The sequence below is a fragment of the Terrabacter aeriphilus genome, assembly GCF_039542985.1.
GTDB classification, from domain to species: domain Bacteria; phylum Actinomycetota; class Actinomycetes; order Actinomycetales; family Dermatophilaceae; genus Terrabacter; species Terrabacter aeriphilus.
On sequence record NZ_BAABIW010000011.1, the window covers coordinates 114,070 to 228,247 of the forward strand.

At 73.1% G+C, this 114,178-nt stretch carries 108 protein-coding genes and 2 tRNA genes (2 of these 110 running past the window's edge); 81 read left to right on the top strand and 29 right to left on the bottom strand.

From position 1 onward, the window contains the following. From ABD979_RS08415 to ABD979_RS08430, 4 genes are all read left to right on the top strand, one after another. Positions 1-581, top strand: partial view of an HAD family hydrolase gene (locus ABD979_RS08415; protein ID WP_345507018.1) — the 3' portion only. The gene continues 169 nt to the left of window position 1, outside the view; 581 of the gene's 750 nt are visible here — the last part of the coding sequence; its start codon lies off the left edge, out of view; the stop codon is at positions 579-581. Between the two features lie 58 nt (positions 582-639). Beyond that, positions 640-714, top strand: a tRNA-Gln gene (locus ABD979_RS08420). An 88-nt stretch (positions 715-802) separates the two neighbouring features. Continuing rightward, a tRNA-Glu gene (locus ABD979_RS08425) sits at positions 803-875 on the top strand. Between the two features lie 134 nt (positions 876-1,009). After that, complete coding sequence (locus tag ABD979_RS08430) at positions 1,010-2,737, top strand: alpha/beta hydrolase (RefSeq protein ID WP_345507019.1); 1,728 nt, start codon at positions 1,010-1,012, stop codon at positions 2,735-2,737. A 69-nt stretch (positions 2,738-2,806) separates the two neighbouring features. Here ABD979_RS08430 and ABD979_RS08435 read toward each other — a convergent pair whose 3' ends face one another. Both ABD979_RS08435 and ABD979_RS08440 read right to left on the bottom strand, forming a co-directional pair. After that, positions 2,807-4,999, bottom strand: a complete 2,193-nt coding sequence (locus tag ABD979_RS08435; RefSeq protein ID WP_345507020.1) for a bifunctional lysylphosphatidylglycerol flippase/synthetase MprF — start codon at positions 4,997-4,999, stop codon at positions 2,807-2,809. A 50-nt stretch (positions 5,000-5,049) separates the two neighbouring features. After that, entirely contained in the window at positions 5,050-5,718 is a 669-nt protein-coding gene (locus ABD979_RS08440) for a MerR family transcriptional regulator (protein ID WP_345507021.1), read from the bottom strand. 71 nt (positions 5,719-5,789) lie between these two features. On the opposite strand from ABD979_RS08440, the gene ABD979_RS08445 reads away from it, so the two are divergent. Then, complete coding sequence (locus ABD979_RS08445; protein ID WP_345507022.1) at positions 5,790-6,302, top strand: DUF4188 domain-containing protein; 513 nt, start codon at positions 5,790-5,792, stop codon at positions 6,300-6,302. A gap of 7 nt (positions 6,303-6,309) precedes the next feature. Here ABD979_RS08445 and fgd read toward each other — a convergent pair whose 3' ends face one another. From fgd to ABD979_RS08460, 3 genes are all read right to left on the bottom strand, one after another. Then, positions 6,310-7,317, bottom strand: coding sequence for a glucose-6-phosphate dehydrogenase (coenzyme-F420) (fgd, locus tag ABD979_RS08450; protein ID WP_345507023.1), 1,008 nt, complete (start codon positions 7,315-7,317; stop codon positions 6,310-6,312). Positions 7,318-7,385: 68 nt separating this feature from the next. After that, on the bottom strand, positions 7,386-8,423 hold the full coding sequence (locus ABD979_RS08455; RefSeq protein ID WP_345507024.1) for a L,D-transpeptidase family protein: 1,038 nt from the start codon (positions 8,421-8,423) through the stop codon (positions 7,386-7,388). A gap of 218 nt (positions 8,424-8,641) precedes the next feature. Next, on the bottom strand, positions 8,642-9,394 hold the full coding sequence (locus tag ABD979_RS08460; protein ID WP_045191628.1) for an IclR family transcriptional regulator: 753 nt from the start codon (positions 9,392-9,394) through the stop codon (positions 8,642-8,644). 153 nt (positions 9,395-9,547) lie between these two features. Between ABD979_RS08460 and leuC the strand changes: the two genes are divergently transcribed. The 3 genes from leuC to ABD979_RS08475 all read left to right on the top strand — a co-directional run bounded on the left by leuC (position 9,548) and on the right by ABD979_RS08475 (position 12,722). Next, positions 9,548-11,005, top strand: a complete 1,458-nt coding sequence (leuC, locus tag ABD979_RS08465) for a 3-isopropylmalate dehydratase large subunit (protein ID WP_345507025.1) — start codon at positions 9,548-9,550, stop codon at positions 11,003-11,005. Positions 11,006-11,008: 3 nt separating this feature from the next. Next, the gene (leuD, locus tag ABD979_RS08470) at positions 11,009-11,602 is read left to right on the top strand and encodes a 3-isopropylmalate dehydratase small subunit (protein WP_345507026.1); all 594 of its coding nucleotides are present in this window, start codon (positions 11,009-11,011) and stop codon (positions 11,600-11,602) included. A gap of 286 nt (positions 11,603-11,888) precedes the next feature. Beyond that, positions 11,889-12,722, top strand: coding sequence for an HU family DNA-binding protein (locus ABD979_RS08475; RefSeq protein ID WP_345507027.1), 834 nt, complete (start codon positions 11,889-11,891; stop codon positions 12,720-12,722). 89 nt (positions 12,723-12,811) lie between these two features. Here the strand turns inward: ABD979_RS08475 and cofC are convergent, their stop codons facing one another. Next, on the bottom strand, positions 12,812-13,699 hold the full coding sequence (gene cofC, locus ABD979_RS08480; protein WP_345507028.1) for a 2-phospho-L-lactate guanylyltransferase: 888 nt from the start codon (positions 13,697-13,699) through the stop codon (positions 12,812-12,814). Positions 13,700-13,811: 112 nt separating this feature from the next. Here cofC and ABD979_RS08485 point away from each other — a divergent pair, with 112 nt between their 5' ends. Beyond that, on the top strand, positions 13,812-14,612 hold the full coding sequence (locus tag ABD979_RS08485; RefSeq protein WP_345507029.1) for a lysophospholipid acyltransferase family protein: 801 nt from the start codon (positions 13,812-13,814) through the stop codon (positions 14,610-14,612). Beyond that, positions 14,609-15,607, top strand: a complete 999-nt coding sequence (locus ABD979_RS08490; RefSeq protein ID WP_345507030.1) for an NAD(P)H-dependent glycerol-3-phosphate dehydrogenase — start codon at positions 14,609-14,611, stop codon at positions 15,605-15,607. Before ABD979_RS08485 ends, ABD979_RS08490 begins: the two co-directional genes overlap by 4 nt. Before the next feature lie 137 nt (positions 15,608-15,744). On the opposite strand, the gene ABD979_RS08495 is transcribed toward ABD979_RS08490, so the two are convergent. Next, entirely contained in the window at positions 15,745-16,830 is a 1,086-nt protein-coding gene (locus tag ABD979_RS08495; RefSeq protein ID WP_345507031.1) for a trans-sulfuration enzyme family protein, read from the bottom strand. A 50-nt stretch (positions 16,831-16,880) separates the two neighbouring features. Here ABD979_RS08495 and ABD979_RS08500 point away from each other — a divergent pair, with 50 nt between their 5' ends. Continuing rightward, the gene (locus tag ABD979_RS08500) at positions 16,881-18,020 is read left to right on the top strand and encodes a D-alanine--D-alanine ligase family protein (protein WP_345507032.1); all 1,140 of its coding nucleotides are present in this window, start codon (positions 16,881-16,883) and stop codon (positions 18,018-18,020) included. 37 nt (positions 18,021-18,057) lie between these two features. Here the strand turns inward: ABD979_RS08500 and ABD979_RS08505 are convergent, their stop codons facing one another. Both ABD979_RS08505 and ABD979_RS08510 read right to left on the bottom strand, forming a co-directional pair. Next, positions 18,058-18,465 (bottom strand): hypothetical protein, encoded by a 408-nt coding sequence (locus ABD979_RS08505; protein ID WP_345507033.1) that lies wholly within the window; start codon positions 18,463-18,465, stop codon positions 18,058-18,060. Between the two features lie 73 nt (positions 18,466-18,538). Further along, positions 18,539-18,772 (bottom strand): Lrp/AsnC family transcriptional regulator, encoded by a 234-nt coding sequence (locus ABD979_RS08510; RefSeq protein WP_345507034.1) that lies wholly within the window; start codon positions 18,770-18,772, stop codon positions 18,539-18,541. A gap of 228 nt (positions 18,773-19,000) precedes the next feature. Between ABD979_RS08510 and thiL the strand changes: the two genes are divergently transcribed. Then, a complete protein-coding gene (gene thiL, locus ABD979_RS08515; RefSeq protein ID WP_425583946.1) occupies positions 19,001-19,966 on the top strand; it encodes a thiamine-phosphate kinase in 966 nt (321 codons plus the stop codon). A 152-nt stretch (positions 19,967-20,118) separates the two neighbouring features. Here thiL and rpmB read toward each other — a convergent pair whose 3' ends face one another. Beyond that, complete coding sequence (gene rpmB, locus ABD979_RS08520) at positions 20,119-20,307, bottom strand: 50S ribosomal protein L28 (protein ID WP_345507036.1); 189 nt, start codon at positions 20,305-20,307, stop codon at positions 20,119-20,121. Positions 20,308-20,804: 497 nt separating this feature from the next. Continuing rightward, entirely contained in the window at positions 20,805-21,587 is a 783-nt protein-coding gene (locus ABD979_RS08525) for a fructosamine kinase family protein (RefSeq protein WP_345507037.1), read from the bottom strand. 151 nt (positions 21,588-21,738) lie between these two features. On the opposite strand from ABD979_RS08525, the gene ABD979_RS08530 reads away from it, so the two are divergent. The 8 genes from ABD979_RS08530 to mutM all read left to right on the top strand — a co-directional run bounded on the left by ABD979_RS08530 (position 21,739) and on the right by mutM (position 29,603). Beyond that, the gene (locus ABD979_RS08530) at positions 21,739-23,556 is read left to right on the top strand and encodes a DAK2 domain-containing protein (protein WP_345507038.1); all 1,818 of its coding nucleotides are present in this window, start codon (positions 21,739-21,741) and stop codon (positions 23,554-23,556) included. Positions 23,557-23,558: 2 nt separating this feature from the next. Beyond that, a complete protein-coding gene (locus ABD979_RS08535; RefSeq protein ID WP_345507039.1) occupies positions 23,559-25,853 on the top strand; it encodes an ATP-dependent DNA helicase RecG in 2,295 nt (764 codons plus the stop codon). 1 nt (position 25,854) lies between these two features. Continuing rightward, positions 25,855-26,436, top strand: a complete 582-nt coding sequence (gene rsmD / locus ABD979_RS08540) for a 16S rRNA (guanine(966)-N(2))-methyltransferase RsmD (protein ID WP_345507040.1) — start codon at positions 25,855-25,857, stop codon at positions 26,434-26,436. A 156-nt stretch (positions 26,437-26,592) separates the two neighbouring features. Then, positions 26,593-27,069, top strand: coding sequence for a pantetheine-phosphate adenylyltransferase (coaD, locus tag ABD979_RS08545; protein ID WP_345507139.1), 477 nt, complete (start codon positions 26,593-26,595; stop codon positions 27,067-27,069). Positions 27,070-27,158: 89 nt separating this feature from the next. Then, positions 27,159-27,734 carry a YceD family protein gene (locus ABD979_RS08550; RefSeq protein ID WP_345507140.1) on the top strand — a complete coding sequence of 192 codons (576 nt, stop codon included), beginning with the start codon at positions 27,159-27,161 and terminating at the stop codon, positions 27,732-27,734. A gap of 1 nt (position 27,735) precedes the next feature. Continuing rightward, positions 27,736-27,930, top strand: coding sequence for a 50S ribosomal protein L32 (gene rpmF / locus ABD979_RS08555; protein ID WP_345507041.1), 195 nt, complete (start codon positions 27,736-27,738; stop codon positions 27,928-27,930). 7 nt (positions 27,931-27,937) lie between these two features. Beyond that, positions 27,938-28,735 (top strand): ribonuclease III, encoded by a 798-nt coding sequence (rnc, locus tag ABD979_RS08560; RefSeq protein ID WP_345507042.1) that lies wholly within the window; start codon positions 27,938-27,940, stop codon positions 28,733-28,735. Between the two features lie 7 nt (positions 28,736-28,742). Then, positions 28,743-29,603 (top strand): bifunctional DNA-formamidopyrimidine glycosylase/DNA-(apurinic or apyrimidinic site) lyase, encoded by an 861-nt coding sequence (gene mutM / locus ABD979_RS08565; RefSeq protein ID WP_345507043.1) that lies wholly within the window; start codon positions 28,743-28,745, stop codon positions 29,601-29,603. 168 nt (positions 29,604-29,771) lie between these two features. On the opposite strand, the gene ABD979_RS08570 is transcribed toward mutM, so the two are convergent. Genes ABD979_RS08570 through ABD979_RS08580 form a run of 3 tightly spaced genes read right to left on the bottom strand, consistent with a single transcriptional unit; the run spans position 29,772 to position 33,219 of the window. Next, entirely contained in the window at positions 29,772-30,104 is a 333-nt protein-coding gene (locus ABD979_RS08570) for a hypothetical protein (protein ID WP_345507044.1), read from the bottom strand. Between the two features lie 13 nt (positions 30,105-30,117). After that, entirely contained in the window at positions 30,118-31,875 is a 1,758-nt protein-coding gene (locus ABD979_RS08575) for a sodium:solute symporter family protein (protein WP_345507045.1), read from the bottom strand. A gap of 60 nt (positions 31,876-31,935) precedes the next feature. Next, complete coding sequence (locus ABD979_RS08580) at positions 31,936-33,219, bottom strand: NAD(P)/FAD-dependent oxidoreductase (protein ID WP_345507046.1); 1,284 nt, start codon at positions 33,217-33,219, stop codon at positions 31,936-31,938. A 24-nt stretch (positions 33,220-33,243) separates the two neighbouring features. Between ABD979_RS08580 and ABD979_RS08585 the strand changes: the two genes are divergently transcribed. From ABD979_RS08585 to ABD979_RS08595, 3 genes are read left to right on the top strand one after another with little or no spacing between them, the layout of a single operon-like run. Continuing rightward, complete coding sequence (locus ABD979_RS08585; RefSeq protein WP_345507047.1) at positions 33,244-34,539, top strand: hydroxyacid-oxoacid transhydrogenase; 1,296 nt, start codon at positions 33,244-33,246, stop codon at positions 34,537-34,539. A 41-nt stretch (positions 34,540-34,580) separates the two neighbouring features. After that, positions 34,581-36,506: a M3 family metallopeptidase gene (locus ABD979_RS08590; RefSeq protein WP_345507048.1), complete on the top strand. Its 1,926-nt coding sequence runs from the start codon at positions 34,581-34,583 to the stop codon at positions 36,504-36,506. Next, positions 36,503-37,381 carry an MOSC domain-containing protein gene (locus ABD979_RS08595; protein ID WP_345507049.1) on the top strand — a complete coding sequence of 293 codons (879 nt, stop codon included), beginning with the start codon at positions 36,503-36,505 and terminating at the stop codon, positions 37,379-37,381. Before ABD979_RS08590 ends, ABD979_RS08595 begins: the two co-directional genes overlap by 4 nt. A gap of 153 nt (positions 37,382-37,534) precedes the next feature. On the opposite strand, the gene ABD979_RS08600 is transcribed toward ABD979_RS08595, so the two are convergent. After that, a complete protein-coding gene (locus ABD979_RS08600) occupies positions 37,535-39,514 on the bottom strand; it encodes an acyltransferase family protein (protein ID WP_345507050.1) in 1,980 nt (659 codons plus the stop codon). 118 nt (positions 39,515-39,632) lie between these two features. On the opposite strand from ABD979_RS08600, the gene ABD979_RS08605 reads away from it, so the two are divergent. Next, positions 39,633-39,926, top strand: a complete 294-nt coding sequence (locus ABD979_RS08605; RefSeq protein WP_345507051.1) for an acylphosphatase — start codon at positions 39,633-39,635, stop codon at positions 39,924-39,926. A gap of 18 nt (positions 39,927-39,944) precedes the next feature. After that, positions 39,945-40,250 (top strand): chorismate mutase, encoded by a 306-nt coding sequence (locus ABD979_RS08610; RefSeq protein ID WP_345507052.1) that lies wholly within the window; start codon positions 39,945-39,947, stop codon positions 40,248-40,250. 42 nt (positions 40,251-40,292) lie between these two features. Here the strand turns inward: ABD979_RS08610 and ABD979_RS08615 are convergent, their stop codons facing one another. After that, a complete protein-coding gene (locus tag ABD979_RS08615) occupies positions 40,293-40,955 on the bottom strand; it encodes an MSMEG_1061 family FMN-dependent PPOX-type flavoprotein (protein WP_345507053.1) in 663 nt (220 codons plus the stop codon). 153 nt (positions 40,956-41,108) lie between these two features. On the opposite strand from ABD979_RS08615, the gene smc reads away from it, so the two are divergent. The 6 genes from smc to ABD979_RS08645 all read left to right on the top strand — a co-directional run bounded on the left by smc (position 41,109) and on the right by ABD979_RS08645 (position 50,658). Continuing rightward, a complete protein-coding gene (gene smc / locus ABD979_RS08620; RefSeq protein ID WP_345507054.1) occupies positions 41,109-44,687 on the top strand; it encodes a chromosome segregation protein SMC in 3,579 nt (1,192 codons plus the stop codon). Between the two features lie 108 nt (positions 44,688-44,795). Then, positions 44,796-44,978: a hypothetical protein gene (locus ABD979_RS08625; RefSeq protein WP_345507055.1), complete on the top strand. Its 183-nt coding sequence runs from the start codon at positions 44,796-44,798 to the stop codon at positions 44,976-44,978. Between the two features lie 64 nt (positions 44,979-45,042). Then, the gene (gene ftsY, locus ABD979_RS08630) at positions 45,043-46,272 is read left to right on the top strand and encodes a signal recognition particle-docking protein FtsY (RefSeq protein ID WP_345507056.1); all 1,230 of its coding nucleotides are present in this window, start codon (positions 45,043-45,045) and stop codon (positions 46,270-46,272) included. A gap of 204 nt (positions 46,273-46,476) precedes the next feature. Then, positions 46,477-47,889: an ammonium transporter gene (locus tag ABD979_RS08635; protein ID WP_345507057.1), complete on the top strand. Its 1,413-nt coding sequence runs from the start codon at positions 46,477-46,479 to the stop codon at positions 47,887-47,889. After that, a complete protein-coding gene (locus tag ABD979_RS08640; RefSeq protein ID WP_345507058.1) occupies positions 47,886-48,224 on the top strand; it encodes a P-II family nitrogen regulator in 339 nt (112 codons plus the stop codon). Before ABD979_RS08635 ends, ABD979_RS08640 begins: the two co-directional genes overlap by 4 nt. Positions 48,225-48,294: 70 nt before the next feature. After that, on the top strand, positions 48,295-50,658 hold the full coding sequence (locus ABD979_RS08645; protein ID WP_345507059.1) for a [protein-PII] uridylyltransferase: 2,364 nt from the start codon (positions 48,295-48,297) through the stop codon (positions 50,656-50,658). Positions 50,659-50,751: 93 nt separating this feature from the next. Here the strand turns inward: ABD979_RS08645 and ABD979_RS08650 are convergent, their stop codons facing one another. Then, the gene (locus ABD979_RS08650; RefSeq protein WP_345507060.1) at positions 50,752-51,183 is read right to left on the bottom strand and encodes an NUDIX hydrolase; all 432 of its coding nucleotides are present in this window, start codon (positions 51,181-51,183) and stop codon (positions 50,752-50,754) included. An 89-nt stretch (positions 51,184-51,272) separates the two neighbouring features. Here ABD979_RS08650 and ffh point away from each other — a divergent pair, with 89 nt between their 5' ends. The 11 genes from ffh (at position 51,273) to trmD (ending at position 60,827) form a co-directional block, all read left to right on the top strand. Continuing rightward, positions 51,273-52,898: a signal recognition particle protein gene (gene ffh, locus ABD979_RS08655; protein ID WP_345507061.1), complete on the top strand. Its 1,626-nt coding sequence runs from the start codon at positions 51,273-51,275 to the stop codon at positions 52,896-52,898. Between the two features lie 141 nt (positions 52,899-53,039). Then, on the top strand, positions 53,040-53,396 hold the full coding sequence (locus tag ABD979_RS08660) for a hypothetical protein (protein WP_345507062.1): 357 nt from the start codon (positions 53,040-53,042) through the stop codon (positions 53,394-53,396). A 5-nt stretch (positions 53,397-53,401) separates the two neighbouring features. Next, complete coding sequence (locus ABD979_RS08665) at positions 53,402-54,613, top strand: glutathionylspermidine synthase family protein (RefSeq protein ID WP_345507063.1); 1,212 nt, start codon at positions 53,402-53,404, stop codon at positions 54,611-54,613. A gap of 64 nt (positions 54,614-54,677) precedes the next feature. Beyond that, positions 54,678-54,956, top strand: a complete 279-nt coding sequence (locus ABD979_RS08670) for a DUF350 domain-containing protein (RefSeq protein WP_345507064.1) — start codon at positions 54,678-54,680, stop codon at positions 54,954-54,956. Positions 54,957-55,118: 162 nt separating this feature from the next. Then, the gene (locus tag ABD979_RS08680) at positions 55,119-56,003 is read left to right on the top strand and encodes an alpha/beta fold hydrolase (protein WP_345507065.1); all 885 of its coding nucleotides are present in this window, start codon (positions 55,119-55,121) and stop codon (positions 56,001-56,003) included. A gap of 9 nt (positions 56,004-56,012) precedes the next feature. Next, a complete protein-coding gene (locus tag ABD979_RS08685) occupies positions 56,013-57,101 on the top strand; it encodes an amidohydrolase family protein (protein ID WP_345507066.1) in 1,089 nt (362 codons plus the stop codon). Next, on the top strand, positions 57,091-58,068 hold the full coding sequence (locus tag ABD979_RS08690; protein ID WP_345507067.1) for a GNAT family N-acetyltransferase: 978 nt from the start codon (positions 57,091-57,093) through the stop codon (positions 58,066-58,068). The genes ABD979_RS08685 and ABD979_RS08690 overlap by 11 nt, the downstream gene beginning before the upstream one ends. 161 nt (positions 58,069-58,229) lie before the next feature. After that, positions 58,230-58,694 (top strand): 30S ribosomal protein S16, encoded by a 465-nt coding sequence (rpsP, locus tag ABD979_RS08695; protein ID WP_345507068.1) that lies wholly within the window; start codon positions 58,230-58,232, stop codon positions 58,692-58,694. 2 nt (positions 58,695-58,696) lie between these two features. Then, entirely contained in the window at positions 58,697-58,939 is a 243-nt protein-coding gene (locus tag ABD979_RS08700) for an RNA-binding protein (RefSeq protein WP_345507069.1), read from the top strand. Between the two features lie 116 nt (positions 58,940-59,055). Continuing rightward, complete coding sequence (gene rimM / locus ABD979_RS08705; RefSeq protein ID WP_345507070.1) at positions 59,056-59,607, top strand: ribosome maturation factor RimM; 552 nt, start codon at positions 59,056-59,058, stop codon at positions 59,605-59,607. Continuing rightward, complete coding sequence (trmD, locus tag ABD979_RS08710; RefSeq protein ID WP_345507071.1) at positions 59,604-60,827, top strand: tRNA (guanosine(37)-N1)-methyltransferase TrmD; 1,224 nt, start codon at positions 59,604-59,606, stop codon at positions 60,825-60,827. The genes rimM and trmD overlap by 4 nt, the downstream gene beginning before the upstream one ends. 81 nt (positions 60,828-60,908) lie before the next feature. Here trmD and ABD979_RS08715 read toward each other — a convergent pair whose 3' ends face one another. Next, positions 60,909-61,667 carry an ABC transporter permease gene (locus tag ABD979_RS08715; RefSeq protein WP_345507072.1) on the bottom strand — a complete coding sequence of 253 codons (759 nt, stop codon included), beginning with the start codon at positions 61,665-61,667 and terminating at the stop codon, positions 60,909-60,911. A 220-nt stretch (positions 61,668-61,887) separates the two neighbouring features. On the opposite strand from ABD979_RS08715, the gene rplS reads away from it, so the two are divergent. From rplS to ABD979_RS08760, 9 genes are all read left to right on the top strand, one after another. Further along, a complete protein-coding gene (gene rplS, locus ABD979_RS08720; RefSeq protein ID WP_345507073.1) occupies positions 61,888-62,265 on the top strand; it encodes a 50S ribosomal protein L19 in 378 nt (125 codons plus the stop codon). 43 nt (positions 62,266-62,308) lie between these two features. After that, a complete protein-coding gene (gene lepB / locus ABD979_RS08725; protein WP_345507074.1) occupies positions 62,309-63,046 on the top strand; it encodes a signal peptidase I in 738 nt (245 codons plus the stop codon). A gap of 38 nt (positions 63,047-63,084) precedes the next feature. Then, positions 63,085-64,053: a signal peptidase I gene (gene lepB / locus ABD979_RS08730; protein ID WP_345507075.1), complete on the top strand. Its 969-nt coding sequence runs from the start codon at positions 63,085-63,087 to the stop codon at positions 64,051-64,053. Positions 64,054-64,070: 17 nt separating this feature from the next. Then, positions 64,071-64,841 carry a ribonuclease HII gene (locus ABD979_RS08735; RefSeq protein ID WP_345507076.1) on the top strand — a complete coding sequence of 257 codons (771 nt, stop codon included), beginning with the start codon at positions 64,071-64,073 and terminating at the stop codon, positions 64,839-64,841. After that, complete coding sequence (locus ABD979_RS08740; protein WP_345507077.1) at positions 64,838-65,158, top strand: DUF2469 domain-containing protein; 321 nt, start codon at positions 64,838-64,840, stop codon at positions 65,156-65,158. The genes ABD979_RS08735 and ABD979_RS08740 overlap by 4 nt, the downstream gene beginning before the upstream one ends. Positions 65,159-65,286: 128 nt before the next feature. Beyond that, a complete protein-coding gene (locus tag ABD979_RS08745) occupies positions 65,287-65,652 on the top strand; it encodes a YraN family protein (protein ID WP_345507078.1) in 366 nt (121 codons plus the stop codon). Next, positions 65,652-67,214, top strand: coding sequence for a YifB family Mg chelatase-like AAA ATPase (locus ABD979_RS08750; RefSeq protein ID WP_345507079.1), 1,563 nt, complete (start codon positions 65,652-65,654; stop codon positions 67,212-67,214). Before ABD979_RS08745 ends, ABD979_RS08750 begins: the two co-directional genes overlap by 1 nt. Positions 67,215-67,241: 27 nt before the next feature. After that, complete coding sequence (gene dprA, locus ABD979_RS08755; RefSeq protein ID WP_345507080.1) at positions 67,242-68,348, top strand: DNA-processing protein DprA; 1,107 nt, start codon at positions 67,242-67,244, stop codon at positions 68,346-68,348. A gap of 413 nt (positions 68,349-68,761) precedes the next feature. Continuing rightward, a complete protein-coding gene (locus tag ABD979_RS08760; protein ID WP_425583947.1) occupies positions 68,762-69,667 on the top strand; it encodes a tyrosine recombinase XerC in 906 nt (301 codons plus the stop codon). A 44-nt stretch (positions 69,668-69,711) separates the two neighbouring features. Here ABD979_RS08760 and ABD979_RS08765 read toward each other — a convergent pair whose 3' ends face one another. The 3 genes from ABD979_RS08765 to ABD979_RS08775 form a co-directional block, all read right to left on the bottom strand. Continuing rightward, positions 69,712-70,287 (bottom strand): peptidoglycan DD-metalloendopeptidase family protein, encoded by a 576-nt coding sequence (locus ABD979_RS08765; RefSeq protein ID WP_345507081.1) that lies wholly within the window; start codon positions 70,285-70,287, stop codon positions 69,712-69,714. A gap of 95 nt (positions 70,288-70,382) precedes the next feature. Further along, on the bottom strand, positions 70,383-71,519 hold the full coding sequence (locus ABD979_RS08770) for a pyridoxal phosphate-dependent aminotransferase (RefSeq protein WP_425583948.1): 1,137 nt from the start codon (positions 71,517-71,519) through the stop codon (positions 70,383-70,385). A 61-nt stretch (positions 71,520-71,580) separates the two neighbouring features. Continuing rightward, positions 71,581-71,826 (bottom strand): hypothetical protein, encoded by a 246-nt coding sequence (locus tag ABD979_RS08775; protein ID WP_345507082.1) that lies wholly within the window; start codon positions 71,824-71,826, stop codon positions 71,581-71,583. 224 nt (positions 71,827-72,050) lie between these two features. Here ABD979_RS08775 and ABD979_RS08780 point away from each other — a divergent pair, with 224 nt between their 5' ends. Next, positions 72,051-72,296 (top strand): hypothetical protein, encoded by a 246-nt coding sequence (locus tag ABD979_RS08780; protein WP_345507083.1) that lies wholly within the window; start codon positions 72,051-72,053, stop codon positions 72,294-72,296. Between the two features lie 45 nt (positions 72,297-72,341). On the opposite strand, the gene ABD979_RS08785 is transcribed toward ABD979_RS08780, so the two are convergent. Continuing rightward, positions 72,342-74,141: an alpha-glucosidase gene (locus ABD979_RS08785; protein ID WP_345507084.1), complete on the bottom strand. Its 1,800-nt coding sequence runs from the start codon at positions 74,139-74,141 to the stop codon at positions 72,342-72,344. 19 nt (positions 74,142-74,160) lie between these two features. Next, a complete protein-coding gene (locus tag ABD979_RS08790; protein WP_345507085.1) occupies positions 74,161-76,053 on the bottom strand; it encodes a DUF6541 family protein in 1,893 nt (630 codons plus the stop codon). A gap of 283 nt (positions 76,054-76,336) precedes the next feature. Between ABD979_RS08790 and rpsB the strand changes: the two genes are divergently transcribed. The 16 genes from rpsB to ABD979_RS08870 all read left to right on the top strand — a co-directional run bounded on the left by rpsB (position 76,337) and on the right by ABD979_RS08870 (position 93,296). Then, on the top strand, positions 76,337-77,278 hold the full coding sequence (gene rpsB, locus ABD979_RS08795; protein WP_345507086.1) for a 30S ribosomal protein S2: 942 nt from the start codon (positions 76,337-76,339) through the stop codon (positions 77,276-77,278). A gap of 60 nt (positions 77,279-77,338) precedes the next feature. Then, a complete protein-coding gene (tsf, locus tag ABD979_RS08800) occupies positions 77,339-78,169 on the top strand; it encodes a translation elongation factor Ts (protein ID WP_345507087.1) in 831 nt (276 codons plus the stop codon). Positions 78,170-78,294: 125 nt separating this feature from the next. Then, the gene (locus ABD979_RS08805; protein ID WP_345507088.1) at positions 78,295-78,891 is read left to right on the top strand and encodes an antibiotic biosynthesis monooxygenase; all 597 of its coding nucleotides are present in this window, start codon (positions 78,295-78,297) and stop codon (positions 78,889-78,891) included. Positions 78,892-79,005: 114 nt separating this feature from the next. Continuing rightward, positions 79,006-80,253: a type III sulfide quinone reductase, selenoprotein subtype gene (gene sqr / locus ABD979_RS08810; protein WP_345507089.1), complete on the top strand. Its 1,248-nt coding sequence runs from the start codon at positions 79,006-79,008 to the stop codon at positions 80,251-80,253. A 29-nt stretch (positions 80,254-80,282) separates the two neighbouring features. After that, positions 80,283-80,597: a TusE/DsrC/DsvC family sulfur relay protein gene (locus tag ABD979_RS08815; RefSeq protein WP_345507090.1), complete on the top strand. Its 315-nt coding sequence runs from the start codon at positions 80,283-80,285 to the stop codon at positions 80,595-80,597. Continuing rightward, a complete protein-coding gene (locus ABD979_RS08820; protein WP_345507091.1) occupies positions 80,597-81,115 on the top strand; it encodes a DsrE/DsrF/DrsH-like family protein in 519 nt (172 codons plus the stop codon). Before ABD979_RS08815 ends, ABD979_RS08820 begins: the two co-directional genes overlap by 1 nt. A 107-nt stretch (positions 81,116-81,222) precedes the next feature. Next, positions 81,223-81,987, top strand: coding sequence for a response regulator (locus tag ABD979_RS08825; protein WP_345507092.1), 765 nt, complete (start codon positions 81,223-81,225; stop codon positions 81,985-81,987). Next, the gene (locus ABD979_RS08830) at positions 81,984-84,629 is read left to right on the top strand and encodes a DUF4153 domain-containing protein (protein WP_345507093.1); all 2,646 of its coding nucleotides are present in this window, start codon (positions 81,984-81,986) and stop codon (positions 84,627-84,629) included. Before ABD979_RS08825 ends, ABD979_RS08830 begins: the two co-directional genes overlap by 4 nt. 32 nt (positions 84,630-84,661) lie before the next feature. Beyond that, positions 84,662-85,825: an aminotransferase class V-fold PLP-dependent enzyme gene (locus ABD979_RS08835; RefSeq protein WP_345507094.1), complete on the top strand. Its 1,164-nt coding sequence runs from the start codon at positions 84,662-84,664 to the stop codon at positions 85,823-85,825. A gap of 79 nt (positions 85,826-85,904) precedes the next feature. Further along, positions 85,905-86,633, top strand: coding sequence for a UMP kinase (gene pyrH, locus ABD979_RS08840; RefSeq protein WP_345507095.1), 729 nt, complete (start codon positions 85,905-85,907; stop codon positions 86,631-86,633). Between the two features lie 110 nt (positions 86,634-86,743). Further along, positions 86,744-87,301 (top strand): ribosome recycling factor, encoded by a 558-nt coding sequence (gene frr / locus ABD979_RS08845; RefSeq protein WP_345507096.1) that lies wholly within the window; start codon positions 86,744-86,746, stop codon positions 87,299-87,301. A 48-nt stretch (positions 87,302-87,349) separates the two neighbouring features. Beyond that, on the top strand, positions 87,350-88,285 hold the full coding sequence (locus ABD979_RS08850; protein WP_345507097.1) for a phosphatidate cytidylyltransferase: 936 nt from the start codon (positions 87,350-87,352) through the stop codon (positions 88,283-88,285). 30 nt (positions 88,286-88,315) lie between these two features. Continuing rightward, a complete protein-coding gene (locus ABD979_RS08855; protein WP_345507098.1) occupies positions 88,316-89,122 on the top strand; it encodes an SDR family NAD(P)-dependent oxidoreductase in 807 nt (268 codons plus the stop codon). 15 nt (positions 89,123-89,137) lie between these two features. Then, a complete protein-coding gene (gene rlmN / locus ABD979_RS08860; RefSeq protein WP_345507099.1) occupies positions 89,138-90,409 on the top strand; it encodes a dual-specificity RNA methyltransferase RlmN in 1,272 nt (423 codons plus the stop codon). Between the two features lie 100 nt (positions 90,410-90,509). Then, a complete protein-coding gene (locus ABD979_RS08865) occupies positions 90,510-91,658 on the top strand; it encodes a N(5)-(carboxyethyl)ornithine synthase (RefSeq protein ID WP_345507100.1) in 1,149 nt (382 codons plus the stop codon). A gap of 510 nt (positions 91,659-92,168) precedes the next feature. Beyond that, the gene (locus tag ABD979_RS08870; protein WP_345507101.1) at positions 92,169-93,296 is read left to right on the top strand and encodes a LuxR C-terminal-related transcriptional regulator; all 1,128 of its coding nucleotides are present in this window, start codon (positions 92,169-92,171) and stop codon (positions 93,294-93,296) included. 4 nt (positions 93,297-93,300) lie between these two features. Here ABD979_RS08870 and ABD979_RS08875 read toward each other — a convergent pair whose 3' ends face one another. Beyond that, complete coding sequence (locus ABD979_RS08875) at positions 93,301-94,320, bottom strand: GlxA family transcriptional regulator (RefSeq protein WP_345507102.1); 1,020 nt, start codon at positions 94,318-94,320, stop codon at positions 93,301-93,303. Positions 94,321-94,391: 71 nt separating this feature from the next. On the opposite strand from ABD979_RS08875, the gene ABD979_RS08880 reads away from it, so the two are divergent. Together ABD979_RS08880 and ABD979_RS08885 are read left to right on the top strand one after the other, a co-directional pair. Continuing rightward, positions 94,392-95,834 (top strand): MFS transporter, encoded by a 1,443-nt coding sequence (locus ABD979_RS08880; protein WP_345507103.1) that lies wholly within the window; start codon positions 94,392-94,394, stop codon positions 95,832-95,834. Positions 95,835-95,838: 4 nt separating this feature from the next. Then, the gene (locus tag ABD979_RS08885) at positions 95,839-97,851 is read left to right on the top strand and encodes a propionyl-CoA synthetase (RefSeq protein WP_345507104.1); all 2,013 of its coding nucleotides are present in this window, start codon (positions 95,839-95,841) and stop codon (positions 97,849-97,851) included. Between the two features lie 169 nt (positions 97,852-98,020). Here ABD979_RS08885 and ABD979_RS08890 read toward each other — a convergent pair whose 3' ends face one another. Next, on the bottom strand, positions 98,021-99,178 hold the full coding sequence (locus ABD979_RS08890) for an LOG family protein (protein ID WP_345507105.1): 1,158 nt from the start codon (positions 99,176-99,178) through the stop codon (positions 98,021-98,023). A gap of 117 nt (positions 99,179-99,295) precedes the next feature. Between ABD979_RS08890 and ABD979_RS08895 the strand changes: the two genes are divergently transcribed. After that, on the top strand, positions 99,296-100,234 hold the full coding sequence (locus ABD979_RS08895) for an AEC family transporter (RefSeq protein ID WP_345507106.1): 939 nt from the start codon (positions 99,296-99,298) through the stop codon (positions 100,232-100,234). 104 nt (positions 100,235-100,338) lie between these two features. Here ABD979_RS08895 and ABD979_RS08900 read toward each other — a convergent pair whose 3' ends face one another. From ABD979_RS08900 to ABD979_RS08915, 4 genes are all read right to left on the bottom strand, one after another. Continuing rightward, positions 100,339-100,710, bottom strand: coding sequence for a VOC family protein (locus ABD979_RS08900; protein ID WP_345507107.1), 372 nt, complete (start codon positions 100,708-100,710; stop codon positions 100,339-100,341). A gap of 190 nt (positions 100,711-100,900) precedes the next feature. Continuing rightward, on the bottom strand, positions 100,901-101,650 hold the full coding sequence (locus ABD979_RS08905; protein WP_345507108.1) for a hypothetical protein: 750 nt from the start codon (positions 101,648-101,650) through the stop codon (positions 100,901-100,903). Positions 101,651-101,870: 220 nt separating this feature from the next. Next, positions 101,871-103,310, bottom strand: a complete 1,440-nt coding sequence (locus ABD979_RS08910; protein WP_345507109.1) for an aspartate aminotransferase family protein — start codon at positions 103,308-103,310, stop codon at positions 101,871-101,873. Then, on the bottom strand, positions 103,307-103,810 hold the full coding sequence (locus tag ABD979_RS08915) for an Lrp/AsnC family transcriptional regulator (RefSeq protein ID WP_345507110.1): 504 nt from the start codon (positions 103,808-103,810) through the stop codon (positions 103,307-103,309). The genes ABD979_RS08910 and ABD979_RS08915 overlap by 4 nt, the downstream gene beginning before the upstream one ends. A gap of 113 nt (positions 103,811-103,923) precedes the next feature. Between ABD979_RS08915 and ABD979_RS08920 the strand changes: the two genes are divergently transcribed. The 10 genes from ABD979_RS08920 to ABD979_RS08965 form a co-directional block, all read left to right on the top strand. Further along, positions 103,924-105,372, top strand: a complete 1,449-nt coding sequence (locus tag ABD979_RS08920) for a gamma-aminobutyraldehyde dehydrogenase (RefSeq protein ID WP_345507111.1) — start codon at positions 103,924-103,926, stop codon at positions 105,370-105,372. Positions 105,373-105,602: 230 nt separating this feature from the next. Further along, a complete protein-coding gene (locus ABD979_RS08925; protein WP_345507112.1) occupies positions 105,603-106,787 on the top strand; it encodes an ABC transporter substrate-binding protein in 1,185 nt (394 codons plus the stop codon). Beyond that, positions 106,787-108,004 (top strand): ABC transporter ATP-binding protein, encoded by a 1,218-nt coding sequence (locus ABD979_RS08930; RefSeq protein WP_345507113.1) that lies wholly within the window; start codon positions 106,787-106,789, stop codon positions 108,002-108,004. The genes ABD979_RS08925 and ABD979_RS08930 overlap by 1 nt, the downstream gene beginning before the upstream one ends. Beyond that, on the top strand, positions 108,001-108,924 hold the full coding sequence (locus tag ABD979_RS08935) for an ABC transporter permease (protein WP_345507114.1): 924 nt from the start codon (positions 108,001-108,003) through the stop codon (positions 108,922-108,924). The genes ABD979_RS08930 and ABD979_RS08935 overlap by 4 nt, the downstream gene beginning before the upstream one ends. Before the next feature lie 35 nt (positions 108,925-108,959). After that, complete coding sequence (locus ABD979_RS08940; protein ID WP_345507144.1) at positions 108,960-109,733, top strand: ABC transporter permease; 774 nt, start codon at positions 108,960-108,962, stop codon at positions 109,731-109,733. Then, complete coding sequence (locus ABD979_RS08945; RefSeq protein ID WP_345507115.1) at positions 109,730-111,016, top strand: saccharopine dehydrogenase family protein; 1,287 nt, start codon at positions 109,730-109,732, stop codon at positions 111,014-111,016. The genes ABD979_RS08940 and ABD979_RS08945 overlap by 4 nt, the downstream gene beginning before the upstream one ends. Positions 111,017-111,056: 40 nt before the next feature. Beyond that, on the top strand, positions 111,057-111,878 hold the full coding sequence (locus ABD979_RS08950; RefSeq protein WP_345507116.1) for a hypothetical protein: 822 nt from the start codon (positions 111,057-111,059) through the stop codon (positions 111,876-111,878). Next, a complete protein-coding gene (locus ABD979_RS08955) occupies positions 111,875-112,075 on the top strand; it encodes a hypothetical protein (protein ID WP_345507117.1) in 201 nt (66 codons plus the stop codon). Before ABD979_RS08950 ends, ABD979_RS08955 begins: the two co-directional genes overlap by 4 nt. An 84-nt stretch (positions 112,076-112,159) precedes the next feature. Beyond that, complete coding sequence (locus ABD979_RS08960; protein ID WP_345507118.1) at positions 112,160-113,629, top strand: NAD-dependent succinate-semialdehyde dehydrogenase; 1,470 nt, start codon at positions 112,160-112,162, stop codon at positions 113,627-113,629. 82 nt (positions 113,630-113,711) lie between these two features. Continuing rightward, a protein-coding gene (locus ABD979_RS08965) for a pyridoxamine 5'-phosphate oxidase family protein (RefSeq protein ID WP_345507119.1) crosses the window boundary here: on the top strand, positions 113,712-114,178 show its 5' portion. 55 nt of this gene lie beyond the right edge of the window; the window shows 467 of its 522 coding nt (coding positions 1-467); its start codon is at positions 113,712-113,714; its stop codon lies beyond the right edge, outside the window.

Here is a 114,178-nt window from a genome sequence, read left to right on the forward strand (position 1 = left end):
ACGACGACCCCGAGGGCTGGTTCCCGCGCTACGCGTCCGGCGACGTGCCGTTCGCAGCCATGCGCGCGGGCCGCCTCGCCGAGGTGGCGACGGCCTTCGACCTCGACCTGCCGGAGACGGCGCACCGCACCTTCGAGCAGGCCTTTGCGCCGGCCTTCCGCGAGGCGCAGCGGCTCTTCCCCGACGTGCCGGGGCTGCTCGCCGCGGCCGAGGCGGCCGGGCTGGCCGTCGCGCTGCTCACGAACTCGGCCCTGGCGCCCACGACCGTCAAGCTCGAGGCGCTCGGCCTGACGGAGCGCTTCGAGGTCGTCGTCACCACCGACACCCTCGGCTTCGGCAAGCCCGACGCCCGGGTCTACCTCGAGGCGTGCCGCCTCATGGCGCTGGAGCCGGGCGAGGTCGTCTGCGTCGGCGACAGCCTCGAGTGGGACGTCCTCGGAGCCCGGGCCGCCGGGCTGCGGGCCGTCTGGCTCGACCGCGAGGGCCGGGGCACGAGCGAGGCGGTGCCCGTGGTGACCCATCTGGGGGAGCTGGAGGCGGCGCTCGACCCTCGATTTGGGCCTGCGCGGGATGCCCGGTAATATTCCTCTTCGGTTCACCCCACAGGCCACCGCAAGGCGGACTGTGAGTGAAACCCCTTGGGGTATGGTGTAATTGGCAACACTACGGTTTCTGGTTCCGTCATTCTAGGTTCGAGTCCTGGTACCCCAGCCACGGTTCACGGCAACGTGAGCCGATTCGGAGAAATCACGCCTTCACGGTAAGGTTTCTTCTCGTGCCGAGCTCGCTCGGCACCGCTCACGGCCCCGTTGTGTAGCGGCCTAGCACGCCGCCCTCTCAAGGCGGTAGCGCGGGTTCGAATCCCGTCGGGGCTACGTGATGGCTCGAGAGAGCCGAGAAGACCCCGGTCCACTGGACCGGGGTCTTCTCCCGTTCTCGGGGGTGCACCTCCCGGCGGCCACCTATGCTGGCGCTCGTCACGTGGCACGCCGAGCAAGGAGCCGCCATCATGACCGCATCGACCGTGCCCCCTCCCGCGGTCCGCACCGGACGTCGACTGCCCCGCCGTCCGCGTCTGGGTGCGCCACAGCGGGTGTTCGACACGACGTTCTCCGGCGTCGGGCTCACGATGGCGGCCTGGTTCTTCGCCCTCTCGCTCCTGCCCTCGCTGCTCCCACGCGGCGCTGCCGTCCAGGGCGTGGCCTCCGGCGTCACCGTGATGATCGGCTACGGCTTCGGTGCGACGTGCCAGTGGCTGTGGCGCTACCTCGGCATCCCGGCCGTGCCGGGCCGCGCCCGTCGCGTCCTCGTGCTCGTGCTCGTCGGCCTCGGCCTGTGGGCCGCCGTCTTCACCGGGTGGCGCCAGGTGGGGTGGCAGAACGAGATCCGCACCCTCTACGGGATGGAGCCGTCGTCGCCGAGCACCTGGCCGGTCATCATCGGGGTCACCGTGGCCCTGACCGTGCTCATCCTCGTCGTCTCCCGCAGCCTGCGCCTGCTCTTCCGCACCGTCTTCGGCTGGCTGGGCCGCCGGCTACCGCGACGGGTCGCCGTGGTCGTGGGCTCCGCCGTCCTGCTCGCCCTCATCTGGTCGCTGCTCACCGGCGTCCTCGTCAACGGGTTCTTCACCGTCGCGAACGCCATCTTCGCCCCGCGCGACACCCTCATCGCGGAGGACATGAACCGGCCGCAGGTGCCGGAGCGCTCGGGGAGCCCCCAGTCCCTCTCGTCGTGGGAGCTGCTCGGACGCCAGGGCCGCTACTTCGTCGGCGGCGGGCCCACCGTCGCCGAGCTCGACCGGGCCAACGGCGGCGGCGCGAAGGAGCCGATCCGCGTGTATGCCGGGCTGCGCTCCGCCGACACGGTGCAGGGGCGCGCCGACCTGCTCCTCGCCGAGCTCAAGCGGTCGGGAGCCTTCTCGCGCAAGGTGCTCGTCGTCGCCACGACGACCGGCACCGGCTTCCTCGACCAGAACGGCACCGACCCGCTCGAGTTCCTCTGGAACGGCGACACGGCCATCGGGGGCGTGCAGTACTCCTACCTCCCGTCGTGGATCTCGCTCCTCGCCGACCAGGATGCCGTCCGCGAGACCTCGCGGGTGGTCTTCGACACGGTGCACACCTACTGGGCGACGCTGCCGGAGGCGAGCCGGCCCAAGCTGTACCTCTACGGGCTGTCGCTGGGGTCGTTCGGGGTCGAGAGCATCCTCGGCTCGATCAACGTCATCAACGAGCCGGTCGACGGGGCCCTGATGTCCGGGCCGCCGTTCGTCAACGAGCTGCACGCGCGCCTCACGGCGGGCCGCGAGCCCGGCAGCCCGGCATACCTGCCCGTCTACGAGAAGGGGCGCACGGTGCGCTTCACCGCCGAGCAGGACGGCCTCGGTCGCGGCGGCGCGACGTGGGGGCCCACCCGACTCGTCTACCTCCAGCACGCGAGCGACCCGATCGTCTTCTTCTCGCCGTCGATGGCGTTCGCCGAGCCGGAGTGGCTCAAGGACGGCCAGCGCGGCCCCGACGTCTCCCCGCGGATGGGCTGGTTCCCGATCGTCACGATGTGGCAGGTGCTGCTCGACCTCCCCGGCGCCGGCAGCATCCCGATGGGCTACGGACACCTCTACTCCGCCACGGCCAACCTCGAGTCGTGGGTCGCCGTCACCCAGCCGCCGGACTGGACCCCGGAGCGCACCGCCACCCTGGCCTCGATCCTCGAGAAGCGCCCCTACAAGGACACCTGACGGACGGGCCCTGTTCCCCCGGGGACGCCGGGGACGCCGGGGACGCCGGGGACACCGGGGACGCCGGGGTCAGGACTCGACCCCGGCGCCCTCGCGGCGCGACTGCAGGCCGGCGCGCGCGAGGTCGCGCAGCGACGCGTCCGGGAGGTAGGCCGAGGTGAGGGCCAGGCCGATGCGGGGGAGGGCCGCCTCGTCGGTGAAGACGAGGTGAACGGGTTCGTGGCGCGGGCGGAACTTCTGCTTGAAGCTCTCGAGCGAGCGGAACCCGTAGAGCGGCTCCATGGCCTCACCGAGCTGGTCGAGGAGGCGCTCGAGGGCCGCGCGTTCGGCCGTGCCGTCGCCGGAGTGGGCGAGGGGCGCGCCGGAGAGCGAGACGAGCTGCGCGCCCTGCTCGCGGAACGACAGGCAGGCGCTCGCGATGAGGAACTCGGTGACCGGTCGGAAGCCGTCGGGCAGGCGGCGCATGACGTCGAGGGTCCAGCCGCGCACCTCGCCGCCCGGGGAGTGGACCGGCAGCCACGACGTCACCCCGTGCACCGTCATGTCGGCGTCGACGGCGAGGCCGACCACGGTGTCGGGGTCGAGGGCCTCGTCGACCCCGCCCAGGGTGAAGCCCATCTCGGGCAGGCCCTTGTCGGAGACCCACAGCTCGGAGATGGCGCGCACCTGGGTCAGCAGGCCGCGCGGCATCTCGGCGAGCCGGCCCTCGCGGTAGCTGATGCCGTCCTTGGTGGCGCGGTTGAGCGCCGTGCGGACGCTCTGCCAGGACTTGCCCTTGAACTCGAGGTCGGGCAGGTCGATGATCGCCTCCTCGGCGACGAGCACGTCACGACGACCGTGGCTGCGTCCCCACTCGGCGACCTCCTGCGTGACGGAGAAGAAGCACACCTGGAGCCCGTGCGTCTCCTGCTCGTCGACGAAGCCCTGCAGCACGGCGGCCCGCGTCGCCGCGTCCGCCGCCACGGGGTCGCCGAGCGCGATGGCCGTGCCACGGTGCACCTGGAAGGCGACGTAGCCGGCCGGCGCGCCCGACGGGCCGCGGTGGACGTACCAGTGGTTGTCGGGCCACGTGCCCATCCACGACATCGTCGTGCCGCCGTGCTCCTTGAGCAGGGCCATGGCGGTCTCCCGGTCGCCCGCACCGCTCGCGAGTTGCGCGCGGCGCCGGCGCCGTGACCGCGCCTGGAAGGCCGACCGACCCAGCACGAGGACGGCGAGCTGGAACAGCGTGATGACGACCGTCACGACGAGCTCGGGGATCGAGGTGACCACCTGGCCCTCGCCGTTCAGCTGGTCGGGGGCCACGACCTCGACGACGACGAGCAGGGACTGTGCGAGCAGCGAGAGCGTCGCCAGGCCGCCGGCGAGGAACCACACCCGGCGCGAGCCACGCCGCAGCCCGTCGGCGAGCAGGAGCGAGACGCCCGCGCTGATGAGGACGCTGAAGGCGTCGGTGTCGTCCGTGGTCGCGCCGAGCGGGCCGTCGGACGGCGTGAAGTAGAGCAGGGCCGTGACCACGGCGCTGACGACGTAGAAGGTGGACGACACGACCCGCCACTCGTGGCGGGTGAAGCGCGGCAGCGCGGGCGACGGGCGACGGCCGAGCAGGACCGGACCGAGCGCGAGCCCCACCGTGATGCCGATGGCGTGCTCGAGGTCCCAGAGCCGTCCGAGGTAGAGGAGCGCCACGATCGCGTAGAGGGAGAGGACGGCCCGGAGCCGCCCGCGCCACGGCGGCGTCAGCGTGGCGCTCGCCGCCGCGACCGCCCCGAGCGCGCCCGCGCTGAAGCCCGCGTCGAGCTGGGCGGCGAGGCGCTCCGCCCACTCCCAGCCGGTGCCGTCCAGCACGAGCAGCAGCACCGACGCCAGCAGGACGCCGGTCAGGTGGGTCGACGTCGCCGCGACCGCTGCCCGGCGCGTGCCGACGCGCAGCTCGGACCAGCCGAGCAGGACCAGCGCGCCGCCGGCCACGGGGAGGTACTGCGCGGGCGTCAGCGCGAAGAACGCACCGGTGACCGGGGTCCACCACCGGCCGTCCTGCAGGGCCGGCAGCCCGTAGGCGACCGCGTCGACCAGCGCCCGGCCCTCGAGCGCGCTCCACAGCGTCCCGGTCGTCGCACCGAGGACGAGCATCGCGCCGACGACCGTGAGGGTGAAGGGGATCCGCCGGGCCGTGGTCCAGACCGCCGGCAGGGTCCCCGCCGGCCGTGCGGACGCGGGGCCCGCGCCGCCGGTGGGCTCGTCGGTCTGCTCCGTCGACATCCGTGCGTCCCCTCGCGGTCCCCGGTCAGGTCGTGCTCCTGCTCGGGATGCTAGCGCGTCGCCGGTATGCCGTCCGGGCCCTTCGCGCGCCCGCTGCGACCCGCTGGGTCAGCCTCCGCGAGCCGCTCGGCGCTGACCGCCTCCTGGGCCACACGGCGCAGGGCGAGCAGCACGGGGTCGGTCAGCACCGTGCCGACGATGGCGTAGCGCAGGGCCTCGTCCGGGGTGGCCGTGCCGAGCTCGGGGGCGACGTCGGTCTCGGCCACCGTGCGCATGGCGCGCTGCCACGTGGAGAGCGTCGAGTCGTCGACGTGCCACCCGGCGGTCTCCGCGGCCGTGAGGGCCTGGGCGAGCTGCTTGCCGGCGGGGGAGTGCTCGCAGCCGTCCGGACCGAGCGACCGCACCCGGGCGACCGTCTCGGGCGTGGGCTGCGTCGGTGACGCGGCAGGACGGAGCGCCTCGTGGGCCGCGCCGAGCAGCTCGTGCCGGCTCGCCGGGGGTGCGTCGAGGACCTGCACGACCTCACGCACCCGCTCGATGGACAGGCGACCCACGTCGACGAGCGTCCGCACGAGGCGGACGCGGTCGACGTGGCTCTCGTCGTAGTCGGCGCGCGTCGCGCCGTGGGCCTCCCCGGCGTGGAGCAGCCCCTCGCGCAGGTAGTACTTGAGCGTGGGGATGCTGACGCCGGTGCGGTCGGACAGCTGGGAGATGCGCATGAAGTTCCTCCTTGACATTGGATAGTATGACTGTCCAAACTTGGATAGCACCACTATCCGAAAGGCGTGTCATGAGCGGTTTCGTCCACACCAGCCACACCCACGACGGTGACCTCGCCGTCTTCCTCATCGGCATGCGGGTCAACCAGCCGTGGCGTCCCGACCTCTGGGTGCCCGTGCTCGGGGCCATGCCCGGCATGATCGCCGAGCTCTACCGCGCCAAGGCGGCCGCGGCGCGCGGCGAGGGGCCGGACCTCGGCTTCCTCGAGGCGCGCACGCTCCTCGGGGCGGGCGGCCCGACGGTCGTGCAGTACTGGCGCGACGCGGACGCGATCTACGCGTACGCCAACGACCCGGACCGGCTGCACCGGCCGGCCTGGACGGCCTTCTACCGCCGCAGCCGCAGGGCCACCGGCGCCGTCGGCATCTGGCACGAGACGTATGCCGTGCCGGCCGGGGCGCACGAGAGCCTCTACGTCGCGATGCCGCCCACCGGGCTCGGCAAGGCGTTCGGGCTGACGCAGGACCGCAGCCGGCGCCGCCACGCAGCCCTCGGCCGACGCGGGGGCACGGCCGCGCCGTGAGGGCCCGTCAGCCGAGCTCGCGCAGCCCGGGCAGCACGTCGGCGGAGAACTGCTCGAGGAAGCGGCCCTGGTCGTGGCCCGGCGCGTGGAAGACGACGTGGTCGAAACCCCAGTCGACGTACTGCCGCACGGCCTCGACCGCCTCGGCGGGGTCGCTCGTGACGATCCAGCGCTTGGCGATCTCCTCGTCGGACAGCTCGTCGGCGAGGCGCTCCATCTCCACCGGGTCGTCGACGCCGTGCTTCTGCTCGGCGCTCAGCGACAGGGGCGCCCAGAAGCGCACGTTGTGCAGCGCCTGCTCCGGGTCGCGGTCGTAGGAGAGCTTGATCTCGATCATCTTGTCGATGTCGTCGCGCGTGCGGCCCGACTTGCCCAGGCCCTCGTCGACGGCCGGCAGGAGCTTGTCCTCGTACAGCTCCCGGCCCTTGCCGGAGGTGCAGATGAAGCCGTCACCCGACCGGCCGGCATACCTGGCGACGAGCGGGCCGCCCGCGGCGACGTAGACGGGGATGGGCTGCTCGGGCCGGTCGTAGACGGTCGCCGCGTGCGTGCGGTAGTACTCGCCCTCGAAGTCGACGCGCTCTTCGGTCCAGAGCCTCCGCATCAGCGTCACGGCCTCGCGCAGCCGCGCGAAGCGCTCCTTGAACTCGGGCCACGGCGAGCCCGCGGCGCCGACCGCGACCTCGTTGAGGGCCTCGCCCGTGCCGATGCCGAGCACGATGCGGCCGGGGTTGAGGGCCCCGAGCGTGCCGAAGGCCTGTGCGACGACGGCCGGGTTGTAGCGGAACGTCGGCGTCATGACCGACGTGCCGAGCTGGATGCGCTCGGTGCGCTCGCCGGCGGCGGCCAGCCAGCTCATCGCGAAGGGCGCGTGCCCCTGCTGGTGGCGCCACGGCTGGAAGTGGTCGGAGATGAACGCCGAGTCGAGGCCGACCTGCTCGGCCTGCGCGGCCAACGTGACGAGGTCGCGCGGACCGAACTGCTCCGCGGACGCCTTCCAACCAACCTTGAGCACACCGACTCCTTCGGGCCGTGGGGGAGTGACCCCGCCAGCCTACGGGGCCGTCGTCGGCCGGGCTCGGGTCACCAGTGGACGACGACCTTGTCGCCGAGGCGCACCTCGCCGTAGAGCTGCACGAGCAGCGGCTTGTTGCGCACGTTGACGCAGCCGTGCGAGGCGCCGGAGTAGCCGAGCCGGGCGAAGTTCGAGGAGTAGTGCACGGCCTGGCCGCCGGAGAAGAACATCGAGTACGGCATGGGCGTGTGGTAGAGGTTCGAGATGACGTCGACCTTCTTCTTGTAGACCGAGAAGACGCCCTCGCGGGTGGGCAGCTCGTCGCTGCCGAAGCGGACGTCGAAGCCGTACTGCGGCACGCCGTCGACGACCCACGTCAGGTGGCGGGTCGTCTTGCTGACGCACATGACGCGGCCCGTGAGGCAGCGCTCGTCGACGTCCCAGCTCGACGCCTCCGGCGTCGGCGTGGTCGGCTTGGGCTTGACGTTGGCCAGCTCGTCGGACGTCGGGCGGTGCGTCATCGCGACGAGCTTGTCCCAGGTGCGCTCGTCGAGGCGTCCGGTGGCGTCGTAGCCGCGCTTGGCCTGGAAGCCGCGCACAGCCTCGGTGGTGCGCGAGCCGTAGCGGTCGCTCACGTCGCCGGCGAACCAGCCGATCTGGCGCAGGCGGGCCTGCAGGGAGCGCACCTTCGACCCGGTGTCGCCGGCCTCGAGCAGCACGACGGGCGCCGGCTGCGGCGTCGGGGCTGCCGAGGTCGGGGCCGGGGTCGAGGGCGTCGGGGTCGGGGTCGTCGGCTCCGTGGGAGCGGTCGGGGTCGCCGGGGCTGCCGACGTCGTCGGCACCGGCGTGGGGGCGACGGAGGTCGGCGCGGAGGAGGGCGGGGTGACCGGCTGGGACGACGGCGTGGCCGGTGCGTCGGTGGGGCTGCTGGTGGCTCCGGTGGACGTCGCCGGGCGCCCGACCGGCGTCGGCGCGGCCCCCGGTGCGGCCCCCGGTGCGTCGGCCGTGCACGCGGCGGCTGCGGCGACGAGGGCGACGACACCGGCCGCCCCCAGGACGTGGCGTGCGGCGGTGCGGATCCGGACCGACCGGCTGGCTGACTGCATCGTGACCCCTTGGCTGCGAACGACGTCAGTGCGGCGATGCACTGCAGTGAGGGTGACGCGACCACCCGCCCAAAGGTTGTCGCGGCGACGCTGCTGATACAGATCGTGACCGATCTGTGGCCGTGCCGTGGCCGGCCCGAACCGGCGCGGCCCGCCTGAACCGAGCCGGCCCGCCCGAACCGAGCAGGCCGGCCCGCCCGAACCGAGCCGGCTCGAGCTCAAGCGTTCTGCTGCTGCTGTTGCTGCTGCTGCATCGCGTGGTGGCGCCGGAGCACCTCGGTCAGCTTGTTGGCGCCGGCGACCACGGTGGCCGCGTGCAGGCGACCGGGCTGGCGCGACAGCCGCTCGATGGGCCCGGAGATCGAGACGGCGGCCACGACGCGACCCGACGGGCCGCGTACGGGCGCCGACACCGACGCGACGCCGGCCTCGCGCTCGGCGACGCTCTGCGCCCAGCCGCGACGGCGCACGCCCGAGAGCGCGGTCGCGGTGAAGGCCGCGCCCTGCAGGCCGCGGTGCAGCCGGTCGGGCTCCTCCCAGGCGAGCAGCACCTGGGCGGCCGAGCCCGCGAGCATCGAGAGGGTCGCCCCGACGGGGATCGAGTCGCGCAGCCCGACGGGACGCTCGGCCGCCGCCACGCAGATGCGCTGGTCGCCCTGGCGGCGGAAGAGCTGGGCGCTCTCGTTCGTGTGGTCGCGCAGCGCGCCGAGCACCGGGCCGGCGGCCGCGAGCAGGCGGTCCTCGCCCGCCGCGGAGGCCAGCTCGCCGAGGCGCGGACCGAGCACGAAGCGGCCCTGCATGTCGCGCGAGACGAGGCGGTGGTGCTCGAGCGCCACCGCGAGCCGGTGGGCGGTCGGGCGGGCCAGGCCGGTGGCACCGACGAGCTGCGCGAGCGTGGCCGGTCCGGCCTCGAGGGCGCCCAGCACCGTGGCGGCCTTGTCGAGGACGCCGACACCAGAAGAGTTGTCCATGCACTGATACTGACGTCTCAGGCACTGAGACGTCAATCCGTCGGGCCCACAAAAGGGCCACGCTGGCGAAAGAGCGATGTCGCGACCCCGTCCTCGATGGTGCGCGCGCTCGATCACCGGAACGCCGCCGCGGAGGGAAGTCAGAGGGAAGCCATGGCAGGGACACTGGCCGAGAAGGTCTGGGACGCACACGTCGTCCGTCGCGCCGAGGGGGAGCCCGACCTCCTCTACATCGACCTCCACCTGCTCCACGAGGTGACCAGTCCCCAGGCCTTCGACGGGCTCCGCCTCGCCGGCCGCCCGGTGCGACGGCCCGACCTCACCCTCGCGACCGAGGACCACAACGTCCCGACGACGCCCGGTCCCATCACCGACCCCGTCTCGAAGGTCCAGGTCGAGACGCTCCGCCGCAACTGCGAGGAGTTCGGCGTCCGGCTCTACCCGATGGGCGACGCCGACCAGGGCATCGTGCACGTCGTCGGCCCGCAGCTCGGGCTGACGCAGCCGGGCATGACCGTCGTCTGCGGCGACAGCCACACCTCGACCCACGGCGCCTTCGGGGCGCTCGCCTTCGGCATCGGCACGTCGGAGGTCGAGCACGTGCTCGCCACGCAGACCCTGCCGCTCCGGCCGTTCCGCACCCTCGCCGTCAACGTGCGCGGAGCGCTGCCCGACGGGGTCACGGCCAAGGACGTCGTCCTCGCCGTCATCGCCCGCATCGGCACCGGCGGCGGTCAGGGCTACGTCATCGAGTACCGCGGCGAGGCCATCGAGGCGCTGTCGATGGAAGCCCGGATGACGGTGTGCAACATGTCGATCGAGGCCGGTGCCCGCGCCGGCATGATCGCGCCGGACCAGACGACCTTCGACTACCTCCAGGGGCGCCCGCACGCCCCGACCGGCGCGGACTGGGACGCTGCCGTCGCGGAGTGGACGGCCCTGCGCACCGACGACGACGCCGTCTTCGACGCCGAGGTCGACATCGACGCGACCGAGCTGACCCCCTTCGTGACGTGGGGCACCAACCCCGGTCAGGGCCTGCCGCTCTCGGCGTCGGTGCCCGACCCCGAGGAGTTCGCCGACGAGAGCGACCGCCTCGCCGCGGCGAACGCCCTCGCCTACATGGGTCTCGAGGCGGGCACGCCGCTGCGCGACATCGCCGTCGACACGGTCTTCGTCGGCTCGTGCACGAACGGTCGCATCGAGGACCTCCGTGCCGCCGCCGCGGTCGTCAAGGGCCGCCGTGTCGCCGAGGGCGTGCGGATGCTCGTCGTCCCCGGCTCGGCGAAGGTGCGCCTGCAGGCCGAGTCCGAGGGCCTCGACCAGGTCTTCACCGAGGCCGGCGCCGAGTGGCGGCTGCCCGGCTGCTCGATGTGCCTCGGCATGAACCCCGACACCCTCGCGCCGGGGGAGCGCAGCGCCTCGACGTCGAACCGCAACTTCGAGGGCCGCCAGGGCAAGGGCGGCCGCACCCACCTGGTCAGCCCGCTCGTCGCCGCGGCCACCGCCGTGCGCGGCACCCTGTCGAGCCCCTCGGACCTCGACGGTGCGACCCCCGACCCCACCGCGACGCCCGCCCAGCTGGCATCCGCGACGACCGGAGAGGCCTGAGCCATGGAGAAGTTCGAGACCCACACCGGCATCGGCGTGCCGCTCCGTCGCAGCAACGTCGACACCGACCAGATCATCCCGGCCGAGTACCTCAAGCGCGTCACGCGGACCGGCTTCGAGGACGGCCTCTTCGCCGCCTGGCGCAAGGACCCGTCCTTCGTCCTCAACAACCCCGTGTACGCCGATGGCTCGGTCCTCGTGGCAGGGCCGGACTTCGGCACCGGCTCGAGCCGCGAGCACGCCGTGTGGGCCCTGATGAACTGGGGATTCCGGGTCGTCATCAGCTCCCGCTTCGCCGACATCTTCCGCGGCAACAGCGGCAAGCAGGGGCTGCTCACAGCCATCGTCTCCCAGGACGACGTCGAGCTGATCTGGAAGTACCTCGAGAACAACCCCGGCGCCGAGATCGCGGTCGACCTCGTGGCCCGGACCGTCCACGCCGGTGAGATCGTCGCCCCCTTCGAGATCGACGACTACACGCGCTGGCGGCTCCTCGAGGGCCTCGACGACATCGGACTCACCCTGCGACACGACGATCTCGTCGCCGATTTCGAGTCGCGACGTCCGGCGCACAAGCCGGTCACCGTGTCGGGCTGAGCCTGCGCCGCACGACAACCCCGCAAAACGGACACGGAAGCGGATCTCGTTGCACGACAGCGGGATCCGCTTTCGTATGCGTCCTCCCGCCCTGGAGAGGACCGGCTCGGTCCCGGGGTGGATGAAGGCCCCAGAACCCGTCAAACTCCTTGCGACACAACGAAAGCCCCATCGTGGGGTGATGGACGCGACTGCCGAGTCGGCCTAACGTCAGGGTGTAGCCGGACCGGTTCCGGACGAATCTCGTCGGGTCGACTGACGCCGACAGTCCTCTGGAGGGGAAGACGTGAACAAGGCAGAACTGATCGACGCGCTCGAGACCAAGCTCGGCAGCAAGAAGGTGGCGTCCGACGCGCTGGAGGCGTTCCTCGACGTCGTCATCCGTGAGGTCGCCCGTGGCGGCAAGGTCGGCATCACCGGCTTCGGCACCTTCGAGCGCGCCGACCGCGCCGCGCGCACGGGCCGCAACCCGAAGACGGGGGCGACCGTGAAGATCAAGAAGACCCGCGTCCCCAAGTTCCGCTCCGGCACGAACTTCAAGGAGGTCGTCTCGGGCGCGAAGAAGCTCTCGAAGACCGAGTCGGCCGCCAGCCGTGCGTCGGCCGGCTCGTCCGTCGCCGCAGCCCCGGCCCGGGGCGCCGCGAAGAAGACGGCGACGAAGAAGGCCGCGACCACGGCCGGTTCGGCCCGCGCCGCGAAGACGACGACGAAGGCCGCCGCGACCAAGGCGGCCCCCGCCAAGCGCGCCACCGCCGCGAAGAGCACGGCGAGCAAGGCTGCCGCGACGAAGGCCACCACGAAGGCCACCACGAAGGCCACGACGAGCAGGGCTGCGGCGGCGGCGACGAAGGCGGCCCCCGCCAAGCGCGCCGCGACGACCAAGGCCGCCGCCACGAAGGCCACGACCACCAAGGCCGCCCCCGCCAAGCGCGCGACGGCCACCAAGGCCGCCGCGAAGTCGACCGCCAAGGCCACGACCACCAGGGCCACGACCGCCAAGGCCGCCGCCACGAAGGCCACCGCCACGCGCAAGGCCGCCCCGGCCAAGGCCGCCGCCAGGAAGACGACGACGAAGGCGGCTCCCGCCCGCACGACGACGGCGCGCAAGAGCGCCCGCTGACCGGTTCGGCCGTCGACACGCCCTGACGGCCGGACGTGGCGAGACCGTGGGCCCGACCGCTCCCTCAGGGGCGGTCGGGCCCACGCGCGTCAGCGGATCGGTTCGCCCGGCCCGACGCCGACGATGCGCAGTCCCACGACGAGGTCGTCGACGACCTCGACGGTCAGCCGCTGGCCGACCCGGAGCAGGCGCAGGCCGCTCGACTCGAACGCGGGCGCCGTGAAGGGCAGCTCCACCCCGTCGTCGCGCAGCACGCTGCCGGTGTGGGTCTCCGGGTCGAAACGGTGCACGGTCGCCTGCATGCTCCGCATCCAACCAGACGCACGGTGCGCGAGCAGGGCGCTCGTGGCCGGCCCGAGGCCGAGGGCCCGCGCGAGCACGAGGCTGTGGACGTCGTCGACGTCGGTGCGCAGCCGGGGGAGCGGGGCGGCCACCCGCACGGCTCCGTCGGCCTCGTGCCGGGCCGCGCTGTCGGCGCCGAAGCGGGGGACGAAGCCGCGGCCGCAGCGCAGCACCGTTCCGACGCCCTGGGCATCCGGCACGAAGGACTCGCCGAGGTCGCCGGCCGTGTCGAGCGCCGACCGCAGCGACGCCGCGTCGAGCGCGGGCAGGTCACCGAGCAGGGCCGCGACCCTGGTGCCGGGGCCGGCGGTGGCGATGCCGGCGCGGACGGCCGCGTTGAGCCCGGCTCCCGGGTCGTCGACGACGCGCGCCCCGCGGGCGCGCCAGAGCGGGGCGAGCCCGGCGTCCGCGGTGACGAGCACGAGGCGTTCGGGCCCGACCGCCGCGCAGACGGCGTCGAGGGTGTCGCTCGCGATGGCGGTGCTGAGGTCGGCCCGGTCCGGGCCGACGGCCCGGGCGAGGCGCGACTTGCCGTGCCGGGTGTCCTTGACCGGCACGACGACGACCCAGTCGCCCACGGGCCGGTCGAGGGGCCGGGCCGGCGGTGCCGGGTGCGTGCGCGAGGTGGTCGTCATGCTGGCGATATCGTCGCACTCGCCGCCCGGCTGCTCGACACCGCGCCGCGAGGTGGACAAGATGAAGCCAGCCACGCCGTCGGCGTGCGCACGAGGAAGAGGACGTGACACCGTGACTGCCGGCGCACCCAAGAGGCGGTTGCCGTGGGCCTACCGGTTCGTGGCACTCCTGCTCCGCCCCGTGCTCATGCGCGTGACCAAGCGCGACTGGCGCGGTCTGGAGAACATCCCGGCCGAGGGCGGCTTCGTCGTCTCGACGAACCACATCTCCTACGCCGACCCGCTCGTCTTCGCGCACTTCATGTTCGACAGCGGGCGCGAGGCCTACTTCCTCGGCAAGGACAGCCTCTTCGCGATCCCCGTCGTCGGGTGGTTGCTGAGGAAGTGCGGCCAGATCCCCGTCTACCGCAACTCCGCTGCCGCCACGGACGCCTACCGCGCGGCCGTCGACGGCGTGCGCGCCGGAAAGGCCCTCGGCATCTTCCCCGAGGGCACGATCACGCGCGACCCCGACCTCTGGCCGATGCGCGGCAAGACCGGCGCGGCACGCGTGGCGCTCGAGACCCGCTGCCCGCTCATCCCGGTCGCCCAGTGGGGTGCGCAGGAGATCCTCTCGCCCTACGGCCACCGGCCCTCGCTCTTCCCGCGCAAGACGATGCAGATGTATGCCGGCCCCCCCGTCGACCTCTCGGACCTCTACGACCGTCCGATCGACACGAAGACGCTCCGCGAGGCGACCGACCGGCTGATGGACCGCATCACCGAGCTGCTCGAGGTCGTGCGCGACGAGAAGCGCCCGATCGAGCGCTTCGACCCGCGCAGCCACGGCGTGCCGGAGATCGGCGACCCGCTGGGGCACGACGAGATCGGCCGCGAGAGCCGCTCGCGGACCCATGGCGAGGAGCGGCCGTGACCCGCGTCGCGGTCATGGGCAGCGGCAACTGGGGCACGGCGTTCGCAGCCATCCTCGCCGACGCGGGGTGCACGGTGCGCCTGTGGGCGCGACGGCCCGAGGTCGCGGCAGCGGTCAACGCCGGCTGCAACGACGCCTACCTGCCCGAGCTGGACCTGCCCGAGACGGTGCGCGCGACGACGTCGGCGCAGGAGGCGCTCGACGGCTGCGACATCGCGGTGCTCGCGGTGCCGGCGCAGACGTTGCGCGACAACCTCGCCGACTGGGGCGCGGCCGTGCCCGCCGCGGTGCCGGTCGTCTCGCTCATGAAGGGCGTCGAGCTCGGCACGACCCTGCGGATGAGCGAGGTCATCGAGCAGGTCGGCCACGTCGAGCCCGACCGCGTCGTCGTGCTCTCCGGCCCCAACCTCGCGGCCGAGATCGCGCGCAAGCAGCCGGCGGCCGGCGTCGTCGCCTGCCGCGACATGGCGACGGCCGAGCGGGTCGCGAACGCCTGCGCCACGCCGTACTTCCGGCCGTACACCGACACCGACGTCATCGGCGCCGAGGTGTGCGGCGCGACGAAGAACGTCGTCGCCCTGGCCTCGGGCATGGCCGAGGGTCTCGGCTTCGGCGACAACACCAAGGCCACGATCATCACGCGCGGGCTCGCCGAGACGACCCGGCTCGGGCTCGCGCTGGGCGCGCACCCGCAGACCTTCATGGGCCTCGCGGGTGTCGGTGACCTCATCGCGACGTGCATGTCGCCGCTCTCGCGCAACCACAGCTTCGGCGTGCGGCTCGGCCGCGGCCTCACCGTGGCGCAGGCCACCGCCGAGCTGCGCACGACGACCGAGGGGGTCAAGTCGTGCGAGTCGATCCTCACCCTCGCCGGGCAGCACGGCGTCGACCTGCCGATCGTCGAGCAGGTCGTGGCCGTCATCCGCGACGGCCACCCCGCGCGGGAGGTCGGGCCCCGGCTGATGTCCCGCGACCTCAAGGCCGAGAAGCACTGACCGTCGCGCGGGTCGACGTCCCGCGCGACACAGCAGGCGCGCTCGGGTCCCGGCCGCGCGAGCCCGAGGCACACCCGAGCCGGCCCGCCTCGCGTGTCGGCGTGGCCCGCCCGCTGCTGCCGGGGCTCGACCGGGTGTCAGACGGTGCGGAGGGCCTGGTCGAGGTCGGCCCACAGGTCGTCGACGTGCTCGATGCCGACCGAGAGCCGCAGCAGGTTGACCGGCACCTGCTCGGACTCGGAGGGGTGGCGCCGGCGACGCTCGAGCTGTGACTCGACGCCGCCGAGGCTCGTCGAGTGCAGCCAGAGCCGGGTGGCGGCGCAGACGCGCTCGGCGGCCTCGAGGCCGCCCTGCACGTCGATCGAGAGGATGGCGCCGGCTCCGGGGTAGCGCACGCGCTCGACCGCGTCGTGCGCCTCGAGGCGTCGGGCGAGCTCCGCCGCGGTGGCGCTCGCGCGTTCGAAGCGCACGGAGAGGGTGCGCAGGCCGCGCAGCGCGAGGAAGACCTCCATCGGCCCCGCGACGGCGCCGTGCAGCGTGCGGTGCCGCCGGAGGCGCGCACCGAGGGCGCGGCCGCGCTCGGTGTCCGGCACGACGGTGGCGCCGAGCACGACGTCGCTGTGACCCGAGAGGTACTTCGTCACCGAGTGCACGACGACGTCGGCGCCGAGCGAGAGCGGGCGGCAGAGCAGCGGCGTCGAGAGGGTGTTGTCGACGACGCTCGGCACGCCGAGCTCGCGGGCCCGGGCGAGCACGACGTCGAGCTCGGTGACGTCCATGAGCGGGTTCGTCGGCGACTCGAGCCAGAGCAGGTGGGCGCCCTCGAGCGCCGTGAGGAAGCCGGCCGTGTCGGTGGCGTGCACGCGCCGCACGGTGCCGCCGGCCTGCTCGTGGTCGAGGAGCAGGTCGCCCGTGCCGTTGTAGGTGGTGTCGGGGGCCACGACCGTGCCGCCCCGCGGGAGGAGCGAGAGCGCGGCGGAGATGGCGCCCATGCCGGAGGCGTGCACGAGGGCGAGCCCGCCCTCGAGACCACCGAGCGCCTCCTCGAAGGCGTCCCACGTCGGGTTGCCGGACCGCGCGTAGCTGACGGCGCCCTCGGCGGCATACGTCGACGTCAGCTCGACCCCGACGTTGACCGCGGAGCCCGCTGTGCGCTGGGGGCGGCCCGACGCGACGAGGAAGGTGTCGACGTGCAGCTGCTGCGGATCCGCTTCGGTGGCCACGCCGCTCAGCGTACGAGCGGCCCCGGGGCCTCGGGATAGAGTCTCGTCTGATGACCACGGACCAGCCCCAGCCCGACCGGCCGAGCCGCCGCCCCCGCGTCGCCATCGTCTTCGGTGGACGTTCCTCCGAGCACGCGGTGTCGTGCGCCACCGCCGCCGGCGTGCTGCGCGCCATCGACCGCAGCCGGTACGACGTCGTGCCGATCGGCATCGCGCGGGACGGGCAGTGGGTGCTCGCCGCCGACGACCCGAGCCGCTTCGAGCTGACCCCGGGCCGCACCCCGGAGGTCGAGACGAGCGACGCGCACGTCGTGCTGCCGCTCTCGACGCGCGAGACCTCGCTCACCGTGCTCGAGCCCGGCCGCCCGCCGCAGGAGCTCGGCCAGGTCGACGTCGTCTTCCCGCTCCTGCACGGCCCCTTCGGCGAGGACGGCACCCTGCAGGGCTTCCTCGAGCTCTCCGACGTGCGCTACGTCGGCTCCGGCGTGCTCGCCTCCGCCGCCGGCATGGACAAGCACTACATGAAGGTCGTCTTCGCCGGTCACGGCCTCCCCGTCGGGCCGTATGCCGTCATCACCGACCGCGCGTGGCGCACCGACCGAGCCGCGGCCATGGACACGTGCGCCGGCCTGGCCTACCCGCTCTTCGTCAAGCCCGCCCGCGCCGGCTCGTCGATGGGCATCACCCGCGTCGACGACCCGTCCGGCCTCGAGGCCGCCATCGAGGTGGCCCGCGAGCACGACCCCAAGGTGCTCGTCGAGGAGGGCATCGCCGGGCGCGAGATCGAGTGCGCCGTGCTCGAGGGGCACGGCACGTCCGCGCCCCGCACGTCGGAGGTCGCCGAGATCGTCGTGCACGACAACCACGCCTTCTACGACTTCGAGGCGAAGTACCTCGCCGAGAGCGACGTCGACCTCAGCTGCCCGGCCGACGTGCCAGAGGAGGTCGCCAAGGAGGTGCGGCGGCTCGCGGCCGAGGCGTTCGAGTCCCTGGGCTGCGAGGGGCTCGCGCGCGTGGACTGCTTCGTGACGCCCGAGGGGCGCGTCGTGCTCAACGAGATCAACACGATGCCCGGCTTCACGCCGCACTCGATGTACCCGCGGATGTGGGCCGCCACCGGTCTGCGCTACCCCGACCTCATCGACGAGCTCATCGCACTCGCGCTCGAGCGCCGCACCGGCCTGCGCTGACGGGTCCTCGAGCGCTCGGCACCGACGGCATACGGGCTCAGGAGCAGTGCCGGCCGTTCTCGGGGAGCGTGCGGGCGGCTGCCGAGAAGGCGGGCAGCAGCAGCGGCACCGCGCCGTAGGCGGCGGGCGCGAGCACCTCGATGGCGGGGTCGCGGCCGTAGGTCGTGGCGGCCGACCCGTCGCTCAGCGATCGCACGACCCAGTCGACGCCGTCGACCGTCACGCAGTCGTCGGTGGTCGGGCCGAGCGCGTCGAGGCCGCAGCGCGCGATGAGGGCCGGGTCGCCCCACGCCGCCACGGACGGGTCGTCGGGAGTGGTGGCCACGCGGCCGCGGCCGCTCACGTCGGCGGGCCAGGGCACCGCGGTGCAGACCGGCGCGCCGGCCTGCGGCGCGAGCGCGACCTCGGGCGCGCGGCTGCACGCGGACAGCACGAGCGCGGACACCGCGGCGGCGGACAGCGCGACGGCGGCGCCGCGCGGCGCCGCCGTCGGGCGGGACGACCTGGTCAGGACGGCCTCAGACGTGCACGACCGTGCAGGTGAGGGTGCGCGTGATGCCGGGCACGTCCTGGAGCTTGGCGATGACGAGGCGACCGAGGTCGTCGACGTTGGCGGCCTCGACGCGGGCGATGACGTCGTAGGGCCCGGTGACGTCCTCGGCGAGGGTCACGCCCGTGATGCCGGCGATCTGCTCCGCAACGCTGGCGGCCTTGCCGACCTCGGTCTGAATCAGGATGTAGGCCTGGACCACGTGTCACCTCTTCGTGTGTCGATCGTTGGACGGCCGTCCGGGCACCCGGCCCGGCACGACCGGTCGGAACCGGCAGGCCTCAGTGTGACTGCGACCGTGCCCTGACGCTACCTTGCCATGGGGGTTCTCGTCCCCTGCAAACGGGCCCGTGACACGGCCGTCCACCGGAGAGGGTGTGTGAGCGTGCCGATCGAGCCGCAGGAGGAGCGGCAGCGCCGCGGCCCCCTCATGACCGGGGGCACCCCGCTGCGCTCGCTCGACGAGGACGAGCTGCTCGCCCGCATCCTGCCGACGTTCCCGGAGGGCGCCGACCTCGTCGTCGCGCCCGGCGACGACGCCGCCGTGCTGCGCACCGGCGCGTGCACCGTCGCGACCACCGACACCGTGGTGCTCGGGCGCGACTGGCTCGACGCGTGGTCCTCGGGCGCCGACATCGGCCACAAGGTGATCGCCCAGAACCTCGCCGACGTGGCCGCCATGGGTGCCCGGCCGACCGGCGTGCTCGTGACGCTCGTCGCCGACCCCGACCTGTCGCTCGAGTGGGTGCTCGACCACGTGCGCGGGGTCGCCGACGCGTGCGCGGCCGCCGGCGTCGCGGTGCTCGGCGGTGACCTGTCGTCGGCCCCGTCCGGCGTCGTCATGGTCTCGGTGACGGCGCTCGGGCGCCTCGACGGCGAGCCGGTGCTGCGTTCGGGTGCCCGCCCCGGCGACGTGCTCGCCGTGCGGGGCTCGCTCGGGCTCGCCGACGCGGGGCTGCGCCTGCTGCAGGCCGGTGCGGCGTCGCGTCACCCGGTGGCGGTGTCGCGTCAGCGCCGTCCCGAGCCCCCGCTCGAGGCCGGGCCCGAGGCGGCCGCCGCCGGTGCCACGGCCATGCTCGACCTCAGCGACGGCCTGCTGCGCGACGGCGGTCGCATCGCCCGGGCGAGCGGCGTCGTCGTCGACCTCGACCCGGCCGCCCTCGCGGGCGACGTCGACGCGCTCATGGACGCGGTCGGCGCCGAGGCCGCCCTCGACTGCGTGCTGGCCGGTGGCGAGGAGCACTCGTTGCTCGCGACGTTTCCCGCCGGTTCGGTGCCGCCCGGGTGGCGGGTGCTGGGGGAGGTGCGCGCCTCGGGCGCCGGCGAGCGACCCGGCATCCTCGTGGGCGGTCGCGCGGTGTCACACACGGGCTGGGACCACTTCCGCAACGCGTGACGGTCCGGGGTGCGGCCGGGCCGCGAGCGGGTCGAGGTGTGCCGCCGGGCCGGACAGGGACCGATCACCACGACCCGAGGGGGAGGCGAGGCAGGGGTACGAAAAAGGCCGATCCCTCGAGGGGATCGGCCTTGCTCGTTGGTTCGGGACGTTCAGCGAACGACCTTGCCCGCCTTGAGGCAGGAGGTGCAGACGTTGAGTCGCTTCGGCGTCACACCGCCCACCAGCGTCCGAACGCGCTGGATGTTGGGGTTCCAGCGGCGCTTGGTGCGGCGGTGCGAGTGCGAGATGTTGTGACCGAAGCTCGGTCCCTTGCCGCAGACGTCGCAGTTGGCAGCCACGGGTATCTCCTGAAATTCGATGTCGATGAAGTGCTGAGCTCCACCACGGATCGGGGCCGACGCACACCGGGGCGCGCGTCACCCCGCAGTCACGGGGGGAACCGGTAAAGCGTAGCCGACGACGTGCTCGGACGACAAAACGGCGAGAGGCCCCCCTCCGCCGCCCCGAGAACCGCCCGTCCCCGGCGCGACGAGCCGCCCGGCTGCAACTGCGCCAGGGCGCGGTTCGGGCGGGGTTTCGGGTTGAGAAACGGCTGCAACTGCGCCAGGGCGCGGTTCGGGCGCGGTTTCGGGCTGGGACACGGCTGCAACTGCGCCAGGGCGCGGTTCGGGCGGGGTTTCGGGCTGGGACACGGCTGCAACTGCGCCAGGGCGCGGTTCGGGGCGGGGTTTCGGGCTGGGACACGGCTGTAACTGCGCCGGGGCGCGGTTCGGGGCGGTTCAGGGCGGTTCGGGGCGGGGCGGGGGCGTGGTGGGGGTTCGGGCTGCGGCGTCGATCAGGCGTAGGTGCTGGCTGCCTGCACGAGCTGGGCGGCGTAGGCCGGGCCGTGCGAGGCGGCGTGGACCGCGAGCGGGTGCAGCTGGTGCAGCTCGAGGAGGCCGCGCCAGCCTGCGGGCAGGTCGGCGGCGTCGGCGTAGGCGGCCGTCACGCGCTCGAGCCCGGGGCACCCGAAGAGGTGGAGCATCGCGAGGTCGGTGAGCCCGTGCCCGCCGTGGGCCGCGGGGTCGATGAGCACGGCCTCGCCGGCGACGAAGACGACGTTGCCCGCCCACAGGTCGCCGTGGATGCGCGCCGGCGGGGTGCCGTCGTCGAACTCGCCGCCCGCGAGCCGGTCGCAGACCCGGTCGACGACCCGGGCCCCGGCGGCGTCGAGGTGGCCGCGGTCGAGGGCCCGGCGCACGAACGGGCGCACGCGCTGCTCGGCGTAGAAGGCGCCCCACGTCGCGGTGGGGTCGTTGGTCTGCGGCTGCCGACCGATCCAGGCCGGGCCGGTCCAGCCGGTCGGTGGGGCGCCGAAGGCGGGCGCGCCCAGGCGGTGCGTGGCGGCGAGGCCGCGCCCGAGTCCCTCGGCGGCGGCGGCGCCGGGCGCGGCGGGGTGCAGCCGCTCGAGCTCGATGTGGTCGGCGCCCACGCCGTGCACCTGCACGACCCGCGCGCCGCCGGCATCGGTGGCCTCACCGAGCCAGCGCAGGCCGGCCGCCTCGACCTCGAAGAAGCCGGCGGGGGCGGCGGACCAGGTCTTGCGGTGGACGGTGGCTGGGCTCGACACCCCGCCCACGCTATCCGTGGGGACGGAGCGGACGCCGAGGCGGACGTGCGCACGGCCGCGGGCGCCGGGGGCGGGAGGGGTGCATGCGACCGTCCGGGCGAGGCGCTAGCCTGCCGAGCATCGGCGGGCCCGGGTGCCCGCCCGACGAGCAGGAGGTCCGATGCCCGGCGCCGTGCCGCCGCCCGACGGACCCCTGACGCTGCTCGACCTCGTCGCGGTGCGCCGCTGGGCCGTCATGACGCGCTCGCTCTTCGCGGCGCGGCGGGCCGAGATCGACGCGCTCAACGTCTTCCCGGTGCCCGACGGCGACACGGGCACGAACCTCTACCTCACCTTCGACGGCGCGGTCGACCGCACCCTGACGGCCGCGGCCGAGGTGACGACGGCGGACGCGCTGCTCACGGCCTTCGCGCGCAACCTGCTCTGGACGGCGCGCGGCAACTCCGGCGTCATCCTCAGCCAGCTCGCGCGCGGCCTCGCCGAGGGCTGCGCCGGCGCGGGTCGCATCGACGGCCGGGTGCTCGCCGGCGGCCTGCGCCGCTCCGCACACCGCGCTCGCGAGGCCGTGACCGATCCCCAGGAGGGGACCATCCTCACGGTGGCGGGCGCGATGGCCGACGCGGCCACCGAGGCCGCCGAGGCCTTCGCCGGCCCGCACCCCGTCGGCGAACCGGAGGGGACGGTGCCGGTGCACGTCGTGGCGCTCGCGGCCGTCGACGCGGCCCGCGCGGCGCTCGAGCGCACGCCCGAGCAGCTCGAGGTGCTCGCCCGGGCGGGTGTCGTCGACGCCGGTGGCGCGGGCCTCGTCGTGCTGCTCGAGTGCCTCGAACGCGTCTGCGCCGGCCAGCACGCCCCCAGCCCGGGCGACGAGCGGCCCCGACTGCGACCGCCGCTGCCGAGCGCCGCCCTCAGTGCCGTCCTGGGCGGCGCGCGCCCGGTACCCGTCGACGTCGACGCGCCACCCGTGCCGGAGTACGAGGTGATGTACCTGCTTCGCGACTCCGACGACGACGCCGTCGACCGGCTGCGCGACCGGCTCGTCGAGCTCGGCGACTCCGTGCTCGTCGTCGGCGGCGACGGGGAGTGGAACGTGCACGCCCACGTCGACGACGCGGGGGCGGCGGTCGAGGCCGGCATCGATGCGGGGCGCCCGCACCGCGTGCGCATCACGCGGCTGCCGGACGCCGTCCAGGCCGCCGGTGCCCACGACGACCGGCACGGCGGCCACGCCGACGCCCCGCACGCCGTCCACGGTGCCGGCCACCGCCGACCCGGCGTCGACGGCGTGGGCGCCTCGGACGGAGTGCACGGCGTCGCGATCGTCGCCTGCGCGGCCGGCCCCGGCCTCGCGGCGCTCTTCGAGGAGGCGGGCGCGGTCGTCGTGCCCTCGGGCCCCGGCCGGCGCGCCTCGACCGGTGGGCTCATCGACGCGATCCGCGAGCAGCACGCCCGCGGCGCCTCGGGCGTCGTCGTGCTGCCCAACGACGGCGACACCCTGCTCGCCGCGGCCGCCGCGGTTCGGGCCGTGGCCGACGAGGGCATCGACGCGCACCTCGTCCACGTGCGCGCGGCCGTCCAGGGCATCGCCGCGCTCGCCGTGCACGAGCCGCAGGCCACGCTGCCCGCGAACGTGCTCGCCATGCAGGCGGCGGCGTCCGCGACGCGCCACGGCGCGGTCACGGTCGCCGACCGGGTCGCGCTGACGAGCGGCGGCCGCTGCGAGCCCGGTGACGTGCTCGGCGTCGTCGACGGTGACGTGGTGCTCGTCGGATCCGACGTGCTCGACGTGGCCCGGGGGGTCGTGCAGCGCCTCCTCGCGAGCGGCGGCGAGCTCGTCACGGCCGTCACCGGCGCCGACGCCCCCGACGGCGTGCTCGAGGCGGTCACCGCGGAGGCCCGGGCCGCCCACCACGGCGTCGACGTCACCGTGCTCGACGGCGGCCAGGCCGTCTACGCCGTCCTGCTGGGGGTGGAGTGACCGTGCCCCTGCTGACCGAGGACTCCCCGCTCACCAAGCTGCTCAAGAAGAACGAGGCCGAGCAGCTGGCCCGCACCAAGGGCCTGTTCAGCGTCGCCGACCTCTTCGAGTTCGTGCCGCGGCGCTACGTGCGGCCGGGCCAGCTCACCGACCTCTCGGTCCTCCACGTGGGGGAGGACGTGCTCGTCGTGGCCGAGGTCAAGACGGCGTCGACCCGCCCGATGCGCAACCGGCGCGGCAAGATGCTCACCGTCGTCATCGGCGACGACCTCGGCAACGAGCTCGACGTCACGTTCTTCAGCGCCTACGGCCACGAGGGCAAGCTGGTGCCGGGCGTTCGCGGCCTCTTCGTCGGCCAGATCGGGGCCTACGGGCGCCGCCTGCAGCTGACGCACCCGGAGTACGAGCTCTTCACCGACGACGACCAGGGCGACGCTGCCGTCGAGTGGTACCGGACCCACCGCGTCCCCGTGTACTCGACGACGGGAAAGCTCAACTCCCTCAAGCTGCGCAAGCTCGTGCAGCAGGCGCTCGACTCGGTCGACCGGGTGCGCGAGCCGGTGCCCGAGCAGGTACGCGTGGCGCGCGGTCTCGTCGACCGCGCCGTCGCGCTCGAGCTCGTCCACCGTCCCGCGGTCGACGACAAGCCGTCGCGCGGGCTCGACCGCCTCAAGTACGACGAGGCCTTCGTGCTCCAGACGATCCTCGCCCAGCGCCGCAAGGCCGCCGAGTCGGAGCTCGCGACGCCGCGCCACCCGCGCCCGGGCGGCCTGCTCGCAGCCTTCGACGAGCGCCTGCCGTTCGAGCTGACCGAGGGCCAGCGCGAGATCGGCGCGGTGCTGACCCACGAGCTGGCCCTCGACCGCCCCATGCACCGGCTGCTCCAGGGCGAGGTCGGCTCGGGCAAGACCGTCGTCGCGCTGCGGGCGATGCTGGCAGCCATCGACGCCGGCGGGCAGGCGGCGCTCCTCGCCCCGACCGAGGTGCTCGCCGCGCAGCACCACCGGTCCATCACCGACATGCTCGGCGACCTCGCGCAGGGCGGCATGCTCGGCGGGGCCGAGCACGGCACCACGGTGACCCTGCTCACCGGCAGCCAGAACGCCGCCACGCGCCGCCGCTCCCTGCTCGACGCGGCCTCCGGCACGGCCGGCATCGTCGTCGGCACGCACGCCCTCATCCAGAAGCACGTGCAGTTCGCCGACCTCGCCCTCGTCGTCGTCGACGAGCAGCACCGGTTCGGCGTGGAGCAGCGTGACGCCTTGCGCGAGAAGGGGATCCGCCCGCCGCACGTGCTCGTCATGACGGCGACGCCGATCCCGCGCACGGTCGCCATGACGGTCTTCGGCGACATGGAGACCTCGACCCTGCGCGAGCTGCCGCGGGGGCGGTCGCCCATCACGACGCACGTCGTCGACGCCGACCGGCCCGGCTGGGTCGACCGCACGTGGCAGCGCGTGGCCGAGGAGGTCGCGAAGGGGCACCAGGCCTACGTCGTCTGCCCCCGCATCGGCGACGTCGACGACGAGTCCGGCGGCCTCGCCGGGGCTGCGGGCACGCGGGACTCCTCCGACGAGGACGCCGGCTGGGAGGCGCACTGGGACGACGGCGACGGCTACCTCGGGGGCGGCGACGGCGACCTCGTCGAGGGTGACGGCGCCGCCTCCAGCCCGGCCAAGGAGCTGACCGGCGTCTACGCCATGCTGAGCACCCTGCGGTCCACCCCCGCCCTCGAGGGCCTGCGGATCGGGGTGCTGCACGGCCGCCTCGACCCCGAGGTCAAGGACGCCACGATGCGCTCCTTCTCCGCCGGCGAGATCGACGTGCTCGTCGCGACCACCGTCATCGAGGTCGGTGTCGACGTGCCCAACGCCTCGGTCATGGTGGTCGTCGACGCCGACCGTTTCGGCATCTCGCAGCTGCACCAACTGCGCGGCCGCGTCGGCCGTGGCGCGGTGCCCGGACTCTGCCTGCTCATGACCCAGGGCGCCGGGGAGAAGGCGGCCGAGCGCCTCGACCAGGTCGCGGCCACGACCGACGGCTTCGAGCTGGCGCGCGTCGACCTGCAGCTGCGGCGCGAGGGCGACGTGCTCGGCGCGCGCCAGAGCGGCCGGGCCAACTCGGTGCGCCACCTGCGCCTGGGGCGCGCCGAGGACGAGCAGATCATCGCGGACGCGCGGGAGGACGCCTTCGCCCTCGTGGCGGACGACCCCGAGCTGCGTGCGCACCCGGCGCTCGCGGCGGCCGTCGCGATGCGCCTCGACGAGGAGCAGGCGGCATGGCTGGAACGAGGTTGAGGTGACCCGGATCATCAGCGGGACGGCGGGCGGCCGCCGGCTGCAGACGCCGCCCGGCTCGAGCACGCGCCCCACGTCCGACCGCGTGCGCGAGGCGCTCTTCAGCCGGCTCGAGCACCGTGGCCTGCTCGACGGCACCACCGTGCTCGACCTCTATGCCGGCTCCGGCGCCCTCGGGCTCGAGGCGGCGAGCCGTGGCGCCGCCCACGTGCTGCTCGTCGAGTCGCACCGGGCGGCGGCGAAGGTGATCCGCGCGAACGTCGGTGTCGTCGGCCACCCGGCGGTGCGGCTCGTCGCCGACACGGTCGAGCGGGCGCTCGCCGCCGGCCCCCCGGCAGGCACGCGCATGGATCTCGTCCTGCTCGACCCGCCGTACGACGTCACGGAGGAGGCCCTGGCGGGCGTGCTCGCGGCACTCGTGGAGCGGCACTGGCTGGCGCCCGAGGCCTTCGTCGTCGTCGAGCGATCGAGCCGCTCGCCCCAGCCGACCTGGCCCGCGGGCCTCGAGCTGTCGGGGGAGAAGCGCTACGGCGAGACCGCGGTGTGGTTCGCCGAGCCCCGCCCGAGCGGCGAGGTCGCCTGAGGGATGACCCCTGCGGCGCGTGAGGTCCGCCTCAGGGCGGGCGTGTGGGGGAGCGCGCCCACGGCATACGTGCTCGGCGGCCGGTAGGTTGACGGCGTGAACAGCGATGTGACCGGAGCGGCGGCGGACGGCACGGCGGGAGGGGCTACCCGCGCGGTGCGGCGCTGCGTGTGCCCGGGCTCCTACGACCCCGTCACGAACGGGCACCTCGACGTCGTGACCCGCGCGAGCCGGCTCTTCGACGAGGTCGTCGTCGCGATCCTGCACAACCCGGCCAAGAGCGGCACCTTCTCGGTGCCCGAGCGCACGGCCCTGCTCGAGGAGACCCTCGGGCACCTGCCCAACGTCCGCATCGACAGCTGGGCCGACACCCTCGTCGTCGACGTGTGCCGGGAGGTCGGCGCGGACGCCATGGTCAAGGGGCTGCGCGGCGGCACGGACTTCGCCTACGAGCTGCCGATGGCCCACATGAACCGCCACCTCACCGGCGTCGAGACGCTCTTCCTCGCGGCCGACCCCGCCCTGACCCACGTGTCGAGCTCGCTCCTCAAGGAGGTCGTGCGCTACGGCGGCGACGTCGAGGGCCTCGTCCCGGCGCCGGTGCTCGCCGCCCTGCGGGAGCGCCTGGGCTGATTTGGGTGCACGCGCCCCCTCCGGTAGCCTTGGACGTCGGTCCACGTCCGTCTTGGCGCGGGCCGAACCCTCAACTGTGCGCAGGAGTCATGGACCGTCTCGATCCCCGTTCTCCTCTGGTGCTCGACACCAGGGAGCTCGTTCGGCGACCGGGAACGATGCTGGAGCTCTCGCGCACGGCGACGTTGCCCGACGACCTCGGCACCGACGTCATCTCGATCACGGCCGGAGACCCGGTGCAGCTCGAGGTGCGGCTGGAGTCCGTGGTCGAAGGTGTCCTCGTGACGGGTTCGGTCAACGGCACGGCGACCGGCGCCTGCGTGCGGTGCCTGGATCCCGTCGAGCTCGACGTCGACGGGAACTTCCAGGAGCTGTTCGCCTACGCCGACCGGGCGGCGCACCACCACGAGGTGGGAGCCGACTCGGACGAGGACGAGGTGCACGAGCTGGTCGGTGACCTCATCGACCTCGAGCCCGTGCTCCGGGACGCCGTCGTCCCGACGCTGCCGTTCCAACCGGTGTGCCGGCCGGACTGTCCGGGATTGTGTTCCGAATGCGGGATGCACCTGGCGGACGAGCCGGACCACCACCATGAAGTGATCGACCCGAGGTGGTCGTCCCTCAGCGGACTGCTGGGGAACGACCCGCAAGAGAAGAGGAACTGACGTGGCTGTCCCGAAGCGGAAGATGTCGCGCTCCAACACCCGTTCGCGTCGCGCGAACTGGAAGGCGACGCCGACCACGCTGACCACGTGCCCCCAGTGCGGTTCGGCTGCCCAGCCGCACATCGCGTGCCCGTCCTGTGGCACCTACAAGGGCCGTCACTACGCGGTGGCCGAGCGCACCGAGCACCAGGCCTGATCGTCTCGTGAGCAGCCCCGTGAGCGATCTCGGCGCTGGGAGCGAGTCGACGAAGCCGCAGCGGCCCGTCGATGCTCTGATCGCCCACCTCCACGAGGTGGTCGGGCAGGACATCGACGAGCCGCTGCTGCTGCGTGCCCTGACGCACCGGTCGTACGCCTACGAGAACGGCGGGCTGCCGAACAACGAGCGGCTCGAGTTCCTCGGCGACTCCGTGCTCGGCCTCGTCGTGACCGAGTCGCTCTACCGTGAGCACCCCGACCTCGCCGAGGGCCAGCTCGCCAAGCTGCGGGCGGCCGTCGTCAACATGCGGGCGCTCGCCGACGTCGCCCGCACCTTCGACCTGGGCTCCTACGTCATGCTCGGCAAGGGCGAGGAGGCGACCGGCGGCCGCGACAAGGCCTCGATCCTCGCCGACACCCTCGAGGCCCTCATCGGCACGGTCTTCCTCTCGACGGACATCGACCTGGCGGCGCGCTTCGTGCACCACCACTTCGACGGGATCATCGAGGAGGCCGCCACCCTGGGCGCCGGCCTCGACTGGAAGACGAGCCTGCAGGAGATGGCGGCCGGTGCCGGGCTCGGCTCGCCGGAGTACCGGGTGGGCGAGCAGGGCCCGGACCACGAGAAGGAGTTCCACGCCCACGCGGTCGTGGGCGCGGAGGTCCTGGGCGAGGGCCACGGCCGCTCCAAGAAGGAGGCGGAGCAGAAGGCCGCCAAGCAGGCCTGGACCGCCCTCGAGGCCCGGCGCAACGGCTCGCACGCGGCCGGCCGGCAGGCCGCCGCCGCGGACGCGCAGGCCTGACCGACCCGTGCCGGAGCTGCCGGAGGTCGAGGTCGTGCGCCGCGGGCTGGCCGACCACGTCGTCGGTCGACACGTCTCGCGCGCCCGGGTGACCGGCGTGCGCGTCGCGCGGCGGCACGTCGCGGGCCCCGACGACCTCGCCGCGCGGTTGCACGACGTGACGGTCACCGCGGCCGCGCGCCGCGGCAAGTACCTCTGGCTCGCGCTCGACGGTGAGGACGCCCTCATCGTCCACCTCGGCATGAGCGGCCAGATGCTCGTCGAGCCCGCCGACGCCCCCCTCGAGAAGCACTGCCACGCCCGCTTCGACTTCGCTGACGGCGGCCCGCAGCTGCGCTTCGTCGACCAGCGCACCTTCGGCGGGCTGCAGCTGTCACCGCTGCGGCCCGACGGCATCCCGGAGGTCGTCGCGCACATCGCGCCCGACCCCTTCGAGCCCGCCTACGACCAGGCCGCCGTCGTGCGCCGGATGAAGCAGCGCGACAGCGCCGTCAAGCGCGCGCTGCTCGACCAGACGCTCGTCTCGGGGATCGGCAACATCTACGCCGACGAGGCGCTCTGGCGCGCCCAGGTGCACGGCGAGCGGCTGTGCTCGTCGCTGACGAAGCCGACGCTCTCACGCATCCTCGAGCACGCCCGCGCCGTGATGGCCGAGGCGCTGGGGCAGGGCGGCACGAGCTTCGACTCCCTCTACGTCAACGTCAACGGCGCGAGCGGCTACTTCGACCGCTCCCTGCACGCGTACGGTCGTGCCGGCACGCCGTGCGACCGCTGCGGCGCCACGATGCGCCGCGAGCAGTTCATGAACCGGTCGTCGTTCTCCTGCCCGGTCTGCCAACCGCGCCCGAGACGCCGCGTCGCCTCCTGACCCGCCACCCCAGACCGTCGAGAGGCCACTCCGTGCGGGTGGGCGCACGTCGAGGGGCCAGAACTCGTGACGAATTCTGGCCCCTCGACCGGGTGAGACCCGCGACACGTGGCCTCTCGACGGTTGGGACGGTTGGGTGCTTGGGGCGGGGTCGCTCGGTGGCGGGAGTCAGTGGCCCGAGCCGCGGCGCTTCGGCGCCGGTCGCACCGGGTCGTCGTCGACGGGCTCGATGTGCTCGGGCACGACGATCGGCTTGATCCTCGCCCACACGACGAAGAACGCGCTGACGACGATGAGGGCGATGCCGGCGTAGAGGTTGGCGTTGACCCCTCCGGTCTTGTCGAGGGCCTGGTCGCCGAAGAGCCCGAGGCCCGTGAGGATGAGGCCGTAGAGGCCGAGCAGGCCGCCGATGAAGTTGCGGATGTCGAAGGCGCCCGCCGTGTGTCGCTGGACCCTCGTGCCGTCCGGGTCAGGGGCGCTCTGGTCGCGCTGTTCACTCATGTCGAGGCTCCTGTCAGAACAAGAAGTTGAGGACGATGACGAGGCCGAGCGAGACGCCCGCCAGGGGGAGCGTGCGCCGGAACCACGGCAGCCGGTGCTCCTCCGGGTCGACGAGGTCCTCCCTCGGGGTCTCGGAGTAGACGAGGCCGCGCAGCTCGGAGACCGGCTTGGGCGTGGTCACGAGCGAGACGACGACGCTGAGCACGATGTCGACGACGAAGGCGGCCGACGCGGCCACGAACGCGGCACCCTGGCCACCCAGCGGGATCACCCCGAGGCTCAGCGAGCCGAAGGCGTCCTTGCTGAGGAACGCGACGAGCACGGCCGAGAGCGTGCCGGCCGAGAGGCCGACCCAGCCGGCGGTCGCGGTCATCCGCTTCCAGAACATGCCGAGGATGAAGGTCGCGAAGAGCGGCGCGTTGAAGAAGCCGAAGAGCGTCTGGAGGTAGTCCATGACGTTGCTGAACGAGCTCGCGACGATGGCCGTGAAGATCGCGATGACCGTGGCGCCGACGGTCGCGAGGCGGCCGATGCGCAGGTAGTAGTCGTCGCTGTGGTCCTTGCGGATGTAGCGCTGCCAGAGGTCGTAGCTGAAGACGGTGTTGAAGGCCGAGATGTTCGCGGCCATGCCGGCCATGAACGCGGCGAGCAGACCCGCGATGGCGACGCCGAGCAGGCCGTTGGGCAGCACGTCGCGCATGAGCAGCAGGAGCGAGTCGTTGTACTTGACGCCCTCGCCGGAGGCCCCACCGGGCGGTGAACCGCCGTTCTTCAGCTGCATGATCTCGGGCACGAGCACGGCTGCCACCATGCCGGGAAGGATGACGATGAAGGGGACGAACATCTTCGGGAAGGAGCCGATGATGGGCGTCTTGCGCGCGGCCGAGATGGAGTTCGACGCCATGGCGCGCTGGACCTCGACGAAGTTCGTCGTCCAGTAGCCGAAGGAGAGCACGAAGCCGAGGCCGAAGACGATGCCGACGACCGACCAGAAGGGCGAGTCGAAGCCGGAGAGCGCCTGGCCCGGCCACGAGTTCAGCTGCTGCTCGGCCGAGGGGACCGCCGCGGCGGCCGGGGCCGAGCTCGCGAACTCCGCGACCTTGTCCTTGAGCCCCTGGTAGCCGCCGACGCGGTGCAGGCCGATGAGGGTGAGCGGCAGCAGGGCGGCCACGATGACGAAGAACTGGAGCACCTCGTTGTAGATGGCCGCGGAGAGCCCGCCGAGGGTGATGTAGGACAGCACGATCGCGGCTGCGACGAGCAGGGCGAGCCAGAGCGGCCAGCCGAGCAGCGCGTGCACGATCGAGCCGAGCAGGTAGAGGTTGACGCCGGCGATGAGCAGCTGCGCGAACGCGAAGCTCAGGGCGTTGACGAGGTGGGCGCCCGTGCCGAAGCGACGGAACATGAACTCGGGGACCGAGCGCACCTTCGAGCCGTAGTAGAAGGGCATCATGACGACGCCGAGGAACAGCATGGCGGGGATCGCGCCGACCCAGAAGTAGTGGACGGTCGAGATGCCGAGCTCGGCGCCGTTGGCCGACATGCCCATGATCTCGACGGCCCCGAGGTTCGCCGAGATGAAGGCGAGGCCGGTGACCCAGGCCGGCAGCGAGCGACCGGAGAGGAAGAAGTCGATCGAGTCGGACACCGAGCGCCTCGCCATGACCCCGATGCCGAGGACGAAGACGAAGTAGAGCGCGATGATGACGTAGTCGACGGGGTTGGCGCTGATGAGGGTGTCCGCGATGGGCAGACCCGCCAGTGCGTGCATGCGATCAGTCCCTTCGTTGGGCGACGACTCACGCTAGCGCAGCGCACCGCAGCGGGCGCGTCAGGGAGAGAGGGTGTCGGTCGACCGGGTGAGAAGCCGTTTCAGCGGCACGGAGGCGTCCGCCGCCGCGCCGGCGTCGATGGTCATACCCTTCTCGAGCGCTCGTTTCACGGCCACGTAGTCGGCAGTGCTGCCGACCGCCTCGACGGCGACGAGCAGGCCGTCCCGGAAGCTGAGGACCGAGAACCGTTCTGCCGCAGGGTCGCCGCGGACGACGTGCTCGTCGGCGCCGTGGGGGAGGCCCGCGAGCTGCAGTCGGAGGTCCCCCTGGTCGCTCCAGAACCACGGCACGCTCGCGTATGCCGTCGGCGTGCCCGCGAGCGTCGCCGCGGCCGCGCGCGCCTGGTCGGTCGCGTGCGGCACGCTCTCGAGCCGCGTCGGCCCGCTCACGCCGCGCGCGAAGGGGTTCGGCCCCACGGCGCAGTCGCCGGCCGCGACCGTGACCCCGTCGGACGTGCGCGCCCACGCGTCGACGACGATCCCGCGGGCCTCGACCTCGAGCCCGAGGCGACGGGCGACCTCGGTGCGCGGCACGGCCCCGACCCCGACGACGACGAGGTCGGCCGGCAGCAGGGTGCCGTCGGCCAGCTCGACCGCGGTGGCGCGCACGCCGTCGCCCACCACCCGGGCGACGTTGCCGCCGAGCAGGATCCGGGTGCCCCGACGTGCGTGCGCGGCGTGCACGGCATCCGAGAGGATCGCCGTCACGGCCCGACCGAGCAGGCGCTGGGCCTGTTCGACGACGGTCACCTCCGCGCCGAGCCCCCGCGCGACGGCCGCCACCTCCAGGCCGATGAACCCACCGCCGACGACGACGACCTGCGCCGCGGCCCGTAGCGCGGGAGCGAGCCGGTCGGCGTCGGCCACCGAGCGCAGCGTGTGCACGCCCTCGAGGTCGCCCCCCTCGACAGCCAGCGCCCGGCTCGTCGCCCCGGTCGTCAGGGCGAGCCGTGAGAAGCGGATCGAGCGACCCGCCGCCGTGGTGGCGTGACCGCCGACCGCGTCGCGCTCGACGTCGACCACCGTGTCGTCGGTGAGCAGCTCGATGCCGCGGGCCGCGAACCAGGCGGCGTCGTGGAAGACGAGGGAGTCCCGGTCGTGCTCGCCCCGCAGGTAGGACTTCGAGAGGGGAGGACGCTCGTAGGGCGGCTCGGGCTCCTCGCCGACGAGCACGACCGGGGCGGTGTCGCCGAGGTCGCGCAGCGCGGTGACGAGGGAGATGCCGGCCTGCCCGGCTCCGACGACGAGGGTGCCAGGCTCCGCACGGGTGTCGGGGGCTGCCATGGCTCCCAGCCTAGGGTGGGAGCCATGACGTGGTCGCCCGCCCATCCCGAAACCGTCTTCACGTACGGCGCCCCGCAGCTGAAGTTCGGGCCGGGTGCCGCCGACGAGATCGGTCACGACCTCGCCGCGATGGGCGCCTCCCGCGTGCTCGTCGTCACCGACGCGGGGGTCGCCGCGACCGGGTGGCCCGACCGCGTGGCCGTCGGCATCCGGGCGTCCGGCCTCGAGGCGGTGGTCCAGGCCAGCGCGCACGTCGAACCGACCGACGCCAGCCTGCTCGCCGCGATCGGGCAGGCACGCGACGCCGGCCCGTTCGACGCCTTCGTCGCCGTCGGCGGGGGCTCGTCCATCGACACCGCGAAGGCCGTCGACCTCGTGCTGACCGACGATGGGCAGCTGCTCGACTACGTCAACGCCCCCATCGGTGCGGGGCGCGCGCCCTCGCGACCGCTGGCGCCCCTCGTCGCGGTGCCGACGACGACGGGGACGGGCGCCGAGAGCACGACCATCTGCGTGCTCGACGTGCTCGACCTCAAGGTCAAGACGGGCATCAGCCACGTGCGGCTGCGGCCGGTGCTCGCCGTCGTCGACCCACGCCTGACGCAGAGCCAGCCGGCCGGTGTCACGGCGAGCGCGGGCATGGACATCCTCTGCCACGCGCTGGAGAGCTGGACCGCGCGGCCGTACACGAGCTACGAGCGCAAGCAGCCGGGGGAGCGGGTGCCCTACTGCGGCAGCAACCCCATCTCGGACCTCTGGGCCGAGCGCTCGATGTCGTTGTTGGCCAAGGCGTTCCGGACCGCGGTGCGTGACGGCTCCGACGAGGGGGCGCGGGGTGAGATGGCGCTCGCGGCGACCTTCGCCGGCCTCGGCTTCGGCAACGCGGGCGTCCACGTCCCGCACGCCAACGCCTACCCGATCGCCGGCCGGGTGCGCGACTTCCGCCCGGACGGGTACAGCCCCGACGAGGCGATGGTGCCGCACGGCATGGCCGTGGCCCTGACGGCGCCCGAGGCGTTCCGCTGGACCTTCGAGGCCGACCCCGACCGGCACCTCGCGGCCGCCCGCCTGCTCGACCCGGGGCGCGGGGACCGCTGGGCGTCCGCGCCGCGCGACGTGCTGCCGGGGGTGCTCGTCGACCTCATGCGCGACATCGGGATGCCCAACGGGCTGCAGGCCGTCGGCTACGGCGAGGGCGACGTCGACGACCTCGTCGAGGGTGCCCTCGCGCAGCAGCGGCTGCTGGCGACGAGCCCGCGCGAGGTCGGCGCGGACGACCTCGCCGCGATCATGTCCCGCTCGATGCAGCTCTGGGAATAGGAGTCGACGCCGGGGGAGGTCGTCGGCATACAGTGCCGTCTGTGACGACCGAGCCCACGCACCTGCCCCTGCCCCTGCCGTCCGACTGGCTCGACTGGGTCGGCGCCCGGGGCGAGCAGCAGCTCGCGCTCGCGCGCTCCCTCGTCGAGGGCCTGCGCAGCGCTCCGCCCGCCGAGCCGCTCGAGGTGCTCCGCACGTGGAACGAGGCCCAGGTCGCCCTGTCCAACGCGGCCTCGGTCGGGTCGCTCTTCTCCGAGGTGCACCCGGACAAGGCCGTGCGCGACCGGGCGGAGTCGGTGGCGCAGCAGGTGCAGAAGCTCGACACCGACCTCGGCCTCGACACCGAGCTGTACGCCGTCCTGGCGGGTCTCGACGGCAGCGGGCTCGACGCCGACGCGAGCCGGGTGCTCGAGCGCACGCTGCGCGACTTCCGCCGCTCGGGCGTCGACCGGGACGAGGCCACGCGCGAGCGCCTGCGCGAGCTGGGCGAGCGGGCCATCCTGCTCAGCCAGGAGTTCAGCAAGAACATCCGCGAGGACGTCCGCAGCATCCGGCTGTCACCGGACCGGCTGGACGGGATGCCGCAGGACTGGGTCGACGCGCACCCGGTCGAGGCCGACGGCCTCGTCACGGTGACGACCGACTACCCCGACGTCGTGCCCTTCCGCACCTTCGCCCGTGACGCCGAGGCCCGCCGCGAGCTCGTCACGCAGTTCCTCACGATCGCGTGGCCGGCCAACGACCGGGTGCTCCAGCAGATCTTCGCCGTGCGCCGCGAGCACGCGGGCCTGCTCGGCTACGCCTCGTGGGCCGACTACGACGCCGAGGTCAAGATGATCGGCAACGGCACGGCGATCGGCGAGTTCATCGACCGCATCACCGAGCTGTCGACGGCGAGCGCCGAGCGCGACAAGGCGGTGCTGCTCGCCCGCCTGCAGCAGGACCGTCCCGACGCCACGGACATCGACGGCGCCGACGTGTCCTTCTACGCCGAGCTGGTGCGCAAGGAGCAGCTGGCCGTCGACGCCCAGCGCGTGCGCACCTACTTCCCCTTCGAGGCGGTGCGCCAGGGTCTGCTCGACGTCACCGGCCGCCTCTTCGGCCTCGAGTGGACGCCGGTCGACCGCGCGGACGCGCGCACGTGGCACGAGGAGGTCGCCACGTACGACGTCTCCTACGGCGGGGAGCGCATCGGGCGCATCCACCTCGACCTGCACCCCCGGGACGGCAAGTACAAGCACGCCGCGCAGTTCGACCTCGCGCGCGGCGTGACCGGCACGCAGCTGGCGGAGGGGGTCCTCGTCTGCAACTTCAACCGCGGCCTGATGGAGCACGACGAGGTCGTGACGCTCTTCCACGAGTTCGGCCACCTCGTGCACCACGTGCTCGCCGGCCGCACCGAGTGGGTGCGCTTCTCCGGCGTCGCGACGGAGTGGGACTTCGTCGAGGCCCCGAGCCAGATGCTGGAGGAGTGGGCCTGGGACGCGGACGTGCTCGCGACGTTCGCGCGCAACGAGGCCGGGGAGACGATCCCTGCGGAGCTCGTCGAGGCGATGCGCCGGGCGGACGACTTCGGCAAGGGCTACGACGCACGCACGCAGATGTTCTACGCGGCGCTGTCCTACGACCTGCACGTCCACGAGACCGACGACCTCACCGCGCGGCTGCGCGAGCTCATGGCGCGCTACTCGGTCTTCCCCTACCTCGAGGGCACCCACATGCAGTGCCACTTCGGCCACCTCGACGGCTACAGCTCGGCCTACTACACGTACATGTGGTCGCTCGTCATCGCCAAGGACATGTTCTCGGCGTTCGACCGCAGCGACCTGTTCGACCCCGAGGTCGCCGGCGCCTACCGCGACAAGGTGCTCGCGCAGGGCGGGCGCCGCGACGCGGCCGACCTCGTCGAGGACTTCCTCGGCCGCCCCTACACCTTCGACGCGTATGCGGCCTGGCTGGCCGAGTGACGCCGCCCGAGGTGTCGCGTGAGGTGGGTCCCGAGGTGGCGGTGCGGGTGTCCGCGCTGACGGCCTACCCCGTCAAGTCGATGGCCGGGGTCGACCTCGACGTGGCCGTCGTCGAGGAGCAGGGGCTGCGCGGCGACCGGCGGTGGGCCGTCGTCGACCCCGACGGCGTGAAGGTCACGGCCCGTGAGGAGCACGCGCTGCTCGCCCTCCGCGCCGAGCCGATGGAGGGCGGCGGAGTGCGGCTGCTCGCGCCCGGGTCCGACGCCGTCGACGTCGCGGTGCCGCGGGGCGCGGCGTCCGTCCGCGTCGGTTTCTCGGGCCAGGACCGCGCCCACCCTGCGGGCCCGGATGCGGACGCGTGGCTCTCGGAACGGGTGGGGCGGGCGCTGCGGCTCGTCTGGCAGGGCGACGCGGTGCACCGGCCGATCCGGCCCGACATGGGCGGGCAGGACGGCGAGCGCAACTCGCTGTCGGACGCCGCGCCCCTGCACGTCACCTCGGAGTCGTCGCTGCAGCGCCTGCGGGACTGGATGGTCGAGACGGCGCTGGAGCGCGGCGAGGAACCGGCGGAGCCGCTGCGGCACGACCGGTTCCGGCCCAACGTCGTCATCGAGGGCGCCGAGCCGTTCGCCGAGGACGGCTGGCGGTCGGTGCTCGTCGGCGACGTCCCGTTCCGGGTGACGATGGTGTGCGACCGATGCGTCATGACGACCGTCGACCGCGCCGAGCTGAGCACGGCCAAGGAGCCGATCCGGACGCTCGCGCGCCACCGCCGGTGGGACGGCGCGACGTGGTTCGGCATCCGGCTGACCCCGGTGCTCCCGCTCGCCGCCGACGCCGTGATCCGCGTCGGCGACGCCGTCGTCCCGGGCTGACCCCGGCGCGGTGTCGGCCCCGCTCGCTGCGTCAGTGACCCGGAGAGCGGGTCAGTGACGTAGCGGCCGGCACCCTGTTGGCCGTTCGCGGTGGGTGTTTGCTCGCTACGTCAGTGACCCGGAAAGCGGGTCAGTGACGCAGGCCTTGTGGGATCACGGGATGGGGAGGTCCTTGAGCACGACGGCGCGGCCGGTGCTGCGCTGGGAGAGGTCGGCGAGGGCCTGGCGCACCGTCTTGGAGAAGAGGTGGGCGCCGCGGATCGTCGGGTGGACCCGGTCGGACTGCACCTGGTCGGGATGGGCGCGGATCGCGTCGGCCCAGTCGGCGACGACGACGTTGGGCCGGCCCTTCGCGACGAGCTCGAGGGTCGTGTTGTCGGAGTCGACGCGCGCGAACGGTCCCATGATGTTGACGAGCACGACCATGCGCTGCGGCCCGAGCACGTCGAGCACCTGCTTGACGCGCTCCTCGTCGACGCCGGCGTTCGTGCCGAAGGCCAGCACGACGGCCCGCCGGTTCGCGGCGCCGCGGGCGCTCACCTCGGCGAGCCCGTCCGACCAGCGGCGGTTCGACTTGGCGTCGATGCGGATGCCCGGGAAGTAGTAGCGCAGCGCCTGGAGGCTGCCGACCATGATCGAGTCGCCGTAGGCGTCGATCTCCGGGCCGCTCGGCATCGTGAAGGTCTTGAGGGCGGAGGCCGCACCGGCGCCCGCCGCGCCGGTGGTGCCCGCCGCGCTCGCCGACGGCGACGGGGTCGTGCCGACGGGTCGGCCCGGCGCGGGGTCGGCCGGCTCCTGCGCGGCGGCCTCGTTGGCGGCCAGCATCCGCGCGGTCTCGGTCTGGTCGGGCGCCGTCAGCACGATCACGGTGGTCACGACGGCGAGCCCCACGACGCCGGCCGCGACGACCTGCTTGGTGCGGCGGGTCAGGCCGCGCACCCGCCCGGCGAGGCCGAGGGCGACGCCGCGGAAGCCGCGCTCGCGGAAGGGGGTCTCGACGAAGCGGAACGTCAGGTCGGCGAGGGCCAGCGTCACGAGCACGCACCACAGCCGGGTCAGCAGGTGCGAGGTGGTGCCGGGCGCCGACGGGTTGTCGAGGGCGACGAGCAGGATGACGGGCCAGTGCCAGAGGTAGATCGAGTAGGAGCGCTGCCCGACCCACGTCGCGGCGGGGTGGCGCAGGACGCGCTGGAGGGCGGTCGGCCCGTCGGGCCGGTGCTCGACGAGACCCATGACGAGCACGGCCGAGGCCACCGACGCGAGCACGATGCCGCCGCGGAAGGTGAGGCTCGACTGCTCGTCGAGCCCCACCATGAGCGCGAGCAGGACGACGCCGGAGAGGGGGACGGCATAGGCCCCCCAGCGACCCCACCGCGAGGGGGCGACGCGCAGGGCGAGCGTCGGGTGGGTCCAGGCGAACGCGAGGGCGGCGCCGGCCATCAGCCCCATGAGGTGGGTGTCGGTGCCGTAGTAGACGCGGGTGGCGTCGAGCCCGGGGGAGAAGACGAGGGCCATCAGCAGCGACGACGCGAGGCCGACCGCCACGGCCACCCCGACGCGCACTCGGCTCGACACGGCCAGCAGGGCGAGGGTCGCGAGCGGCCAGAGCAGGTAGAACTGCTCCTCGACGGCGAGCGACCAGAAGTTCATGAACAGCTGCGGCGCCGTCTGGTCGAAGTAGCTCGACCCGGCCGTGATCTCCAGCCAGTTCGTCGAGAACGTCAGGGCGCCGACCATCTGGCGACCGATGGAGACGAGCAGGTCCTCGCTGACGAGGCGCGCGATGAGCACGCTCGAGACGACGCACAGCACGAGGGCCGGCAGCAGCCGCCGGGCCCGCCGGACCCAGAACTGCGACAGCGCGACGCGGCCGGTGCGCTGGTGCTCGCGCACGAGCAGCGTGGTGATGAGGAAGCCCGAGACGACGAAGAAGACGTCGACGCCGAGGAAGCCGCCGGGCAGCCACGAGGCGTTGAGGTGGTAGACGAGCACGCCGGCGATCGCGAGGGCGCGCAGGCCGTCGAGGCCCTCGATGCGCCTCGGCCGGGCGTGCGGGGTCTCGGGAACGGCCTCCGTGGCCGGGTGGGCGGTCTGGCCGGTGCCAGCCGCCCGAGAAATCGCCGACGTCGTCACGTCGCTCCTTCCTGGGGCTGCGGCGAGGTGAGTCACCGCGTGAGCCTGCCGTGAGCATAGTGACGGGAGGTGCCGACACCGTGGCGCCACGCGGCAGGCGGCGGCATACCCTCGACGGGTGGACGACGGGACGACGCGGGTGACGATGTTCGTGCGCGGGACGGTGCAGGGCGTGGGCTTCCGGTGGTGGACGCGCGCCCGGGCCCTCGAGCTGGGCCTCGTCGGGCACGCCCGCAACACGGCCGACGGGCGCGTCGAGGTCGTCGCGCAGGGGCCCGCCGAGGCGGTCGAGCGCCTCGAGGCCCTCCTGCGTGAGCGCCCGAGCACGACCCGCCGGCCCGGGCACGTCGAGTCGGTCGTCGTGCAGCCCGGCGTTCCGAAGGACGGGATCGCCGGTTTCGTCGAGCGGTGAGCCGCCTAGGGTGGGCGCGTGAGCGACGTGCCCGAGGTCCCCGCCGAGCTGGCTCGGCTGCGCAGCAGCATCGACAACATCGACGCCGCGCTGGTGCACCTGCTCGCCGAGCGCTTCAAGTGCACGCAGCAGGTCGGCCGGCTCAAGGCGGAGCAGCGGCTGCCCGCCGCCGACCCGGCCCGCGAGGAGCGTCAGATCGGACGGCTGCGGGCGCTCGCCGACGAGGCCGGTCTCGACCCGGTCTTCGCCGAGGCGTTCCTGGGCTTCATCATCGCCGAGGTCATCCACCACCACGAGCGCATCGCGAACGGCGACGACGCCTGAGCCGGCCCGTGGCCGCCGACGCGGCGTGACGGTGCCGGGCGCTCAGTAGAGCGTGGCCTCCTGCCGGGCTCCGAGGGCGGCGTCGTAGGCCGCCGCCTCCGCGTCGGAGCCGAACCCGCCCGCCTCGCGGGTCAGTTGGCCTGCCGTCGGCAGCGTGGCCGGGTCGACGCGGGCCTCGGGGTCCCACAGGTGGCTGCGCCGGATCGCCCGGGCGCACTGGAAGTAGCACCGCTCGACCGTCACGACGAGCACCGACGCCGGCAGCCGGCCCGCGACCGCGTGGTGGGCGAGCTCGTCGGGATCGGTGGAGACGACGGCCGTGCCGCGCACGCGCAGCTCCTCCCCGAGCCCGGGCACGAGGAAGAGCAGGCCGACGCGCGGGTCGGCCACGACGTTGCGCAGGGTGTCGAGCCGGTTGTTGCCGCGCCGGTCGGGGATGACGAGGGTGCGCTCGTCGCGCAGGACGACGAAGCCGGGCCGGTCGCCGCGCGGTGACTGGTCGAGACCACCCTCACCGACGGTGGAGACCACGACGAAGGGCGACGCCGCGATGATCCGCGCCTGCCCGGGCGTGATCGTCCGCGACTCCTTGGCGACCGAGTTCGCGACGGGCTCGGTGGGGTAGGCGGCGTGCAGCTGCTCGAGCGTGGTGACGGCATACGGGCCGGGCGCAGTGGCCCGGTCGTGCGTCGCGTCGACGTCCATCGGTCCACCGTATGCCCGCCGGGTGCCCGTCGGATGCCCCCGGATGCCGTCGCGGAGCAGCACCGGGAGGGCGTCGGGTCCCCGGCCCGTGACCGTGCGGCTAGTACGCTGACCGGGATCGTTCGCCGGCAGGACACAAAGGACCCCACGTTCGTGTACGTCAAGAGTCTGACCCTGAAGGGCTTCAAGTCCTTCGCCTCGGCGACCCACATGCGCCTCGAGCCCGGCATCACGTGCATCGTGGGACCCAACGGGTCCGGCAAGAGCAACGTCGTCGACGCACTCGCCTGGGTGATGGGCGAGCAGGGCGCCAAGTCGCTGCGCGGCGGCAAGATGGAGGACGTCATCTTCGCCGGCACCGCGGGCCGCGCGCCCCTCGGGCGGGCCGAGGTCGCGCTGACCATCGACAACACCGACGGCGCCCTGCCGATCGACTACACCGAGGTGACGATCGCCCGCACGATGTTCCGCAACGGCGGCTCGGAGTACTCGATCAACGGCACCCCGTGCCGGCTGCTCGACGTGCAGGAGCTGCTGAGCGACAGCGGCATCGGTCGCGAGATGCACGTCATCGTCGGCCAGGGCCAGCTCGACACGGTGCTGCGGGCCACGCCCGAGGAGCGCCGCGGCTTCATCGAGGAGGCCGCCGGTGTGCTCAAGCACCGCAAGCGCAAGGAACGGGCGCTGCGCAAGCTGGAGTCGATGGAGGCCAACCTCACCCGCGTGCACGACCTCACCGGCGAGATCCGGCGCCAGCTCGGCCCGCTCGGTCGCCAGGCCGAGACGGCCCGACGGGCCGCCGTCATCCAGACCGACGCCCGTGACGCGCGGCTGCGCCTGCTGGCCGACGACCTCGTGCAGCTGACCTCGACCCTCGAGCAGGAGGTCGCCGACGAGTCGGCCCTCATCGAGCGCCGCGCCGAGGTCGAGGAGGCCATCGCGCAGCTCGGCGGGCGCCTGTCCTCGCTCGAGGGCGCCGCCGAGGCCGCCCGCCCGGCGCTGACCCGGGCCCAGGACGAGTACGTCGCGCTCGGCCGGCTCGTCGAGCGGATGGCGTCGACGCGCTCGCTCGCCGCCGAGCGGGTGCGCCTGCTGAGCGAGGCCGACGAGCCCGACACCGGCGCGCAGGGCCGCGACCCGCAGCAGCTGCGCGAGCAGGCGGCGGAGGTCCGCGAGCAGGAGGCCTACCTGCTCGAGGAGATCGCCGAGGCCAAGGCGGCCCTCGAGGAGGCCGTGCTCGCTCGCACCGACGCCGAGCGCAGCCACGCCGACGAGACCGCCCGACTGGCCCGTGAGGCCCGCGCGGCCGCGGACCGGCGCGAGGGGCTCGCCAAGCTCGGCGGCCAGGTCGGGGCCAGGGCCTCGCGCATCGAGGCCCGCGAGGCCGAGATCGGCCGCCTGCGCGGCACCGTCGAGCAGGCCCTCGCCCGTGCGGCCGAGGCCGAGCGCGAGTTCTCGCGGCTCGAGTCGGGCGTGGCGGAGGACGAGGAGGGCGAGGAGGGCCTCGACACCGCCTACGAGGAGGCCGCCGAACGGCTCGAGGCCGCCGAGGCCGAGCTCGCCCGCTGGAAGGACGCGGAGGCCGCCGCCGAGCGTGCCCGCACGACCGCCGCCGCCCGGGTCGAGGCGCTCGGGCTCAGCCTGAGCCGCAAGGACGGTGCGGCTGCCCTGCTCGCTGCCGCCGACGACGCCCACGAGGTGCTCGGCTCGGTGGCGTCGCTCGTGACCGTCGAGGCCGGGCTCGAGAACGCCGTCGCGGCCGCCCTCGGCTCTGCCGCCGAGGCGCTCGCGGTCGGCTCGCTCGACGCCGCAGCCGCAGCCCTCGACACGCTGCGCGACACGGATGCCGGTCGCGCGAGCCTGCTGGTGGCCGAGTCGGCCACCGCCGTCGACCACGCCACGTGGCCCGCGCTCCCGCAGGGCGCCCGGTGGGCGCGCACCGTCGTCGAGTGCCCGGCCTCGGTGCGCCCGGCCGTCGACCAGGTGCTCGAGCGCGTGGCGCTCGTCGAGGACGCCGACCTCGCCCGCCGCGTCGTGCGCGACCTGCCCGGCGTCACGGCGGTCACGGGCGCGGGCGACGTCTTCGCCCCCGGCGTCGTGCGCGGCGGCAGCAACGCGGCGCCGAGCCTGCTCGAGCTGCAGGCCGCCCTCGACGACGCGCAGGACGCGATGGCCCGTGCCGTGCGCGAGGGCGAGGAGGCCCGCTTCCGCGTGGCCGGCGCCGAGGCGGCCCGGGCCGAGCTGGCCGACGCCGTCGACGCCGCCCTCGAACGGCTCAACGAGAGCGACGCCCGGATGGCGGCCATCGCCGAGAACCTCGGCTCCCTGGGGCAGACCCTGCGCGCGGCCCGTGCCGAGGTCGAGCGCACGGAGAAGGCCATCGCCGACGCGACGAGCGCTCTCGAGGCCGACCAGAACGAGCACGAGGCGCTGCTCGAGCGGCTCGAGGCCGCGAGCGGCGAGGGCGACTTCGCCGACGACCCCTCGACCGAGGAGCGCGACCGGCTCGAGGCCGTCGCCCGCGAGGCGCGCGCGTCCGAGACCGACCTGCGGCTCGGCCTGCGCACCCGGGAGGAACGGGCCCGTGCGCTCAAGGACCGCGCCGACGCGCTCGAGCGCGGCGCGCGCCACGAGGAGGAGGCCCGCGAGCGCCTCGCCGAGAAGCAGGCCCGGCGCCGGCGCGAGGCCGCTGTCGCCGAGGCCGTGCGCACGGGCGCCGCGTGGGCGCACGAGCTGCTCGTCGAGTCGGCCGAGCAGGCCGGCCGGGCCCGCGCCGCGGGAGAGGCCGAGCGCACCGAGCGCGACGCCGAGCTCGCCGTCGTGCGCCGCGACATCTCGGTGCTGCAGGCCGAGCTGCGCGAGCTGACCGACACCGTGCACCGCGACGAGGTGGCCCGCACGCAGCAGCGGCTGCGCATCGAGCAGCTGCAGACCAAGGCCGTCGAGGAGCTCGGCATCGCGCCCGAGTCGCTCGTCGAGGAGTTCGGCCCGCACAAGCCCGTGCCGGTCGTGCCCGACCCGGACGCCGACCCGGACGCACCGACGCCCGAGCCGGTGGCCTTCGTGCGCGAGGCCCAGGAGAAGCGGCTGCGCCAGGCCGAGCGCAAGCTGAACGCCCTCGGGCGGATCAACCCGCTCGCGCTCGAGGAGTTCTCGGCCCTCGAGGAGCGGCACAAGTTCCTCACCGAGCAGCTCGAGGACCTCAAGAACTCCAAGCGCGACCTGCTCGACATCGTCAAGGAGGTCGACGAGCGCGTCGAACGCGTCTTCGCCGAGGCCTTCGAGGACACCGCGGTGCAGTTCGAGCGCGTCTTCCAGCGGCTCTTCCCGGGCGGCGAGGGACGGCTCGTGCTCACCGACCCGTCGAACATGCTGACGACGGGCCTCGAGGTCGAGGCGCGCCCGCCGGGCAAGAAGATCAAGCGGCTCTCGCTGCTCTCGGGCGGCGAGCGCTCGCTCGTCGCGGTCGCCCTGCTCGTCTCGATCTTCGAGGCGCGGCCCTCGCCGTTCTACATCATGGACGAGGTCGAGGCCGCTCTCGACGACGCCAACCTCGGGCGCCTCATCACGCTCTTCGAGGAGCTGCGCGACAGCTCGCAGCTCATCGTCATCACGCACCAGAAGAAGACGATGGAGATCGCCGACGCGCTCTACGGCGTCAGCATGCGCGGCGACGGCGTGACGACGGTCGTGAGCCAGCGGTTGCGCGACGTCACCGACCGGCCGGCCTGAGTCGATCGCACCCGCCCGAGACGCGCCCGGGACACGCCGGGGACACGCCGGGGACGCGCCGCGCCGGGGTATTTGCCTGCCCGGCGCACCATGCGTCACTCTGATCACATGGTCGTGCTGGTCATCCTGATGCTCGTCGTCACCGTGCTCGCCGTGGCGGTCGTCGGTGTCGTCGCGGTGCCCGCGCACCGGCGCGGCCGCGACGTGCTCACCGCCAAGGGCGAGGGCGTCGCCCGCGCCGCGCGCCAGCGCGTCGGCACCCTCGGTCGCACCCGCGCCCGCACGCACTAGCGCGCGCACCGGCGCGCTCCGGCGCCTCGCCGGCCGCGCGGGGGGCGTCCCCGGCCGTGGTTGGATGGTCGCCGTGGACACTGTCTGGACCTACGTCATCCTCGGCGCCGTCATCCTCGTCGGCCTCGTCGCCTACGGCGCCAACCTCGTGCGGGGCCGCGGCCGCACCGACGAACGCATCGCCCCTCCGGCCCGGGCCGGCCTTCCGGCCGAGGACCTGGACCGGCACCCGCCGACCGAGGCCGCCGACACCCTCGAACCCGGCACGGCCGCACCGGCGCCCGCCGCGCCGGCGGAGGTCGAGACCGCGGGCGGCACCAGCCCGGCTGAGCCCGTCGCGCCGGCGCCCGAGCCCTCGGTCGAGCGCCCCGAGTCGGCCCGGGGCCGACTCGCCCGGCTGCGCGCCCGCCTCGCCCGCTCCAACTCCTCGATCGGCCAGGGCCTGCTCGCGCTCCTCTCGCGGGGCAAGCTCGACGAGGAGGCCTGGGAGGAGGTCGAGGACACCCTCATCTCCTCCGACCTCGGGGTCGAGGCCACGACCGAGCTCGTCGACGCCCTGCGCACCCGCGTCAAGGTGGACGGCACGACCGACGAGGCCACGGTCCGCAGCTGGCTCCGCGAGGACCTGCTGACCCTCGTCCGCCCCGACATGGACCGGCGCATCGCGAGCAGCCGGGTCGGCGACCGCCCGGCCGTCATCCTCGTCGTCGGCGTCAACGGCACCGGCAAGACGACGACCGTCGGCAAGCTCGCGCGCGTCCTCGTCGCCGAGGACCGCGAGGTGCTGCTCGGCGCCGCCGACACCTTCCGCGCGGCCGCCGCCGACCAGCTCGAGACGTGGGGCGCCCGCGTCGGCGTGCCGACCGTGCGTTCCGACAAGGACGGCGCCGACCCGGCCGCCGTCGCCTTCGACGCCGTCAAGGCCGGCATCGAGGAGGAGGTCGACGTCGTCATCATCGACACGGCCGGGCGCCTGCACAACAAGGTCGGCCTCATGGACGAGCTCGGCAAGGTCAAGCGCGTCATCGAGAAGCAGAGCGAGATCGACGAGGTGCTCCTCGTGCTCGACGCGACGACCGGCCAGAACGGGCTGCAGCAGGCCAAGGTCTTCTCGGAGGCCGTCAACGTCACCGGCATCGTGCTGACCAAGCTCGACGGCACCGCCAAGGGCGGCATCGTCGTCGCCGTCCAGCGCCAGCTCGGCGTCCCGGTCAAGCTCGTCGGGCTCGGCGAGGGACCCGACGACCTCGCTCCCTTCGACCCCGAGGCCTTCGTCGACGCCATCGTCATGTGACCCGCCCCCCCGCTCGGGGGCGCCACGAGAGCACGGATGCCGCCGGCATCCGTGCTCTCGGCCGTTCAGCGGGTGGGCGCGGCGTCCCACGATCCGGACAGCCGCCGTGCGCGAAACCATCCGCTAACACCGCCGGGGTCTTGTTGACACGGCTGTAACACACGGAGCCGTCAGGTGAAACGGCGCGTGCCCAGACTCCTGCGCATGACACCAGCACTGATGCCCTTCGCGGCAGAACCACCAGTGATCAACGAGGCCGCGACCGCATTCATGCTCATCGCCTCCTCGATGGTCCTCCTGATGACGCCCGGGCTCGCCCTCTTCTACGGTGGCATGACCCGGAGCAAGTCCGTCCTCAACATGATGATGATGAGCTTCGGCGCCATGGCCGTCGTCGGCATCGTCTACGTGCTGTGGGGCTACTCGATGTCGTTCGGCAACCTCCAGGACGGGGGGAGCGACATCGCCGGCATCTTCGCCAACCCGTTCCACCTGTTCGGGCTCAGCCAGCTCGCCGGTGAGGACGGCGCCCGGCTCATCGACCCGTTCGGCGTCGGCGTCTTCATCCCGGAGTACATCTACGCCGGCTTCCAGCTGACCTTCGCGGTCATCACCGTCGCACTCATCAGCGGCGCCATCGCCGACCGCGTCAAGTTCGGCACCTGGATCACCTTCGCCGTCATCTGGGTGACGATCGTCTACTTCCCGATCGCCCACATGGTGTGGGGCGGCGGCCTGCTCTCGGGCGCCGAGGGCGGCCTCTCGGCCAAGCTCTTCGGCGTCACCGACGGCGTCGCGAGCGTGCTGCCCATCGACTTCGCCGGTGGCACGGTCGTGCACATCAACGCCGGTGCGGCCGGCCTCGCCCTCGCCCTCGTCGTCGGCAAGCGCCTCGGCTTCGGCAAGGTCGCGATGCGGCCGCACAACCTCCCGCTCGTCATGATCGGCGCCGGCCTGCTGTGGTTCGGCTGGTTCGGCTTCAACGCCGGCTCCGAGCTCGCGGCCGACGGCCTCGCCTCGGCGGTGTGGCTCAACACGACCGTCGCGACGTGCGCCGCCGCCATCGGGTGGCTCGTCGTCGAGAAGATCCGCGACGGCCACGCCACCTCGCTCGGCGCCGCCTCGGGCGTCGTCGCCGGCCTCGTCGCCATCACCCCGGCCTGCGGCGCCCTCTCGCCCGTCGGCTCGATCATCCTCGGCGTCGTCGCCGGTGGCCTCTCGGCCCTGGCCGTCGGGCTCAAGTACAAGCTGGGCTACGACGACTCGCTCGACGTCGTCGGCGTCCACCTCGTCGCCGGCCTCTGGGGCACCGTCGGCGCCGGCCTGCTCGCCACCTCGACCGGCCTGTTCTACGGCGGCGGCTGGCAGCAGACGGTCCTGCAGGTGCTCGTCGCGGCCATCTCGCTCGTGCTCTCCTTCGTGCTCACCTACGCCATCGCCCTGGGCCTCAAGGCCACGCTCGGCTGGAGGATCACCGAGGACGAGGAGTCCGAGGGCATCGACCAGGCCGTCCACGCGGAGTCCGGGTACGAGATCGGCGGGTTCGCCGCCTCTGGTGGCCGCACCACGTCCCGTCCCGCCGTCCAGGCCAGCAAGGTCGAAGGAGCCAACGCATGAAGCTCATCACCGCCATCATCAAGCCCCACCAGCTCGACGAGGTGAAGGAGGCCCTCGAGGCCTTCGGGGTGGCCGGCATGACCATCAGCGAGGCGAGCGGCTACGGCCGCCAGCGCGGACACAGCGAGGTCTACCGCGGCGCCGAGTACACCGTCGACTTCGTGCCGAAGGTGCGCCTCGAGGTCCTCGTCGACGACGCCGACTCCTCGGACGTGCTCGAGGTCATCCTCAAGGCCGCCCAGACCGGTCGCATCGGCGACGGCAAGATCTGGGCCGTGCCGGTCGACGAGGTCGTGCGGGTGCGCACCGGCGAGCGGGGCGTCGACGCCCTCTGAGCGTCGACGGACCACTCGCAGCACCGAAGAACCACCACACGCAACTCCAAGGGGACGGCGAGAACCTGACATGACGGATGTGACCACCCGACGTCTGGACCTCGCCGGCACCCGCACCTTCGCGACGCCCGGCGCCGGCCAGACCCGGCGCCGGGCGCTCGCGGAGTTCGGCTTCGGCTGGCTCCAGGAGCTCTGGCGCGACGCGTGCGCGGGCCGGCGGCACGAGGGCGTGGCGCTCGCCGCGGTCGGCTCGCTCGCCCGCGGCGACGGCGGCCCGCTCAGCGACTACGACCTCGTGCTCGTGCACCACCCGAGGGGTCTCTCGGGCAAGGAGGTCGGGGCGTTCGCCGACAAGCTCTGGTATCCGATCTGGGACGCCGGGGTGCGCCTCGACCACAGTGTGCGCACCGTCGCCGAGTGCCGGGCCGTCGCCTCCGACGACCTCTCCGCCGCCGTCGGCCTGCTCGACCTCACGCACGTGGCGGGCGACGCGGACGTCGTCAACGCGGCGCGCTCGACCGTCTCGCACGACTGGCGGGCCAACGCCCGCACCCGGCTCGGCGAGATGCACGAGTCGGTGCTCCAGCGCCACGCCCGCCAGGGCGACCTGGCCCACCTCATCGAGCCGGACCTCAAGGAGGCCCACGGCGGCCTGCGCGACATGTCCGTGCTGCGGGCGCTCACGGCGGCGTGGCTCACGGACCGACCCCACGGCGAGGTCGACGACGCCTACGAGCGCCTGCTCGACGTGCGCGACGCGATCCACGTCGTCACCGGCCGCGGGCGCGACCGCCTGACCCGCGACGACCAGGACGCGTGCGCGGCCCTGCTCGGCTACGGCGACGCGGACGACCTGCTCACCGACCTCTCGACCTCGGCCCGCACGATCGCGTATGCCGTCGACGGCACCCTGCGACGCGCCATGCAGTCCCAGCGGGCCCGCACCCTGCGCGTCGGCCCGCGCCGGCCGCAGCTCGCCCCGCTCGGATACGGCCTCTACCGGCACGACGGGGAGGCGGTGCTCGGCCCGTCGGCGGACCTGTCGACCGACCCCGTCATCCCGCTGCGCGCGGCGGTCGTCGCCGCCCGCGGCAGCATCCCGCTGTCGCCGACGACCCTGAAGAACCTCGCCGCGCAGGCACCCCCGCTGCCCGAGCCGTGGCCCGAGGTCGCCCGCAACCTCTTCGCCGACCTGCTCGCCTCCGGGCCCGGCCTCATCACCGTCTGGGAGGGACTCGACCTCGCCGGCGTGGTCGAGTCGTGGATCCCCGAGTGGAAGGCCGTGCGCAGCCGGCCCCAGCGCAACGCCGTGCACCGCCACACGGTCGACCGCCACCTCATCGAGACGGTCGTCGCGGCGAGCGGCATGGTGCGCGACGTCGCGCGGCCCGACCTGCTCATGCTCGCCGCCGTCCTGCACGACATCGGCAAGGTGGCCGGCTCGCACGACCACGCGGCGTCCGGCGCCGACATCGCCGAGACCGTGCTCGAGCGGATGGGCGTCGCCGAGGCGGACCGCCGCATCGTCGTGCGCCTCGTCCGCGGGCACCTCACCCTCGTCGACCTCGCCACGCGGCGCGACCCGGAGGACCCGGCGACGATCGTCGCCCTCTCGGACGCCGTGGACGGCTCGGTCACCACCCTCGACCTGCTGCGCGCCCTCACCGAGGCGGACGCGTCGGCGGCCGGCCCCAAGGCCTGGAGCGACTGGCGGGCCGGGCTCGTCGACCGGCTCCACCGGGCCTGCCGGTCGGCGCTCGTCGCCCACGCCCAAGGAGAGGGCCCGCTCGTCGTGGAACCCATCGAGACCCTGTCGCTGTCCGACGACGCGCTCGACCGCATCGCGTCGGGGGAGCCCTACGTCACCGTCATCTCGCTCGGCGGAGCCCACCGCATCGACATCATCGACCGCGACCGTGCCGGCCTCTTCGCCGACACGGCCGGGCTGCTCGCCGCGCACGGCTTCGTCGTGCGCTCGGCGATCGTGCGCACGGTCGACGGCCTGGCCGTCAACGAGTGGTGGGTCGACTCGCCCGGCAGCGAGACCCCGCTGCCGGCGACGATCGCCCGCGACCTGACCCGGGTCGCGAGCGGCGACCGCGCACCGCTGGGCAAGCTCCAGCGGCGCCGCTCGGGCGCCGTGCGCAGCGCGGTGACCGGCTCGCCGGACTCGACCCGCGCCATGGTGCTGAGCAGCGCGTCCGACACCGCGACCGTCATCGAGGTGCGCGCGACCGACCGTCCGGGGCTGCTGCAGGACATCGGCATCACCCTCGCGCGCGCGTCGCTCTCGGTGCGTTCGGCCCACATCGCCACGTATGCCGGCCAGACCCTCGACACCTTCTACGTCACCGAGTTCGGCGGCGGCCAGCTCGCGCCCGCCCGCGCCGCCCAGGCCGTCGCGATGATCATCGACACCTGCGACGCGCCCTGAGGGACCCCGCTCGTCCCGCGGTGCCACCCCTCCTGCCGTTCGATGTGTTCCACGGTCACGGGGGACCGCGGAACACATCGAATCGCCGGCGGGTCAGTCGATGAGGTCGGCGTCGCGCAGGTGGGTGAGCACGAGGCGGTCGACGGCCGAGACCCGGTGCCCGTCCTCGGACGTCAGCCAGGTGATCTCGTCGATCTCGCGCGACGGCACGAGCTCGCCCTCGTAAGTCGCGGTGTAGCAGGTGAGGCGGACGACGAGGCCGTCGGTGCGGGCGTCGGCCAGGGCCTCGAAGGTGCCGACGTGACTCGCCGTGGCGCCGTCCACCACGACGGCGAGCTCCTCGGCGAGCTCGCGCACGAGCGTCTCGACGTCGCTCTCGCCGGGCTCGCGCTTGCCCCCGGGCAGGTAGAACCGGTCCCGCCCGGCGTTGCGGGCCCCGAGCAGGCGCCGGTCCTCGAGGTGGATCCAGGCGATCTTGTCGATGAACGGTGGGGCGCCTGAGGCGCGGTCGCGACGGTCACTCACCTGCGCGACCCTACGCGCCGGCACACCGGCGGCGACGGCGTGTCGGCCACCGAATCGGAACCGGGCGCGGGAACGGATAGCCTTGCCCGGTGTTTGCATCCCTGTCTGACCGGCTGACCGCGACGTTCAAGAACCTCCGCGGCAAGGGCCGGCTCTCGGAGTCCGACGTCAACGCGACGATCCGCGACATCCGCCTCGCCCTGCTCGACGCCGACGTCGCCCTGCCCGTCGTCAAGCGGTTCACCGCGTCGGTGCGCGAGCGCGCGCTCGGCGCCGAGGTCAGCCAGGCCCTCAACCCCGCCCAGCAGGTCGTCAAGATCGTGCAGGAGGAGCTCGTCGCGATCCTCGGCGGGCAGACCCGGACGATCCGCTTCGCCAAGCAGCCGCCGACGGTCATCATGCTCGCGGGCCTGCAGGGCTCGGGCAAGACGACGTTCGCCGGCAAGCTCGGCAAGTGGCTCAAGGACCAGGGCCACACCCCGCTCCTCGTGGCGGCCGACCTCCAGCGCCCGAACGCCGTGACGCAGCTCGAGGTCGTCGGCGAGCGGGCCGGCATCCCCGTCTTCGCGCCCGAGCGCGGCAACATGGGCGGCCACGACGCCGTCCTCGACTCCGGCGAGGGCACCCGCTCGTTCGGCGACCCCGTCACCGTGTCGCGGATGGGCATCGAGCAGGCCCGCGCCAAGCAGTACGACGTCGTCATCGTCGACACCGCCGGCCGCCTCGCGGTCGACGCGAACCTCATGCAGCAGGCCGGCGACATCCGGGCCGCGATCGCGCCCGACGAGGTGCTGTTCGTCCTCGACGCCATGATCGGCCAGGCCGCCGTCGAGACGGCACAGGCCTTCCACGAGGGCGTCGCCTTCACCGGCGTCGTGCTCTCGAAGCTCGACGGCGACGCCCGCGGTGGCGCGGCGCTCTCGGTCGCCGAGCTGACCGGCGAGCCGATCATGTTCGCCTCGACCGGTGAGAAGGTCACCGACTTCGAGGTGTTCCACCCCGACCGCATGGCGAGCCGCATCCTCGACATGGGCGACGTCCTCACGCTCATCGAGCAGGCCGAGAAGGCCTTCGACAAGCGCGAGGCCGACGAGATGGCCCGCAAGTTCCTCGCCGAGGAGGACTTCACCTTCGAGGACTTCCTCTCGCAGATGAACGCCATCAAGAAGATGGGCTCGCTCAAGTCGATGCTCAAGATGATGCCGGGCATGCAGGGGATGCGCGACCAGCTCGACGCCTTCGACGACCGCGAGTTCGACCGCGTCGAGGCCATGGTCCGCTCGATGACGCCCTTCGAGCGCACCCACCCCAAGCAGATCAACGGCTCGCGCCGCTCGCGCATCGCCAAGGGCTCCGGCGTCACGGTGACCGAGGTCAACCAGCTGCTCGAGCGCTTCGGCCAGGCGCAGAAGATGATGAAGTCGATGGCGCGCGGTGGTGGCGGTGGCCTGCCCGGCATGCCGGGCATCCCCGGCACCGGCAAGCGCGGCAAGGCGCAGCAGCCGCAGCGCAGGAAGAGCAAGAGCGGCAACCCGGCCAAGCGTGCCGCCGAGGAGCGCGCGGCCGCCGAGAAGGCCGCGTCCGGGCGCGCCGCGGGTGCCGGGGCCTTCGGGGCACCGGGTGCCGGTGCGGCGGGGGAGTCCGACCCGATGGCCGACTTCGACCCGTCGAACCTGCCCAAGGGCTTCGAGAAGTTCCTCGGCGGGGGTCGCTGACCCGACCGGGAGCCCGGTTCCGGCGTCGGGCAGGATGTCCCGGCGACGGAGGGATCCGACAGCGCCCGGGCGGCGTCGGAGGCGGGTCCTGACGACGGTCAGCACCCGTTGCATCCCGAGGAGACGCGTACCCGCATGCCCATGACCCGCAAGTCCGCCGCCGTGACGGTCGGTGCCGTCGCCCTCGCCTCGGTCGGCGTCTACGCCGCCGTGCAGGACGACGACCACGACTACGCCGGCGTCTGCGTCGAGGAGACGACGCAGAAGCGCGTCGCCGACGACCAGTGTGACGACCACCGGACCGGTGGCTTCCACGGCGGGCACGGCTGGTACTTCGTGGCCCGCGGCGTGGCCGCCCCCGCGGTCGGCAGTCCCGTGTCGGGCGGGTCGTTCACGGCGCCGCCGCGCTCGCAGTCCTGGGGCACCGGCTTCAAGGCCGACGGCGGCGTCGTCACGCGCGGCGGCTTCTCCGGACACGGATTCTCGGTCGGGGGCTGAGCCGGGTGGACCGCGTCGCGAGCCCGCCCCGCGACGGGTGGCTGCGCACCGTCGAGGAGCAGGGGCTGACGTATGCCGTCGACCGCGCCGCCGACGGCACCGCCGTGCCGTACTGGGACGAGTCCGCGTGCTACGAGCTGACCGAGGCCGACGTCGAGGTGCTCGAGCGGGCGACCGGCGACCTGCACCGGATGACGGTCGCCGCCGTGCACCGGATGGCGCACGACCCGACGATCATCGCCCGGCACGGGCTGCCCGACGGCGCCGGCGCCTGGCTCGCCGCCTCCCTCGGCGACCCGGACGCGACCTCGGTCTACGGACGCTTCGACCTCGCGTGGGACGGCGACGGCCCGCCGAAGCTGCTCGAGTACAACGCGGACACCCCGGCCGGGCTCGTCGAGGCGGCCGTGACCCAGTGGTTCTGGCTCGAGGACCTCCACCCGGACTCGGACCAGTGGAACCTGCTCCACGAGCGCCTCGTCGAGGGGTGGCGCCGGATGCGCGCCCGCACCGGCGTCGACGTCGTGCACTTCGCCGTCGGGCAGCACGAGCCGACGGAGGACTGGGCCACCGTCGCCTACCTGCGCGACACCGCCCAGGAAGCCGGTCTCGTCGCCCTCGGCATCACGATGGAGGACGTCGGCTGGCACCACGGGCAGCGCCGCTTCGTCGACGTGCGCGGCGAGCCGATCACGCACTGCTTCAAGATGTACCCCACCGAGTGGATGCTCGACTCGCCCTTCGGCGGCTACCTGCTGGGCGGGGCCTCGAGCACGCAGTGGATCGAGCCGCCGTGGAAGCTCCTCGCCGGGTCCAAGGCGCTGCTGCCGGTGCTCTGGGAGATGTTCCCCGACCACCCCAACCTGCTGCCCGCCCACTTCGACCACCCGCACGGCCTGACGGCATACGCCTCCAAGCCCCTCTTCGGCTGGGAGGGCGACGGCGTCGACGTCATCGGGCCGGACGGGCAGGAGCGGTCGCCGCGGCTGCGCACGCAGGGCCAGCAACGCGTCTTCCAGCAGTACGCGCCGCTGTCCGACCTCGACGGCAACCGGCCCGTCTTCGGCACGTGGGTCGTCGACGGCAAGCCCGCCGGGCTCGGCGTCCGCGAGTCGACGAACCTCGTGACGAACACCGGCGCGCGCTTCGTGCCGCACCGGATGCTGACCCCCCGCTCGGCGCCCGACCAGGTGGCCGCCTGGGTGGCCGAGCCCTGACCCCCGGGCGTCGCCCCACCCACCCCGACCCCCGTTCCCGTTCCACCGCACCGATGGAGAACCCATGGACCTGCTCTCGCACCTCGTCGCCGCGCTTGTCTACGCCGTCGTCGGCGTCGGCGTGCTCGGCCTCGGCTACGTCGCGCTCGACGCCCTGACGCCCGGGCACCTTGGCACGCACATCTGGACCCACCGGTCGGTCAACGCGGCGGTCGTGCTGGCCTCGGGGATGCTCGGCCTCGGGCTCGTCGTCTTCGCCGCCATCTGGTTCAACGGATCGGCCTCGCTCGGCCTCGCCCTGGGCTGGACGCTGGCCTTCGGCCTGCTCGGCGTCGGGCTGTAGGCCGCGGCCTTCCGGCTGCTCGACCTCGTGACCCCGGGCGACCTGGCGCACCTCGTGACGGAGCGCGAGTTCCACCCGGCGAGCGTCGTCGCGGCGGCCGTGCAGCTGGCCGTCTCGCTCGTCGTCGTGGCCGCGATCGCCTGAGCCTCCTACGCTCGTCCCGTGACCACCGACGGGCGCTCGCGGCTGCGGCTGCCGGACGGCCGCCGCCTCGACGTCTGGCAGGGCGGCGACCGGTCAGGCAGACCGGTCCTCTTCCTCCACGGCACGCCCGGCGGGCGGTTGCAGGCGGCGCTCGGTGACGGGCCGGCCCGGCGGGCGGGCGTGCGGCTGCTCGCCTTCTCGCGTCCCGGCTACGGCGGGTCGTCCGACGCCCGCACGTCGCTCGCCTCGGTGGCCGACGACGCCGCCGCGGTCACCGACCTGCTCGGGGTGGACCGCTTCGCGGTGCTCGGGGTCTCGGGCGGCGGACCCTTCGCCCTCGGGGTGGCCGCGCGCCGGCCCGACCGGGTGACGCGGGTCGGCGTCGTCGCTGGGCCGGGGCCGCTGCTCGCCGAGGAGCTCGTCGCCGACCTCACCGTGTCCGACGGCCTGGCCGACGGCCCGGCCGAAGACCCGAGCGAAGACCCGGCGGTGCGGGCCGCGCTGGCGGGCGACCACGACGCGGCCGTGGCCCTGCGGGACGCCGCGGCGGTGACCGGGCCGCATGCCGGGCCCCGGGCACCCGTCGTCGGCGGCTTCGTCTCGCCCGAGATCCTCGAGCCGTGGGCCGGGAGCGGGCGACCCGGCATACCTCCGTATCGCGGAGCCTCGCGCGACTGGCTCACCCTGACGGTCGGGTGGGACGTCGACCTCGCGGACGTGAGGGCGCCGGTCACGCTCTGGTACGGCGACCGCGACCACGTCGTGCCGCCGGCGCACGGACGCTGGCTGCACGAGCACCTGCCGACGTCCCGCCTCGTGGTGCGCGCGGGTGAGGGCCACCTCGCGACCCTGCTGACGCACTGGGGCGAGGTGCTCACCGAGCTGGCGCCCGTCGGCGGCTAGGGTCGGCGCATGAGTGCACCGGTGCTCCATGTCCGCGGTCGCGTGCTCGTCGGGCCGGAGGAGGTCGTCGACGAGCTCTGGGTCGTCGGGGGCCGCATCTGCTTCAGCCCGCCCGGCGCGGGCGCCGACGTGCAGACGCTCGAGGGCTGGGTGCTGCCGGGCCTCGTCGACGCGCACTGCCACGTCGGGCTCGGACCGCACGGCGAGGTGCCGCGCGCCGAGGCCGAGCAGCAGGCGCTCACCGACCGCGACCGCGGCACCCTGCTCATCCGCGACGCCGGCCAGCCCGGCGACACGCGCTGGGTCGACGAGCGGGACGACCTGCCGAAGATCATCCGCGCGGGACGGCACATCGCGCGCACGCGTCGCTACATCCGCAACTTCGCCCACGAGGTGGAGGAGGACGAGCTCGTGCGGCACGTGCGGCTCGAGGCCCACCACGGCGACGGCTGGGTCAAGCTCGTCGGCGACTGGATCGACCGCGACGTCGGCGACCTCGCGCCGAGCTGGTCGCGCGACGCGGTGGCCGCGGCGGTCGCCGCCGCGCACGAGGAGGGCGTGCGCGTCACGGCGCACTGCTTCGGCGAGGAGTCGCTGCGCGACCTCGCGGCGGCGGGCATCGACTGCATCGAGCACGCGACCGGGCTGCGCGAGGACTCCATCGACACCTTCGCCGCCCGGGGCATCGCCATCGTGCCGACGCTCGTCAACATCGCGCAGTTCCCCGACCTCGCGGCCCCGGCCGCGGAGAAGTTCCCCGCCTACCACCGCCACATGCTCGACCTGCACGAGCGCCGCTACGCCACGGTGGGCGCCGCGCACGAGGCCGGTGTGCCGATCTACGTCGGCACCGACGCCGGCGGGAGCCTCCCGCACGGCCTCGTGGCGCAGGAGATGGTCGAGCTGACGAAGGCCGGGCTGAGCAACCTCGAGGTCGTCGACGCCGCGACGTGGGGCGCCCGCGCCTGGCTCGGCCGCCCGGGTCTCGCCGAGGGCGAGGACGCCGACCTCGTCGTCTACGCCGCCGACCCCCGCGACGACGTGACGGTCGTGGGGCAGCCGCAGGCCGTCGTGCTGCGAGGCCGCGTTGTCGGCTGAGGGCGGGGGCGGCGCGGCCGGCGGGGCCGGCGTCGGCGGCGGCGCCGCGGCGTTCACGGCCCAGGGCGAGCGGGTGCGCGTGCGGCCGCCGACCGAGGCCGACATCCCCGCGTATGCCGCTGCCGTGACCCTCTCGGAGCGGCGGCTCTCCGCCTTCGCCATGCCCGACCCCAACAACCTGCCGGTCGTCATCCGCAGCCAGTCGCCCACCTACCGCACCTTCATGGTCCACGCGCTCGACCCGGAGGGCAGCCACGGTCTCGTCGGTCGCGTCAACGTCGCCAACGTCGTGGGCGGCGCGTTCCGCAGCGCCACGATCGGCTACGACGCCTACGACCCGTATGCCGGCCGCGGCCTCTTCGCCGAGGGGCTGGCCCTCACGCTCGACCTCGTCTTCGACGACGCGCCGCTCGGGATGGGCCTGCACCGCGTCGAGGCCAACATCCAGCCGGCCAACCACCGCTCGGCCGGTCTCGTGCGCTCGCTCGGCTTCGTGCACGAGGGGTTCTCGCGCGCCTTCCTCCACCTGCCCGGGCCCGACGGCCGGCGTGACTGGCGTGACCACGAGCGGTTCACGATGCTCGCCACCGACTGGCCGGCCGTGCCGTACCGCACGCAGGGACACCGGCGGATCGCCTGCGTCGTCACGGGTGCCGCCGCCCCGAGGGGACCCGACGAGTACGGCGGCCGCGCCGGCACGAGCCTCGCCGCCGCGGTGGCCGCCGAGCTGGGGCTGCCGCTCTTCTCGTCCGCGACCGTCGAGCAGCCGGCCGTCCTCTTCGAGCTGCTCCGCGCGTCCTGCGTCGGGGGAGTGGTCGAGTGCCGTGCCGGCGGCCCCGAGCTGCGCATGGGCCTCGCCCGGGCCGGCTTCGACCCCTCGGCCGTGCCGGTGCTGGGCGCCGCCCTCGACGTGCCGAAGCAGGAGGTCGTGCGGCACGCGCTCGCCGTACGGGCGGCCTTCGCCTGACTCGGCGTGGTCGGAGCACCCCTGCTGGTCTGGCAGAATGGAGGGCTGTACCCGTCCGGCCTTCTCTCGGCTGGACCGGACGCCTACACACCGAGCGTCGGCACCCCGGCTGAACCCAGCCGGTCTCGCCGCGCTCACTACTGGTTGAGGAGACCGCCACCATGGCAGTCAAGATCCGTCTGAAGCGCATGGGCAAGATCCGTGCACCGTTCTACCGCGTCGTCGTCATGGACTCGCGCACCAAGCGTGACGGCCGTGCGATCGAGGAGATCGGCAAGTACCACCCCACCGAGCAGCCCTCGCTCATCGACATCGACATCGAGCGCGCGCACTACTGGCTGAGCCAGGGCGCGCAGCCGACTGAGGCCGTCGCCGCGCTCATTAAGATCGTCGACGAGGGCAAGCTGCAGACCAAGGAGGCCAAGACCTCCAAGAAGGACCTCTACGAGGCCGCGATCGCCGCTGCCGGTGGCAAGAACGACGCCGGCACCGACGGCCCGACGCCGCGCAAGAAGGCCGCCAAGAAGTCCGAGCCGAAGGCCGACGCCACGGCTGACAAGGCCGACGACAAGGCTGAGGCTCCCGCCGAGGCCGCTGCCGACGACACCGCGAAGGCCGAGGCCTGAGCATGCTCGAGGAGGCGCTCGAGCACCTCGTCAAGGGCATCGTCGACCACGACGAGGACGTCGTCGTGCGCCGCAAGGAGCTGCGCCGCGGTGAGCTGCTCGAGGTCCGGGTCCACCCCGACGACCTCGGCCGCGTCATCGGCCGCTCCGGCCGCACGGCGAGCGCCCTGCGCACCGTCGTCGCCGCCCTGGCGGGCAACGGCAACGTGCGGGTCGACATCGTCGACACCGACCGCGTGCGCTGAGCGCCGACGACTCCCTCGGGAGTCCTCGGACCGCGTCTTCGACAAGGGCGCCCCGGCTCGACCGGGGCGCCCTTGTCGCGTCCCGCACCGTGACCAAACCTGAGAGGATTCGCGCCATGGCTGAGAGGATTCGGGACATGAAGGTCGTCCTCGCCCGCATCGGCAAGCCCCACGGACTGCGTGGTGAGGTGACCGTCCAGCTGCACACCGACGACCCGGAGCGACGCTTCCCGGTCGGGGCCGTGCTCGACACCGAGGCCGAGGCCGGCACGGGCGTGCCCCGTGCCCTCACCATCGCCTCGACGCGCGTGCACCGGGGCATCTGGCTGCTGACGTTCGAGGAGATCCCCGACCGCGAGGGTGCCGAGAGCCTGCGCGGCACGCGGCTCGTGCTCGACGACGCCACCCCGGCCGCCACGGACGACGACGCCTACTACGAGGAGGACCTCGTCGGGCTCGAGGTGCGCGACCCGAGCGGCGAGAAGCTCGGCGCCGTCAGCGGCCTCGAGATCGGCCCGGCGCAGGACCGCCTCGTGCTCACGCTGACCGACGGCGTGACGGCCTACGTGCCGTTCGTGCGCCGGATCGTGCCGACGGTGGCCGACGACCACGTCGTCGTCGACGCACCCCCCGGACTCTTCGACCTCTACCGCGAGGGCACCGAGTGACGCAGGCCCCCCGACGTCCCGCGCTCGGCATCGACGTCGTCTCGATCTTCCCCGACTACCTCTCGCCGCTCGACCTCTCGCTCATCGGCAAGGCTCGCGAGGACGGCCTGCTCGACGTGCGCGTGCACGACCTGCGCGACTTCACGCACGACCGGCACCGCACGGTCGACGACACGCCCTACGGCGGCGGCGCCGGCATGGTGATGAAGGTGCAGCCGTGGGCCGAGGCGCTCGACCACGTTCTCGCACAAGGCAACCCGTATGCCGCCAAGCCCCGGCTGATCGTGCCCGGGCCCGGGGGGCAGCCCTTCACCCAGGCCCTGGCGCGCGAGCTGGCGCAGGAGCCGTGGCTCGCCTTCGCCTGCGGGCGCTACGAGGGCATCGACGAGCGCGTCTACGAGCACGCCCGCGAGGAGCTCGGGCTCGAGGTGTCGGTCGTCAGCCTCGGCGACTACGTGCTGAACGGCGGCGAGGTGGCCGTGCTCGCCATGGTCGAGGCCATCGGGCGCCTGGTCCCGGGCGTCATCGGCAACGCCGAGTCGCTCGTCGAGGAGTCCCACGAGGACGGCCTGCTCGAGTACCCCATCTACACCAAGCCCAGCACGTGGGCCGGCCGCCCGGTGCCGCCCGTGCTCCTCTCGGGCAACCACGCCGCCATCGCGGCCTGGCGCCACGAGCAGCGGCTGGCCCGCACCGCGGCCCGCCGCCCCGACCTGCTGCACGCCTCGCACGCCCCCGGTGCGGAGGGCGGCCCGGAGGTCGAGATCTCCGCCGCGACCCCCGGCGACGTGCCCGAGCTCGCGGTGCTGATGCGGGCCTGCTGGGTGCAGGAGGCCGTCGCCAACGGCACTCTCGAGATCCCGGCCCTGCACGAGAGCCTCGACGACGTGCGCGCCGGCCTCGAGCAGACGCAGACGTGGCTCGCCCGCAGCGCCGGCCGGCTCGTCGGTGCCGTGCGCACGTCGGTCCCTCCGGGGCGCCCGGACGAGTGGCTCATCGGGCGGCTCTGCGTCGTGCCCGACCTGCAGGGGCGCGGGCTCGGCCGACGCCTGCTCGAGCACGCCGAAAGAGCCGCACCGGACGGCATCCGGACGTTCGTGCTGCACACCGGCGCCCGCAGCGAGGGGAACCTGCGGATGTACAAGCGCGCCGGCTACCGCCGCAGCGCGGACGCGGCCCCGATCGCGGGAGCGGTCACGCTGACCAAGCGCCGACGCTGAGCCCGCTGAGGCGGCTGAGTCCGCTGAGCCGGCTCCCGGCTTCCGGGCACCGGCTGGCCGTGCCGCGGGAGCCCCGCCGGCTCACGACACGAGCGACGCCGCGAGGTCGGGCGGCAGCAGGCTGCGCCGGCAGATGAGGCGCGCCTGCACGCTCGCCGTGATCGCCTGCGTGGCCATGATCGCGAAGAGCACGAGCACCTGCGCGGTCGCGGCCTGCACGGCGCTGCCGCCGCCGAGCATGACCCCGATGAAGGCGCCCGGCAGCGTCACGACCCCCGACGTGCGCACCTGGTCGAGGCTCGGCACGATGCCCTCGGGCACGCGCCGCGCGATCACCTCGTCGATGGCCTGGGCCGAGGTCAGCCCGATCGACAGCGAGGCCTCGTACTGACCGTGCTCCTCGCGCAGGGCCGAGAAGGTGCGCCGGCCGACGAGCGTGTGCACGGTCATCGTGTTGCCGATGACGATGCCGGCCACCGGGATGACGGCGATGCCGGTGAGCGGCACGGCGCCGGTCGCGAGCACGACGGCCACGACCGGCACGATGCCGCACGCCATCGATGCCGCCGCCCACGGCCAGGCGCGCGGTGCACCGACCCGCTTCGACGTCGTCACGACGGCCATGGTGAACATGACCGCGACGGCGACGAACGAGAGCGCGAGCGAGCCGACGACGGCCGTGATGACGAGCGCGACGAGCGAGAGCTGCACGACGGCGCGCGCACCAGCGAGCACCGACGCGCGCCCCAGCCCCAGGCCGCCGAGGCGGTTCGCGACGACGGTGACGACGAGGAGGATGAGGAGGCACGCGATGACGGGCCAGCCGGGAGAGACGTCCACGGGCCCACGCTAGGGGGTCGCCCCGCGCCGCCGATTTCAGGTATGCCGGGTGCTCTGGCAGACTTGGTCATTGCGTCCGCACACGACGGCCCCTGCCACAGGGGGAGTCGGGTCACCGCGACGAGCAGCACGACGGCTCGGGTGGCCCCACGCGGCCTGGCGGACGCGCACACCCATCTTGTGACGAGGTGACCTGTGGCGCCCAGGAAAGTGAAGCATCATGCACACGTTCGACGCGATCGACTCCGCCTCGCTGCGGTCCGACGTCCCCGACTTCCGCGCGGGTGACACCCTGAAGGTGCACGTCAAGGTCATCGAGGGCACGCGCTCGCGTGTCCAGGTGTTCCAGGGCGTCGTCATCCGTCGCCACGGTGGTGGCGTCGGCGAGACCTTCACCGTCCGCAAGATCTCCTTCGGCGTCGGCGTCGAGCGCACCTTCCCGGTGCACACGCCCGTCATCGACAAGATCGAGCTCGTGTCGCGCGGTGACGTGCGTCGCGCCAAGCTCTACTACCTGCGTGGCCTGCGCGGCAAGGCCGCCAAGATCCGCGAGAAGCGTGACGCGGTGCCGGCCAAGGCCGACGCCAAGAAGAGCTGACGACGCTGCCCACGCAGACGTCCGCCTGATCACGCGAGGCGCGGTGGACCCCCGACGGGCCGACCCGGACACGAGTTCCGGGACGCCCCCGCCCGAGGGGACCACCGCGCCTTCGCCGTCCCCGGGGCCCGCCGACGGCGCGGCGCCGGGCATCCGCCGCCCGAGCCGGTATGCCACCGTGCACCGCCGCCGCTGGCTCGTGGCCCCCGCGCTCGTGCTCGTCACGATCGTGGCGCTGCGCGCCTTCGTCGTCACCCCCTTCGGCATCCCCAGCGAGTCGATGGAGGACACGCTCCGCGTCGGCGACCGAATCCTCGTCAGCCGGCTGACCCCGCCCGAGGGGCTGCGTCGCGGTGACGTCGTCGTCTTCGACGCCTCGGCGGCCTTCAACCTCGCCACGCCCGAGGACGGCCCGCTCCGGAGCGTGCTCGACGCCGTGCTCAGCCTCGTCGGCGAGGGGCGACCCACCGACTACGTCAAGCGTGTCGTGGGCCTGCCCGGCGACCGCGTGCGCTGCTGCGCGGAGGACGGCCGCCTCGAGGTCAACGGCGTGGCCGTGACCGAGCGCTACCTCGCGCCGGGGGAGGCGCCGAGCGGCACGACCTTCGACGTCACGCTGCCGCCGGACCGGTTCTGGGTGATGGGCGACAACCGTGGCTCCTCGGCCGACTCGCGCGCCCACCTCGGCGACCCGGGAGGTGGCACGGTGCCCGGGGACGACATCATCGGCAAGGTTTGGGTGCGATACTGGCCGCTCGATCGGCTCGGACCGCTCGACTGATGGCCTGAACGACCCTCCGTCCCACGAAATGGTGAGTGATGTCGCAGTACACCGGACGCCCCGAAGACCCGACGCGCGGGCATCCGGCCGACGGCATCGACGACCCGTACGGCGCCGACGAGCGGGGCACGCGAGCGGGGCGGGCACCGGCCGGCGCGCGTGACGACGCGGACGACTTCGACGACGACTACGACGACGACGAGCGGCGCGGCTTCGGCGCGACGGTCCTCGCGGGCATCAAGGAGATCGTCATCGTCATCGTCCTCGCGATGGCGCTCTCGTTCGTCGTCAAGACGTGGCTCTTCCAGGCGTTCTACATCCCGTCCGGGTCGATGGAGAACACCCTCGTGCGCGACGACCGCGTCATCGTCAGCAAGCTGACGCCCGGGCCGTTCGACCTCAAGCGCGGCGACGTCGTCGTCTTCGAGGACCCGGGTGACCCCACCCCGTGGCTCGCGGGTCTCGACGACCAGCCGAGCACGGTCGGTGGCCCGTTCCACGAGGCCCTCGTCTTCGTCGGGCTGCTCCCGGAGGACTCCGAGAACCACCTCATCAAGCGCGTCATCGGCCTCCCCGGCGACCGCGTGCAGGCCGACGGCGACACCGGCAAGATCCGCGTCAACGGCGTCGAGGTCACCGAGTCCTACATCAAGCCGGGTGACTACCCGAGCGAGGGCCGCAAGTTCGACATCACCGTGCCCGCGGGCCGGGTGTGGGTCATGGGCGACCACCGCTCCGACTCCTCCGACAGCCGCTGGCACGACGACGGCACCGGGGCCACCGGCTCGGTCCCCATCGACAAGATCGTCGGGCGGGCCCTCTTCGTCGTGTGGCCGATCGAGCACGTGACGTGGCTGGGGGTGCCCGAGCGCACCTTCGCCCAGGTGCCGTCGCCCCGGACGCCGTCGACCACCCCCTCGACCAAGGCCACCGTCAACCCGAGCCCCAAGGCGACGACCCGTCCGGCGGCGAAGCCGGGCGCCACGGCGACGAAGGCCGCGGGCTGAGCACAGCAAGGACCGACGTGCCCCGCACCACCCCCTCCACGAAGCCCTCGCTCCGCGTCGAGCGGGCGCTGCAGCGCTCCGGCCACCGCCTCCTCGCGGGCATGGACGAGGTCGGCCGCGGCGCGCTCGCCGGCCCGGTGAGCGTCGGCGTCGTCGTCATCGACGAGACGGTTCGGTCGGCGCCGATCGGCGTCAAGGACTCCAAGCTGCTGACCGAGCGGGCGCGCACCGTGCTCGTTCCTCGCATCGAGCGGTGGGCCGTCGCGCACGCCGTCGGCCACGCGGGCCCCGACGAGATCGACGAGGTCGGCATCATGGCGGCCCTGCGGCTGGCCGGGCTGCGTGCCCTCGGCTCGCTCGGGGTCGTGCCCGACCTCGTCATCCTCGACGGCAACCACGACTGGCTCACGGCCGCCACCGACGTCGGCCTCTTCGCCTTCGCCGACGACGAGGGCCCGGCCACGCCGCCCGTCACGACGATGGTCAAGGCCGACATGAAGTGCTCCTCGGTGGCCGCGGCCAGCGTGCTGGCGAAGGTCGAGCGCGACACGCTCATGGTCACGCTGGGAGCCGAGCACCCGGCATACGGCTGGGGCCTCAACAAGGGCTACTCGGCCCCCGAGCACATGGACGCGCTGGCGCGCCTCGGCCCGTGCGAGCTGCACCGGCGCTCGTGGCGGCTGCCCGGCGTGCACGTGCCGGAGCCCGTCGGGGTGTTGAATGAGGGCACGGAGACCATGGCTCCGGTGGCCATCCCGGCAGAGCAGACAGGAACGGCGATCAGGTGAGTTCGGAAGATCTCGAGAAGTACGAGACCGAGATGGAGCTCCAGCTCTACAAGGAGTACCGCGACGTCGTCGGCCTCTTCACCCACGTCGTGGAGACGGAGCGGCGCTTCTACCTCGCCAACTCGGTCGACGTGAAGGTGCGCAGCGACGGCGGCGAGGTGTTCTTCGACGTGACGATGGCCGACGCGTGGGTGTGGGACATCTACCGGCCGGCCCGGTTCGTCAAGAACGTGCGGGTCGTGACCTTCAAGGACGTCAACGTCGAGGAGCTGCCCAAGCCCGACATCAAGATGCCCGAGGGCGGCGACTTCGCCTGAGGGTGCGCGGCGCCTGACGGGGCGGTGACCCCTCCGTCTGTCCACACCCCCTCCGCCCGGGGACGCGTCGTCCACAGCTGCGCGACGGGCCCTGTCCTGACGCGTCCGGCGCGGCGACGCTGGTCGGCATGGACCTCACGACGCGTGACCTCGGCAGGTACGGCGAGCAGCTCGCCTGCCGCTACCTGACCGACTCGGGCCTGCGCATCCTCGACCGCAACTGGCGCTGCGTCCGCGGCGAGATCGACGTCGTCGCGCTCGACGGGCACGACCTCGTGGTCTGCGAGGTGAAGACGCGCTCGGACGAGTCGTTCGGGGCGCCGTTCGAGTCGGTGACCCGCACGAAGCAGCGGCGCCTGCGGCGGCTCGCGGGCCTGTGGCGCGACGCCCACCCCGGTGACGCGGCCGGCCTCGTGCTGCGCATCGACGTCATCTCCATCCTCCGCCCGCCCGCGGGCCGGGCCGTGCTCGAGCACCTGCGCGGGGTGTGCTGATGGGCCAGGGGCTCGGGCGCACCCGGTCGGTGGGGCTGCGCGGGGTGGCCGGCTTCGTCGTCGACGTCGAGGCCCACGTCGCGACCGGGCTGCCGGGTTTCGCCATCAGCGGCCTCGGCGACTCGGCGGTCAAGCAGTCGGCCGACCGGATCAAGGCCGCGGCGGCGCTCATCGAGAAGATGCCGGTGAGCCAGCGCCGGGTCACCGTCAACCTCTCGCCGGCGGGGGAGCGCAAGATCGGCACGGCCTTCGACCTCGCCATCTTCGTGGCCGTGGCGGCCGCCCTGCGGATCGTGCCCGACGGCGTCGTGCGCGACGTGGTGCACATCGGCGAGGTCGGGCTCGACGGCACGGTGCGGGCGGTGCCGGGCGTGCTGCCGCTCGTGCGGGCCGCCTCGCTCGTCGGGGTGCGCCACGTCGTCGTGCCCGTGGCCAACGCCGGCGAGGCCCGCCTCGTCGCGGGCGTGCGGGTCCACCCCGTCGGCATGGTGACCGAGCTCGTCGAGCGCTACCGGGCGCTCGGCAAGGGGCGGCCCGTCGAGGAGGTGCCGGTGCCGGAACGGCCGGCCCCCCAGCCGGAGGCCGTGCGCGACCTCAGCGAGGTCATGGGCCAGGCCGACGCCAAGCTCGCCCTCGAGATCGCCGCTGCCGGTGGCCACCACCTGCTGTTCGCCGGGCCACCCGGGGCCGGCAAGACGATGCTCGCCGAGCGCCTGCCCGGGCTGCTGCCGCCGCTCGACGAGGCGGAGTCGATGGAGGTGACGGCGATCCACTCGGTGCTCGGCGCCCTCGGCTCGGGCGAGGATGTGCGCCTCATCTCGCGGCCGCCCTTCGTCGCGCCGCACCACGGGGCCTCGCAGGCGGCCGTCATCGGCGGTGGGTCCGGGCGCATCCGGCCGGGGGCGATCACGCAGGCGCACCGCGGCGTGCTCTTCCTCGACGAGACGCCGGAGTTCGACAAGTCCGTGCTCCAGTCGCTCCGCACGCCCCTCGAACGGGGCACGGTCTCGATCGCCCGGGCCAACGAGACCGTGACCTTCCCGTCGCGCTTCCAGCTCGTGCTCGCCGCGAACCCGTGCCCGTGCGGCAACGGGTGGGGTAAGGGCCTCGACTGCACCTGCACCCCGCTCATGCGCCGCACCTACTTCGGCAAGCTGAGCGGCCCGCTGCTCGACCGGGTCGACCTGCAGGTCCACGTGCAGCCGCCAGGCCTGTCGATGGCCGGCATCGGTTCCGGTGAGCCGACCGCGGTGGTCGCGCGCCGGGTGGCGGCCGCGCGCGAGGCCCAGGCGGAGCGGTGGCGGTCCGTGCTCGGGCGCCGCCGGAGCGCCAACGCCGACGTGCCGGGCTCGGTGCTGCGGGGCCGGCCCTGGCGGCTCCCACCCGGTGCCACCGCGACCCTCGACCGGTCGCTCGAGACCGGGGCGCTCAGCCTCCGCGGCTACGACCGCACGCTGCGCTGCGCGTGGACGATCGCCGACCTCACCGGCCTCGTCAGGCCCGACCGGGAGCAGGTCGACCTCGCGCTGTCGCTCCGGCACCGAGCCGGGGTGGCGGCATGAGCGGGATTCTCGTCGGGCAGGTGGGTCGTGGACGCTGACCGGTTCGCGAGGGCCTCGCTCTCACGCCTCGTCGAGGCCGGCGACGTCGAGACCGGAGTCCTCGTGGGCGAGGTCGGTGCGGTGGAGGCGGTCGATCGCATCCGCGCGGGCGCGGGCAGCCTGCATCGCTTCGCGGCCCGCGTCGCGGCGCTCGACACCGACCGCGACCTCGACGTGGCAGCCAAGGTGGGCGCGCGGCTCGTCGTGCCCGACGACGACGAGTGGCCCGAGCGGCTCTCACAGATCCCGTCACCGCCGTGGTGCCTCTGGGTGCGGGGACACCTCGACCTCGCCGAGTCGGTCGAGAGGTCGGTCGCCGTCGTCGGGTCGCGCGCGGCCACGACGTACGGCGCGCAGGTCGCCGCCGACCTCGCGGCGGGGCTCGTGCAGCGTGGTTGGGCCGTGGTCTCCGGTGCCGCCTTCGGCATCGACGCCAGCGCGCACCGCGGGGCGCTCGCCGCCGGTGGCACCACGGTGGCGGTCCTCGCGGGTGGCGTCGACCGGCCCTATCCCGTCGGCAACGCCGACCTGCTCGCCCGCATCGCGCAGGAGGGTCTCGTCGTGTCGGAGGTGGCTCCCGGCTCGGCGCCGATGCGCTCGCGCTTCCTGTCCCGCAACCGCCTCATCGCCGGCATGACCCGCGGCACCGTGGTGGTGGAGGCCGACCTGAGGTCGGGCTCGCGCAACACCGTCAAGCACGCGATCGAGGCCGGTCGCCCGGTCGGTGCCGTCCCCGGGCCGATCACCTCGATGACCTCCTCGGGCTGTCACCAGGAGATCCGCGACCAGCGCGCCGTCCTGGTGACGAGCGCCGCCGAGATCGTCGACCTCGTCGGCGACATCGGCGACGACGCCTGCGAGCCGGCGCGCGGCCCGGCCCAGCCGGGCGACGAGCTGCCCCCGGTCGACGCTGCCGTGCTCGAGGCCGTGCCGTTCCGAGCCGGCGTCACGCTCGACGCCCTCGTGCTCGCGACGGCCCTGGCCCCGCTGATCGTCCGGGCAGCGCTCGGTCGCCTCGAGCGGGCGGGCTTCGTCGCCGAGACCACCGGCACCTGGCGCAAACGTCCCCGGAACCGACACCAGCCGCAGGACTGACCGGCCCCCATCGTCCGGGGCCGATGATCACGAACCCCATGACCGGGCTCGGGACCCGAGGGGCCGGCCCCGGGTCGGAGCGGCGTGCGCTCGCTCGGACACTGACCCGCGGTGCGGGTCAGTATCGTAGCCGCTGGGGGTGGCTGCCGGGCGGGCGGTGGGGGTGCGTTCGCTACGTCAGTGACCCGTGGTGCGGGTCAGTGTCGTAGCCGCTGGGGGTGGCTGCCGGGCGGGTGGTGGGGGTGCGTTCGCTACGTCAGTGACCCGTGGTGCGGGTCAGTGTCGTAGCCGCTAGGGGTGATGGGGGGTGGGTGGTGCTTGCGGGAGCCCAGGGTGTTTGCGATGGTGCGGGTGTGACGGAGGTGACGACGAGCGAGGCAGGCGCGGGCGGGGCGACGACGCCGGACCGGGTGCTGGAGCAGCAGGCGGAGCTCCTGCACGCCTACTCGCGCCACCTGGGGGCCGAGCGGGGACGGTCGGAACACACGCGGAGGGCCTACCTCGGCGACGTGCGGCACCTGCTGGTGTTCGCTGCACGGCGCGGGATCGACGGCATCGACGAGCTGCGCATCGCGGACCTGCGCGCCTGGCTGGGGGAGCAGGCCGACGCCGGGGCGGCGCGGTCGACGATCGCCCGCCGGGCAGCCTCGGCGCGCACCTTCCTGCGCTGGGCCGAGCGCACGGGCCGGATCCCGAGCGACCCGTCCCTGCGGCTCGTGGCCCCCAAGCGCCGCCCCACCCTGCCGGGCGTGCTGCGCCAGGACGAGGCCGGCGAGCTGCTCGACCTCGCGACGGTGCGGGCCGACGACGCCGACCCGATCCACGTGCGTGACCGCGCGATGCTCGAGCTGCTCTACGCGAGCGGCATCCGGGTCGGCGAGCTCGCCGCGCTCGACGTCGACGACCTCGACCTGCGTCAGGGTGTGGTTCGGGTGCTCGGCAAGGGGGCCAAGGAGCGCGTCGTGCCCTTCGGAGCGCCAGCCCGGCGGGCCGTGGAGGACTGGCTGGCCGCGCGGCCCCGGGTGGTCGGCGCGCACTCCGGCGCGGCCCTCTTCCTCGGGCGCCGGGGTCGCCGGGTGGATGCCCGCCAGGTGCGCACGGTGGTGCACGAGCTGCTCTCGCACCTGCCGGACGCCCCCGACCTCGGCCCGCACGGCCTTCGCCACAGCGCGGCCACCCACCTGCTCGAGGGTGGCGCGGACCTGCGCATGGTGCAGGAGATCCTCGGCCACGCGAGTCTCGCCACGACCCAGATCTACACGCACGTGTCCGTCGACCGCTTGCGCCGCAGCTACGAGCAGGCCCACCCGCGCGCCTGACGCCCGGGCCACCCGCGCCGGTGACCAGAACCGAGGGCGTCACGTCACCCGAGAGGGAGCAGCACGACCGGCGCTCGCCGGAGGAGTCCGAGCGGGTCGACGTAGACCTCGCCCCGGCGCACGCCCCAGCGCAGGCAGGTGCGAGGGGCGCAGTGCCCCGGCGTCGGAGTGACGACGCCGACGGGTCGGCCACGAGCCACGACGGTGCCGACCGGCGGAGCCCCGGAGACGGGCTCGAGGCTGCTGCGACGGCCGCCTGCGTGCACGAGGACGACGACGTCACGGCCCGCGACGCGACCCACCCAGCCGACCCGTGCATCGGCCGGGGCGAGCACGGGCTGCCCCACGCTCGCCGCGAGGTCCACCCCTCGGTGGCCCGGCGACCACCGGTGCTCGGGCGGGTCGAAGGCGCGCGTCACGGGAGGGGCAGGATCCAGCGGCCACGCCCAGCGCCCCGCCGTCGCCGGTGCCGCCGCCTCGACCCGGACGAGGTCGCTGCCACCCGGGACGACGGGAGACAGGACGACGGGAGACAGGACGACAGGAGACAGGACGACAGGAGACAGGACGACGGGAGACAGGGAGAGGACGGCGCCGAGCAGGGCGGTTGCGAGAGCCATCCCGTCAGGGTGCGCCGGCGTCCCGCACCCCCGCGACCGTCACGTCGCGGGCTGTGGACGCCCGGCCGGAGCAGCGAGGGGGTGTGGACGACGGGTCACGGGCGAGCCGAGGCGAGCCGGCGGCCGGCCTCGCGCAGCACGTCGTCCCGCTTGCAGAAGGCGAACCGGATCAGCGTGCGGGCCGCGCCCTGGTCGTCGTGGAAGACCGACACCGGCACCCCGACGACGCCCGCCAGCTCCGGCAGGCGTCGGGCGAACTCGAGCCCGTCGACCGCCCCGAGCGGTGCCGCGTCCGCCACGACGAAGTACGTGCCGGCGGGCCGGGAGACGGTGAGGCCCGCGGTCTCGAGCGCGTCGCACAGCAGGTCGCGGCCGCGGGCGAGCGAGTCGGCGATGCCGGCATACACGTCGTCGCCGAGGCCGAGCGCGACGGCGACCGCCGGCTGGAACGGGCCGGAGCCGACGAAGGTGAGGAACTGCTTGACGGTGCGGGCGGCGGCGACGGCCTCGGCCGGGCCCGAGAGCCACCCCACCTTCCAGCCCGTCGCCGAGAACGTCTTGCCCGCCGAGGAGATGGTGATGGTCCGGTCGAACATGCCGGGCAGCGTCGCCACGGGCACGTGCACGGCGCCGTCGAAGACGAGGTGCTCGTAGACCTCGTCGGTCACGACCCACGCGTCGTGCTCGCGCGCGAGCGACGCCACGAGCTCGAGCTCGGCCCGGGTGAAGACCTTGCCCGTCGGGTTGTGCGGCGTGTTGAGCAGCACGAGCCGGGTGCGCGGCGAGAAGGCGGCCCGCAGCGACGCCTCGTCGACGGCGAAGTCGGGGAAGCGGAGCACGGACGTGCGGCGGGTGGCGCCGGCGAGGGCGATCGTGGCGGCATACGAGTCGTAGTAGGGCTCGAAGGTGACGACCTCGTCACCCGGTTCGCAGAGCGCGAGCACGACCGAGGCGATCGCCTCCGTCGCCCCGACGGTCACGAGCACCTGCGTCGTGGGGTCGAGGTCGAGGCCGTAGAAGCGTCGCTGGTGGGCGGCGACGGCCTCGAGCAGCTCGGGCACGCCCGGACCGGGAGGGTACTGGTTGCGACCGGCGTCGATGGCGGCCTTGGCGGCGTGGAGCATCGCCGCGGGACCGTCGGTGTCGGGAAAGCCCTGGCCGAGGTTGATGCTGCCGGTGCGCGCCGCGAGCGCCGACATCTCGGCGAAGATCGTCGTGCCGAAGCCGCTCATGCGGGGCACGAGCACCGGACGTCGGGGGCCACGGGTCGCTGCGGCCTGCTCGGCCACCGGGTCAGGCCGTGGCCGCAGGGCCGCGACCGAACGGGGTGTCGTCGACGATGACGTGGATCGTGTCGTGGGCCTCGAGGTGGAGCGGCGTGCCGGCGATGTGGTTGTCACCGGCGAGATTGCCCTTGGCGAAGATCCATACGGCCTCGACGTCGATGTCGACGGCGTCGATGATGCCGTAGACGTGGCGGTGGTTGTCGACGTCGTCGAACGCGAACCGTGCCCCGACGTGGCTCGCGTTCAGGTCCATGGCGCGGACCTCTGTCCCCTGCGTCGCAAGTTTCATCTCCATGGCCAGAACGTACTCGTGCGCCACCCCCACGCCTACGAGAAACGGCCCGCAATGTTGCGAAATCTACGTGTTCTTTCGCCCCGCCGACCCCCTCGGCGGGCGCAGAATGGGTCGTCGGCCCCAAGCGACGAGGAGCACCGCTCCTCCCGGTCGGGGCGGTCGGACGAGGAAGGGGTCCCGGCATGACCGACGTGATCCACCCGCTGGACGAGCGGGCCCGCGCCCTCGACGCGATGTCGATCCGCGAGCTCATCGCCGAGCTGGCGCTGCTCCAGGAGCGCATCGATCGTGACGCAGCCGCAGGCGGCTACCGTCCCGTGCCCGGTCAGGTGCACCGACGGGCCGAGCTCGAGCGGCGCGAGCGCCAGGTCGTGCGCGAGCTCGACCGCCGTTACGCCGCCGCCCACGAGCATCTGACGCCCGGCTGACGACGGGTTGACGACGAGCCGACGGCGGGACGACGGCGCGTCGGGTCACGCCCCGAACGCGTAGACGCGCGACTCCCAGGGTGCGAGCTCGAGCCCCTGCCGACCCGGGTGGGTCGGCAGCAGGACGTCCGCGTCCGCCACCAGCGCCCGGAGCCCGGCGAGGTCGTCCTCGCCCGTGGGCTCCTCGCCACCCGCGAGCGCGCACGGCTGCGACGAACAGTTCGCGACGACGAGCAGCGCTCGGCCACCGTGCGTCCGCCGGATCACCCAGAGCTGCTCGTGGTCGGGCAGCAGCAGCTCGAAGTCGCCCTCCGACACCACCGGGTCGGTGTGCCGCAGCGCGATGAGGGCACGGTAGTGGGCGAGCACGGATGCCGGGTCGTCCTGCGCCGCAGCGACGTTGATCGACGTGTGGTTCGGGTTCACCGCGAGCCACGGCTCTCCGGTCGTGAAGCCGGCGTGCGGCGAGTCGTCCCACTGCATCGGGGTGCGGGCGTTGTCGCGGCTCTTCACCGACAGTGACCGGAGGATCTCCTCGGCCGGGGTGCCGAGCCCGAGCGCCGCGGCGTGGCGGTTGACCGACTCGATGTCGCGGTACTGCCCGATCTGCGCGAACCCGGCGTTCGTCATGCCGAGCTCCTCGCCCTGGTAGACGAAGGGCGTGCCGCGGTGCAGGTGGAGCACGGTCGCCAGCGTCTTCGCGGAGCTGACGCGGTGCTCCGGGCTGTCGTCGCCGAAGCGCGACACGGCCCGGGGCTGGTCGTGGTTGTTCCAGTAGAGCGAGTTCCAGCCCACGTCGGCGAGGCCGAGCTGCCACGACTCGAGGTTGCGCTTGAGGACCGGCAACGGCAGGTCGGCGAGGTCCCACTTCGTGCCCCCCGGGGCGACGTCGAGGTCGACGTGCTCGAAGGTGAAGACCATGTTCAGCTCGTCGCGCGCGGGGTCGGTGACGCGCCGGGCGACCTCGATCGTCGAGCCCGGCATCTCACCGACGGTGAGCAGGTGCTGCTCGCCCAGCCCGACCGCCGCGTGCATCTCGGCGAGGAACTCGTCGAGGCGCGGGCCGTTGGCCGAGCCGGGGAACGCCGAGCCGTGGGGCGCGCCCGGCGCCACCGGTCCGTCGGGGAGCGTCACGTCCTTGGAGATGAAGTTGATGACGTCCATGCGGAAGCCGTCGACGCCCCGCTCGACCCACCAGCGCATCATCGCGTAGACGGCCTGGCGCACCTGCGGGTTCTCCCAGTTGAGGTCGGGCTGCTTGGGGGAGAAGAGGTGCAGGTAGTACTCGCCGCTCGCCGCGTCGAGGTGCCAGGCCGGCCCGGAGAAGGCCGCGCCCCAGTTGTTCGGCTCGGCGCCGGGGGTGCCCGGCTCGTGGCCGGGCCGCGCGGGCCGCCACCAGTACCAGTCGCGCTTCGGCGACCGCGGGTCGCGCGACTCGACGAACCACGGGTGCTCGTCCGACGTGTGGTTGACGACGAGGTCCATGACGAGCCGGATGCCGCGGTCGTGGCAGGCCGCGATGAGTGCGTCGAGGTCGGCGAGGGTGCCGAACGAGGGGTCGACGTCCCGGTAGTCGCTGATGTCGTAGCCGTTGTCGTCCATGGGGGAGCGGTAGACCGGCGACAGCCAGAGCACGTCGATGCCGAGGTTCGCGAGGTGGTCGAGGCGCGCGGTGATGCCGGGGAGGTCGCCGACCCCGTCGCCGTCGCTGTCGGCGAAGCTGCGCGGGTAGACCTGATAGACGACCGCGGTGCGCCACCAGCCCGGCTCGCGCAGGCTCGGACGGGCTCCGGGAGCGGCAGGAGCGTCGGGACCGGCAGCGGGAGCGGCGTCGAAGGAGCTCATGCCCCCGATCCTCGCAGGGTCAGCAGCCGGTGACGCGGTAGAGCGTGTAGTCCCCGTCGGTGGCGACGCGCTCGACCCCGGAGACGTCCGCGAGGCCGGTGAGGCCCGAGGACCGCTCGGGGTAGTCGAGCCAGTAGACGTGGGTCGAGTCGATGGCCCACCGCACGTCGTGCCGCGCGAGTGCGTCGCACACGTCCGGACGATTCGCCATGTCGTCGAAGCCCGTCCCGATGACGATCTCGTCGCCCGTGGTCGGGATCGGGATCGAGCGGTAGAGCGTGTTCGTGCCGAAGAGCGCGAACATGAGCGGGGAGCCGTTCTCGGGGCGGCCGACGACGCCGTCCCCGGCCGGGATGCGGGCGGCGAGGCGGCGGAGCGAGTCCTGGGCCTCGAACGAGAGGATGACCTTGCGGGCCTCGCCCGGGTGGAAGAACCCGTCGAGCACCCGGAACCGGGTGCCACCGTTGAGCCCGAGCGTGAGCGCCGGGATGGCCAGCACGGCCACGGCGGCCGCCACGACGGGCCGCGCGCGCAGCGGGGGGATGCGCCTCAGGAGCGCGCGCAGGGCCGGGGCCGAGGCGGCCACGAGCACGACGCCCGGCACGGCCGCGAGCGAGGCGAGCCGGACCTTGTCGTTGTACCAGTAGCCCGTCACGAGCGAGGTCCACGCCGCGGTCGACGACGCCGCCATGACGTAGAGCACGACGCAGGCGACCCACATCGCCACGACGGGCAGGGCCGCACGCGCGCGCCGGACGATCCAGCCGGTGCCGAGGACGAGCAGCACGAGCAGGCCCCACAGGACGGCGGAGATCTGCAGCCGACCGCCGACGACCTCGACGAGCGCGGTCCACGCCGGCACCCGGCCGTCCCACTCGTAGGACTGGGTCGAGGCGAGCCGCGCCGAGACGAGCGGAGCGGCGACGAGCCCCACCACCCCGACCACGGCGACGGCGCCGAGGTCGCGGGCCACCCGCCACCAGGCCAGGTGCCCGAGCAGCCCGGCTCGCACCCGCGCCGCGACGAACCAGACGAGCGCGAAGAGCACGAGCGCCACGAGGGCGTTGGGCTGGATGAGGGCGAGGCCCGGCATGGCGGCGGCGAACCCGAGCCACTGCCCGAGCCGCCTCGAGCGGGCGGCCTGGAGCATGAGCGCGAGCGCGCCGGGAGTCAGGGCGGTCGCCATGAGGTTCGGCCAGAGCACGCCCCAGCCGAGGAGCATCGTCGGGAAGGCGATGAAGGCCGCGGATGCCAGCCCGGCGGCATACGTGACGAGGCGTGAGGTGCCGAGCGCGTGGCGCGCGAGGGCCACGCACCCGATCGGCCACGCGACGGCGGCCAGCACGAGGGTCGCGACGTTGGTTCCCGGCAGGACGTCCGCGACGCCCGGCAGCAGGCTCGTCGCGATCCACGCGTGGAACCCGTTGGGGTAGAAGGTCGGGTTGGCGATGGAGAAGTTGCCGGTGTCGAGGAAGAGCCGGATCCGGTTGAGGTGGTAGACGGCATCGGGGCTGTCGACGAGCTCGTCGGGCCGGCCGATGGCGGGCACGATCGTCGCCAGCGCGAGCAGCACGCCGATGGCGACCGCGACGACCGCGTCGGGTCGTGGACGCCCGAGCAGGCGACGCGTCGGGCCGAGGCCGGCGTCGTGGCGCCCGACCAGGCGCATCGCGAGCAGCGCCACCCCCACCGCGACGACCGTCGAGGCCAGCAGCGGCAGCAGCCCCCACCGGACGCCGACCCGCTGGGCGAGCGTCGCGCACACGGCGACGACCCCCACCGACACGGCGGGGGAGACGGCGAGCGCCTCGAGGCCCCGCGTGCCCAGCGCACGCACGACCAGCCAGCCCGGCAGGAGGAGCACCACGGTGAGGACGACGAAGGCCGGGATCGTCTCCACCCAGTGCGCCATGCGGGTCATTCTGTCTGCTCGGGCCGATTTCTCCACAACCCGGTTCAGGACCTACGATGGTCTGCGGTCACGTGTGCTCGTCACACGGGACCGTAATTCGCGCGTCTTCTGCCGGTCCACCGGACCGGGTCGCACCACGGCAGTCCCCACCGAGTTCGGCGGGGCGGGGTGCGTCAGGCGCCAGGAGTGGGCGTATGCCGTCCGCGGGCCCGTGCGTGCACGGGACCGACACCGGACGGCCCACCCACGACAACTGACAACACGACACTAGGGAGAACACGGCATGGCCGTCGTCACCATGCGCCAGCTCCTCGAGAGCGGCGTCCACTTCGGGCACCAGACCCGTCGCTGGAACCCCAAGATGAAGCGCTTCATCATGACCGAGCGCAATGGCATCTACATCATCGACCTGCAGCAGTCGCTGACGTACATCAACAACGCCTACGAGTTCGTCAAGGAGACCGTCGCCCACGGCGGCAGCATCCTCTTCGTCGGCACGAAGAAGCAGGCCCAGGAGCCCATCGCCGAGCAGGCGACGCGCGTCGGCATGCCGTACGTCAACCACCGCTGGCTCGGTGGCATGCTCACCAACTTCCAGACGATCTCCAAGCGCCTCACGCGCCTCAAGGAGCTCGAGGAGCTGAACTTCGACGACGTGGCCGGTTCGGGCTACACGAAGAAGGAGATGCTCATCTTCAAGCGCGAGAAGGACAAGCTCGACAAGACCCTCGGCGGCATCCGCACGATGGCCAAGGTCCCGTCGGCCGTCTGGATCGTCGACACGAAGAAGGAGCACCTCGCGGTCGACGAGGCGCGCAAGCTCGGCCTGCCCGTCATCGCGATCCTCGACACGAACTGCGACCCCGACGAGGTCGACTACAAGATCCCCGGCAACGACGACGCGATCCGCTCCGTCACGCTGCTGACCCGGGTCATCGCCGACGCCGTCGCCGAGGGTCTCGTCCAGCGCTCGTCCGGTAAGTCCGGCTCCGACGCGCAGGCCGAGGAGCCGCTGGCCGAGTGGGAGCGCGAGCTCTACGCGGACGCCGCTGCCGAGGCCGCTCCGGCCGCCGAGGGTGAGGCTGCCCCGGCTGCCGACGCCGCTCCGGCTGCCGACGCCGCCCCTGCTGCCGACGCCGCCCCGGCCGCCGAGGCCGAGGTCGCCCCCGAGGCTGCGGAGGCTGCTGCCGCCGAGGCCGCCCCGGCCGGTGCCGAGCAGGCCTGAGGCCTCACGGCCCCAGCCACTTCGAGTCACACACATCTGACGAAAAGAGCGATACAGAGCATGGCGAACTACACCGCCGCTGACATCAAGGCGCTTCGCGAGCAGACCGGCGCCGGCATGATGGACGTCAAGAAGGCGCTCGACGAGGCCGATGGCGACCGCGCCAAGGCCGTCGAGGTGCTGCGCGTCAAGGGCCTCAAGGGCGTCACGAAGCGTGAGGGCCGCTCGGCCTCCAACGGTCTCGTGACGGCTCAGGCCGGCGACGGCGTCGGCACCCTCGTCGAGGTCAACTGCGAGACCGACTTCGTCGCGAAGGGCGAGAAGTTCATCGCCCTCGCCGACCAGGTCCTCGCGCAGGCCGTGGCGTCCGCCGCGACCGACGCGGACTCGCTCCTCGCGAGCACGCTCGAGGACGGCAAGTCCGTCAAGGAGCTGCTCGACGAGGCCAACGCCACGATCGGCGAGAAGATCGAGGTCCGCCGCGTGGCGCGCCTCGAGGGCGACAAGGTCGTCTCCTACCTCCACAAGACGAGCCCCGACCTGCCCGCGCAGATCGGCGTCCTCGTCGCGCTCGAGGGTGGCGACGAGACCGTGGGCCGCGACGTCGCGATGCACATCGCCGCGTTCAGCCCCACCGTGCTGACGCGCGACGAGGTCGCCGCCGAGACGGTCGAGAACGAGCGTCGCGTCGCCGAGGCCACGGCCAAGGAGGAGGGCAAGCCGGAGGCCGCCCTCTCGCGCATCGTCGAGGGTCGCGTCAACGGCTACTTCAAGGAGAACGTCCTGCTCGAGCAGCCGTTCGCCAAGGAGCCCAAGAAGACCGTCGCGAAGGTCCTCGAGGAGGGCGGCGCCACGGCGACGTCCTTCGCGCGCTTCCGCGTCGGCCAGTGAGGTCCTGACCCCACTCGCACTGCACCACTCGTCGCGCCGCACCGGCGCACCGACGAGGACCGATGCCGGTCGCCCCTCGGGGCGGCCGGCATCGTCGCGTCCACCCCACCTGCCGGAGGAGTCCCATGACCGCCGAACCGATCACCCTCGACGGTCCGCTCACGGTGTCGATCACCCGGAGGGTCGCGCCCGAGGACGAGCTGCTCATGCAGGCGTGGGTGCACGCCGGAACGTCGATGGCCGAGCGCTTCGACGGCTTCCTGGGCGCCGGCTGGGTGCGCTCGGGCACCGAGAACTGGCACATGCTCTACCGCTTCGACTCGCGGGCGACCCTGGACGCGTGGGAGCGGTCGCCCGAGCGGCAGCGGTGGCTGCGCTCGGCGGCCGACCTCGTCGAGCACCGACGCACCGAGTACCGCACCGGCATCGAGGGCTGGTTCGACGAACCGGCGTCGGCGTCCGTGCACGAGCCCGCTGAGGGTGCACCCGCGGCGCCGCCCCGGTGGAAGCAGGCCTCCGTCATCTGGGTCGCGTTCTTCCCGACGAGCCTCGCGCTGGCCTACCTGCTGACGCCCCTGACCGAGGGCTGGCCCGTCGTGCTCCGGGTGCTCGCCACCACCCTCCTCGCCACACCGTGGATGACCTACGTCCTGCTGCCCTTCGTCACGCGCCTCTTCGGCCGGTGGCTCGCGCGCGGCCGACCCGTCGGCCCGCGCGGCTGACTTCCGTCTGACCGGCGGGCAGCCCTGCGGCACAGCCGATCTGTCTCGCACGTCACAGCCCGGTTGTCTGCTCGCTCACAGCGCTGCTGATACCCGCAGGGGTACCTTCGGAGCATGACCACCACCATGAGGTCACTCGTGGTCCTGGGAGCGGGCACGGCCGGCACCATGGTCGTGAACAAGCTGCGGCACCGGCTCCCGACCGACGAGTGGCGGATCACCGTCGTCGACAAGGACGACACGCACGACTACCAACCGGGCTACCTCTTCCTGCCGTTCGGGCTCATCGCGCCCGAGCAGGTGAGGCGCAGCAGGCACGCCCTCCTCGTCGACGGCGTCGAGCTCGTGCTCGGTGACGTCGACCTCGTCGACACCGATGCGCACGAGGTCCGCCTCGCGGACGGCCGCACCCTCGGCTACGACCAGCTCGTCATCGCCTCGGGCACCACGCCGCGGCCCGACCAGACTCCCGGCATGCTCGGTCCGGAGTGGCACCGCAGCGTCGGCGAGTTCTACACGTACGAGGGAGCGCTCGCGCTGCGCGACCAGCTCGCCGGCCTCTCGGGCGGGCGCCTCGTCGTGCACGTGACCGAGATGCCGATCAAGTGCCCCGTCGCGCCCCTGGAGTTCACCTTCCTCGCCGACGACTTCCTGCGCCGCCGGGGCCTGCGCGAGCAGGTCGAGATCGTCTTCGTGACGCCCCTCGACGGTGCCTTCACCAAGCCCGTCGCGAGCCGCGAGCTGGGGCACCTGCTCGCCGACAAGGGCATCACCGTCGAGACCGACTTCCTCGTCGAGCACGTCGACCAGGAGCGTCGCGTCCTCGTCTCCTACGACGAGCGCGAGATCCCCTACGACCAGCTCGTGACGGTCCCGCTCAACATGGGGGCCGACTTCGTGGCCCGGTCGGGCCTCGGCGACGAGCTGAACTACGTGCCGGTCGACAAGCACACCCTCCAGTCCACGGAGCACCCGTCCGTCTTCGTGCTCGGCGACGCGAGCAACATCCCGACGTCGAAGGCCGGCTCGGTCGCGCACTTCGCGGTGGAGGTCTTCGTCGACAACTTCCTCGAGCACGTCGCCGGTCGCCCGATGACGCACTCCTTCGACGGGCACGCGAACTGCTTCGTCGAGTCCGGCGGCGGCAAGGCGATGCTCCTCGACTTCAACTACGACACCGAACCGCTGACCGGGACGTTCCCGCTGCCGCGCGTGGGCCCGATGACCCTGCTCAAGGAGTCCCGGGCCAACCACCTCGGCAAGCTCGCGTTCCGGCACGTCTACTGGAACCTCCTGCTCCCCGGACGACCTCTCGGCCTGCCCGCGCACATGTCGATGGCGGGGAAGGTCCCCGCCGCCTGAGCCCGCAGCTCTCGGAAAGGAGCGACACCATGCCCACCACGACGATCGCCGGCCGTGCCGTCGACGTGAACGACGAGGGCTTCCTCACCAGACCCGACCAGTGGTCCGACGACCTCGGACGCGAGCTCGGCCGCCTCATCGGCATCGAGCTGACCGACGAGCACTGGAGGCTCGTCCACTTCCTGCGCGACGACTACGCCCGCCAGGGGGAGACCGCGACGCTGCGTCGGGTCAGCACCCAGACCGGCACCCCGGTCAAGGCCCTCTTCACCCTGTTCCCGGGCAAGCCGGCCAAGAAGATGGCCTACGTCGCCGGCCTGCCCAAGCCGAAGGGATGCGTGTGATGACCACCCAGTCCACCGTCACCGAGCCGCTCGTGCCCTCGTTCGACGCACCCGCTGATCAGGGCCGCCGGCTCGCGATCATCTGCAGCAAGGGCAACCTCGACATGGCCTACCCCGGTCTCATCCTCGCCAACGCGGCGTTGGGGGAGGGCATCGAGACGCACCTGTTCTTCACCTTCTGGGGCTTCGACATGATCAACCGCAGGACCGCGGGCGACCTGAAGTTCACGATGCTCGGCAACACCGCCACGCACCTGCCCCAGGGCCTGGGCGGCATCCCCGGCATGACCCACCTCGCGACCTCGCAGATGAAGAGGAGCATCGCCGAGCTCGACGTGCCCGAGGTGCCGGAGTTCCTCGACCAGATCGTGGCCTCGGGCGGGCACCTGTGGGCGTGCCGCATGTCGGCCGACATGCAGCACCTCACCGAGTCCGACCTGCGCGACGACGTCGAGGGGATCATCTCGGCCTCCGACTTCATCGAGCTGACGGAGGGCGCGCAGCTGCTCTTCATCTGAGGCACCGGGGCGCAGACGGCCGGGGCCGGGGGAGTGCGACCTGCCTTCACACGATCTCCACACGTCGCACGCGCGGCGCCCGCGGGCGCACTCCTAGGCTCGGGGTCATGAACCAGGGGTATGCCGCACCGTCTCCGAGCGCGACCGCGCCGACCACGGTGCTCGTCGTCGAGGACGACCCGACGATCAACGGTGCGCTCACCGATCGCCTTGTCGCGGAGGGCTTTCGCGTCGTCCAGGCGTTCGACGGGCCCGGCGCCGTGGTGGCGCACGGCGAGCACGCGCCCGACCTCGTGGTCCTCGACCTCATGCTCCCCGGGTTCGACGGGCTCGAGGTGTGTCGTCGCCTCCACGCCGAGCGGCCCGTGCCCGTGCTCATGCTCACCGCGCGCGCCGACGAGACCGACCTGCTCGTCGGGCTCGGCGTCGGCGCCGACGACTACGTGACCAAGCCGTTCCGGATGCGGGAGGTCGTCGCCCGCATCCGGGCCCTGCTGCGCCGCGTCGACCGCGCCCGCGAGCTGGCCGAGGCTCGCCCGCCCGTGCTCGCCCTCGGCGACCTCAGCGTCGACCGGGGCGCCCGCCGGGTGGAGCTGGACGGCGAGACCGTGCACCTGACGCCGCTCGAGTTCGACCTGCTCGTCGCGCTCGCGTCCACTCCCGGGGACGTGCGCGCCCGCGACGAGCTGATGCGCGAGGTGTGGGGCTGGGCCGACGCGGGCGGCACCCGCACCCTCGACAGTCACGTCAAGTCGCTGCGCTCCAAGGTCGGCTCGACGCGTGTGCGCACCGTGCACGGGGTCGGCTACGCGCTCGAGGTCAACCCCACCGACACCCCCGATCGCCCCGACGCACCCTTGGGGGAGCGGTGAACAGCGACCGCCCGCTCGACGGCATCCGTTCGATCAAGGCCAAGCTGGCCCTGCTCGTGGCCGCGAGCATCGTGGCGGCGGCGCTCGTCTCGCAGGTCGGCGACCGGGCCGGCGTGCCCGGGTGGCTCACCCTGCCCGTGACCGTCGTCGCCGCCCTCGGCGTCACCCAGTGGCTGGCCCGGGGCATGACCTCCCCGCTGCGTGAGATGACCGCGGCCACGTCACGGATGGCGACGGGGGACTACTCCCAGCGCGTCACGGCGACCTCGGCCGACGAGGTCGGGGCCCTGGGCGTCGCCTTCAACACGATGGCCGGCGACCTCGCGGACGCCGACCGGCAACGGCGCCAGCTCGTCGCCACGGTGTCGCACGAGCTCCGCACGCCCCTCGCGGCGCAGCAGGCGCTGCTCGAGAACCTCGTCGACGGGGTCGTGCGCCCCGACGACGCCGTGCTGCGCACGGCCCTGGCGCAGGCGGAGCGCCTCGGCGCGCTCGTCGGTGACCTCCTCGACCTCAGCCGGGTCGACGGGGGACAGGCGCCGCTCACCCTCGCCCCCGTCGACGTCCGGACCCTCGTCGAGGACGCCGTCGCCGAGGCCGGCGTGTCACGCCGCGGCACGCGGTACGCCGTCGACGTGCCCCCCGACCTCCGGGTGAGCGCCGACGCGGCCCGGCTGGCCCAGGTGCTCGCCAACCTGCTCGACAACGCCGACCGGCACAGCCCCCCGGGTGGCACGGTCACGGTGAGCGCCGGCGCCGAGGCGCCGGACCGGTGGTGGCTCGTCGTCGCCGACGAGGGCCGCGGCATCCCGGCCGAGCAGGCCGGCCGCGTCTTCGACCGCTTCGGCTCCGGTGACGACTCCGGCGGCGGCACCGGGATCGGGCTCGCCATCGCGAGCTGGGTCTGCGAGCTGCACGACGGCTCGATCAGCGCCGTGCCGCCGCCGGAGGGGGAGCGGGGCGCCCGGATCCGCGCCGTGCTGCCGGTCTCGCCGCGACCGGTGCGTGCCCCCGCGGCGACCTCCGTCGATGAGCAGCCCCAGCCCCAGCCCGTCCGCCCGGCCGCCGAGGAGGCACCCGTGCCCATGCCGAAACCCGAGCCGGCTCCCGCTCCCGCCGTGGCGACCACGTCGGGCCCAGCGGTCCCGGTCCCGGTGGGCCGGCCGCAGCCGCTCGTCGACACCCTCTTCGGGGACCTCTGGCCCGAGGCCGGGCTGGCCCCGCAGGTCCGGGTGCTGCTCGTGTGCCTCGGGGTCGGGGTGCTCTCCGCCGTCGTGCTGCCCTACCGGAACCTCGGCCTCGCGTTCTTCGCCGTGCTCGTGCTCGGGGGGTTCGTGCTGTGGCGGACGAGCCGCTTCCGGCGCTCCCGGTGGGCCGGCCTCTGCAGCGTGCTCTGCGTCGCGCTCGCGGCGCTGTCGGTGCTCCGTGCGTCGGAGTGGCTCGCCGTGCTCGCCGTCGGGGTCGCCACCGTCGTCGCCACCACCGCCCTGACGAACGCGCGGGGCCTGCTCGCCGTCGTCGCGGGACTCGCCGCGTGGCCGTTGTCGGCCCTGCGCGGGCTCCCGCTCCTCGGGCGCACCATCTCGGCGACGAGCCGCGTCTCGATCCTCTGGCCGGTCGTGCGCACGGCCGCCGTCTCGCTCGTGGCCCTCGTCGTCTTCGGTGGGCTGTTCGCCTCGGGCGACGCGGTGTTCGGCTCGTGGGCGAGCGCCCTCGTGCCGAGCTTCGCCTGGGACAGCCTCGTCGTGCGCTCGTTCGTCGGCTTCGTCATGGGCGGCGCCCTGCTCGCGGGCTGCTACCTCGCCCTCAACCCACCGCGCGTCGACCGCGTGGGCCTGCCCGAGGCCCGCCCGGTCGCCCGGCTGTGGGAGTGGGTCGTGCCCGTCGGGCTCGTCGTCGCGCTCTTCGTGGCGTTCGTCGTCGCGCAGGCTGCCGCCCTCTTCGGCGGCCACGCCTACGTCCAGCGCTCGACGGGGCTCACGTATGCCGCCTACGTGCACCAGGGTTTCGGGCAGCTCATGGCGGCCACCCTGCTGACGCTCGCGACGGTGGCGCTCGCCGTGCGCAAGGCCCCACAGGCTTCGGCCCGCGACCGGCTCGTGCTGCGCAGCGTCCTCGGGGCGCTCTGCGCGCTCACCCTCGTCGTCGTCGCTTCGGCGCTGCACCGGATGGATCTCTACCAGCAGGCCTACGGCTTCACCGTGCTGCGGGTGCTCGTCGACGCCGTCGAGCTGTGGCTGGGGCTGCTCGTCGTCCTCGTGCTCGTCGCGGGCATCCGCCTGCGGGGGTCCTGGCTGCCCCGGGCCGCGCTTCTCTCCGCGGCCGTCCTCCTGCTCGTCGGCGGTCTCGCGAACCCGGAGGCCTGGGTAGCGCAGCGCAACCTCGACCGCTACGTCTCGACCGGCGCGGTCGACGCCGCCTACCTCGCCACCCTCGGGCCCGACGCGGCCCCGACCATCGCGAACGGCACGCTGCCCGCGTCGGTCGCCGACTGCATCCTGTCCGCGCAGTGGCGGCCCGCCGACGACGACGTGCTCTCGTTCAACCTCGGCCGGAGCCGGGCCGCGGCCCTGCCCGGCTGGCGCGCGCCGAGCGGCGACGCGTCGTGCCTGGCCTACTGGACCGCCGACGTGCAGCGCTGAGCGGGGCACGGCCGTCGGGCAGGATGGGCCGGGTGCGTGCCGACATCGCGGAGCTCTTCGAGCTCGACCCGACCCTGACCCACCTCAACCACGGGGCTTTCGGCGCCGTGCCCCGGTCGGTCCGGCAGGCCCAGGACCGGGCCCGCGCGCGCATCGAGGCGGCGCCCATGCGGGCCTTCCGCGACGAGCTGCCGGCCGCCCTCCAGGCCGCGCGGGAGGCCGCCACCCGGTTCATCGGTGTCCCGGCCGGCTCGACGGCCCTCGTGCGCAACGTCACCGAGGCCGTCGGCGTCGTGCTGCAGGGCCTCGACGTCGGCCCGGGCGACGAGGTGCTCGTCAGCAACCACGGCTACCTCACGGCGGGGTGGAGCGCGGAGGCGCGCGGCGCCACGCTCCGCACGGCGACGTTCGGCGTCGACGACGAGCCCGCCGACGTCGTGGCCGCCTTCGTGGCGGCCGTGACCGAGCGCACGCGCCTCGTCGTCATCGACCAGGTCACCTCGCCCACCGCGATCGTGCTGCCCGTCGCGCAGGTGGCCGCCGCCGTCGCCCCCGTGCCCGTGCTCGTCGACGCCGCGCACGTGCCGGGGGCCGTGCCGGGCCTCGACGTGGAGGCCCTCGGGGTGGCGTTCTGGGCCGGCAACCTGCACAAGTGGTCCTACACGCCGCGGGCCGCCGCGACGCTCTGGGTGGCGCCCGCGCACCGTGCGGCGATGCGCCCGCTCGTCACCTCGTGGGCCCACGGACTGCCCTTCCCCGAGCGCTTCGACCTGCAGGGCACCGTCGACCACTCCGCGTGGGTCTCGGTGCCCGACGGTCTCGCGGCGTGGGCCGACCTGGGAGGCTGGGAGCAGGTGGCCCGCAACGCCGAGCTGCTCCTGCGCGGCGCCGACCACGTGGCCACCGCGCTGGGCACGGAGAGCCCGCACGGCGGCATACCTGCTGCCCCCTGCCTGCGCCTCGTCGCGCTGCCGGACGGGGTGGCGACGACGACGGACGCCGCCGAGGAGCTGTGGCAGCGCCTCAGTGCGGCCGGCCTGGTCGTGCCGCCCGTGGCGTTCGACGGACGGGGCTACCTGCGCCTCGCCGCGGCGCCCTACAACGACGAGGACGACTACGCGCGGCTCGCCGCCGCCCTGCCGAGCGTGCTGGCGGGTCTGCCGGCGTGTGCAGCGACGGGCGGGCGACCCGCCTGAGCCCGATGCGACCGATGGGGGGCCGGTGTGGAAAGATCGACCGACCGCCGGAACGCTGCCCACGAGGAGGCCCTGCGCCATGACCGACGCCCAGACGACCCCCTTCCACCGGGTCCTTCTCAAGCTCTCCGGTGAGGTCTTCGGTGGTGGCAGCATCGGCCTCGACCCGGCCGTCGTCGCCGGCATCGCCAAGCAGGTCGCCGACGCCGTGCGCGGCGGCGTCGAGGTGGCCGTCGTCATCGGTGGCGGCAACTTCTTCCGCGGCGCCGAGCTGCAGCAGCGCGGCATGGACCGCACGCGCGCCGACTACATGGGCATGCTCGGCACCGTCATGAACTGCCTCGCGCTGCAGGACTTCCTCGAGAAGGAGGGCGTCGAGACCCGCGTGCAGTCCGCCATCGCGATGCAGCAGGTCGCCGAGCCCTACATCCCGCGCCGGGCCATCCGCCACCTCGAGAAGCGCCGCGTCGTGATCTTCGGCGCCGGCGCCGGCATGCCGTTCTTCTCCACCGACACGGTGAGCGCGCAGCGCGCGCTCGAGATCAAGTGCGACGCCGTGCTCATCGCCAAGAACGGCGTCGACGGCGTCTACGACTCCGACCCCCGCACCAACCCCGAGGCGAAGAAGCTCGAGACGGTGACCTTCCAGGACGCCATCGTGGAGGGCCTCAAGGTCGTCGACGCGGCTGCCTTCAGCCTCTGCATGGAGAACAAGCTGCCGATGGTGGTCTTCGGCATGGAGGGCGCGGGAAACATCACGCGCGCCCTGCTCGGTGAGAAGATCGGCACGCTGGTCACCAACGCCTGAGCGAGGACCGGCCGGCGCTTCACCACGCGCTCGCCCGGCCCAGCAGCACCCCGACGAACGACGAACGACCGACGAACGACCGACGAACGACCGACGAGGAAGCCAGGCACATGATCGAAGAGACGATGTTCGAGGCCGAGGAGAAGATGGACAAGGCCGTCGAGGTCCTCAAGGAGGACTTCGCGGGCATCCGCACCGGCCGTGCGAACCCGGGACTGTTCAACAAACTGACGGTCGAGTACTACGGCGCCCCGACGCCGCTGCAGCAGCTCGCGTCGTTCCAGAACCCCGAGCCGCGCACCATCCTCGTCATCCCGTTCGACAAGTCCGCGATGCACGAGATCGAGAAGGCCATCCGCGACTCCGACCTCGGGGTCAACCCGAGCAGCGACGGCAACCAGATCCGCTGCGTCATGCCGGAGCTCACGGAGGAGCGCCGTCGCGAGTACATCAAGCTCGCGAGCCACAAGGCCGAGGAGGCGCGCGTCTCCGTGCGCAACATCCGGCGCAAGGCCAAGACCGACCTCGACAAGCTCGTCAAGGACGGTGAGGTCGGTGAGGACGACGGCGCGCGCGCGGAGAAGGAGCTCGACGGGCTCACCAAGAAGCACACCGACCTCGTCGACGGTCTCGTCAAGGCCAAGGAGACCGAGCTGCTCGAGGTGTGACCTCGACGCTCGTCCCCGATGATGACGACTGACTCCCCGTCGGAGCCCGTGGACCCCACCACCCGGGGTCCGCAGACCGACGGCGACGGGCTGCTCGAGCCCGTGCCCTACGACCCTGCCCTGGACGACCTCGCGGGCACGCCGCCCGAGCAGGTGCTCGAGAAGAAGCAGAGCCGGGCCGGCCGCAACCTCCCGGCCGCGATCGGCGTGGGGGTCGGCCTCGGCGTGCTCATCATCGCGACCCTGCTCATCCGCAAGGAGTCGTTCGTCGTCCTCGTCGCCCTCGCCGTGGCGGTCGGCATCTGGGAGCTGCGCGCCGCGCTGCGCAACGCCGGCGTCCACGCGCCGCTCGCGCCCCCGGTCGTCGGCATGGTCGCCACGCTGTGGGCCGCCTACGTGCACGGACCCGCCGGGCTCGTCGTCGCGTGGGTGCTGACGTGCCTCGCCGTCGTGGTCTGGCGTGCTGCCGGTCACCGTGAAGGGGCCGGGCGCGACGCGCTCGGGGGTGTCTTCATCTCGACCTACCCGCCCTTCCTCGTCGGGTTCGCCGTGCTGCTGCTCGCGCCGGAGGACGGCCTGGGTCGCGTCTTCGTCTTCCTCATCACGACCGTGTGCAGCGACGTCGGGGGCTATGCCGCAGGGGTCCTCTTCGGCCGCCACCCGATGGCTCCCTCGATCAGCCCGAAGAAGTCGTGGGAGGGCTTCGCCGGGTCGGTGCTCCTCTGCGTCATCGGCGGCTCCCTGACGGTGCACCTGCTGCTCGACCACTCGTGGGTCATCGGCATCGCGCTCGGGGTGGGGGTGGCGATCGCGGCCACCGTCGGTGACCTCATGGAGTCGCTCATCAAGCGCGACCTCGGCATCAAGGACATGTCGAACGTGCTCCCCGGCCACGGGGGCATCATGGACCGGCTCGACTCCCTCGTCGTCGTCGCGCCCGTCGTCTGGGCCGTGCTGACGCTCCTCGCCGCCCAGCCCTCCTGAGCCGTGGGCGACCACGAGCAGACCGCGGCCGTGAGCCCGGCGCGGCCCTTCGACCACACCGGGCGCGTCGTGCTCGTCACGGGCGCCGGCAGCGCGAGCGGCATCGGCTTCGCCAGCGCCCGGATGCTCGGGCGGCTCGGTGCCGCCGTCGTGCTCGGCGCGACGACCGGGCGCGTCGCGTCCCGCGTCGACGAGCTGACCGCCGAGGGCATCGAGGCCTCGGGCCTCGCCGGTGACCTGACCCGCCCCGAGGACGCCGACGCGCTCGTGCGCCACTGCCTCGCCCGGCACGGCCGCCTCGACGCCGTCGTCAACAACGCCGGCATGGTGAGCGCAGCCGACCCCGACACGCTCGGCGGCGACCTCGTCGCGACCGACGTGGAGCGGTGGCGGCGCTCGCTCGCGCGCAACCTCGACACGGCCTACCTCGTGACGCGCGCGTCGCTCACCGCGCTGCGGGCATCCGGCTCGGGGCGGGTCGTGCTCGTCAGCAGCCTCACCGGGGCCGTCATGGCGATGCGATCGGAGATCGCCTACGCCACGGCCAAGGCCGGCCTCGTCGGGCTGGCCCGCGCGCTCGCCGTCGACGAGGCGCGGCACGGCGTCACGGTCAACGCGGTGGCGCCGGGCTGGGTCGCCACCGGCTCGCAGACCCCCGACGAGGCGCACGAGGCGGGCGCCACCCCGCTCGGGCGCTCCGGCACCGCGGACGAGGTGGCCGCCGCGGTCGCGTTCCTCACCGCCCGCGAGGCGTCCTACGTCACGGGCCAGGTGCTCGTCGTCGACGGCGGCAACGCCGTGGCGGAGCAGCGCGCACCGCGTTTTGACTCCACCTGAGACACTGGTGGGGAGATGACTGACACCCCCGCCCCCGCGTCCGAGCCCGCCGCAACGCCCGAGCCCGCGCCAGACGCCGCATCCGTTCCTGCGTCCGACGCGACGTCCGGCCCTGCGACGGCCCCCGTCGCGCTGCCCGAGCCGACAACCTCCCGTCCCGAGCCGGGCGAGCTGACCTTCCGCGCCCCCCGGCGCGGCAAGCCGCCGCGCCACCTCGCCGACCTCGCACCGGCTGAGCGCAAGGAGGCCGTCGAGTCGCTGGGGCACCAGGGGTTTCGCGCGAAGCAGCTCTCGACGCACTACTTCGAGCGCCTCGAGGACGACCCGGAGCAGATGACCGACCTGCCCAAGGCGATCCGGGCCGAGCTCGTGGCCGACCTGCTGCCGACGCTCCTCACCCCGATCGTCCAGCGCGTGGCCGACGACGGCCAGACGATGAAGTACGCGTGGCGGCTGCACGACGGCGCCATCGTCGAGTCGGTGCTCATGCGCTACCCGAACCGCGTCACCATCTGCATCTCGAGCCAGGCCGGATGCGGCATGAACTGCCCGTTCTGCGCCACCGGCCAGGCCGGGCTCACCCGCAACATGTCTGCGGGCGAGATCGTCGAGCAGGTCGTGTGGGCGGCCCGGGCCCTGCGCCGCGGCGAGCTCGCGGGCGGCGGTGACGAGGACCGCGAGGCCCCGCTGCGCGTCAGCAACGTCGTCTTCATGGGCATGGGCGAGGCGCTCGCCAACTACAAGGCGGCCATCGGCGCGATCCGCCGCCTCACCGACCCGGCCCCCGACGGCCTCGGCCTCTCGGCACGGGGCATCACGATGTCGACCGTCGGGCTCGTGCCCGGCATCGACAAGCTGACGGCGGAGGGCATCCCCGTGACGCTCGCCCTCTCGCTGCACGCCCCCGACGACGAGCTGCGCAACGAGCTCGTGCCGATCAACACGCGCTGGTCGGTCGACGAGGCCCTCGACGCGGCCTACCGCTACTACGAGGCGACCGGGCGCCGGGTGTCGATCGAGTACGCCCTGATCCGCGACATGAACGACCAGGGCTGGCGCGCCGACCTGCTCGGCGAGAAGCTCAACCGGCGCGGCCGTGGCTGGGTGCACGTCAACCCGATCCCGCTCAACCCGACGCCGGGCTCGAAGTGGACCGCGTCGCGCCCCGGCGTCGAGCAGAACTTCGTCGAGCGGCTGCGCGCGCACGGCATCCCGACGACGATCCGCGACACGCGCGGCCAGGACATCGACGGAGCCTGCGGGCAGCTCGCCGCCTCCACCGCCTGACGCGCGTACGCTGGCGGGGTCGTGCCCGGGCTCGGGCACCGGTGACGAGTCGGACGAGTCGCCGGGCCGAGCGCGGGGCGGCCCACCAGGAGGTCCTCGCATGGTCCAGCTCAGCCTCGGCGTCATGGCCCGGTCCCTCAAGGAGAACGAGCACCGGCTGCCGCTGCACCCCAAGCACGTCGACCGCATCCCCGAGGAGCTGCGCGGGCGGGTCTTCCTCGAGACGGGCTACGGCGAGCGCCACGGCGTCTCCGACGACCAGCTCGAGCGCTACGTCGGCGGGTTCCTCAGCCGTGACGAGCTCGTCGCGCAGTGCGACGTCATCCTCGCGCCGAAGCCCCTGCTCAGCGACATCGAGGCCCTGCGGCTCGGCCAGGTGCTCTGGGGCTGGCCGCACTGCGTGCAGGACGCCGAGCTGACCCAGGTCGCCATCGACCGGCAGCTGACCCTCATCGCCTTCGAGGCGATGAACCACTGGAACAAGGACGGCTCGTTCAGCCTCCACGTCTTCCACAAGAACAACGAGCTCGCCGGCTACTGCTCGGTGCTCCACGCGCTCCAGATCGCCGGGGTGACCGGTGACTACGGCCCGCAGCGGCGTGCCGTCGTCATCGGTTTCGGGGCCACGGCCCGCGGGGCCGTCACCGCGCTCAACGCGCTCGGGATCGGCGACGTCGACGTGCTGACCCACCGGCAGAAGGCGGCCGTCGCCTCACCCATCCACTCGGCCCGGATCGTGCACTTCGACACCGACGACACGACCGCACGCGTCAGCCACGCCGTCACCGAGGACGGCCCGGTGGCCCTGGGGGAGTTCCTCGCCGGGCACGACATCGTCGTCAACTGCGTGCTCCAGGACACCGACGCCCCGATCACGTTCATGACCGAGGACGACCTCAAGCGGATGACGCCGGGCAGCATCGTCATCGACGTGTCGTGCGACGAGGGCATGGGCTTCAGCTGGGCCAGTCCGACGACCTTCACCGAGCCGACCTTCCTCGTCGGCGACCACGTGCTCTACTACGCCGTCGACCACAGCCCGTCCTACCTCTGGGACGCCGCCACGTGGGAGATCAGCGAGGCCCTGCTGCCGTTCCTGCCGACCGTCATGGCCGGTCCGGAGATCTGGGACTCCTCGCCGACGATCCGGCGCGCCATCGAGATCCGCGGCGGCGTCATCCAGAACCCGGCGATCCTCTCGTTCCAGGGCCGCTCGGCCGTGCACCCGCACGCGCCGATCGCCACCTGAGAACGCTTCCGCGCGCCCGGACGCGGTGGGTGCCTCCTGTCCGGTGCGCTCGACGCGGTGCGCTCGACGCGGTGCGCTCGACGCGGTGCGCTCGGTGCGCTCGGTTCCCGGGGCGGGCGGGCGTGCGGCCAGCCGGTCCCCGGCGGACTCCTCCTTGCCCGCCGGGAACCAGGCCGTGCTCCGGCACCAGGGTCTTTCGGGAGCGGCGCACCGTGTGCCCGGAGCCCCCTGTGCTCGCGCGCCGGTGAACCGGCGCGACACGTGGTGACCGGCGGCTGACGCCGCCGGAGTGCCCCCCTTGACCCTGCCCTGTTGTGCCGGTTCGACCGGCGAAGACAGGGTGACATCCGCAGGGGTGCGCGTGGCATCCCCCGTGGGTGGACGGAGCCGCTCCACCAGAGGGGGAGGCCGTGTGGCCCCCCTGGGGCCGCCGTGTCGGTAGCGTGGGCCCCTCGGAGCGGTTCGAGCCCGATGTGGTTCGGCGGTTCAGGGACGCAGGGAAGGGCGCACGTGGCGACGAGGGCGCAGGGGACCACGAGGCTGTCGGACGCGACGCTGCGGGCGCTGCGCCATGCCGACCAGACGATCCACGAGGCCGACCGGTCCGACGTGTTCACGGCCTACGACGCCTACCGCGCGGCCATCGGGGCGCTCGTGCCCCTCGACGACTTCTACGTCGGTCTCATCAACGAGGCCGACCGGCGGATCAGCTACCCCTACGTCTTCAGCAACGGCGCCTACCTCGAGGGCGGCACGCTGACGTTCGGTCCGTCCGGTGTCGTCGCCTGGGTGCTCGCGTCGCGCCGGCCGTACCGGTATGCCGACGACGGGGGCGCGCTGCTCAACCGTGGGTCGCGCTTCGGTGACGACGACCTCTCGGCGGACGCACACGTCGTGCCGATGGTCAGCAGCGACGGCACCCGCGTCGTGGGCGTCGTCGGGGCCCTCTCGGACACCCCCGGCGCCTTCACCGACGAGAGCGCAGCAGCCATGGAGTGGCTCGCAGCCCTCGTGGTGGACCGGGTCCACGCGAGCGACCCGTCGCGCAACCTCAACCTCGGCCTCGTCTACCCGGAGCTCGAGGGGGAGGGCAACCCGGGACTGCTGCTCGCCGTCAACACGGCCTGCCGTGAGCTGACGGCCGTCTCGCGCGAGCTCCAGGAGATCGCCACGGCCCTCGATGCCGGGGGTGACGCCGACACCGCACGCCGCCTCTCGGAGATCGGGATGCGCTGCTTCGAGATCCAGGCGAGCGTCATCACGCGCGTCGGCCCGGTCGCCGACGAGCCGCCGCCCGACCCGCTCGCGGCGCTCTCTCCCCGCGAGCGTGCCGTCGTGGAGCTCGTCACCGGTCCGCTCGGCGACCCCGGCAACGTCGGGATCGCCGAGACCCTCGGGATCGGTCCCGCGACGGTCAAGACGCACATGGCCTCGCTGCTCGACAAGCTGGGGCTCGAGCACCGCAGCGAGCTCCGCTGGGTCGTCGGCGACGGCGCCGCCGGTGGCGCCGGCAACGGCGGTGGCTACGGCAACGGCGGTGGCAACGGCAACGGCAGTGGCGCCGACGCGCAGGGTCGCGCTCCGCGACGCCCCGGCGGCCGGGCTCCCTCGTCCCGCGGTCGTCGTCCGGGGTCGTAGGCGTTCAGGCGGGCGCCGCGCGGTAGGTGCGGCGGTAGGCCAGTGGCGACATCCCGACGGCCACCGCGAGGTGCTGGCGCAGCGAGGACGCCGTGCCGAACCCCGCCTGGTCCGCGACCCGGTCGACCGGCAGGTCGGTCGTCTCGAGAAGGTGCCGCGCGCGGTCGACCCGGGCCCGCACGAGCCAGGCGCCGGCCGTCTCGCCGGTCTCCTCACGGAAGCGCCGGGTGAAGGTGCGCACGCTCATGCCGGCGTGGGCGGCGAGGTCGCCGAGGCCGATCGGCTGACCGAGGCGGTCGAGGGCCCAGGCCCGCGTCGGTGCCGTGCCCGTGGCGCCCCCGGAGCCGGAGCCCGCCGGCACCGGCCGCTCGATGAACTGGGCCTGCCCACCGGCCCGCCACGGCGCCACGACCGCCCCGCGCGCCACCCGGTTGGCCGCCTCGGTGCCGAGGTCCTGGCGCAGCACGTGGAGCAGCAGGTCGATGCCGGCCGCGTTGCCAGCGGAGGTGAGCACGTCGCCGTGGTCGACGTAGAGCACGTCCGGCGTGAGCGTGACGGCGGGGAAGTACCGGGCGAAGGCGTCGGCGTGCGCCCAGTGGGTGGTGGCCTCGCGTCCGTCGAGCTTGCCCAGGCCGGCGAGGACGAAGGCGCCGGTGCAGATCGAGAGCCACCGGGCGTCCGGTCGGGCGGTCGCAGCCAGCGCCCGCAGCTCGTCGGGCAGGCGGCCCTCGGACACGATCGGGCTGTTCGTGATGCCCGGCACGACGACGGTGTCGACGGTCGCGACGACCGATCGCGGGTGGGTGGGGAGCGCGGCGTAGCCCGCCGACGTCACGACCGGCCCGTCGTCGAGGGTGCACATCATCACCTCGTAGGGCGTCGGCCCGGTCGTGGGCCGGCCCGGAGCACCCGGTTCGAGGGCCCCGGCGCGCAGGAAGCGGTGCGGCAGGCCCAGCTCGAAGGCGACGACGCCGTCGAGCGCGAGGACCGCGACGCGGTGGGGTCGGTCGGTCGGCAGGCGCATGGCCAGATTCTTGCACATCGTGTCCTTCCGGCCACTCGCTCCGGGGCGCCCGGATGCCGGAGGGTGGGCGGGTGAGCCTCACCGACCGCCGTGCCGCCGACCTCCCCGACGACGCCGTGCCCACCCTTCCCGCCGTGCCCGCCGTGCCCGCCGTGCCCGCCGTGAACGTCGTGAACGTCGTGAACGACCCCGGTGCCCGCCCTGACGACGCGGCGCCCCGAGGGCTGCACCCCGCGTGGTGGGTGGCGGCCGTCACGTTCCTGACGATCATCGGGGCGGCCGGCTTCCGGTCCACGCCCGGCGTGCTCATGACGCCCCTGCACGAGGAGTTCGGCTGGCCGATGGGCGTCATCGGCCTCGCGGTCTCGGTCAACCTCGTGCTCTTCGGGCTCGCGGCGCCCTTCTCCGCCGCGCTGATGGAGCACCTGGGCGTCCAGCGGGTCGTCGCGGTGGCCCTGCTCCTCGTCGGGGTCGGCTCGCTCCTGCCCGTGTGGGTCACGCAGTCGTGGCAGCTCGTGCTGTGCTGGGGCATCGTCGTCGGCCTGGGCACGGGCGCCATGTCGATGGGCCTCGTCGCAACCGTGTCGGGCCGCTGGTTCGTCGCGCGGCGCGGGCTCGTCACCGGCATCCTCACGGCCGCCGGCGCGACGGGCCAGCTCATCTTCCTACCCGCGCTCGCCTGGCTCGCGGAGCACCACGGCTGGCGCGCGGCCGCGATCACGACGTCCGTGGTCGCCGTCGCCGTGGTGCCGCTCGTGCTGCTCCGGATGCACGACCACCCGAGCGTGCTCGGTCGCACCGCGTACGGGGCCCCGGACGGCACCCCGGTGGCCCGCCCGCCGCGGCCGTCGGCGCACCCCGTCCACGTCGCGCTCGGCACGCTGCGCGACGCCGCCCGCACCCGGGTGTTCTGGCTGCTCGCGGGCAGCTTCGCCGTCTGCGGCGCCTCGACGAACGGGCTCGTCGGCACCCACTTCATCCCGGCCGCCCACGACCACGGCATGCCGACGACGACGGCCGCCGGCCTGCTCGCGCTCGTCGGGATCTTCGACGTCGTCGGCACGATCTTCTCCGGCTGGCTCACCGACCGAGTCGACCCGCGCACCCTGCTCGCCGCGTACTACACGCTGCGCGGCGCATCCCTCTTCCTGCTCCCGTCACTCTTCGGCGACACGATGCACGTCAGCATGCTGGCGTTCATCCTCTTCTACGGCCTCGACTGGGTGGCCACGGTGCCCCCGACGATCGCCCTGTGCCGTAGCGCCTACGGCGACCGGGCCCCGATCGTCTTCGGTTGGGTCTTCGCCGCGCACCAGCTCGGTGCGGCCGTGGCGGCGGTCGGCGCCGGGCTCGTGCGCGACCAGCTCGGCACCTACGACCTCGCGTGGTACGTCGCGGGTGCCCTCTGCCTCGTCGCCGCGGCGCTGTGCGTGGCGATCACGACCGTTCGTCTGTCAGATGCGTCACCTCGGCGCACGGACTCTGGCGCGGAGGCGGCCCCGACGGCACAGTGAGGCCATGGGAGACGTCATCGACGACGGGACGGGCGCGGACACGGCCGCGACGACGGACACACCGACGGACACGGGCACGAGCGTGCGCGAGCGCCTGGACGGTGGTGAGGTGACGGCATACCGACGCATCCACGAGGCGAGCCTGCGCGACCCGGAAGGCTTCTGGCGCGAGGCCGCCCGCGGCATCGACTGGGTGACGCCGCCCACGCGCATCCTCGACGACACGCGACCGCCGTTCTACCGCTGGTATCCCGATGCCGAGCTCAACGTCTGCTTCAACGCGCTCGACCGGCACGTGGCGGCGGGGCGCGGCGAGCAGCCCGCCCTGCACTACGACTCGCCGGTCACCGGCGCGCAGGAGACGATCACGTATGCCGGCCTGCTCGCGCGCGTCGCGCGCTTCGCGGGTGCCCTCGCCGGGCTCGGGGTCGAGAAGGGCGACCGCGTCGTCATCTACATGCCGATGGTGCCGGAGGCGGTCGTCGCGATGCTCGCGTGCGCGCGGCTCGGGGCGGTGCACTCCGTGGTGTTCGGCGGATTCGCGCCGCAGGAGCTCGCGGCGCGCATCGAGGACGCGGCGCCCAAGGTCGTCGTGTCGGCCAGCTGCGGCGTCGAGCCGTCGCGCGTCGTGCCCTACAAGCCGATGCTCGACGAGGCGCTCCACCGCAGCACCCACAAGCCGGAGTCCGTCATCGTGCTCCAGCGCGAGCAGCTGCGGGCCGCGGTGGGGGAGCGCGACACCGACTGGGAGGAGATGACCTGGGACGAGGTCGACGCCGACGCCGAGCCGGCCGACTGCGTCACCGTCGCGGCGACCGACCCGCTCTACGTCCTCTACACCTCCGGCACGACCGGCCGGCCCAAGGGGATCTACCGCGACAGCGGCGGCTACGCGGTCGCGCTGCGCTGGTCGATGGCCAACATCTACGACGTGGCGCCCGGCGAGACGATGTTCACCGCGAGCGACGTGGGCTGGGTCGTCGGGCACTCCTACATCGTCTACGCCCCGCTGCTCACGGGTGCGACGACGGTGCTCTACGAGGGCAAGCCGGTCGGCACGCCCGACGCCGGCGCGTTCTGGCGGGTCATCGAGCAGTACGGCGCCGTGTGCCTCTTCACGGCGCCGACGGCCTTCCGGGCGATCAAGAAGGACGACTCGAGCGCGTCGAAGCTCGCGGGCCACGACCTCTCGCGCTTCAGGGCGCTGTTCCTCGCCGGAGAGCGCCTCGACCCCGACACGTATGCGTGGGCGTCCGGGGCGCTCGGCAAGCCGGTGATCGACAACTGGTGGCAGACCGAGACCGGGTGGCCGATCGCCGCGAACCCCAAGGGGATCGGGCTGCTGCCGATCAAGCCGGGGTCGCCGACCGTGCCGGTGCCGGGCTACGACGTGACGGTGCTCGACGGCGCCGGGGAGCCGGTCCCACCCGGGGTCGAGGGCGCGATCTGCATCAAGCTGCCGATGCCTCCGGGCACGCTGCCGACGCTGTGGGGCGACGACGAGCGCTACGTCAGCTCCTACCTCTCCGCCTTCCCTGGCTACTACCTGACCGGCGACGGCGGCCACCTCGACGAGGACGGCTACCTCTACGTCATGGGTCGCACCGACGACGTGCTCAACGTGGCCGGGCACCGGCTGTCGACCGGGTCGCTCGAGGAGGCGCTCGCCGGGCACGAGGCCGTCGCCGAGTGCGCCGTCATCGGGGTGCACGACGACCTCAAGGGGCAGGTGCCGCGGGCCCTCGTCGTGCTGAAGTCGGGGATCGACGCCGAGACCGAGGGCGAGCGGATCCGGTCGGAGCTCGTGGCGCGCGTGCGGGCCGAGGTCGGTCCGGTCGCGGCCCTGCACCGGGTCGACATCGTGGCGGGCCTGCCCAAGACCCGGTCGGGCAAGATCCTGCGCAAGACGATGCGCGAGATGGCCGACGGCAAGAGCCCGGTCGTGCCGGCCACGATCGAGGACGTCGCGGTGCTCGACACCCTGGCCCCCGTCCTCAGGTCGTCCGGACCCAGCTGAGCAACCCACGCCGACGGCTGCAACTGCGCCACGGCGTGGTTCCGGCCGCGGGTCGGGTCCGCCCACGGCTGCAACTGCGCCACGGCGCGGTTCCGGCCGCGGGTCGGGTCCTCCGACGGCTGCAACTGCGCCACGGCGTGGTTCCGGCCGCGGGTCGGGTCCTCCGGCGTCAGGGGAGCGGGGTCGGGGCGCCCGGGCCGCTCGGGGCGGGTGGTGCGCCCGGCAGCAGCAGGGGGGCCACCTCCTCGAGCGTGTCGACGAGGTGCACGGCCCGTTCCATCGGCCGACCCGCCGCCAGGGCACGGACCGCCGGCCACACGGGCACGCGATCGGTCCAGTGCCGCCGGCCGACGAGGACGAGCGGCGGCAGCACGGCGTCCTCGGCGGCGTAGAAGAGCGGGGTCACGGCCTGGAACACCTCCTGCACCGTGCCGGCCGCGCCCTCGAGCACCACGACGCCGGCGTTCGAGCGCGCGAGCAGCCCCTCCTCGCGGATCGCGTTCGAGAAGTACTTGGCGATGGCGTCGCAGAAGACGTTGGGCGGCTCGTGGCCGTAGAACCACGTCGGGATGCCGAGCGACCGGGCCGAGGGACCCAGCGTCTCGGTGGGTCCGGCCGGCTCGCCGCCGACGACGACGTCGGCACGCACCGACAGGGCGACCCTCGCCCAGGCAGTGACGTCCGGGCGGAACCCCGGGACGGCTGCGAGCCGCCGCAACGCGTCGTCCACGTCGTGCTGGCTCCGGCAGAGCGCGCCGAGGTTGGCCGCCTCCATGGCGCCCGGACCTCCACCGGTCGCGACGAGGTGACCGGCGTCAGCCAGGGTGTGGCCCAGGATCGCAGCCTCTGCATACGACGACGAGTCTCGTTGCAGCGCATGCCCGCCCATGATCCCCACGACCGAGCGGCCCTCGACGAACTCGTCCAGCTCGTCGGTCACGGAGTCGTCGTGGATAGCTCGGACGAGGGTGCAGTACGCGTCGCTGCGCAGTCGGGCGTCGATCATCCAGTGGTAGGCGCGGGCGTCGGGGGTGGCGGCGTACCCGTGCTCCAGACCGGCGTAGAGGTCACCGGGAAGGTAGAGCCCGCGCCACGGGTCGACCGGTGCGTCGGCGACGCCGGGGAAGACGATGGCGCCCCGCCGCAGCAGCAGCTCGCCGACGGCGAGCGGCACCGTGCCGCCCAGCACCACCAGTCCGGTGAGGTCGCGCCGTGCGGCGAGGCGCGCCTCGTAGCCGGTGAGGTCGAGGTCCTGCAGGCGCAGCCCGCGCACGGGCGCCCCCGAGTCGAGGTGGTCGTCCAGCTCGTCGAGGGTCTCGATCTCCATGCGCCCATCCTGCCCGCCCGCCCGTGCGCCCGCCCCTCGCGCATGCCGTCCGCGCCGGGTGTGCCGACGGGCGGACCCGCCGGCGAGCGCTCGGACGGCGCTGCGAGGATCGGGGCCATGGTCGGAGTGCTCGAGGGTTTCGCGACGATCGCGATCATCGTCGCGGTCGGCTGGCTGCTCGCCGACCGCCGCGTGCTCGACGAGTCCGCCCAGGTCAACCTCTCCCGTCTCGCCTTCCACGTCGCGTCCCCGGCGCTGCTGCTCACCGTCATGCAGCGGACCTCCCTCGACGCCGTGCTCTCGGCGAACCTCGTCACCTCGCTCATCAGCTTCGCCACGGTCGTCGGTGTCTACCTCGTCGTGGCCCGAATCCGTTGGGCCGGAGGCTCGCTCGGGTCGCGGCTCATCGGTGGCCTGTCGGCCGCCTACGTCAACGCGGGCAACCTCGGCATCCCCATCGCCCTCTACGTGCTCGGCGACGTGGCCTGGGTGGCGCCGACGCTGCTCATGCAGCTGCTCATCATCACCCCGATCGCCATGGCGCTCTTCGACAGCGACGCGCGGGGAGAGCGGCCGACGCTCGGCCGCAGCCTCCGGCGGATGCTGGGCAACCCGATCACCCTCGGGGCCGTCGCCGGCCTGCTCATCGCCGTCCTCGACGTGCACCTGCCGCGCGTCGTCGCCGCCCCCATCGACCTGCTCGGGGCGATGGCGGTGCCCTCGATGCTCATCGCCTTCGGCATCTCCCTGCGCCGCGGTCCGCGCCCGGCCGCGGGGCACACGGCCGGCCACGTCTGGACCCTCGTCGCGCTCAAGGTGGCGCTCATGCCGGTCGTCGCGCTCGGCGTGGGCCTGGCCCTGGGGCTGCGGGGTCAGGCGCTCTTCGCCGTCGTCGTGACGGCCGCGCTGCCGACGGCGCAGAACATCTTCACGTATGCCGTCCGCTACCGGCGCGAGGTCAACCTCGCGCGTGACGCCATCTTCGTCAGCACCTTCGTGTCGGTGCCGGTCATCGTCGGCATCGCGGCGCTCTTCCACGCCTTCGCCGGGGTCTGACGGGCAGACCCCGGCCGCTCCACGTCGGGGTGGGCCGGCGGCCGAGGGTGGGCCGGCGATCGAGGGCGGCCGGCGACCGCCGGGGCCGCGCGGTCGCGTGCGGCTCAGCCCCAGTTGGCCGCCTGGGTCAGGCAGAAGGGGTGGCCGCTCGGGTCGAGCAGCACCCGCCACGTCTCGCCCGGCTGCGCGTCCGGCAGCGTCGCCCCGGCGGACACGCACTCCGCGGCCGCTGCGTCGAGGTCGTCGACGGCCAGGTCGAAGTGGAACTGCTTGCTGCCGTGTGCGTTCGGCCATCCCGGAGGCTCGTGGTCCTCGACGAGCCCCAACCCGAGGGCGACCCCACCGGGTCCGGCCAGCATCGCGTACTCGTCCTGCACGTGCGCGACGTCCCAGCCGAGCACGGCCGACCAGAACGCGGCGTCGCGGCGGGCGTCCGAGCTGTCGAGCGTGATCATCCTGAGGGAGGCGACGGCCATGTCGGAGCCTTTCGTCGGAGGCGGTTGCTGCCTCCGAGTGTGCCGCGTCGCCGCGCCCGGTGTCTTGGACGAAACCGACACGACCCCCGGGCGATCCGGGCCGGCCCGGCAAGTCCGGATCCCGTCGTGGGGCGGGGTGCCGCGACGACGGGATCCGGACCCGGCTGCCGAGATGCGACCGCGGGTTCCGTCAGAAGCCGCCGCCGAAGTCCCCGCCGCCGAAGTCGCCACCACCGAAGTCGCCGCCACCGAAGTCGCCACCGAAGCCGCCACCGAAGTCGCTGCCGAGATCGCCCCCGGCCAGGTCGCTGCCCCCGGCGTCGCCACCTGCATCGCCGCCGGCGTCACCACCGGCATCACCCGAGTCACCCGAGTCAGCGCCCGCGTCCCCGGCCTCCTGCGCCTCGGGGGAGGAGTCGTAGCCGCCGAGCATCATGTCGGCCAGGGCGGAGCCGACGACGACACCGGCGATGGTGCCGAGCATCGAGCCCCCGATCAGGCCGCCCATGCCCATGCCGCCCCGGCCACCCATGCCCCCCATGCCGCCGCGTCCGCCACCGAAGGCACCCTGCAGGTATCCGGGTCGGCCCATCTCGGCGCGGGTCGCGCTGCGGGCGAGGTCGGCGGGCTGGTCGCTGACCGGCCGCTCGGCCTCGGGCAGGTCCTCGTTGAGGCGCTGCAGCACCATCTGGCGCTGCTCGGGCGACAGCTTCGCGAAGGCCTCGGTGTGCACGCGCTCGATGTCCTCCGGCGGCGCCGTGCGCAGCAGGTACCTGTACCGGGCGATGGCCCGCTCGTCGTCGCTCGAGGCGCCGCCCCGGGGCGCGGGCACGGCGTACGGCGCACCGGCCGGTGCCGGTGCCTGCGGCGGGCGCTGGGCCTGCTGCTGGGCCTGCTGCTGGAGCGGCTCGCGGCCGAGGAGCTTGTCGAGGAATCCCATGTCTTCTCCTATGCGTCGGCGGTGCGTCGGCGTCGCACTCGCCCGATACCTACCCCAACGAACGACGCGCCCCAGCGTTCCGGTGCGGAGGGGACGCCGAGCTGGAACGCACGAGGCCACCCGGAACGCACGAAGCCACCCGCGAACGGGTGGCTTCGTGCGGTCGTGCCGGCCGGCATACGGCCGCGGGGGCCAGCGCGCCGGCCCGTGTCGGCACGGCTCAGAGGTGGTTCTCGGCCTCCGTCAGGACGGAGCGCAGGCGCGACTCGATGTCGTCGAACTGCTCCGGGCCCATGATGAGCGGCGGTGCGAGCTGGATGACGGGGTCGCCGCGGTCGTCGGCGCGGCAGTAGAGGCCGGCGTCGAAGAGCGCCTTGGAGAGGAAGCCACGCAGCAGGCGCTCGGACTCGGCGTCGTTGAACGTCTCGCGGGTGGCCTTGTCCTTGACGAGCTCGATGCCGTAGAAGTAGCCGGCGCCGCGGACGTCACCGACGAGCGGCAGGTCGAGCAGCTTCTCGAGGGTCGCCTTGAAGACCGGGGCGTTCTGCTTGACGCGGTCGTTGAGGCCCTCGCGCTCGAAGATGTCGAGGTTGGCCATGGCGACGGCGGCCGAGACCGGGTGTCCACCGAAGGTGTAGCCGTGCGGGAAGTACGTCGTGCCGTTCTTGAACGGCTCGAAGAGGCGGTCGCTCGCGATCATCGCGCCGATGGGGGAGTAGCCGCTCGTCATGCCCTTGGCGCACGTGATGATGTCGGGCACGTAGCCGAAGTCGTCGCAGGCGAACATCGAGCCGATGCGGCCGAAGGAGCAGATGACCTCGTCGGAGACGAGGAGCACGTCGTACTCGTCGCAGATCTCGCGGACCCGCTCGAAGTAGCCGGCGGGCGGCGGGAAGCAGCCACCGGAGTTCTGCACGGGCTCGAGGAAGACGGCGGCCACGGTGTCCGGGCCCTCGAACTCGATCGCCTCGGCGATGCGGTCGGCGGCCCAGCGGCCGAAGGCCTTCTCGTCGTCGCGCAGGTGCTCGGGGGCGCGGTACATGTTGGTGTTGGGCACCTTGTGCGCGCCCGGCACGAGCGGCTCGAACATCTCCTTGGCCGCCGGGATGCCGGTGATCGACAGGGCGCCCTGCGGCGTGCCGTGGTAGGCGACGGCGCGGGAGATGACCTTGTGCTTCGTCGGCTTGCCGGTCAGCTTGAAGTACTGCTTGGCGAGCTTCCACGCGGTCTCGACGGCCTCGCCGCCGCCGGTCGTGAAGAAGACGCGGTTGAGGTCGCCCGGGGCGTGGCTCGCGAGGCGCTCGGCGAGCTCGATGGCCTTGGGGTGCGCGTAGCTCCACAGCGGGAAGAAGGCGAGCTCCTTGGCCTGCTTGGCGGCCGCCTCGGCGAGCTCCTCACGGCCGTGTCCGGCCTGGACGACGAAGAGACCGGCGAGGCCGTCGATGTACTCGTTGCCGCGGTCGTCCCAGATCTTCCAGCCCTGGCCCTTGGTGATGATGGGGACCGTGTGGCCGAGGCCGCCCTCGCTGCGGTCCTCGAACACCGAGTGCCGGGTGAAGTGCATCCAGAGGTGGTCGCGGGCGGCCTCCGAGTGGAGCGTGCCGGCGGGCGTGCGGTGGTCCGAGGTGGGTTCCCAGACCTCGTTCGGGTTGATGCTCATCGTGTACCCCAGTTGTAGAGCTGTTTGTTGAGTTTCAGGTAGACGAACGTCTCGGTCGCCGTGACCCCGGGCAGCGCCCGGATGCGGGTCGTGAGCAGCTCGAGGAGGTGGTTGTCGTCCTCGCAGACGACCTCGGCGAGCACGTCGAAGCTGCCCGCCGTCGTGACGACGTAGCCGACCTCGTCGATGGCCGAGAGGGCGTCGGTGACCGGCGTGATGTCGCCGGACACACGGAGCCCGACCATCGCCTGGCGCTGGAACCCGACCTGGAGCGGGTCCGTCACGGCGACGATCTGCATGACGTCGGCGTCGAGGAGGCGTTGCACGCGCTGGCGCACCGCCGCCTCGGACAGCCCGACCTGTTGCGCGATCGACGCGTAGGACTTGCGTCCGTCGTGCTGGAGCAGCTCGATGATCGTCTTGCTCACCGCGTCGAGGTTGACGGCAGGCTTCCGGGGGTGGTTGCCTCCAGATGCGGCCACACCTCGGATCGTCGTCATGCGCCGATACTGTCCTGTGGAACGCGCGGTTGGCAAGTGTCCGCGCGACTGATTCCGAAGTTTTTTCTCGCCAAGTCTTCCTGATTGCGAAGGCCAGCGTCTAGCATTCCCGCATGAGTTCCCAGCCCCGCCAGCTCCGCAACTTCATCGGTGGCCAGTACGTCGACCACGACGGCGACAGCACGACCGACATCGTCGACCCGTCCACGGCCGGCGTCGTCGCGCAGGCCCCGGTCAGCACGCAGGCCGACGTCGACCGGGCGTATGCCGCGGCCGCGACGGCGTTCGAGACGTGGGGCGACACGACGCCCGGGGAGCGGCAGGCCGCCCTGCTGAAGTTCGCCGACGCCATCGAGGCACGGGCCGAGGACTTCGTCCGCCTCGAGGCCGAGAACACCGGCAAGCCGCACGCCCTGACGCGCAGCGAGGAGGTCCCTCCGATGCTCGACCAGCTGCGCTTCTTCGCCGGCGCGGCCCGGGTGCTCGAGGGCAAGTCGGCGGGCGAGTACATGAAGGGCCACACCTCGTTCGTGCGGCGTGAGCCGATCGGCGTCGTCGGCCAGGTCACGCCGTGGAACTACCCGATGATGATGGCGATGTGGAAGATCGCCCCGGCGCTCGCCGCGGGCAACACCGTCGTGCTCAAGCCGTCCGACACCACGCCCGAGACGACCCTCCTGCTCGCCGAGCTCGCGTCGGAGTTCCTGCCCGAGGGCACCTTCAACGTCATCACCGGTGACCGCGAGACCGGCCGGATGGTCGTCGAGCACCGCACGCCCGCCCTCGTGGCCATCACCGGCTCGGTGCGCGCCGGCATGCAGGTCGCGGAGAGCGCCTCGCGCGACCTCAAGCGCGTGCACCTCGAGCTCGGTGGCAAGGCGCCGGTCATCGTCTTCGACGACGCCGACATCGAGGCGGCCGTCGAGGGGATCGCCATCGGCGGCTACTTCAACGCCGGCCAGGACTGCACCGCGGCCACCCGCGTGCTGGCCGGGCCGCGCATCCACGACGACTTCGTCGCCGCCCTCGCCGAGTACGCGAAGAGCTCGGCCAAGGTCGGTCGCCCGGACGACGAGGACGCCCTCTTCGGCCCGGTCAACAACCCCAACCAGGTGGCCCACGTCGGCGGCATGATCGACCGGCTGCCCGACCACGCGCGGATCGCCGCCGGTGGTCGCCGCGCCGAGGGCCTGGGCGACGGCTACTTCTTCGAGCCGACGGTGCTCGCCGGCCTGCGCCAGGACGACGAGCAGATCCAGAACGAGATCTTCGGACCGGTCATCACCGTGCAGCAGTTCGGCGACGAGGGCGAGGCGCTCGCGTGGGCGAACGGCGTGCAGTACGGCCTCGCCTCCAGCGTGTGGACCCGCGACTTCGGCAAGGCGATGCGGATGAGCAAGAAGCTCGACTTCGGCTGCGTCTGGATCAACACCCACATCCCGGTCGTCGCCGAGATGCCGCACGGCGGCTTCAAGCACAGCGGCTACGGCAAGGACCTCTCGATGTACGGCCTCGAGGACTACACGCGCGTCAAGCACGTCATGGCCAACATCGAGTCGTGACCCAGCTGACCCACAGCTGACCCACTCCTGACCCGATCCTGTTCGACCACCACACCAGCAGAACGGAACCCGCGCCTCGGGCGCCACCGAAGCACCAGGGGAAGTCTTGACGGACACCGTCGTCCGGACTCCCGGTCCACCCGGACCGGGGGCGTCCACCCGCACGTGAAGGAGAAGGCGTGAGAAAGCGTCGCCCCCCATCGGACCCCGGCGTCCGAGCGCTGGCCTCCATGGCCGCATCGTCAGGCTTCTCCCGTCGGGCGCTGCTCGGCGGCGGGGCCGCCGGCCTCGCCGCCCTCGGCCTGTCGGGGTGCGCACCGCCGCTGCCGCCCGCCGCGGGCAAGTCCGCGGTCAAGCTGCCCACCGACGTCAGCGACACCGAGAAGGTCGTCCGGTGGGCCAACTGGACCGCCTACCTCGACCAGGACGAGAATGCGACGAAGTACCCGACGCTCGAGGCGTTCACCAAGCGCACCGGCATCAAGGCGAGCTACTACGTCGACATCGAGGACAACGACTCGTACTTCAACAAGATCGCGCCCCAGCTGAGGGCCAAGCAAGACATCGACCGCGACGTCTTCGTCTTCACCGACTGGATGGCGAACCGCATCATCCCGGACGAGCTCGTGCAGCCGCTCGACCTCATCCGGATGCCGCACGCGCCGAACCTGCTCGAGTCGCTCAAGGACGTCTCCTTCGACCCCGGACGGCAGTACTCCCTGACGTGGCAGTCGGGCTTCGCCGGCATCGGCTACAACCGCGAGAAGGTGGGTCGCGAGCTCAAGTCCCTCGACGACCTCTGGGCCGACGACCTCAAGGGTCGCGTCGTCGTGCTGAGCGAGTTCCGCGACACCGCGGGCCTGATCATGCAGCAGCAGGGCGTCGACCTGACGAGCAACTTCGACAAGGCCGCGATCGAGAAGGCCTTCGCCGAGGTCGACAAGCGCGTCTCCGACGGGTTCATCCGCAGGATCAAGGGAAACAGCTACCTCGAGGACCTGAAGAGCGGCAACGCCGTCGCCGGTATCGTCTGGAGCGGCGACCTCTTCGTCCTCCGCGCCGAGACGGGCAACGACAACTGGCAGTTCGTCATCCCGGAGTCCGGCGGCACGCTGTGGTCGGACAACATGATGATCCCCATCACCTCGACCCACCGGCGCAACGCGATGGCGCTCATGGACTACTACTACGAGCCCGCGGTCGCCGCGCAGGTCGCTGCCTACGTCAACTACGTCTGCCCGGTCCAGGGCGCCAAGGACGAGATGGAGAAGATCGACCCGGAGCTGGCCGCGAGCCCGTTCATCTTCCCGTCCGAGGACTACATCGAGAAGAACAACGTCCAGAGCTTCCGTGCGCTGTCGGCGCAGGAGGACGCGGACTACAGCGCCCTCTGGGCGAAGGTGGTGGGGAACTGATGGCCCGCAAGTCGAGCGGCTTCCGCCAGGCGTCCGGAGACCTCCGGATCGACCACGTCACCAAGGAGTTCGCCGCGTTCACCGCAGTCGACGACCTCGTCCTCGACGTGCCACGTGGCTCGTTCTTCGCCCTGCTCGGCCCCTCGGGCTGCGGCAAGACGACGACCCTGCGGATGGTCGCCGGGCTCGAGCAGCCGACGAGCGGCCGCGTGCTCATCGGTGACACCGACCTCACCGGCTCGCGTCCCTACGAGCGGCCCGTCAACACCGTCTTCCAGAGCTACGCGCTCTTCCCGCACCTCAGCATCGGCGACAACGTCGCCTTCGGCCCGAAGCGTCGCGGTGAGCCAGACGCCGCGGGCAAGGCCGCGGAGGCCCTCGAGCTCGTGCAGATGACCCACCTCGCCGGACGCAAGCCGGCGCAGCTCTCGGGCGGCCAGCAGCAGCGCGTGGCGCTCGCCCGGGCGCTCGTCAACCGGCCCGAGGTTCTGCTGCTCGACGAACCGCTCGGTGCGCTCGACCTCAAGCTGCGCCGCGAGATGCAGGTCGAGCTGAAGCGCATCCAGACCGAGGTGGGCCTCACCTTCATCCACGTGACGCACGACCAGGAGGAGGCCATGACGATGGCCGACACCGTGGCCGTCATGAACGCCGGTCGGATCGAGCAGATGGGCGCCCCGGAGGCGCTCTACGACCTGCCACGCACGGCGTTCGTCGCGAACTTCCTCGGCCAGTCGAACCTCGGCCACGGCCGCATCGTCGACCGCGACGGCGACCACCTCGTCGCCGAGGTGGCCGGCACGCGCGTCCGGGTCCCCACCAAGCGCTCCTCGGCCCAGGGCGACGAGATCACCTTCGGCGTGCGCCCCGAGAAGGTGCGCCTGCACGAGAGCCGCCCCGAGGGGGCCGGCAACGACGTCCGCGGCACGGTCACCGACGTCAGCTTCACGGGCGTCGCCACGCAGTACCTCGTCACCGTGCCGAGCGGCGCCACATGGGTGGTCTACGAGCAGAACCTCGACGTCGAGCCCAACACGGTGCGCGCGGGCGACGAGGTGTGGCTCGGCTGGGAGACCGGGCACGCGTTCGCCGTCTCCCGGGGCGACACCCCGGCCGACCCACAGCCCGACCCGCAGCCCGCGAACGGGTCTGCCGGCACCTCCGGGCGGGACGGGGGAGTCGGCAGCACGGACGCGCCCGAGGTGGTGCCCTCGTGAGCGTCGCGCACGGCCTCGCGGCCCCTCCGGGCCCGGCCGGCGCCCCGGACGTCGACCCGGCCGCCACGCACCGGGGTCGGCGCTGGGTGCCCTACCTGCTCCTGGTACCCGGCATGGTGTGGCTCGGGGTCTTCTTCGTCTGGCCGCTCGTGCAGCTCGCGGCGGTGTCGCTGCAGTCGCAGTTCCCGGGCTACCCCGGCTACTACTACCGCGACGTCAACGTCGGCAACTACGCGGCCGCGATCACCGAGTTCGCCGGCCACTTCGGCCGGTCGCTGCTCTTCGCCGGCCTCGCGACGCTCTTCGCCTTCCTGCTGGCCTACCCGCTCGCCTACGCCATGGCGTTCAAGGCGGGCCGCTGGCGCAACGTCATGATGATCTGCGTCATCGCGCCGTTCTTCACCTCGTTCATCCTGCGCACCATCGCCTGGCGCCAGATCCTCGCCGACGAGGGCCCGGTGGCCTCGACGCTCAACGCGCTGCACCTGCTGCCCGGCGGGCACATCACCGAGACCTGGGTGGCCGTCGTCGCGGGTCTGACGTACAACTTCCTGCCCTTCATGGTGCTGCCGATCTACGCCTCCCTCGAGCGCGCAGACCCGAAGGTCATCGAGGCGGGCGGTGACCTCTACGCCAACGGCCTCACGACGTTCCGCACCGTCACGCTGCCGATGAGCATGCCGGGTGTCATCGCCGGCACCCTGCTGACCTTCATCCCCGCGGCCGGTGACTACGTCAACGCCGAGCTGCTCGGCTCCGACCGCAGCACGAAGATGGTCGGCAACGTCATCGAGAGCCAGTTCTTCCGGGTTCCCGGCGGCTACCCGACGGCGGCCGCGCTCTCGTTCACCCTGATGGCCATGATCCTCGCGCTGGTGTTCCTCTACATCCGGCGCTTCGGGACGGAGGAGCTGCTGTGACCGCTGCCCGGCGCTGGGTCGCCGACCACTTCGCGATGATCGTCGCGCTCTTCGTGCTCGTCTACCTCTTCGTCCCCGTCGCCTACACCTTCGCCTTCTCGTTCAACGACTACCGCAAGTCGAACATCACGTGGGTCGGGTTCACCACGAAGCACTGGGCGAATCCCTGTGGCGCACAGGGGGCGTGCGAGTCGCTGGTGGTCTCGCTCCAGGTGGGCGCCATCGCCACCGTGCTCGCGACGATCCTCGGCACGATGATCGCCTTCGCCCTCGTGCGGCACCGCTTCCGGGGGCGCACGACGAGCAACCTCATCGTCTTCATCCCCATGGCGACCCCGGAGATCGTGCTCGGCGCGAGCCTGCTGACGATCTTCGTCCAGGGCTTCTCGAACATCGGGCTCCGCCTCGGCTTCTGGACGATCGTCATCGCCCACATCATGTTCTGCATCAGCTTCGTCGTCGTCACGGTCAAGGCGCGCCTGCAGAGCCTCGACCCACGCCTCGAGGAGGCGGCGCAGGACCTCTACGCCGGCCCCGGCGGCACCTTCTGGCGCGTCACCTTCCCGCTCGTGCTCCCGGGCATCGTATCCGCGGCGCTGCTCTCGTTCTCGCTCAGCTTCGACGACTTCATCATCACGAACTTCGTGTCGGGCGACGAGACGACCTTCCCGAAGTTCGTCTACACCTCCTACCTGCGCGGCATCCCCGCCCAGGCCAACGTCATCGGCTTCTCGATGTTCGCCATCGCGGTGCTGCTCGTCATCGCCGGTCAGGTCATCGGCAACGCCAGGAGGGCGAACAAGGGATGAGGGTCCTCATGGTCGGGTCGGGCGGCGTCGGTGACGCCGCCGCCCGGATCGCCGCCGAGCGCGGCTTCTTCGACGCCTGGGTGGTCGCCGACTACGACGCGGCGCGCGCCGAGCGCACCGTCGCCGCCGTCGTCGAGCGCCACCCGGGCGAGTCCCGCTTCGTGGCCGCCCAGGTCGACGCGTCGTCGGCGGACGCCGTCACGGCGCTCGCCCGTCAGCACGGCGTCACGCACGTCTTCAACGCCGTCGACCCGAAGTTCACGATGTCGATCTTCAACGGCGCCAAGGCTGCCGGCGCCGACTACCTCGACATGGCCATGAGCCTGTCGCGCCCGCACCCCGAGCAGCCGTATGCCGTCACGGGCGTCAAGCTCGGCGACGAGCAGTTCGCGGTCGCCGACGCGTGGGAGGCCGACGGTCGGCTCGCGCTCGTCGGCATCGGCGTCGAGCCGGGCCTGTCGGACGTCTTCGCCCGGTACGCCGCAGATCACCTGTTCTCCGAGATCGACGAGCTCGGGACGCGTGACGGCGCCAACCTCGTCGTCCACGACGAGGACGGCAACGAGGTCTTCGCCCCGAGCTTCTCGATGTGGACGACGATCGAGGAGTGCCTCAACCCGCCCGTCGTGTGGGAGAAGGACCGCGGCTGGTTCACGACGCCCCCCTTCAGCGAGCCGGAGGTCTTCGAGTTCCCGGCGGGCATCGGTCCCGTGGAGTGCGTCAACGTCGAGCACGAGGAGGTGCTCCTCATGCCGCGCTGGGTCGACGCGAAGCGGGTCACCTTCAAGTACGGCCTCGGCGACGAGTTCATCGGCATCCTCAAGGTGCTCCACACGCTCGGCCTCGACCGCACCGAGCCGGTGACCGTCAAGGGCGTGCAGGTCTCGCCGCGCGACGTGGTGGCCGCGGTCCTGCCCGACCCGGCGACCATCGGTCCCCGGATGACTGGCAAGACGTGCGCCGGCCTCTTCGTCACCGGCACCGGCACGGACGGCAGACCCCGGGCGACCTACCTGCACCACGTCGTCGACAACGCCGAGACGATGGCCGCCTACGGCACGCAGTGCGTCGTGTGGCAGACGGCCGTCAACCCGGTCGTCGCGCTCGAGCTGCTCGCGAACGGCTCCTGGGAGGGGGCGGGTGTGCGCGGCCCCGAGGCCTTCGACGCCGTGCCGTTCCTCGACCTGCTCGCGGCGCCGAAGCCCGAGGGCTACGGCTCGCCCTGGGGGATCGACGAGCGGACGCCGGTCCCGCCCGAGGGCGTGAGCCGGTCGTCCGAGTGAAGTCGCTGACGGGGACCCCGAGCCCGCAGTAGCATCCGCCATGAGACGTCACAGGGCACGCAATCCGAAGCTGGTCTCCTGCGCCGTGGGGCTGGGCATCGCCCTCACCCCGGCACTCGTGCTGTCGTCGCCGGCACCCGCCGGGGCTGCGGTCGCAGCGACGACCACGACCTGCTACTTCCGACTGACGAGCACGTCCGTCACCAACCCTCCTCCGGTCACGAACCCCAACAACTTCAAGGTCGCCCGCGTTCTCGTGCCGGCGACGAAGGTGACCGACGGGGAGTACGCCATCGCCGCCGCCTACCGCACCGGCCTCTCGTCGGGCACCACGACGAACACCGCGGTCGCGCGAGCCTGGCGCGACATGTCGATCCCGGCGAGCTGGAGCTCGGCCGACTCCGTACGCATGTACTTCGCCCCGACCTACGCCGGGAAGATGCACCTGGACTCGTCCGGTGCGCCGCTCGGCAGCACGTCGACGGCCAGCGGAAGCGTGGTCGTCCGCGGCTACGTGTACGACGCGACCCTGCTGCGCACCATTACGTCCGTGAACGCCGTGAGCAGCAGCCACTCGGCGACCGATGCGGTGGACCGCGACTACACCTACAGCTCCTCGGCGAGTGCCAACGTGGCCGGTCCGCTTCCCCTGGGGCGCAAGCTCCGACTCCAGGTCGACACCATCGTGACGGCGTCCGTGACGAGCGTCCTCGGCGGCGGCGGACGCGCGCAGGTCGACTTCGGTGGCGCGGCGATCGACGTCCCGACCGCCTACCCGTCGGGTCGGGTGCGCCCGTACGTCTCGACCGTCCGTGCTGTCTTCACCACGTACGGCCACGCCGTGACGTGCCCGAGCCGGTGAGCGCACCGATCGGCGTCCCGCCTCGCGACGACCCGGACGCGTGGGACGAGCCCGAGCAGGACGAGGCGGGCGACGACGGTCTCGACGGGCCGCAGCCCAACGTGGCCGAGCGGCTGCTCCTCAAGGTCGCCGTCGGCCTCTTCCTCGTCATCATGATCGGCTGGGGGATGTCGGTGCTCGCGCACCTGCTCACGTGAGTCGGTGCCCGCCCGACGTCGTCCGTGCGTCTGGCGGGGACGACCGGCGAACGTCCACGACAGGAACAGGAATAGGGTTCAGCCATGGCAGCTGTGACGCGCGAGTCAGTGATCGAATCGGTCCCGAAGGGCCTGCTCATCGGTGGGCAGTGGCGGGACGGCAGCGACGGGGAGACCATCGCGGTCGAGGACCCCTCGACCGGAGAGGTGCTGACCCACGTGGCCGCCGCCACCGTCGCGGACGGGCGGGCGGCGCTCGACGCCGCCGTCGCCGCGCAGGCGGACTGGGCACGCACGGCGCCGCGCGACCGCGCGGAGCTGCTGCGGGCGGCATACGAGAAGATCACGGAGCGCGCCGAGGAGTTCGCGATGCTCATGACGCTCGAGATGGGCAAGACGCTCGCCGAGAGCCGCGGCGAGGTCGCCTACGGCTCCGAGTTCTTCCGCTGGTTCTCCGAGGAGGCCGTGCGCATCTCGGGTCGCTGGTCGACCGCCCCCAACGGCGCGACCCGCCTCATGACGATGAAGCAGCCGGTCGGTCCGACGCTCATGATCACGCCGTGGAACTTCCCGCTCGCGATGGGCACCCGCAAGATCGGCCCGGCCATCGCCGCCGGCTGCACCATGGTCATCAAGCCGGCGAGCCAGACGCCGCTGACGATGCTCGCGCTCGCCGAGCTGCTGCGCGAGTGCGGCCTGCCCGACGGCGTGCTCAACGTCGTCATGGCCGGCCACGGCAGCACCGGCGAGGTCATGGAGCCGCTCATCCGCGACCCGCGCCTGCGCAAGCTCACCTTCACCGGCTCGACCCCGGTGGGCCGCTCGCTCATGGAGCAGGCCTCGCAGGGCATCCTGCGCGTCTCGATGGAGCTGGGCGGCAACGCACCCTTCCTCGTCTTCGAGGACGCCGACGTCGACAAGGCCGTCGAGGGCGCGATGCTCGCCAAGATGCGCAACATGGGCGAGGCGTGCACGGCCGCCAACCGCTTCTACGTCCACGAGTCGCTCGCCGACGAGTTCAGCGCCGCCCTCGCCCGCCGGATGGGTGCGCTCACCCTCGGCCAGGGCACGGAGGAGGGCGTCGACGTCGGCCCCCTCGTTGACGAGAAGGCCCGCGACAAGGTCGCCGCCCTCGTCGACGACGCCGTCGCGAAGGGCGCGCAGGTGCTCGTCGGCGGCTCGGCACCCGAGGGCGCCGGCTGGTTCTACCAGCCGACCGTGCTCGTCGACGTGCCGACGGACGCCGACATGGCCCGTGAGGAGATCTTCGGCCCGGTCGCGCCCGTCACGACGTTCCGCACCGACGCCGAGGCGATCCGGCTCGCCAACGACACCGAGTACGGCCTCGTCGCCTACCTGTTCACGAAGGACCTCTCGCGGGCGATCACGGTGAGCGAGGCGCTGGAGTACGGCATGGTCGGCGTCAACCAGGGCATCGTCAGCAACCCGGCCGCCCCCTTCGGCGGCGTCAAGGCCTCCGGCGTCGGGCGCGAGGGCGGCTTCGAGGGCATCGACGAGTACCTCGAGACGAAGTACGTCGGTCTCGCGCTCTGAGGACGACGGGACGACGACGGGCTGGGTCGGGACCGCAAGGACGATCAAGCCCGTCGTCGGTGCCCGGCGCTAGCGTCGAGGGATGCTGGAGACACCGGAGGAGACCGCCGCACTGCAGTCGCTGCTCGACGTCTCGCACGACCGGGCGACGGGGCACCTGCGGAGCATCATCGACGACGACCGCACCCTCACCGCCCGGCAGCTGGTCGCGCTGCTGACGGGCATGAAGGTGCTCTCGGTCGCCACCGTCACGGCGCGGGGCGAGCCGCGCATCAGCGCCCTCGACGGGCACTTCCTGCACGGCACGTGGACGTTCAGCACTTCGGGCACCTCGGCCAAGGCGGCGCACCTCGAGAAGAGGCCTGCGGTCAGCGTCGCGCACGTCGACGGCGAGGAGCTCGCGCTCTTCAGCCACGGGCGTGCCGAGCTGGTCGAGCCCGGGGCCGATCGTGACGAGATCGAGGCGCACTGGAGCGCGCACTACGGCAGCAGCCCGTGGTCGTGGGGCGACGACATCCGGATGTACCGCCTCCGGATGACCTGGGCCGT

Coding starts and splice junctions, on each gene's coding strand:
- ABD979_RS08430 (WP_345507019.1), top strand. CDS start 1,010: ATGACCGCATCGACCGTGCCCCCTCCCGCGGTCCGCACCGGACGTCGA.
- ABD979_RS08435 (WP_345507020.1), bottom strand. CDS start 4,999: ATGTCGACGGAGCAGACCGACGAGCCCACCGGCGGCGCGGGCCCCGCG.
- ABD979_RS08440 (WP_345507021.1), bottom strand. CDS start 5,718: ATGCGCATCTCCCAGCTGTCCGACCGCACCGGCGTCAGCATCCCCACG.
- ABD979_RS08445 (WP_345507022.1), top strand. CDS start 5,790: ATGAGCGGTTTCGTCCACACCAGCCACACCCACGACGGTGACCTCGCC.
- ABD979_RS08455 (WP_345507024.1), bottom strand. CDS start 8,423: ATGCAGTCAGCCAGCCGGTCGGTCCGGATCCGCACCGCCGCACGCCAC.
- ABD979_RS08460 (WP_045191628.1), bottom strand. CDS start 9,394: ATGGACAACTCTTCTGGTGTCGGCGTCCTCGACAAGGCCGCCACGGTG.
- leuC (WP_345507025.1), top strand. CDS start 9,548: ATGGCAGGGACACTGGCCGAGAAGGTCTGGGACGCACACGTCGTCCGT.
- leuD (WP_345507026.1), top strand. CDS start 11,009: ATGGAGAAGTTCGAGACCCACACCGGCATCGGCGTGCCGCTCCGTCGC.
- cofC (WP_345507028.1), bottom strand. CDS start 13,699: ATGACGACCACCTCGCGCACGCACCCGGCACCGCCGGCCCGGCCCCTC.
- ABD979_RS08500 (WP_345507032.1), top strand. CDS start 16,881: ATGACCACGGACCAGCCCCAGCCCGACCGGCCGAGCCGCCGCCCCCGC.
- thiL (WP_425583946.1), top strand. CDS start 19,001: ATGACCGGGGGCACCCCGCTGCGCTCGCTCGACGAGGACGAGCTGCTC.
- ABD979_RS08530 (WP_345507038.1), top strand. CDS start 21,739: ATGCCCGGCGCCGTGCCGCCGCCCGACGGACCCCTGACGCTGCTCGAC.
- ABD979_RS08550 (WP_345507140.1), top strand. CDS start 27,159: ATGGACCGTCTCGATCCCCGTTCTCCTCTGGTGCTCGACACCAGGGAG.
- ABD979_RS08570 (WP_345507044.1), bottom strand. CDS start 30,104: ATGAGTGAACAGCGCGACCAGAGCGCCCCTGACCCGGACGGCACGAGG.
- ABD979_RS08575 (WP_345507045.1), bottom strand. CDS start 31,875: ATGCACGCACTGGCGGGTCTGCCCATCGCGGACACCCTCATCAGCGCC.
- ABD979_RS08580 (WP_345507046.1), bottom strand. CDS start 33,219: ATGGCAGCCCCCGACACCCGTGCGGAGCCTGGCACCCTCGTCGTCGGA.
- ABD979_RS08585 (WP_345507047.1), top strand. CDS start 33,244: ATGACGTGGTCGCCCGCCCATCCCGAAACCGTCTTCACGTACGGCGCC.
- ABD979_RS08615 (WP_345507053.1), bottom strand. CDS start 40,955: ATGGACGTCGACGCGACGCACGACCGGGCCACTGCGCCCGGCCCGTAT.
- ABD979_RS08625 (WP_345507055.1), top strand. CDS start 44,796: ATGGTCGTGCTGGTCATCCTGATGCTCGTCGTCACCGTGCTCGCCGTG.
- ftsY (WP_345507056.1), top strand. CDS start 45,043: ATGGTCGCCGTGGACACTGTCTGGACCTACGTCATCCTCGGCGCCGTC.
- ABD979_RS08635 (WP_345507057.1), top strand. CDS start 46,477: ATGACACCAGCACTGATGCCCTTCGCGGCAGAACCACCAGTGATCAAC.
- ABD979_RS08640 (WP_345507058.1), top strand. CDS start 47,886: ATGAAGCTCATCACCGCCATCATCAAGCCCCACCAGCTCGACGAGGTG.
- ABD979_RS08645 (WP_345507059.1), top strand. CDS start 48,295: ATGACGGATGTGACCACCCGACGTCTGGACCTCGCCGGCACCCGCACC.
- ABD979_RS08660 (WP_345507062.1), top strand. CDS start 53,040: ATGACCCGCAAGTCCGCCGCCGTGACGGTCGGTGCCGTCGCCCTCGCC.
- ABD979_RS08670 (WP_345507064.1), top strand. CDS start 54,678: ATGGACCTGCTCTCGCACCTCGTCGCCGCGCTTGTCTACGCCGTCGTC.
- ABD979_RS08685 (WP_345507066.1), top strand. CDS start 56,013: ATGAGTGCACCGGTGCTCCATGTCCGCGGTCGCGTGCTCGTCGGGCCG.
- rpsP (WP_345507068.1), top strand. CDS start 58,230: ATGGCAGTCAAGATCCGTCTGAAGCGCATGGGCAAGATCCGTGCACCG.
- ABD979_RS08700 (WP_345507069.1), top strand. CDS start 58,697: ATGCTCGAGGAGGCGCTCGAGCACCTCGTCAAGGGCATCGTCGACCAC.
- rimM (WP_345507070.1), top strand. CDS start 59,056: ATGGCTGAGAGGATTCGGGACATGAAGGTCGTCCTCGCCCGCATCGGC.
- rplS (WP_345507073.1), top strand. CDS start 61,888: ATGCACACGTTCGACGCGATCGACTCCGCCTCGCTGCGGTCCGACGTC.
- lepB (WP_345507075.1), top strand. CDS start 63,085: ATGTCGCAGTACACCGGACGCCCCGAAGACCCGACGCGCGGGCATCCG.
- ABD979_RS08745 (WP_345507078.1), top strand. CDS start 65,287: ATGGACCTCACGACGCGTGACCTCGGCAGGTACGGCGAGCAGCTCGCC.
- ABD979_RS08750 (WP_345507079.1), top strand. CDS start 65,652: ATGGGCCAGGGGCTCGGGCGCACCCGGTCGGTGGGGCTGCGCGGGGTG.
- ABD979_RS08765 (WP_345507081.1), bottom strand. CDS start 70,287: ATGGCTCTCGCAACCGCCCTGCTCGGCGCCGTCCTCTCCCTGTCTCCC.
- ABD979_RS08770 (WP_425583948.1), bottom strand. CDS start 71,519: ATGAGCGGCTTCGGCACGACGATCTTCGCCGAGATGTCGGCGCTCGCG.
- ABD979_RS08775 (WP_345507082.1), bottom strand. CDS start 71,826: ATGGACCTGAACGCGAGCCACGTCGGGGCACGGTTCGCGTTCGACGAC.
- ABD979_RS08780 (WP_345507083.1), top strand. CDS start 72,051: ATGACCGACGTGATCCACCCGCTGGACGAGCGGGCCCGCGCCCTCGAC.
- ABD979_RS08785 (WP_345507084.1), bottom strand. CDS start 74,141: ATGAGCTCCTTCGACGCCGCTCCCGCTGCCGGTCCCGACGCTCCTGCC.
- ABD979_RS08790 (WP_345507085.1), bottom strand. CDS start 76,053: ATGGCGCACTGGGTGGAGACGATCCCGGCCTTCGTCGTCCTCACCGTG.
- rpsB (WP_345507086.1), top strand. CDS start 76,337: ATGGCCGTCGTCACCATGCGCCAGCTCCTCGAGAGCGGCGTCCACTTC.
- tsf (WP_345507087.1), top strand. CDS start 77,339: ATGGCGAACTACACCGCCGCTGACATCAAGGCGCTTCGCGAGCAGACC.
- ABD979_RS08805 (WP_345507088.1), top strand. CDS start 78,295: ATGACCGCCGAACCGATCACCCTCGACGGTCCGCTCACGGTGTCGATC.
- sqr (WP_345507089.1), top strand. CDS start 79,006: ATGACCACCACCATGAGGTCACTCGTGGTCCTGGGAGCGGGCACGGCC.
- ABD979_RS08815 (WP_345507090.1), top strand. CDS start 80,283: ATGCCCACCACGACGATCGCCGGCCGTGCCGTCGACGTGAACGACGAG.
- ABD979_RS08820 (WP_345507091.1), top strand. CDS start 80,597: ATGACCACCCAGTCCACCGTCACCGAGCCGCTCGTGCCCTCGTTCGAC.
- ABD979_RS08825 (WP_345507092.1), top strand. CDS start 81,223: ATGAACCAGGGGTATGCCGCACCGTCTCCGAGCGCGACCGCGCCGACC.
- pyrH (WP_345507095.1), top strand. CDS start 85,905: ATGACCGACGCCCAGACGACCCCCTTCCACCGGGTCCTTCTCAAGCTC.
- frr (WP_345507096.1), top strand. CDS start 86,744: ATGATCGAAGAGACGATGTTCGAGGCCGAGGAGAAGATGGACAAGGCC.
- rlmN (WP_345507099.1), top strand. CDS start 89,138: ATGACTGACACCCCCGCCCCCGCGTCCGAGCCCGCCGCAACGCCCGAG.
- ABD979_RS08865 (WP_345507100.1), top strand. CDS start 90,510: ATGGTCCAGCTCAGCCTCGGCGTCATGGCCCGGTCCCTCAAGGAGAAC.
- ABD979_RS08875 (WP_345507102.1), bottom strand. CDS start 94,320: ATGCGCCTGCCGACCGACCGACCCCACCGCGTCGCGGTCCTCGCGCTC.
- ABD979_RS08885 (WP_345507104.1), top strand. CDS start 95,839: ATGGGAGACGTCATCGACGACGGGACGGGCGCGGACACGGCCGCGACG.
- ABD979_RS08890 (WP_345507105.1), bottom strand. CDS start 99,178: ATGGAGATCGAGACCCTCGACGAGCTGGACGACCACCTCGACTCGGGG.
- ABD979_RS08895 (WP_345507106.1), top strand. CDS start 99,296: ATGGTCGGAGTGCTCGAGGGTTTCGCGACGATCGCGATCATCGTCGCG.
- ABD979_RS08900 (WP_345507107.1), bottom strand. CDS start 100,710: ATGGCCGTCGCCTCCCTCAGGATGATCACGCTCGACAGCTCGGACGCC.
- ABD979_RS08905 (WP_345507108.1), bottom strand. CDS start 101,650: ATGGGATTCCTCGACAAGCTCCTCGGCCGCGAGCCGCTCCAGCAGCAG.
- ABD979_RS08910 (WP_345507109.1), bottom strand. CDS start 103,310: ATGAGCATCAACCCGAACGAGGTCTGGGAACCCACCTCGGACCACCGC.
- ABD979_RS08915 (WP_345507110.1), bottom strand. CDS start 103,810: ATGACGACGATCCGAGGTGTGGCCGCATCTGGAGGCAACCACCCCCGG.
- ABD979_RS08920 (WP_345507111.1), top strand. CDS start 103,924: ATGAGTTCCCAGCCCCGCCAGCTCCGCAACTTCATCGGTGGCCAGTAC.
- ABD979_RS08925 (WP_345507112.1), top strand. CDS start 105,603: ATGGCCGCATCGTCAGGCTTCTCCCGTCGGGCGCTGCTCGGCGGCGGG.
- ABD979_RS08930 (WP_345507113.1), top strand. CDS start 106,787: ATGGCCCGCAAGTCGAGCGGCTTCCGCCAGGCGTCCGGAGACCTCCGG.
- ABD979_RS08940 (WP_345507144.1), top strand. CDS start 108,960: ATGATCGTCGCGCTCTTCGTGCTCGTCTACCTCTTCGTCCCCGTCGCC.
- ABD979_RS08945 (WP_345507115.1), top strand. CDS start 109,730: ATGAGGGTCCTCATGGTCGGGTCGGGCGGCGTCGGTGACGCCGCCGCC.
- ABD979_RS08950 (WP_345507116.1), top strand. CDS start 111,057: ATGAGACGTCACAGGGCACGCAATCCGAAGCTGGTCTCCTGCGCCGTG.
- ABD979_RS08960 (WP_345507118.1), top strand. CDS start 112,160: ATGGCAGCTGTGACGCGCGAGTCAGTGATCGAATCGGTCCCGAAGGGC.